86 protein-coding genes and 1 riboswitch (1 of these 87 cut by a window edge) are annotated in these 96,825 nt (G+C 44.5%); of the genes, 28 read left to right on the top strand and 58 right to left on the bottom strand.

All coding sequences use genetic code 11. From position 1 onward, the window contains the following. Positions 1–26: 26 nt before the first annotated feature. Positions 27–1,103: a beta-eliminating lyase-related protein gene (locus L0991_22075; GenBank protein XGB65440.1), complete on the bottom strand. Its 1,077-nt coding sequence runs from the start codon at positions 1,101–1,103 to the stop codon at positions 27–29. Positions 1,104–1,407: 304 nt separating this feature from the next. Between L0991_22075 and L0991_22070 the strand changes: the two genes are divergently transcribed. From L0991_22070 to L0991_22060, 3 genes are all read left to right on the top strand, one after another. Then, positions 1,408–2,022, top strand: a complete 615-nt coding sequence (locus tag L0991_22070; GenBank protein ID XGB64700.1) for an NAD(P)H-dependent oxidoreductase — start codon at positions 1,408–1,410, stop codon at positions 2,020–2,022. Positions 2,023–2,025: 3 nt separating this feature from the next. Next, positions 2,026–3,951, top strand: coding sequence for a monovalent cation:proton antiporter-2 (CPA2) family protein (locus L0991_22065; protein XGB64699.1), 1,926 nt, complete (start codon positions 2,026–2,028; stop codon positions 3,949–3,951). Positions 3,952–4,466: 515 nt separating this feature from the next. Further along, complete coding sequence (locus L0991_22060; GenBank protein XGB64698.1) at positions 4,467–5,690, top strand: DUF819 family protein; 1,224 nt, start codon at positions 4,467–4,469, stop codon at positions 5,688–5,690. A 101-nt stretch (positions 5,691–5,791) separates the two neighbouring features. Here L0991_22060 and L0991_22055 read toward each other — a convergent pair whose 3' ends face one another. The 3 genes from L0991_22055 to L0991_22045 form a co-directional block, all read right to left on the bottom strand. Further along, the gene (locus L0991_22055) at positions 5,792–6,232 is read right to left on the bottom strand and encodes an Rrf2 family transcriptional regulator (GenBank protein ID XGB64697.1); all 441 of its coding nucleotides are present in this window, start codon (positions 6,230–6,232) and stop codon (positions 5,792–5,794) included. Between the two features lie 30 nt (positions 6,233–6,262). Continuing rightward, positions 6,263–7,429 carry a methyl-accepting chemotaxis protein gene (locus L0991_22050; GenBank protein ID XGB64696.1) on the bottom strand — a complete coding sequence of 389 codons (1,167 nt, stop codon included), beginning with the start codon at positions 7,427–7,429 and terminating at the stop codon, positions 6,263–6,265. Between the two features lie 277 nt (positions 7,430–7,706). Next, entirely contained in the window at positions 7,707–7,952 is a 246-nt protein-coding gene (locus L0991_22045; GenBank protein ID XGB64695.1) for a hypothetical protein, read from the bottom strand. 279 nt (positions 7,953–8,231) lie between these two features. On the opposite strand from L0991_22045, the gene L0991_22040 reads away from it, so the two are divergent. Then, the gene (locus L0991_22040; protein XGB64694.1) at positions 8,232–8,387 is read left to right on the top strand and encodes a hypothetical protein; all 156 of its coding nucleotides are present in this window, start codon (positions 8,232–8,234) and stop codon (positions 8,385–8,387) included. Between the two features lie 55 nt (positions 8,388–8,442). Here L0991_22040 and L0991_22035 read toward each other — a convergent pair whose 3' ends face one another. From L0991_22035 to L0991_22025, 3 genes are all read right to left on the bottom strand, one after another. Continuing rightward, positions 8,443–9,261, bottom strand: a complete 819-nt coding sequence (locus L0991_22035; protein XGB64693.1) for a hypothetical protein — start codon at positions 9,259–9,261, stop codon at positions 8,443–8,445. A gap of 200 nt (positions 9,262–9,461) precedes the next feature. Then, positions 9,462–10,493 carry an L-threonine 3-dehydrogenase gene (gene tdh, locus L0991_22030; protein ID XGB64692.1) on the bottom strand — a complete coding sequence of 344 codons (1,032 nt, stop codon included), beginning with the start codon at positions 10,491–10,493 and terminating at the stop codon, positions 9,462–9,464. A 107-nt stretch (positions 10,494–10,600) separates the two neighbouring features. Continuing rightward, positions 10,601–11,794 carry a glycine C-acetyltransferase gene (locus tag L0991_22025; GenBank protein ID XGB64691.1) on the bottom strand — a complete coding sequence of 398 codons (1,194 nt, stop codon included), beginning with the start codon at positions 11,792–11,794 and terminating at the stop codon, positions 10,601–10,603. Between the two features lie 379 nt (positions 11,795–12,173). Between L0991_22025 and L0991_22020 the strand changes: the two genes are divergently transcribed. Beyond that, complete coding sequence (locus L0991_22020) at positions 12,174–12,905, top strand: EAL domain-containing protein (protein XGB64690.1); 732 nt, start codon at positions 12,174–12,176, stop codon at positions 12,903–12,905. Positions 12,906–12,930: 25 nt separating this feature from the next. Here the strand turns inward: L0991_22020 and L0991_22015 are convergent, their stop codons facing one another. The 7 genes from L0991_22015 to L0991_21985 all read right to left on the bottom strand — a co-directional run bounded on the left by L0991_22015 (position 12,931) and on the right by L0991_21985 (position 20,906). Continuing rightward, positions 12,931–13,743: a helix-turn-helix domain-containing protein gene (locus L0991_22015; GenBank protein XGB64689.1), complete on the bottom strand. Its 813-nt coding sequence runs from the start codon at positions 13,741–13,743 to the stop codon at positions 12,931–12,933. A gap of 53 nt (positions 13,744–13,796) precedes the next feature. Then, a complete protein-coding gene (locus L0991_22010; protein ID XGB64688.1) occupies positions 13,797–15,041 on the bottom strand; it encodes an MFS transporter in 1,245 nt (414 codons plus the stop codon). 213 nt (positions 15,042–15,254) lie between these two features. Continuing rightward, on the bottom strand, positions 15,255–15,959 hold the full coding sequence (locus L0991_22005) for an ABC transporter ATP-binding protein (GenBank protein XGB64687.1): 705 nt from the start codon (positions 15,957–15,959) through the stop codon (positions 15,255–15,257). Between the two features lie 19 nt (positions 15,960–15,978). After that, positions 15,979–17,262, bottom strand: a complete 1,284-nt coding sequence (locus L0991_22000; GenBank protein XGB64686.1) for an ABC transporter permease — start codon at positions 17,260–17,262, stop codon at positions 15,979–15,981. A 2-nt stretch (positions 17,263–17,264) separates the two neighbouring features. Next, positions 17,265–18,509, bottom strand: coding sequence for an ABC transporter permease (locus L0991_21995; GenBank protein XGB64685.1), 1,245 nt, complete (start codon positions 18,507–18,509; stop codon positions 17,265–17,267). Continuing rightward, on the bottom strand, positions 18,506–19,777 hold the full coding sequence (locus tag L0991_21990) for a TolC family protein (GenBank protein ID XGB64684.1): 1,272 nt from the start codon (positions 19,775–19,777) through the stop codon (positions 18,506–18,508). The genes L0991_21995 and L0991_21990 overlap by 4 nt, the downstream gene beginning before the upstream one ends. Then, positions 19,770–20,906, bottom strand: coding sequence for an efflux RND transporter periplasmic adaptor subunit (locus L0991_21985; protein ID XGB64683.1), 1,137 nt, complete (start codon positions 20,904–20,906; stop codon positions 19,770–19,772). Before L0991_21985 ends, L0991_21990 begins: the two co-directional genes overlap by 8 nt. 358 nt (positions 20,907–21,264) lie before the next feature. Between L0991_21985 and L0991_21980 the strand changes: the two genes are divergently transcribed. Both L0991_21980 and L0991_21975 read left to right on the top strand, forming a co-directional pair. Next, complete coding sequence (locus L0991_21980; protein XGB64682.1) at positions 21,265–22,197, top strand: LysR family transcriptional regulator; 933 nt, start codon at positions 21,265–21,267, stop codon at positions 22,195–22,197. Then, the gene (locus L0991_21975; protein ID XGB64681.1) at positions 22,197–22,580 is read left to right on the top strand and encodes a VOC family protein; all 384 of its coding nucleotides are present in this window, start codon (positions 22,197–22,199) and stop codon (positions 22,578–22,580) included. The genes L0991_21980 and L0991_21975 overlap by 1 nt, the downstream gene beginning before the upstream one ends. Before the next feature lie 77 nt (positions 22,581–22,657). Here L0991_21975 and L0991_21970 read toward each other — a convergent pair whose 3' ends face one another. From L0991_21970 to L0991_21955, 4 genes are all read right to left on the bottom strand, one after another. Further along, positions 22,658–24,193, bottom strand: a complete 1,536-nt coding sequence (locus L0991_21970) for a PepSY domain-containing protein (GenBank protein XGB64680.1) — start codon at positions 24,191–24,193, stop codon at positions 22,658–22,660. Positions 24,194–24,304: 111 nt separating this feature from the next. Next, complete coding sequence (locus L0991_21965; protein XGB64679.1) at positions 24,305–24,655, bottom strand: hypothetical protein; 351 nt, start codon at positions 24,653–24,655, stop codon at positions 24,305–24,307. A gap of 303 nt (positions 24,656–24,958) precedes the next feature. After that, positions 24,959–25,354 carry a cytochrome b562 gene (locus L0991_21960; protein XGB64678.1) on the bottom strand — a complete coding sequence of 132 codons (396 nt, stop codon included), beginning with the start codon at positions 25,352–25,354 and terminating at the stop codon, positions 24,959–24,961. 145 nt (positions 25,355–25,499) lie between these two features. After that, entirely contained in the window at positions 25,500–26,246 is a 747-nt protein-coding gene (locus L0991_21955) for a phosphatase (GenBank protein ID XGB64677.1), read from the bottom strand. A 312-nt stretch (positions 26,247–26,558) separates the two neighbouring features. Here L0991_21955 and L0991_21950 point away from each other — a divergent pair, with 312 nt between their 5' ends. Then, positions 26,559–29,573 (top strand): HD domain-containing protein, encoded by a 3,015-nt coding sequence (locus tag L0991_21950; GenBank protein XGB64676.1) that lies wholly within the window; start codon positions 26,559–26,561, stop codon positions 29,571–29,573. Between the two features lie 4 nt (positions 29,574–29,577). Here the strand turns inward: L0991_21950 and L0991_21945 are convergent, their stop codons facing one another. Next, entirely contained in the window at positions 29,578–30,588 is a 1,011-nt protein-coding gene (locus L0991_21945) for a DMT family transporter (protein ID XGB64675.1), read from the bottom strand. Between the two features lie 91 nt (positions 30,589–30,679). On the opposite strand from L0991_21945, the gene L0991_21940 reads away from it, so the two are divergent. Together L0991_21940 and L0991_21935 are read left to right on the top strand one after the other, a co-directional pair. Further along, positions 30,680–31,627 (top strand): LysR substrate-binding domain-containing protein, encoded by a 948-nt coding sequence (locus L0991_21940; protein ID XGB64674.1) that lies wholly within the window; start codon positions 30,680–30,682, stop codon positions 31,625–31,627. A gap of 24 nt (positions 31,628–31,651) precedes the next feature. Further along, on the top strand, positions 31,652–31,972 hold the full coding sequence (locus L0991_21935) for a heavy metal-binding domain-containing protein (GenBank protein ID XGB64673.1): 321 nt from the start codon (positions 31,652–31,654) through the stop codon (positions 31,970–31,972). Positions 31,973–32,150: 178 nt separating this feature from the next. Here the strand turns inward: L0991_21935 and L0991_21930 are convergent, their stop codons facing one another. Further along, on the bottom strand, positions 32,151–33,407 hold the full coding sequence (locus L0991_21930; protein ID XGB64672.1) for a peptidoglycan DD-metalloendopeptidase family protein: 1,257 nt from the start codon (positions 33,405–33,407) through the stop codon (positions 32,151–32,153). 143 nt (positions 33,408–33,550) lie between these two features. Further along, positions 33,551–34,390, bottom strand: coding sequence for a hypothetical protein (locus L0991_21925; protein XGB64671.1), 840 nt, complete (start codon positions 34,388–34,390; stop codon positions 33,551–33,553). 324 nt (positions 34,391–34,714) lie between these two features. Between L0991_21925 and L0991_21920 the strand changes: the two genes are divergently transcribed. Then, positions 34,715–35,182: a cytochrome b/b6 domain-containing protein gene (locus tag L0991_21920; GenBank protein XGB65439.1), complete on the top strand. Its 468-nt coding sequence runs from the start codon at positions 34,715–34,717 to the stop codon at positions 35,180–35,182. An 83-nt stretch (positions 35,183–35,265) separates the two neighbouring features. On the opposite strand, the gene L0991_21915 is transcribed toward L0991_21920, so the two are convergent. Together L0991_21915 and L0991_21910 are read right to left on the bottom strand one after the other, a co-directional pair. Then, entirely contained in the window at positions 35,266–35,700 is a 435-nt protein-coding gene (locus L0991_21915) for a hypothetical protein (protein ID XGB64670.1), read from the bottom strand. Positions 35,701–35,747: 47 nt separating this feature from the next. Then, entirely contained in the window at positions 35,748–36,014 is a 267-nt protein-coding gene (locus tag L0991_21910; GenBank protein XGB65438.1) for a hypothetical protein, read from the bottom strand. A 320-nt stretch (positions 36,015–36,334) separates the two neighbouring features. Here L0991_21910 and L0991_21905 point away from each other — a divergent pair, with 320 nt between their 5' ends. Next, on the top strand, positions 36,335–37,852 hold the full coding sequence (locus L0991_21905; protein XGB65437.1) for an arylsulfatase: 1,518 nt from the start codon (positions 36,335–36,337) through the stop codon (positions 37,850–37,852). A 31-nt stretch (positions 37,853–37,883) separates the two neighbouring features. Here the strand turns inward: L0991_21905 and L0991_21900 are convergent, their stop codons facing one another. The 6 genes from L0991_21900 to L0991_21875 all read right to left on the bottom strand — a co-directional run bounded on the left by L0991_21900 (position 37,884) and on the right by L0991_21875 (position 46,552). After that, a complete protein-coding gene (locus L0991_21900) occupies positions 37,884–38,798 on the bottom strand; it encodes a LysR family transcriptional regulator (protein XGB64669.1) in 915 nt (304 codons plus the stop codon). A gap of 248 nt (positions 38,799–39,046) precedes the next feature. Continuing rightward, positions 39,047–40,831 carry an ABC transporter ATP-binding protein/permease gene (locus L0991_21895; protein ID XGB64668.1) on the bottom strand — a complete coding sequence of 595 codons (1,785 nt, stop codon included), beginning with the start codon at positions 40,829–40,831 and terminating at the stop codon, positions 39,047–39,049. Continuing rightward, entirely contained in the window at positions 40,825–42,588 is a 1,764-nt protein-coding gene (locus L0991_21890; GenBank protein ID XGB64667.1) for an ABC transporter ATP-binding protein/permease, read from the bottom strand. The genes L0991_21895 and L0991_21890 overlap by 7 nt, the downstream gene beginning before the upstream one ends. A gap of 231 nt (positions 42,589–42,819) precedes the next feature. Further along, positions 42,820–43,335, bottom strand: coding sequence for a hypothetical protein (locus tag L0991_21885; protein ID XGB64666.1), 516 nt, complete (start codon positions 43,333–43,335; stop codon positions 42,820–42,822). 13 nt (positions 43,336–43,348) lie between these two features. Continuing rightward, positions 43,349–45,460: an LruC domain-containing protein gene (locus L0991_21880; GenBank protein ID XGB64665.1), complete on the bottom strand. Its 2,112-nt coding sequence runs from the start codon at positions 45,458–45,460 to the stop codon at positions 43,349–43,351. 573 nt (positions 45,461–46,033) lie between these two features. Further along, a complete protein-coding gene (locus L0991_21875; GenBank protein XGB64664.1) occupies positions 46,034–46,552 on the bottom strand; it encodes an NUDIX domain-containing protein in 519 nt (172 codons plus the stop codon). Between the two features lie 367 nt (positions 46,553–46,919). Between L0991_21875 and L0991_21870 the strand changes: the two genes are divergently transcribed. Both L0991_21870 and L0991_21865 read left to right on the top strand, forming a co-directional pair. After that, positions 46,920–47,183, top strand: coding sequence for a DUF333 domain-containing protein (locus tag L0991_21870; GenBank protein XGB64663.1), 264 nt, complete (start codon positions 46,920–46,922; stop codon positions 47,181–47,183). 195 nt (positions 47,184–47,378) lie between these two features. Further along, complete coding sequence (locus L0991_21865) at positions 47,379–48,056, top strand: hypothetical protein (GenBank protein XGB64662.1); 678 nt, start codon at positions 47,379–47,381, stop codon at positions 48,054–48,056. A gap of 4 nt (positions 48,057–48,060) precedes the next feature. Here L0991_21865 and L0991_21860 read toward each other — a convergent pair whose 3' ends face one another. After that, the gene (locus L0991_21860) at positions 48,061–48,939 is read right to left on the bottom strand and encodes a YdcF family protein (protein XGB64661.1); all 879 of its coding nucleotides are present in this window, start codon (positions 48,937–48,939) and stop codon (positions 48,061–48,063) included. Between the two features lie 307 nt (positions 48,940–49,246). Here L0991_21860 and L0991_21855 point away from each other — a divergent pair, with 307 nt between their 5' ends. The 3 genes from L0991_21855 (at position 49,247) to L0991_21845 (ending at position 53,535) form a co-directional block, all read left to right on the top strand. Further along, positions 49,247–50,617, top strand: coding sequence for an L-serine ammonia-lyase (locus L0991_21855; GenBank protein XGB64660.1), 1,371 nt, complete (start codon positions 49,247–49,249; stop codon positions 50,615–50,617). A gap of 456 nt (positions 50,618–51,073) precedes the next feature. Beyond that, positions 51,074–52,552: a peptide MFS transporter gene (locus L0991_21850; protein XGB64659.1), complete on the top strand. Its 1,479-nt coding sequence runs from the start codon at positions 51,074–51,076 to the stop codon at positions 52,550–52,552. A 200-nt stretch (positions 52,553–52,752) separates the two neighbouring features. Next, positions 52,753–53,535 carry a siderophore-interacting protein gene (locus tag L0991_21845; protein XGB64658.1) on the top strand — a complete coding sequence of 261 codons (783 nt, stop codon included), beginning with the start codon at positions 52,753–52,755 and terminating at the stop codon, positions 53,533–53,535. A 112-nt stretch (positions 53,536–53,647) separates the two neighbouring features. Here L0991_21845 and gntR read toward each other — a convergent pair whose 3' ends face one another. The 12 genes from gntR to L0991_21785 form a co-directional block, all read right to left on the bottom strand. Beyond that, on the bottom strand, positions 53,648–54,649 hold the full coding sequence (gene gntR / locus L0991_21840) for a gluconate operon transcriptional repressor GntR (protein ID XGB64657.1): 1,002 nt from the start codon (positions 54,647–54,649) through the stop codon (positions 53,648–53,650). Between the two features lie 140 nt (positions 54,650–54,789). Beyond that, positions 54,790–56,298: an NADP-dependent phosphogluconate dehydrogenase gene (gene gndA / locus L0991_21835; protein XGB64656.1), complete on the bottom strand. Its 1,509-nt coding sequence runs from the start codon at positions 56,296–56,298 to the stop codon at positions 54,790–54,792. Positions 56,299–56,301: 3 nt separating this feature from the next. Next, the gene (locus tag L0991_21830) at positions 56,302–56,799 is read right to left on the bottom strand and encodes a gluconokinase (GenBank protein ID XGB64655.1); all 498 of its coding nucleotides are present in this window, start codon (positions 56,797–56,799) and stop codon (positions 56,302–56,304) included. Positions 56,800–56,917: 118 nt separating this feature from the next. Then, positions 56,918–58,240 carry a TRAP transporter large permease subunit gene (locus L0991_21825; GenBank protein XGB64654.1) on the bottom strand — a complete coding sequence of 441 codons (1,323 nt, stop codon included), beginning with the start codon at positions 58,238–58,240 and terminating at the stop codon, positions 56,918–56,920. Then, a complete protein-coding gene (locus tag L0991_21820; GenBank protein XGB64653.1) occupies positions 58,233–58,790 on the bottom strand; it encodes a TRAP transporter small permease subunit in 558 nt (185 codons plus the stop codon). Before L0991_21820 ends, L0991_21825 begins: the two co-directional genes overlap by 8 nt. A 65-nt stretch (positions 58,791–58,855) precedes the next feature. Next, a complete protein-coding gene (locus L0991_21815; protein XGB64652.1) occupies positions 58,856–59,872 on the bottom strand; it encodes a TRAP transporter substrate-binding protein in 1,017 nt (338 codons plus the stop codon). A 200-nt stretch (positions 59,873–60,072) separates the two neighbouring features. After that, positions 60,073–60,975, bottom strand: coding sequence for a multidrug transporter (locus L0991_21810; protein ID XGB64651.1), 903 nt, complete (start codon positions 60,973–60,975; stop codon positions 60,073–60,075). A 157-nt stretch (positions 60,976–61,132) separates the two neighbouring features. Continuing rightward, on the bottom strand, positions 61,133–61,837 hold the full coding sequence (gene phnR, locus L0991_21805; protein ID XGB64650.1) for a phosphonate utilization transcriptional regulator PhnR: 705 nt from the start codon (positions 61,835–61,837) through the stop codon (positions 61,133–61,135). Between the two features lie 68 nt (positions 61,838–61,905). Further along, positions 61,906–63,630 (bottom strand): putative 2-aminoethylphosphonate ABC transporter permease subunit, encoded by a 1,725-nt coding sequence (locus tag L0991_21800; GenBank protein XGB64649.1) that lies wholly within the window; start codon positions 63,628–63,630, stop codon positions 61,906–61,908. 6 nt (positions 63,631–63,636) lie between these two features. Then, a complete protein-coding gene (locus L0991_21795) occupies positions 63,637–64,746 on the bottom strand; it encodes a putative 2-aminoethylphosphonate ABC transporter ATP-binding protein (protein XGB64648.1) in 1,110 nt (369 codons plus the stop codon). A 248-nt stretch (positions 64,747–64,994) separates the two neighbouring features. Further along, positions 64,995–66,416 (bottom strand): FAD-dependent oxidoreductase, encoded by a 1,422-nt coding sequence (locus tag L0991_21790; protein ID XGB64647.1) that lies wholly within the window; start codon positions 66,414–66,416, stop codon positions 64,995–64,997. Positions 66,417–66,536: 120 nt separating this feature from the next. After that, on the bottom strand, positions 66,537–67,547 hold the full coding sequence (locus L0991_21785; protein ID XGB64646.1) for a putative 2-aminoethylphosphonate ABC transporter substrate-binding protein: 1,011 nt from the start codon (positions 67,545–67,547) through the stop codon (positions 66,537–66,539). A gap of 324 nt (positions 67,548–67,871) precedes the next feature. On the opposite strand from L0991_21785, the gene phnW reads away from it, so the two are divergent. The 4 genes from phnW to L0991_21765 all read left to right on the top strand — a co-directional run bounded on the left by phnW (position 67,872) and on the right by L0991_21765 (position 72,701). Then, positions 67,872–68,975: a 2-aminoethylphosphonate--pyruvate transaminase gene (phnW, locus tag L0991_21780; protein ID XGB64645.1), complete on the top strand. Its 1,104-nt coding sequence runs from the start codon at positions 67,872–67,874 to the stop codon at positions 68,973–68,975. After that, positions 68,975–70,414 carry an aspartate aminotransferase family protein gene (locus tag L0991_21775; GenBank protein ID XGB64644.1) on the top strand — a complete coding sequence of 480 codons (1,440 nt, stop codon included), beginning with the start codon at positions 68,975–68,977 and terminating at the stop codon, positions 70,412–70,414. The genes phnW and L0991_21775 overlap by 1 nt, the downstream gene beginning before the upstream one ends. A 68-nt stretch (positions 70,415–70,482) precedes the next feature. Then, positions 70,483–71,301: a phosphonoacetaldehyde hydrolase gene (locus tag L0991_21770; GenBank protein XGB64643.1), complete on the top strand. Its 819-nt coding sequence runs from the start codon at positions 70,483–70,485 to the stop codon at positions 71,299–71,301. 332 nt (positions 71,302–71,633) lie between these two features. Beyond that, the gene (locus tag L0991_21765) at positions 71,634–72,701 is read left to right on the top strand and encodes an OmpA family protein (GenBank protein ID XGB64642.1); all 1,068 of its coding nucleotides are present in this window, start codon (positions 71,634–71,636) and stop codon (positions 72,699–72,701) included. A gap of 133 nt (positions 72,702–72,834) precedes the next feature. Here the strand turns inward: L0991_21765 and L0991_21760 are convergent, their stop codons facing one another. After that, on the bottom strand, positions 72,835–73,233 hold the full coding sequence (locus L0991_21760; GenBank protein XGB64641.1) for an OsmC family protein: 399 nt from the start codon (positions 73,231–73,233) through the stop codon (positions 72,835–72,837). Between the two features lie 202 nt (positions 73,234–73,435). On the opposite strand from L0991_21760, the gene msrB reads away from it, so the two are divergent. Then, the gene (msrB, locus tag L0991_21755) at positions 73,436–74,578 is read left to right on the top strand and encodes a peptide-methionine (R)-S-oxide reductase MsrB (GenBank protein ID XGB64640.1); all 1,143 of its coding nucleotides are present in this window, start codon (positions 73,436–73,438) and stop codon (positions 74,576–74,578) included. 83 nt (positions 74,579–74,661) lie between these two features. Here the strand turns inward: msrB and L0991_21750 are convergent, their stop codons facing one another. Then, a complete protein-coding gene (locus L0991_21750; protein XGB64639.1) occupies positions 74,662–76,029 on the bottom strand; it encodes a TrkH family potassium uptake protein in 1,368 nt (455 codons plus the stop codon). A 25-nt stretch (positions 76,030–76,054) separates the two neighbouring features. Continuing rightward, positions 76,055–76,711, bottom strand: a complete 657-nt coding sequence (locus L0991_21745) for a TrkA family potassium uptake protein (protein XGB64638.1) — start codon at positions 76,709–76,711, stop codon at positions 76,055–76,057. 186 nt (positions 76,712–76,897) lie between these two features. Here L0991_21745 and L0991_21740 point away from each other — a divergent pair, with 186 nt between their 5' ends. The 3 genes from L0991_21740 to L0991_21730 all read left to right on the top strand — a co-directional run bounded on the left by L0991_21740 (position 76,898) and on the right by L0991_21730 (position 81,044). After that, complete coding sequence (locus tag L0991_21740; GenBank protein ID XGB64637.1) at positions 76,898–78,013, top strand: mechanosensitive ion channel family protein; 1,116 nt, start codon at positions 76,898–76,900, stop codon at positions 78,011–78,013. 106 nt (positions 78,014–78,119) lie between these two features. Further along, positions 78,120–79,604 (top strand): mannose-1-phosphate guanylyltransferase/mannose-6-phosphate isomerase, encoded by a 1,485-nt coding sequence (locus L0991_21735; protein XGB64636.1) that lies wholly within the window; start codon positions 78,120–78,122, stop codon positions 79,602–79,604. A 15-nt stretch (positions 79,605–79,619) separates the two neighbouring features. Next, positions 79,620–81,044 carry a phosphomannomutase CpsG gene (locus L0991_21730; protein ID XGB64635.1) on the top strand — a complete coding sequence of 475 codons (1,425 nt, stop codon included), beginning with the start codon at positions 79,620–79,622 and terminating at the stop codon, positions 81,042–81,044. A gap of 91 nt (positions 81,045–81,135) precedes the next feature. On the opposite strand, the gene L0991_21725 is transcribed toward L0991_21730, so the two are convergent. From L0991_21725 to L0991_21705, 5 genes are all read right to left on the bottom strand, one after another. Continuing rightward, the gene (locus L0991_21725; GenBank protein XGB64634.1) at positions 81,136–81,543 is read right to left on the bottom strand and encodes a hypothetical protein; all 408 of its coding nucleotides are present in this window, start codon (positions 81,541–81,543) and stop codon (positions 81,136–81,138) included. A 180-nt stretch (positions 81,544–81,723) separates the two neighbouring features. After that, positions 81,724–82,776, bottom strand: a complete 1,053-nt coding sequence (gene aroG, locus L0991_21720) for a 3-deoxy-7-phosphoheptulonate synthase AroG (GenBank protein ID XGB64633.1) — start codon at positions 82,774–82,776, stop codon at positions 81,724–81,726. Between the two features lie 311 nt (positions 82,777–83,087). Further along, positions 83,088–83,303: a DUF3820 family protein gene (locus tag L0991_21715; GenBank protein ID XGB64632.1), complete on the bottom strand. Its 216-nt coding sequence runs from the start codon at positions 83,301–83,303 to the stop codon at positions 83,088–83,090. Between the two features lie 12 nt (positions 83,304–83,315). Next, entirely contained in the window at positions 83,316–83,987 is a 672-nt protein-coding gene (locus tag L0991_21710; GenBank protein ID XGB64631.1) for a DUF3313 domain-containing protein, read from the bottom strand. Positions 83,988–84,083: 96 nt separating this feature from the next. After that, positions 84,084–84,437: a transcriptional regulator gene (locus L0991_21705; GenBank protein XGB64630.1), complete on the bottom strand. Its 354-nt coding sequence runs from the start codon at positions 84,435–84,437 to the stop codon at positions 84,084–84,086. A 322-nt stretch (positions 84,438–84,759) separates the two neighbouring features. Next, positions 84,760–84,849, top strand: a riboswitch (cyclic di-GMP riboswitch). A 73-nt stretch (positions 84,850–84,922) separates the two neighbouring features. Here L0991_21705 and gbpA point away from each other — a divergent pair. Then, on the top strand, positions 84,923–86,389 hold the full coding sequence (gbpA, locus tag L0991_21700; protein ID XGB64629.1) for an N-acetylglucosamine-binding protein GbpA: 1,467 nt from the start codon (positions 84,923–84,925) through the stop codon (positions 86,387–86,389). A 110-nt stretch (positions 86,390–86,499) separates the two neighbouring features. Here the strand turns inward: gbpA and cyoE are convergent, their stop codons facing one another. The 4 genes from cyoE to L0991_21680 form a co-directional block, all read right to left on the bottom strand. Further along, complete coding sequence (cyoE, locus tag L0991_21695; protein ID XGB64628.1) at positions 86,500–87,438, bottom strand: heme o synthase; 939 nt, start codon at positions 87,436–87,438, stop codon at positions 86,500–86,502. Next, complete coding sequence (locus L0991_21690) at positions 87,428–88,483, bottom strand: COX15/CtaA family protein (protein XGB64627.1); 1,056 nt, start codon at positions 88,481–88,483, stop codon at positions 87,428–87,430. Before L0991_21690 ends, cyoE begins: the two co-directional genes overlap by 11 nt. A gap of 74 nt (positions 88,484–88,557) precedes the next feature. Beyond that, the gene (locus tag L0991_21685) at positions 88,558–89,166 is read right to left on the bottom strand and encodes a hypothetical protein (protein XGB64626.1); all 609 of its coding nucleotides are present in this window, start codon (positions 89,164–89,166) and stop codon (positions 88,558–88,560) included. 59 nt (positions 89,167–89,225) lie between these two features. Further along, positions 89,226–90,098: an SURF1 family protein gene (locus L0991_21680; GenBank protein ID XGB64625.1), complete on the bottom strand. Its 873-nt coding sequence runs from the start codon at positions 90,096–90,098 to the stop codon at positions 89,226–89,228. On the opposite strand from L0991_21680, the gene L0991_21675 reads away from it, so the two are divergent. Next, positions 90,037–90,267 carry a DUF2909 domain-containing protein gene (locus L0991_21675; GenBank protein XGB64624.1) on the top strand — a complete coding sequence of 77 codons (231 nt, stop codon included), beginning with the start codon at positions 90,037–90,039 and terminating at the stop codon, positions 90,265–90,267. The two genes, L0991_21680 and L0991_21675, sit on opposite strands and share 62 nt — an antisense overlap. Before the next feature lie 22 nt (positions 90,268–90,289). Here the strand turns inward: L0991_21675 and L0991_21670 are convergent, their stop codons facing one another. Genes L0991_21670 through coxB form a run of 4 tightly spaced genes read right to left on the bottom strand, consistent with a single transcriptional unit; the run spans position 90,290 to position 94,693 of the window. After that, positions 90,290–91,174, bottom strand: coding sequence for a cytochrome c oxidase subunit 3 (locus tag L0991_21670; protein XGB64623.1), 885 nt, complete (start codon positions 91,172–91,174; stop codon positions 90,290–90,292). A 38-nt stretch (positions 91,175–91,212) separates the two neighbouring features. Then, entirely contained in the window at positions 91,213–91,821 is a 609-nt protein-coding gene (locus L0991_21665; protein XGB64622.1) for a cytochrome c oxidase assembly protein, read from the bottom strand. An 11-nt stretch (positions 91,822–91,832) separates the two neighbouring features. Next, a complete protein-coding gene (gene ctaD / locus L0991_21660; protein XGB64621.1) occupies positions 91,833–93,494 on the bottom strand; it encodes a cytochrome c oxidase subunit I in 1,662 nt (553 codons plus the stop codon). After that, the gene (coxB, locus tag L0991_21655) at positions 93,491–94,693 is read right to left on the bottom strand and encodes a cytochrome c oxidase subunit II (protein ID XGB64620.1); all 1,203 of its coding nucleotides are present in this window, start codon (positions 94,691–94,693) and stop codon (positions 93,491–93,493) included. The genes ctaD and coxB overlap by 4 nt, the downstream gene beginning before the upstream one ends. A 451-nt stretch (positions 94,694–95,144) precedes the next feature. Here coxB and L0991_21650 point away from each other — a divergent pair, with 451 nt between their 5' ends. Further along, positions 95,145–96,825: the 5' portion of a phospho-sugar mutase gene (locus tag L0991_21650; protein ID XGB64619.1), read on the top strand. Its footprint extends 26 nt past the window's final position; only the first 1,681 of its 1,707 coding nucleotides appear in the window; the start codon lies at positions 95,145–95,147; its stop codon lies off the right edge, out of view.

The raw sequence follows: 96,825 nt of genomic DNA, 5'->3' as shown, positions 1-96,825 counted from the left end.
ACCACATTCAAGTCAGCTCTCTGCACTCAAATCAGCGCTTCGCTAATCAGATCCAAGATATCGATCAGCTCATGATCTGGTAGATTTAATAAGTTATCCCCCACATACCACTCAATCTTGCATTGATTCGGTAACTCACAGATCGCTGGGTTTCCTATCCATACCTTATGCTTACTTGCGATATTGTCTCTTAAAGCAACCCCGTCTTCGTAGCTCACAGGTAAATAAAGATGAAGCATGTTCGCTTGCGGTTGTTGCGGGTTCACTTTGAATTGAGGGTAATCCAATAAGATTTGGTAGATGTGTTTCGTTCGTTCATACAAAGCAGGCATCTGCACTAGTCGTTGATCGAACTGCATAGCTGCCGATACAACATAAGGCGTACGATGATAGACATTACCGCCTTGTCGTTTCATCCATGCTGATGCCTTGGCAACAAACGCCTTATCACCCAACAACAGTGAGCCACCAAGTCCGTTTAGCCCCTTATATAGTGAGACATAAGCGCTATCAAACCCCTTTGCGATTTCACTGTAAGGTTTTTGATAATATGCACCACACTCCCACAAGCGCGCGCCATCCATATGCAGATGAATGGATTGTTCGTTGCAATACTGCTTAATCGCTTCGAGTTCTTCCCATTCTGGTAGCTGACCACCAATTTCTCGCATCGGTAACTCGTAAAGCGCTGCTGCAATTTCATCTGGCCACGCTTTCAAATCGTCGACATTCCAAGTGCGAAACACATTGCCCACTGGCAACACATTAAAGCGGTTCTGGAGCTGATACCCTTGGCGCTCATGACGCAAAATATGACTCGATTCGTGCATCGCAACCAATGGGTTTCTTTTCTCCTGGCAGGCGATCTCTAACGCTGTTGGTTGATTCATGGTACCAGTGATCACAAACACAGCCGCTTCATAGCCAAGCAACTCTGCAACTTTGGCTTCAAAGCCTTCGATAAACTCGCCATCTCCGTAGGTATCGTGATGTATGTTGTGCTCTTCACACCATTCAGCCATCTGAGCAAATGTTTGTGCCGGAGTGGGTTCTAAGTGACCTGAAAGAAACAAATTACACTGTTGACGCAAGTCCATGCTCATACTTTTTCCTTTATTCATTGTTGTTCTATGTAGAGAGATTGAATTATTTACGTTCGCTACCAACGTTGACATAAAATACGCTTATTCGCTTTTATTATTCACGAATAATTAGTTTTACTTAGTCGTAGGGTGAAGGTAAGAAAAACACCTAAATCAGAGCGTGTTTTATATAATTAAGCACTCGATAAACCTATGTATCTAAATAGATAAGTATGGGCTCGTTCGTTGTTCTTCAATCATTCTTCTATTATTGTATATCTATAATTCCAATAAGCATTATTCGTTAACGGACAAAGAGGGCTTTATGTCGAAAAATCGAGTCTTGGTGCTATTCGCCCACCCTTCTCAGCATCGCTCTGAAGCAAACAAACCCTTATTCGAACAAGCCAAGCGTATTGATGGCGTGACATGTGTTGATCTTTACGCTGAATATCCAACGTTCAAAATTAACATCGATCGTGAACAGAAACGCCTGTTGGACCATGACATCATCATTTTCCAATTCCCGCTTTATTGGTATTCAACTCCGGCAATTCTAAAAGAGTGGCAAGACCTTGTTCTTGAGTATGGTTTTGCCTACGGTACGGATGGCAACGAGTTAGAAGGTAAGAAATTCCTTTGCAGCATTACTGCGGGGGGTAAAGAGGATGCCTACCAAACTGACGGCTACAACCATTTTACCATTCGTGAGCTACTCCACCCTCTTGAACAAACCGCTGCTTTGTGTGGTATGGAATATTTAGCACCTTATGCGCTATTTGGCTCGCGAACCGCCTTGGAAGAGAACCGCATCACCGGGCATGTTGAGCGCTATAAATTTTTGTTGGAGTCGCTAGTCGCGGGCAATATTGACTACAAAAAAGCAAAGAAAGCCGCGAAGTTAAACCATTACCTCGACGAAATCATCAACAAGGACTAAAGAATGACTGGATATTTTTTACAAGCCTTTATCTACTTAGTCGCCGCCGTGATCGCGGTGCCGATAGCTAAGCGTCTTGGCTTAGGCTCAGTACTGGGATATTTAATCGCAGGTGTGGTTATCGGACCAATCATCGGCCTTGTGGGTGAAGAAACCACCACCATTCAACACTTTGCCGAATTCGGCGTGGTAATGATGCTGTTCTTGGTTGGTCTTGAGCTCGAACCTAAGATGCTATGGGCAATGAGAAACCGCTTGATGGGGCTTGGTGGCTTACAAGTAGGAGGCACAGCAGCGATTGTAATGGGCATTGCTCTAGCCTTTGGCCAACCTTGGACTATCGCTCTCACTATCGGCTTAATCTTTGCGTTGTCATCGACAGCGATTGTACTGCAAACATTCAACGAGAAAGGCTTATCTAAGACTGAAGGCGGTAAGAATGCCTTCTCGGTTCTTTTATTCCAAGATATTGCCGTTATCCCGATGCTGGCATTCATTCCTCTGTTGGCGTTACCAGAATTAATCGAAGCTGCACAAAGCGCGGTCACTTCAGCTTCTGACCACCATGAAGAGTTAAGTCTTGTTGCCGGTCTACCTGGTTGGGCTTATGGACTTGTGATTACAGCATCTATCGCGATTGTGGTTGTTGGCGGGCACTTCTTAAGCCGCCCACTTTTCCGCTTTGTCGCAAGCTCTGGTTTACGTGAAATCTTCACAGCAACCGCACTGATGCTGGTCATTGGTATTGCTGCGCTGATGAGCCTTGTCGGCTTATCGCCTGCACTAGGTACTTTCCTTGCGGGTGTGGTACTGGCGAACAGTGAATTCAGACACGAACTGGAATCGAACATCGACCCGTTCAAAGGACTGCTGCTTGGCCTGTTTTTTATTACGGTAGGTGCGGGAATCAACTTCGATGTTCTATTCAATGATTTCATCCTAATCATCGGGCTAACTCTGGGTGTCATGTTACTAAAAGCAGCAGTGCTTTTTACCTTGGCATTGATTTTCAAAATCAAGAACAGCGATCGTTGGCTATTTACGCTGAGCTTGGCGCAAGCCGGTGAGTTTGGATTCGTACTATTAAGCTTCTCGGCGCAAAACCACGTATTACCGGCTGACATTGTTCAAACGCTCTCACTAGTGGTTGCTCTTTCGATGTTCTTAACGCCAGGCCTGTTTATTCTCTTTGATAAAGTGATTCTGCCTCGTTACGAACAAAAATCGAATGACCGTGAAGAAGATACCATCGAAGAGAAAGGTACAGTAATCATTGCGGGTATCGGTCGATTCGGTCAGATCGTTAACCGCTTATTGGTATCTAATGATGTCAAAACGGTGGTTCTGGACCATCAGGCTAACCAAGTCGATGTACTGCGCTCTATTAATATTAAGTCTTACTTTGGTGATGCGACTCGTCACGACCTATTACACACTGCGGGAATCGAAGAAGCAGCAATGCTTGTTGTGGCCATCGACAATCAAGACTCAAGCGTAGAGCTGGTCAAGTACGTTAAGCACACCTACCCTAAAGTAAAAATCTTAGCTCGTGCGTTCGACCGTGGTCATAGTTACCGCTTGAGAGAAGCTGGTGCTGATTTTGTGGAATCAGAAACCTACCACTCAGCACTAGAAATGGGCGCACAAGCACTACGCTCGTTGGGTCACCATCCATTCTTCGTAGAACAGCAGAAATCGACCTATCAACGTGTTGAAAGCCGTAAATCTGAAAAGCTATTCAAAGCTTGGTCGGAAGCAGAAGACAATCCAAGGTACGACAACAACTATCGACAGATATTTATTCACCTTGAAGAAGCAATGAAAGAAGACATGAAGAAAGACCGCTCCGATAAGCACTCTCGCTCAGAGCGTGGTTGGACACCGCCTCCAAAAGGTTATGCAGACGGTTTTGAGGAAGAGGAATCATAGACTTAGATTCTTAAACCCAGTTAAAAGCGGCTATTTGGCCGCTTTTTCTTTATCTATTGCTCCTAAATACCGCAAACAAGCGCCATTTATTGACATCTAGGCGGATAATAATCGCGATTAATGTGATCAGGTTATAATTTTTAATCTCGTCCCTCTCATCAAAAATGAATTCGATTTTTACATTTTTGAAACATACCCACCCTGCATAAACCACACTGAAAACACGGCTATATATGCACTTCCTTTAACTATACTGAACTCAGCTAAAATCCTAATAACCAGTTTCAGGGCGTTGAACACCATTGCATATATCAAAACCAACCTTACTAACCAACAGTCAAACATTCGTACAATCAATACCTGAAGCGTCTAATTCACAAATCAAAGCCACTCTAATTAACATAAATGTTTCAAAGAGTGTCTGCCGTTACAATTTGTAACGAATTGAAGTTGTCGGTATAGTCCTGCCATCAAAAAAGTGAGACCTATGCGCTCACCTTAAAGGAGATATAATAATGATCACTAATGATGCCGTAATTATGGGCATGTTAGCTGTTATTCTTGGCGGTGTATTTATCACGGAAAGTAGCCAAAACAGCGCACTGAAAAAATTCTATTCATTCATCCCGGGCCTATTGCTCTGCTACTTTGTTCCTTCATTGTTGAACAGCTTTGGTATCATCGATGCGTCAAACTCAAAACTATACTTCGTAGCAAGCCGCTACCTACTACCAGCGGCACTGGTTCTACTGATCATTTCAGCGGACCTTCGTAAGATCTTTGGTCTTGGCTCAAAAGCCGTCATCATGTTCCTGACTGGTACTGCAGGTATTATCATTGGTGGTCCTCTGGCGATTCTGATCATCGACCAAGTAAACCCTGACCTTGTCTCTGGTGACGTATGGCGCGGCCTAACGACAGTAGCAGGTTCTTGGATTGGTGGCGGTGCAAACCAAGCTGCAATGAAAGAAGTGTTCGAGGTAAATGATAAACTGTTCTCAGCAATGATTACGGTCGACGTTATCTGTGCAAACATCTGGATGGCAGTGCTACTGATTATGGCTGGTCGTCAGAAGAAAATTGACGCATGGCTAAAAGCAGACACTTCTTCAATCGAAGAGCTGAAAGAAACGGTATCGAAATACCAAGAAGAAAACGCTCGCCCGACAACAACAACCGATCTCATGAAGATCGCTGGGATTGCCTTTGGTCTAACAGGCCTTGCTCACTTCTTCAGTGACATAATCGCACCATGGATCTCAACGAATGCTCCAGAACTAGCAAAATACAGCCTAACATCTGGCTTCTTCTGGCTAATCGTTATGGTTACAACGTTCGCGTTGATCGCTTCGTGCTTCAAATCGACACGTAGCCTAGAGCACAGTGGTGCATCGAAAATTGGTTCAGCGTTCATCTATATCCTGGTTGCTACCATCGGTATGCAAATGGACGTTACAGCAATCTTTGACAACCCAGGTTACTTCTTCATTGGTATCACATGGCTAACTATCCATGCCCTGCTCATGATTGCGATGGCGAAAATCATTCGTGCACCGCTGTTCTTCATGGCAGTAGGTAGCCAAGCTAACGTTGGTGGCGCGGCATCGGCTCCTGTGGTTGCAGCAGCATTCCACCCAGCATTGGCTCCAGTAGGTATCTTGATGGCAGTACTAGGTTACGCATTAGGTACATACGGCGCTTACATCTGTGGTCTAATCATGCAGGCTGCTGCGGGTTAATAAAGCCCCCTACCAACCTTTAAAATACAAAACCCCGATACTGAGTGATCAGTATCGGGGTTTCTTTTTATATCCAGAGAAGCAACACATTGTTAGCGTATTTATTCATCTCCACTCATTTGAATGAGGATTTGGGATGCGACTTCTTTATTTTCAACAAGGTCAGCCAAGGTATATTGGTCCATCGTTGAAAAGAAGCTCTCCATGGCCTCGGCCAATGCTGCTTTCAACTTACACTTTGGTAATAAAACACACGGTGAGCTTAAGCAGTCCACGCCATCGGTATGTGGCTCTAACTCTCTCATCACACGACCAATTCTTACCTGCTCAGGTGAAACCGCAAGGCGAATACCACCGCCTTTACCTCTTAAAGCCTCGATATAGCCGAGCTTCTTGAGTTGGCCAATCACCTTAACCATATGATTCTGCGAGACCTTGTAGACTTGAGAAACTTTAGGGACACTGCTCAGTTCATCTTTGGGTAAACACGCAAGATAGATTAATGTTCTTAACCCATAATCGGTAAAACTGGTAATTCTCATGCTAAGGCTCCTTTATGCCCACCAATTTTATTACTGAGTTTTAAATTTACCTAACTGTTTCACAATGTTTTCTGTGGCTTCCGTTAGCGATCGCCCCTGTCGCTCCAGTTCACTACAATCTTGAGCATTGGAACTCGACAAGGTTTGAAGTGCTTCAATCTCGTGACTTACTTCACTCACGAGTTGGTTAACCTGGCGAATATCCACATTATCTTCATCTGAATCTTGCCCAATCAAGTTCAAAATCTGACTAATATTAGCACATGCGGTGTCCAATTCTTGCTGACTCGTTGTTGTATAGTCCGAAAGCGTAAAAATAGCCGACGCTTGATCTTCCATCTGCTTTCCCGCATCAACAACAGCTTCTGATATGCCGTTGATGATTTGGTTAATCTCATCAAGACTGTCCTGTGTGGACTTAGCCAAATTTCTTACTTCATCAGCCACAACCGCGAAGCCTCGACCGTGCTCTCCTGCTCTTGCAGCTTCAATAGCAGCATTCAATGCCAGTAAATTCGTTTGATCAGCCAGTGTATTGATCACCGAAACAACGCTACCGATAGACTGTGTCTGTTGTGAAAGCTCTTTAAATTTACTCTGCAGTTGGTTATTGCTCTCAATATATTTATTTAGATCATTCACCATGGCTCCCATCGTTTGGTTAGAAGCTTCAAGCCCAACTTGGGTATGTTCGACTTGAGTGCGAGTCTCTTCTGCTTTCTCTTGAAGTGCTAGAGAAGTTCGATCCAACGTTTCTACACGATCGTTCAAGACATTAACTCGGCTGTCCTGCTCTTGAATCCGCCCTGATATATTTTGCGACTTAATCTTTAAGAGATCTGCAATACTGTCTGATTTAGCGGCCTGCTCTTGAATATCGATTAACGCATGTCTCACGTTGGTTCGGAATGTATTAATCACACTCAAAACTCTGTCCATTTCACTGTTGTATTTACTATTCACATCACAATCAACGGAAAGATCTTTTCGCTCGAAGTTCTTCATATATTGAGTGACATGATTGAGTGAATCCACTCCCCAGAACTTTTCATCGAGATCGTGGATAATCAAGAAAACAACGATAACATATTGAATTATCTGGGATACCAAAGCATCAGTAAGAAAAGTAGCGTTAATAAAAAGTAATAATGTCCCTAGCCAGTGAATGAACCTCATCCGGATAAAAAGTGAACGCATAGCAACCCTTAATTTTCATTGATAGATAGTCTAAGTTAGATAAAACGAAGATGAGCACATATAAGCGAGGCTATCCACACAGTTAGCTTCGATCATAACCTATATTTTAGATGCATATTATTAAACATGCATTTTTAATGCAAGTTATCAATTACCGCTATTTCAATATCATAGATACAAAAAAGCCAGTCATTGACGACTGGCTGAGTAGATTGCTTTTCTTACAAATGAGATGTTCGATTAGGTTCCTCAACAGTAAGATGGTTAGTACCTGGTGCTACAGGTTACTCATGATGTAGTGAAAACACGGAATCAAGATCATCTGTAGCCCTAGAAAAGCCAACAGGTATTGAAGAGTTTCATTTTTGGATTTCTCAATCTTCTTGTTCACATACGATTGAGAGACGGGATCGATTTCATTAATTGAATCTTTAAATGCTTTGGCAAGCAACACCGCTCTTTTCTCTGGAACGCCTGCACTGATTAGTGTGTTAGATAGTTTTCTGACGTCTACTCGTACCATTTTATACACCAATAATTAAATTAAGTGCTTGAAATCTATCATAGAGAACATGCTCCATCTCACTTCAAAAAGAATCGTTTGTTTTAAGTTTATTCTTGGTTTCAGCCTGTTTTATTTTCATTATCTTTTAGTATCGATATTTGCAGTTAGCTCCGGTTTATTGATGCACAGATTGATCAATGTTCAGACTAGCTAAACACTTGTTAGAAAATCATTGATTTATACGAACACGTCTATCCAGTTATATTGGTTGTCGAAGTGATTAACAAGGTGATGACGATGAACGAACTCGATAGATACTGCGAACAAATCAACCTAGAACTAACCGAGCAAGATGTTACTCGCCTTGGTTGGAACAAGCCTATGTTTAGTAAGCGGGTTGCTACGCTCTCAGCTGCGTCTTTATTTGCTTTGTGGCTAACTTATTGGTTTTAATAAAAAAGGCCAAACGACGACTGTCTAGCCTCTCTTCGAACCAGCTAAAACAAGATTAATCGAACAAAGATGCCAGTTTGTTCTCAACGACTGGGCTGATATTAAAGCTCAACATGAAGTCCGGGCGTGTCTTTTCGTCTTTCTCGATATAGTAATTGGCTTCAATACCAAACTTCCAAGGACGACCGTTCAACACCGTTGTTTTACTTACGCTAAAATTCAACGGAATTTCAGCCTGATCTTTATTCCAATCATACGAGAGTGTCGGCGCTGAACCTACCGTCCACCCTCCCTTTAGTAACTCTACCCAAAACAACTGCGTAGACGTCTTGTTAATACGAGTATCAGACTTATCCGCGCCATTGCCAGACACACCATAAAGGTGGCTCGGGAACACACCAACAACGCGCTCAGCGCTCACTTTGCCGTACATAAACTCTGGGCCAATGGCAAACTGATCCGCCGTAAACTCACTACTGCCGGTTGGTAACGAAGCAAATACACCAAAAGCAGCAATGGTTCCGCCTTCCATTTTAGGCGCATAGGCTAGGTCAAAGGAAATATCACTAACTCCCGACTGATCCATATGTTGGGAACTTATCGGCATATCCACATTGAAATCATTCTGAACATAAGAGATAGCCGGACGGAAAATGATTTTGTCACCGTTCTCCATAGGGAAAGGTAGCGTAGGCTGCAGAACCGTAGCAAAACTGTCCCCTCCTCCGTCATATCCGCCAGAGTATTGAAGTTTTAAGTTAAGGCTCGCGTAAGCCGTGTTCGGGTTTGCAAGTTCCTTTGCTGCCTGCTCTGCTGTTTGATTGCTTTCTTCATTAGCAATCGCGACAGTAGACGTTAATAATAATCCACTCATTATTACAGCAAGTGATTTACAAGCCATTAAGCCCTCTCTAAATATAAACACTGTGTATTTACGCGTATTTTAAAGATTGCCGCTATTCAAAATAGCCATTAGGCGACATGGGGATTTGTTCGTTCTCCAAAAACAAAAATGCCCCAAATTTCTTTGGGGCATTTTCATTGTAGAACTAACTAAGGGTCTCCCCTATTGGCTTATTCCCAATCAAGAATAACCTTACCAGACATACCAGAGCGCATCATGTCGAAGCCAGCTTGGAAGTCGTCTACTTTGTAGTGGTGAGTAATGATTGGTGTTAGATCTAGGCCAGACTGGATTAATGAAGCCATTTTGTACCAAGTTTCGAACATCTCACGACCGTAGATACCTTTGATAACCAAGCCTTTAAAGATAACTTGGTTCCAGTCTACTGCCATGTCTGATGGTGGAATACCTAGTAGAGAGATCTTACCGCCGTGATTCATGTTAGTTAGCATGCTGTTGAATGCTGATGGTACACCAGACATTTCTAGGCCTACATCGAAGCCTTCTGTCATGCCTAGATCAGCCATTACATCTTCAAGCTTCTCTTCCATCACGTTTACAGCGCGCGTTACACCCATCTTCTTAGCAAGATCTAGGCGGTATTCGTTTACGTCAGTAATTACAACGTGACGAGCACCAACGTGCTTAGCAACTGCAGCAGCCATGATACCAATTGGGCCAGCACCAGTGATCAGAACGTCTTCACCTACTAGGTCGAAAGAAAGCGCTGTGTGCACTGCGTTACCGAACGGGTCAAAGATTGATGCTAGATCATCCGAAATCTCTGCAGGGATCTTAAACGCGTTGAACGCAGGAATCACAAGGTATTCAGAGAATGCACCAGTGCGGTTAACACCAACACCAGTAGTGTTACGACAAAGGTGAGTACGGCCGCCACGACAGTTACGACAGTGACCACATGTGATGTGACCTTCGCCAGAGACACGATCGCCGATTTCAAAACCACGAACTTCTTGGCCGATACCAACAACTTCACCTACGTATTCGTGACCTACAACCATAGGTACTGGAATTGTGTTTTGTGACCACTCATCCCAGTTGTAGATGTGTACGTCTGTACCACAGATTGCGGTTTTCTTAATACGGATAAGAAGATCATTATGACCCATTTCAGGTTTTTCAACCTCGGTCATCCAAATGCCTTCTTCAGGCTTAAGTTTAGAAAGTGCTTTAATTTTCATAATGTTACCTAGTTCATCTCGCCTAACTGTAAGGCGAGAATCAAAAATCTTATTGTTCTTATCTAATCATCACAGCATTAGCGTTACGCTAACAACCTGCAATAAAATTAGATGATACCCATGTCTTTACCAACTTGGATGAACGCATCGATTGCGCGGTCTAGTTGCTCACGAGAGTGTGCTGCAGACATTTGCGTACGGATACGAGCTTGACCTTTTGGTACTACAGGGAAAGAGAAGCCTACAACGTAGATGCCTCTCTCTAGAGCACGCTCTGCGAATTCAGCCGCTACTTTTGCATCACCAAGCATGATTGGGATGATTGCGTGGTCAGCACCACCCATAGTGAAACCAGCTTCTTCCATGCGAGTACGGAAGTGAGCAGAGTTTTCCCATAGTGTTGTACGTAGGTCACCAGATTCTGCTAGAAGATCTAGAACACGGATAGAAGCCGATACGATTGCCGGTGCAACAGAGTTAGAGAATAGGTATGGACGAGAACGCTGACGTAGCCAGTCGATCACTTCTTTCTTACCAGACGTGTAACCGCCTGAAGCGCCGCCCATTGCTTTACCTAGCGTACCTGTGATGATGTCGATGCGATCAACAACGTTGTGGAACTCGTGAGTACCAGCGCCGTTTTCACCCATGAAGCCCACAGCGTGAGAGTCATCAACCATAACTAGTGCATCGTACTTGTCTGCTAGGTCACAGATAGCAGGAAGGTTCGCTACTACGCCGTCCATTGAGAATACGCCGTCAGTTACGATTAGCGTGTGGCGAGCGCCAGCTTCTTTAGCAGCGATAAGTTGCTGTTCTAGCTCTTCCATGTTGTTGTTCGCGTAACGGAAGCGCATCGCTTTACATAGACGAACACCATCGATGATAGATGCGTGGTTTAGTGCGTCAGAGATGATTGCGTCTTCTTTACCCAGAATCGTTTCGAATAGGCCAGCGTTCGCATCGAAACAAGATGTGTAAAGGATTGTGTCTTCTTTACCTAGGAACGTAGACAGCTTTTGCTCTAGTTCTTTGTGAGAATCTTGAGTACCACAGATGAAACGAACTGAAGCCATACCAAAACCGTGCTGATCCATACCACCTTTTGCAGCTTCGATAAGCTCTGGGTGGTTGGCAAGACCTAAGTAGTTGTTTGCACAGAAGTTTAGTACTTCTTCACCAGTCGAGATAGAAACCGCTGCTTTTTGAGCAGAAGTGATAATGCGCTCAGACTTGTAAAGACCTTCTTCTTTAACTTCTTCGATTTGATTTTGAATCTGTTGGTAAAATGCAGAAGACATTGTCTCATTCCTTCCTAGTTATTATTCAGCAGCATCGCGCGCCGCATTATGTAGGGATATAAACGATCCTAAAACGATCATTTACACTGTAAAACTAATCTCTATATTCTAGTTGAACATCCCCTTTTCGATTATCCCTCCAGTTGGAAAAACATTAATGAACCTGAGGCACGAATAATAGTTCATCCCAGTGACACAGGGCACATTAACGCCTCTCTCTTGTTCTTTTTAACGCCATATCCACTGAAAATTCGACCTAATTTCACTTTCATATTAAATCTCAATTTTTAATCTCAAAACGATATAGTGGTGAATTACTGTTTCTCTCAGAATGTGCGGCCGTTACACAGATGACCAAGATAAGATGAGAAACAAGCCCATGACACTATCCGATCACATCATTCAAGAAGCCTTCGAAAACGACTGGCACACCTGCTTTTATCAACCAAAAGTAGAATCGAGTGCAGAGAAAGTGACAGGCGTGGAAGCTCTGTTTCGTCTGAATATTCCCGAAGAAGGTGTCTTTTCACCTGGTGTGTTCATTGATCGTGCTTTCGCATTAGGTTACGAAGAAGAGATCTTCTTTAGTGTCCTTGAGCAATCTTTAACTGAAGTGAAGTCGCTATCAGCACATTTGAACTTGGCTGTTAATATCAGCAAGAAAGTATTAGCGAACCCAGATAATGTAGAAAAGGTGCGTGAACTACTTTGGAATACTTCATTCAAGGGAAAACAGTTAACGTTCGAACTCAGTGAAGCAGATCAATGGGATGAAGAGCTCTGCGAACAGGTTAGACGCTATAAAGCGCTTGGTATCAAAATCTCTATCGATGATTTCGGTGTGGGTTACTCAGACATGAATAAGGTGATGAACCTTGATGTCGATGAAGTGAAATTTGATAAATCGATCGTAAATAGCGAAGACAGCTCTCGCTCTGCGCTAATCCAGCAAACTTTGGCTTACTGCAAAGCGTCTGGAATTGAAACTGTAGCGGAAGGCGTTGAAGATGTTGATACACATCAACGTGTCCACCAGCTTGGCTTCGATCGCTGCCAGGGTTTCCTGTACTCGAAGCCACTTCCATTGACGGATCTTAGACTGGTAATGTAATGACTCTGTTCCGCTAAGGAAAGGGTTAGCTTAAAACAAATTCAACGCTTTTTTTCTTCTGTTTTAAGTCATGGTAACGGATGTATTTAAAATAGATATCGTGCTTGTTTTGGATATTCTGAGAAAAGGGATTTTTCACCACTTTTTTAATATCAGCCTTGAAAAATGGCATGCCAAGCTTGCTCATGTAAGGCTCTAAATACAGGTCATAAAGAAACTGACACATAGCTGGATCAAGAGTAGGGAAACAGAATTCAGTATCAGCTAGGCTGTCTGCCATGTAATCAAAAATCTTACGACGAATGACAATACTCACGGCACCAACGCTGCACAGCATCTTACTAACACCGTCGTAAACCACATGCCCAATGATGACACCCTCATAAAGAAAACACAGCACCTGCATATCTTCTCTCTTCACACCCAAATGACTCGCAACTTCGATAAAATCTTTGCCGTAAGTTTTTTGATGCATTCCTTGAATCGATCTGAGCCTTTTTGCAGGCAGTGAGCTAAGGCTATGTGATTCAACACTAGTCACCTCGTAGTCATAACCAATATCGATGCTAAACGGACGCTCGGCGTTCTTCGTTGCCGCTTTCACTTGCACCATTTCTTCAACAGAGAAGTCATAATCAACCTGGAAGAAGCTCGCAATCCCCAAACGACGAACAAAACTGGGCAGTGTCTTCGCCCTTTCCCATTGGCTCACCATCACCTGATTAACACCAGAAAATGCTCGGTGAGAATGGGAAAGTAACTCAGCAAACTCCTCCTGAGATAACGCTTTTTCTTCACGAAGATACTTTAACTTTTGTGCAAAATTCGATTTATCCATAACTCACGTTGCCTTAGTTATTATCTGTCGCTTAATACCCAAGACTCATCTCGCTAGCTCTGGGTCATCGACTCTCTTTCGACACTGTCTTCAGTATGCTCTGCCAACCAGTACAAACAAATCATCACCAAACATAGGATGAAGCAGAGCACAAATAACCAGTATGCGCTCAACATCTCTATCACCACACCACCAAGCAGTGGCGCAATAGCAAAGCCAAGAGAGTAAAGTGCAGCCGCACCGAAGTAAGAACCTCTTAGATGTGGCGGAGCCATTCTATCGATTTGTACATTAAGGGTTGGAAAAGCAATCACTTCTCCTAAACTTAATATAAAACAAGCAATTCCCCAACCTAGTGGCCAATCATTTGGTGTAAAAAGAAAGCCAATTTGCGCAATCGCCATCAAAATCATGCCGATTCGAGTTCTCACAAACAGCGGCACATGCTCAAGCCATTTAAGCATTGGAAATTGGAAGACAATAATCGTCAGCGTATTCACCAACACTAACCCAGCAATGAGTTGCGCGGCATCAGTGATTGAAGAACGCACGATGACCTGAGGAATTGACGACTCAACCTGCGCGTAGACAAACATCATGATGAAATTGGCGACCATCAGTTTTACAAAAATATTGTCTTTACGAATCACATTAAGCGTCGCGGCAAAATTAGGCAGTTGAGAGGGATCTGGTTTGGTAAAAGTACCTTTACGTTCAATTCCTAACAGCAGCCAGAAACCATAAACGACATAAGTACCACCAGCAACAAAGAACAGGTTTTGTGGCTGAGAAAGCGCCAAAGTGATACCAATCAGTGGGCCAAGTGCGCCACCCAAATTAAGTAAGAAGTAACGAATGTTCAGGGCTAATTCACGATCTTTCAAATCACTGAGATTATCACCTATGACGGCTTTGGCTGGCGCCTCAATCATTGGGCGCATTAGACCTGTCATCATGATCAGCACATAGAACTGCCATACTTCACTCGCTAATGCGATACCGGTGTAGGATATCGAGGCAATCCAACTACCTAGCACCATTACCCATTTACGCCCTAGCTTATCCGAAAGGTAGCCCGAGTAGAGACCAGTTCCAGCACCAACAACCGCGGATACCGCTAGCATGGTACCGACTTCAATCGCAGAAGCACCGTAATCTTCATAGAGAAAGACGATCAGAAAAGGCCATGCCATAAAGTAGCTTGTTCGGGCGAGTAACGTTCCAGTAAGAACTGTCCATACTGAAAAGTTAAACCGTTTTATACGCTGCTTTTGAAACAAGCTTTCTGATCTATCCATAGATAACGCCTCTATAACCGACTGATTTAAATATTATTATTCAGCCAGTATATAGAGTAAGTAAAATAGATACAGAGTATTCAATAAAGCTGTATTAATTATGGCACCTCCGTACCTATTTCACATTAGCAGATGCACACAACCAAAATACCATCAACGAAGAGCTGTCTAGAATTAAAGTAACAGAGCAGCCTCTAGTCAAAGATCAACGCACTAGGCTGAGTAATGTTGCCCTTTGCGGTCAGACAATACCTTGCCGTCTTTGATCGTTACAATTCGCTTAGTTCGTTCCGCAAGCGAATTATCATGTGTCACGATAATCAATGTTCGGCCCTCCGCGTGAAGACGATTAAACAAAGCCTCTATCTCTGCACCGGATTTTGAATCCAATGCCCCTGTAGGTTCATCCGCTAAGATGATTTGTGGATCGTTGACCAAGGCTCTCGCAATCGCCACTCTCTGCTTTTGACCACCAGAAAGCTGGTTTGGTTTGTGGTCGAGGCGATCCCCTAGCCCGACTTGCTCTAGCAATTTAGCGGCGCGTTGACGGCGCTCTTTGGCTTTGATTCCAGAGTAAACCAACGGCAGTGCCACGTTATCCAATGCTGTCGCGTATTCCAACAAGTTAAAGCTTTGGAAGACAAAGCCTATCTTTTGGTTGCGAATACCAGCTAGTTCGTTCGGGCTTAAACTTGCGACGTTTTGACCACCCAATTGGTATTGGCCATCGGTCGGTTTGTCTAGACAGCCCAGCATGTTCATCAGGGTCGATTTACCTGAGCCAGACGGACCAAGAATGGAAAGAAATTCACCTTGGTTGATGGTCAAATCGACGCCGTCTAGCGCACGAACTTCCGCCTCTCCGCTTGAGTAGTATTTACAAATGTTAGTCAAATCAACTAGTGGCGTGTTCGACATTTTATCTCCAGAATTTTTGTTATTCACTTTGCAGCGCCTCCAATGGACTCACTTTGGCAGCGCGGTTTGCAGGCAGCCATGCAGAGGCGACACCAATAAACACCAAGGTGGAAATCACAATCGCAACAACGATCCAAGACAGCTCAGGGACAGGTTTCCCAAGATGTTCATAGAAGGTGTTCCCTTCTAAGTTTATGGCGCTGATGGCAGATACAAGCGTGTAAGTCACACCTAGCCCCAGCACACCGCCGAGCATCATGGTCATCATCGATTGCACTAGGTAGTGAAGACGAATGGCAGTGGGCGTGGCACCAACTGCCATGCGCACACCGATGTCTCGGGTGGAACGTTTTACGGTCGCGTACATGACATTCGCAATCCCTACGCCCGCCACGGCCAGCGTGACAAAGCCGATGATGCCAAGAAAGCTTTGTAAGCCAATCAAGAACTGCTGCATGCTTTTCTGTCTGAGGAACATGTCTTCCACTTGGACGACCTGCTCATCACTCACACTGGCGCCGTGTTTACGAGCGATCACCTGACGAATGGTCTTTGCCAGTTTTTCACGATCAGCATGAGCTTGCGGCTCAACGTTGATGCCTCCGATCTCGCCGTTAGTATGAAAGCGTTGCCACGTGGCTAACGGCACGAAGCTGGCGTAGTTGATTTGGTCGCCCTGTTCGATTTCAGCACTGTTCTTCTTCAACACACCAATTACGGTGAACTCTTCACTGCCAATCTTGACCTTTTCACCGACAGGGTTGGTTTGCAGTGTCACAGGGGTAAACCAGCTGAAATCTTCAATAGGGTTAAACAAGTCCGCAGCAAGTGAATAGCCCAACACAACGACTTTACGCATCTCTTTTTGGTCTAGTGGATTGAGCCAACGTCCGCCATCCATCGGGATCAAGTTGGTCATAGATGCGAAGTCTGTCGTGACGGCTAATGGTTTTTGCCATATTCCTCGATCACCGACTGTAATGCGCTCATCCCAAACTGCGGTTGGCGCAACGCTTTTCACCTCTGGCAGAGCTTTAATTACGTCAGTATCATCCGCTTTTAAGGTTAAAAACTTACCTTGATGGAACACGCCATAATCGACGGTCGCCATGCCCCCGGTTAAGTAAATCAGGTTCCCGTTACCATCTTGCGCTGTTCTCAATACGCCTTGGCGAATGCCCTCGCCCACCGCCAGCATGGCTGCGATACATAGGGTTGCCCATGCAACGGCAAGAATGGTCAATCCCAAACGCAGCTTTTCTGCTGCCATTTCCTGAAAGATTTGTCTCATTGGTAGCAACATATTTACGCCCTCGCACTTAATGCGATTACGGGGGTGAGACGCGATGCTCGCCTTGCCGGAAAGTAAGACGCCAACAGCGCTAGAACGAGAGTCACCAACAATGACAAAATAATGGAATCTTGCGTAATCACAGGGAAACCTAACCAATCCGGTAAATGCATAGACCCGAGCAATGCCACCACCAAGTAAGCCACCATTAAGCCAAGTGCTGTACCAACAGCCACCAATAACAATCCTTCAAGGATGAACTGGCTGAGTATGGATTTTTGCGTTGCGCCAATCGCCAAGCGTACACCGATTTCTCGCGTTCGCTCTGTCACAGAGAGGAACATAATATTTGCGACACCGAGCGCCCCAACGGCCATAGTCATTGCGCCACTTGCCCCAAGGAAGATTTGAATGCCGCGGAAAATACCCGTGATCACCGCTGCGCCCTCACTGAAGTCTGGCAGGTCAATCGCTTCTTTGTCGGTTGGGTCGAAGTGCAATTGCTTGGCATAGAAGTTAACAATAGCTTGTCGGAATGCGTTGCCATCCATACCGTCGACAGGCTTGAGTAGCAGCATCCAAGGTTTCGCATCCCACAAATCAAGATACGTGGTATGAGGGATGAAGACTTTGCGGCTATCACCAAATGAAATGCCCGCATCTTCGTCTTTCATAATGCCGATTACCAAAAATGGAATGCCATTAACTTTGGCAGTTTGCCCGACGTGAATTCCCCCCATCCTGGCGACTTGATCCCCCAGAATCGCGACACGGGTGTGGTTAGCAATATCAGTGGGGGAAAGGTTACGCGAACCTTGCTCCAACTTACGTTGAATCAACGAGAAGTAATGGGAATCAATGCCACTGACGAAGCTTGTCAGTTTCTGCCCTTTTTCATTGGTGACGTTCGCATCCCACTTGGCATAAACACTGGATGCTTGTTTCACAAAACCCGATTGTTCAATCATATCGACCTTGTCCTGCGGGATCTGGATCTCGCGTCTCATAGGTAAGCCATGCCAAGGTTTGCTGGTACTCGACGGAAAGGCGACTTGCACATTGTTGACCATAAATGACAACTGCAGAGTTTGATGGCGATAAAAACCTTCACCCAATGCAATCAACACCACAACTGAAATTACCCCCCAAGCAATAGCCACGATGGCCAGCATGCTCTTCACGCGATGCGCCATCAGTGTTTGCCATGTTTGCTGCAATATGGTCTGCTGTAATAAAGTTTGCTGAAATAGACGGGTCATGAGTTAAATGCTCGGGAGATCAGTACCATGGTGTCATCATCTAACTTACCGGCGGTTTGCAACAAGCCGATACGCTGACGCCAGTAGTTGTACAGATTGTTTTGCAGGCTATTTTTCGCCTCAAACAAGCTGTTGTGCGCACTAATCACTTCCGAAACTTCTAACATACCGGCATCGTAAAGTTTCTCTTTGCTGCGCAACACTTTCTCGCGAGAAGTAACCAATTCGTCCGCCATCAAAACTTGGTTCCAGTTAATGTCGACTTGAGTAAATTGCTGAATCACACGCTTTTGGATGTCGATTTCGACTTTACGTAAGTCTTGTTTTGCGCTGAAGGTATTGAGTGACGCTTCTTCCACTCTGGCACGCGTTGCGCCATTCAAGTCAATCGGTACACTGAGTGTAATGCCAGCGCTGAATTCACCGTCTTTACGTCGGTCATCATCGTTATACCCAACATTACCTTTCACCGTTGGGTAGTAGCCGCCTTGGGCTGAATCTTTGGCAAACTCGCTGGCTTTCACGTTCTGTGCTGCCACCAGCAACTCTGGGCTACTATCTTTAGCAAGCTTTAGCCATTGTTCTTGCGATTCCACCATCATTGGCGGTTGAACAAGAGAGTCAGTTCGAATTTGGTCAACACCTTGGGGAGCTTGGTTAATCAAAGCCGCCAGTTCTGCTCGTTTGACTTCTAAATCTGAGCGCGCATTCAAAATACCGGCCTTATCGGCAACTTGTGTCGCACGGATCTCTTCTACATCCACCGATTTCACTTTACCTGCTCGGTAACGCTTCTCGATGATCTTCAACAGTTTATTGCCTTCTTCCAGTTTGGACTGCGCCAACTGCAAATCACCTTGTGCACTCGCGACATCCAAATACGATGAAAGCAATCTTTTAGCTAATTCATTGTGTGACTGAGTCAGCTCTAGCTGAGCTTTGATGTAGTTGGCATTGGCTTGATCCAAATCTGACCATAAACTGCTGTCCCAAATAGTTTGAGAAAGCGATGCGCCATAACTGTTGGTGTTGTCTGTGGATTCATTCCAATTCGCCGATGCCGTGGCACTTAAACCGGGTAAGAGTGAACTGCGACTTGAATCGACACCTACTTCGCCAAGTTGAACACCAATTTTGGCTTTCTCATAGTTCGGGTCATTTTGCTTTGCCTGTTGCCATGCTTGTTCAATAGAGATGGCATAGCTTGGTAAGCTGAGTGTGGCGGCCAGAATCGCGCACCCGATTTTAGATAGGTTTCGCTTAGCCATGCGCGGCTCCCATCATCATGCTGTTATCGATGATTTCTTCGTCTAGCTTAACGCCGTCCAATACTTCTACATTGATGCCATCCGACAAACCAAGCTTCACTTTTTGTTTGTGGAAACCTTGCTCTGAGCTATCTGGAATCAATACGTTTGGTGTATCGCCATCAAATTTCAGTGCTCGCTCTGGCAAGGTTAAGACGTTCTCAGATTTCTTCAGTGTGATTTGTGCAGTGGATGAAAAGCCCGAACGCAGTAAGATCTCTTTCGGGATCTTCAGTTCACCCACTTCCACTTCAAACCCGTTATCAAAGCTTTTTGCCGTCGCATTACCTTCTGGCGAGTTAAGGTTTTCTGATTGGATTGCAACTTTGGTTAACACACCTGAAATTTCCATATCAGGATAAGGTGCAACGGTAAGTAACACAGGCATACCCGGAGTAAGCTGAGCAGCATCGTGCTCGCTGACGCTGCCTTTGAAGATCAGGCTGTTCATGTCAGCCAGAGACATCATTTCTGTCGCCGCTTGGCTGGATTCGGTCGAGATGATTGGCTCACCCACTTCCACTTTGCGGTTTAATACCGTGCCATCAATTGGTGCATAAATGGTTGAAGTTAAACGGGCATTACCAATGGAAGCTTCACCACTGCGGATCAGTTCTAGGTTCTGGCGCTTTTGCAGTACGTTCGCTTGAGCCGATTTCACTGCTGACCGCGCGCTGACGTATTCGTCGTAGTTTTTAGGGATGATGTCTTGTTTCACCAAGCTTTCAAGGTTAGTCAGCTTTTGTTTAGCAGATTCTAAGTCGGCTTCGCTGCGCATGAGATCTGTCGATGCGTCGGTTAGTGCTTGCGGCGTCGGGTTCGGGCGAACCTTAATCAATGCTTGGCCTTGCTTGACCTTCTCACCGACCTGCACGTACATCTCACCCACAATGCCATCGATTTGCGACTTAATAGACACTGAGTGCGCAGGAACAATATTGCCGACCGCTACCGCTTGTTTTTCAATGGTTCCCTTTTCCACCACCAGCGTTGGAAACGTCTCTGGTTGAGTGGAAGATTGCAGATAAAAATATGCACCGCCGCCAAGCAATGCAACGCTTACAGCAGAGACAAGCCAAATTTTTGCCATTATTGATACCGATTATTTTTAAGTAGTCTTGTGACCGTCATACGAACATAAAGTTCTTGAATAATATCGGCTTTAATGTCGCGAGTTTGTAATATTTGGTATGGCTATGTCAGATAGCTATTGACAGTAAGTTAGATGGATAACCCACCAATTCGTATAAGTCTAAAAAATTGTCGGGCGTTGGGTTATTTGCTCAAATACATCGAGCTAAAGAAGAGGCAAATCGCTAAGTAAACAATCGGTAGTTAAACATCATCACGACTCATTTTACTTTTGCCAATTAATGAAACTGATTCACAAATTAAGTTAGATCACTCACAATTACTATTACGCTCACCGCTGACTCTTATGGATACTTATGGTCAACCCCAAACTCATCGCCCTACTTCCTGATCTTGCCTCATTTATCCTAGTGGTAAACGAAGGCAGTTTTACTGCGGCAGCCAAGCAACTAGGGGTAACACCTTCTGCACTCAGCAAACTCATTACGCGTTTAGAGAAGGCACTGTCAGTAAAGCTTTTTGAGCGAACTACTCGTACGCTTATTATCACTCAGGCTGGTCAATTGGTTTACGATCAGAGCGTTGTCATGATTAACGCAGCGCAGCAAGCGGTTGAGTTATCGACATCGGATCATACCGAGCCTTCTGGCTCACTCACAGTGGCTGCGCCAGAAGCGTTTTTAAACTCTGTACTTCAGCCTTTTGTGGTGCCATTTCTTAATCAGTATCCAGAGATCCAACTTAAACTGCGCGCTGCTGATGGTGATATCGACATACTACGCCAAGGCATCGATATTGCGTTTCGCCTTACCGATAAGCCCGATGAGAGCTTGGTGTTAAAAGAACTAGGTAAAACCAACTTAGTGCTGTGTGCGAGCCCTGATTATTTGGGTCACAAAGGGACACCTTCCCACCCTACGGATCTTAGTCAGCATGATTGTTTGTACCTAGCTGAAACAGACAAAGACCACATTTGGGACTTTCTCAAAGACGATGAGTTTCACACCGTCTCCGTCAGTGGTCGATACGCAGTGAACCACTCTCAAATGCGACTTAAAGGTGTGAAAGAAGGTTTGGGGATTGGCATCTTCCATGACTTCGTGATTCAAGATGCGTTAGCAGAAGGCAGTGTTGTTCAAGTATTGAATGACTGGACCATCAAGAGTAACTATCACGGCGCCATCGCGATGCAGTTCGCACAAACCAAATACATGCCCGCCCGCCTTCGCGTGTTCATTGACTACGCGATGGAACACTTGGGTGACAAGTTAGCAGGGGAAATAAACTGATGCTAAAAGGAATCCACCACGCGGCAATCATCTGTTCCAATTACGAGCTATCGAAACGCTTTTACACTGAGATTTTGCAGCTGGAAGTAATTGCAGAGAATTACCGAGAAGCGCGCCAGTCTTACAAACTTGATCTGGCATTACCCAATGGTGCTCAAATAGAGTTATTTAGCTTCCCTGATGCACCTGAAAGGCCTAGCTTTCCAGAAGCTCAAGGGTTAAGACATTTAGCCTTTTGCGTTGATGACGTTCAAGTAGTAAAAAGTTATTTAGAAGAACATGGAATCGACGTCGAACCGATTCGAGTTGATGAGTTTACAGGGAAGTCATTCACGTTTTTCGCAGACCCAGACGGTCTGCCGCTTGAGCTTTATCAAATCTAAACTTTCCTGATCAATCAACTTCCCGCCAGAATACAAAACGGACCTTCTCAGGCTGAAAAGGTCCGTTTTCAGTTCAATTAGCTCAACGCCGTTTTGAACTTCTCAACACGTGAGAACAGTAGCCAATCCAATATCATAGCTGTGACAATCGTTGCTCCCGCGAGAGGAAATAGCACTGAAATCACAACAACACTCACCAAGCCAGCTTTCCATAGGCCAGTATCACCAAACTTAGGTGGCGCGCCAAGCTTACGTTGACCTGATGGTCTACGCATCCACCACATCACACCGCCAGTTACTGATACCACGATGAACGCCAAGCAGAACAAGGCGTTTAAAAGCTTGTTGATAATACTAATATCACCTTGGTGTAGAGAAATACCGACCGCTAATGTCTTAGCGATGAAGTTGTAATCTTGCCAGGTCACTTCACCAAGGATACGACCTGAATATTGGTCTAGGTGCGTGGTACGATCTTGAGTTGGATCGATGATATCGCCGCCCATGGTGTTCGCTGTCACCGTGTACACACCGGTTTCCGAACGTGGGAAGTTCACCTTGTATTGAGTAAAACCAAGAGCACGTGCTTTCTCAATGACATCATCAATGGCAAAGCTACTCGCAGACATGACATGCATAGAGTGGTCATCGCCCATCTTAGAGTGATCATGAGGTTCTGACGCCTCTTCCACATGATGTACATGTTCGGCAGGCTTATCTTGAGACAACGGCAATGGTGTCTGTTCCAAGTTCCATGGAAGCTCCTCTTCTGAGCCATGGTTAAGCGATGCGTGTGTCTTATCAGACAGCGGAATATCATCCCACATTTGAGCAGGGAAAGTGCTCCATGCTTGCACTAACTTACCGCCCCAGAAACCTGTCCACGCCAAACCAGACAGGATAAAGAGCAACAGAATAAGAGATAACGTGCCACCGATGTTCGCATGCAGATCACGCATCAGTACGCGCGGGCCTGATGATACTCTCACCTTAAGAAAGCCTGCACGGCTCGCATTGTCTCTTGGCAACCATAGGTAAATGCCACTGACGAGCAACAGAATCGACAAGCTGATCGCCACTTCAATCAGGTAGTCTCCCCAATCGCCAATCAATAACGTGCCATGGATGTCATTCGCTAATTGATACAGGCTGTCACTGCGAGGTACTTCACTAACAACTTCACCGGTGTATTGATTCACAGTTGCGAAAACAGATGTGCCATCTTCAAGAGAAACTGAAAATCTGTTCGCCAAATCAGGCGCTTTGCTTGGTACAAACTGTGTCACTGAGCCTTGTGGATATTGCTTTTGGACTGCCGCTAACTGCTGCGAAACCTTGGTTGGTTCACCGGATGCCGCAATTTCAATCGCCTCTTGATGAAAAGCCAGCTCGATCTCATCGTCAAACAACATCACTAAGCCCGTAATACTTAGCATCAGCATAAATGGGATAACGAACAGCCCAGCATAGAAATGCCAGCGCCAGGTGAGAAAGTAGAGGGTTTTATTGCGCTCTTTGCTTTGAATATCGGTTTTCGAATCGCTTGTTGCACTGCTTGTAGACTGCGAAGCCGCTTGTGCCTTCACAGGAGTTTGAGATTCATTTCTCAACATTATTATTTCCTTTGACATGCGCAAACGAACCTTCTGAAAAATCAGAAAGTCACTAAGGCATGTTTAACTTTACTTAATACTATATTTTTTAATTATTTTAATGAGTGAGGTTTAAGCAGTAACAAAGGGAGGGCCACGGGGGGCTTGTCTCGAATAGCGTTCGCTTAGAGCCAAAAAAGCGTAGCTGTCTGAGACAATAAAACTCAGTCGAGTTGTGAGTAGTGTAGTTGGAAGTTCATCTTGGTGAAATGTGGAAAAATGGCTAAACGGACACGGCTTACCTTTATGAGTATTCGGCTCGCCCTCTTCGATTTGAACCAGTTCAAACCCATTGACCGTACACAACGACGCCCACACTCCCGCACTATTACCATGAGCATTGATAACAGGCATTAATGTCACTAAAGCCCAGCTTAATGCAGTGGCAAGTAACATAGAGAGGTTGAACGAGGTTCGGCGCATTATTCCAAATCTTTATAAATTTCCCTTATTATGAGGCACTTGTTATATAGGTAAACGTAAAGATTAACATCAGGTTAAAAAGTTGAAGCCAACGCACACTCTTTTTAGTTAAAAACTGGTTACGCGAATAGAACATAACCCATATTATTCATGTACGTGCACGGCTCCCGGCTAAAAAGCCACCAATAAAAAACGCCGCCTATATTTTCCAATAAAGGTAAATATAGGCGGCGTTTTAGAAATCGAATCTTGAGGTTTGGGCTTTGTTAACTGTCTAACAAGCAAACGCTCTTGATTAACTCATTAACCGAAGATCTTGCTCCAGATACTTGGGTTACGCTTGTCGTGGTACTCTTCACGAAGGCCATCAATCGTGCGCAGCTCTTGTTTTGCTGCTTCGAAATCACCTTGGTCTAGCTTCTGTTCAATGCTATCGATCGATAGACTGATCTTCTTGAAGCCTTCCATGAAGTTTTCTTCTTTCTCTACTGGGTACACACCCGTTTTTAGCTCTGCCACTAGCGTATCTAAACGAACGATAGGTTTTTGCATCTCTTCAATGCTTTGAGCTTCTGCCGCTTGTTTGAATGCAAGCTTCATTTCTTGCATGTTTTTCTTAAGGTCAACGTTAGCAAATGCATTGCCAGACATTACTGCTGCAGCGATTAGGCCAGATAAAAGGATTGAGCGAGTTTTCATTGTTTCTCCAAGTGAAACTGTGACTTTGAAGATAGCGCCGTCATTATTTCAGCGCTTCGACTTTATTATTTTCCGGCTAGTGTATACAAAAATCCGTCAGGCACAAAAATTGATTGTGTCGAAATGCAAACCCGCCGACATTCTCTTAAACAAGCGCCGAATATTCAGGGATTTCGTTGCGTCCACGTAACGCCAGAAACGATAAGAATTGCTGCGGTGAATGGGTAATCACCTTAGTCGAGTCAATGCCAACCTCATCAAGCAACGCAGACACAAGATCCAAGCCACCAACATCATTACAAAAATGAGCATCACTACCCGAAGTGATAAATGCCCCTTTTGCTTTTGCTATTCTCGCGATCTCGTAGCAACGGTCGACACTGCCCACACGGCTATTACCTTTCAGGGTCGTGTTATTAATCTCGATAGCTACATTATGCTCTACCGCACATTGAATGACCGCTTCAAAGTCGAAATCAAAATTAGGATTACCCAAATGACCGAGTGCATCGACTCGACCACCTTTAATGACATTTAAGAGAGCCTCAGTATGAGCTACAGAATCTGACGGGCGGAATACAGGCTCATGAAAGCTCGCAATTACCCAATCTAAGTTCTTATCAACACTTGGGTGTATATCGATTTCCCCCTGAGTGTTCATAATGTTTGATTCAACGCCGCGAATAATCGCAACGCCTTCGATAAAGCGAGGAAGTACACGCTGATTGCTAAAGAACCAGTAGTGTGGCGCTCCCGGCATTGACTCTGAATGGTCAGTGGTACAGAACATAGCAAGGCCGTTTTGTTTTGCCGATTTAGCATTTTCAATCAATGTACTGTAGGCATGGCCACTGGCGTATGTATGGGTGTGAGTGTCTACCTTTAATTCCATAAATCAATGCCCTCTCTTGATATCTAAACTTTTCAGAAAATACACCTAAAGCCTCAGCTTGGAATCGAGTGCCTTATGGTATCAATAGAGCCAGTTTATCAGCACAAAGTGACAATTAGCACCTTAACCTAGCGCTTTCTTGTAACTAATTGCCCAGTTACTACAGGGCAAACTGTCACCTCTACCTTCACCCAATATTCTATCGGTTGGCTTCATAATCATGGCTACGTGCAAGCCTGATAATTGAGCCAATTTTTTGCAACCTACCCAAGTTCGTCAATACTTAAACCAGTTCACACGCTGGAGTGTTAGATGAGACGAAGACGTTATCCGCTGAGTATCCACATCACTAGCCTTTTCCTAATTTTGACAACGTTTGTCGGTGCAGTTTTGATATCAATAAGCTATCGGCATTCTCAAGAGTTGCTACTGGGAACCGTTCGCGAGGTCAGTAATGAGCACCGTGACAAGCTAGAGTCTGTTTTCAAACAAGCGATAGCCCCGGTCATTACGACATTGAATGTGATGGCGGTGAGCCCGTTTGTTAATCAGCAAAGTGCTTCCATCGAAAAGGAGTCTTGGCTAGCGTCGGTTGATATCATCTTCAAACAGAATACTAATTTGGTCGCGCTCTTCTATGGCTCGGAAGATGGCGATTTCAGGATCTTTCGCCCCTTAAGCACCAATAAGCAAAGAGCCGAAAATAACGCCCCAGCCAAAGCGACCATGATGGTTAGCAGCACCAATTTGGATGGCGAGAACTTTATAACTTACCTCGATGGCGCACATCAGGTCATCAGCACAGTTCAAAGCGAGAGTAAATTCAACCCAACAACTCGTACTTGGTATCGCAATGCAAAGCCAGATGGATCAATACACCTATCCGAGCCCTATCTTTTTTATTTCCTGAAAACTAATGGCATAACGCTTTCTAGACGTTCAGCTGATGGCAAGCATGTGGTAGGCGCTGACTTCACGCTAAGTTCACTCTCTTCTCAGATCAGTGAGCTGGCTTATTCTCCACAAACTAGACTCGCTCTATTTGACCAACACTTTAACCTTCTTGGTCAGCATCAACTTAATTTAACCACCTCGAACCTCACACTCGAAGCTAAAAATGCCAACACAGGTAATGGGCAAAGCACAGGTAAACTCTCTGGTAGTGAGCAAGAGCAAAGCTTCTTCAACATTCCTAAACGAGACCAAATGGAAGCGTTAAAAGCATCTGTTTTGGGCCCACTAATCTCAGATGAACAGAAGTTTAATCTCGATCTAAAAAACGTAGAGTACAACCTGAACACATGGGCATTGACCTTAACTCCGGTTGAGCTCACCCAAAATGTGACTCTCTATTTGGCAGAAGCAACACCCCATAATGAGCTACTTTCCGACCTTATTTCGATGCGTGACAAACAGGTCGCCGTCGCGATTGGGATGTTGTTTATCTGCTTTGGTATCGTGTGGCTAGTGGCTAATCGCCTGTCCCAGCCTCTCAATACCTTGATGCAGCTTACAGATAACATCGCACGATTCGATTTCCGCCGTACTCATTATCCAAAGAGCATGATCAAAGAGGTCGCGAACCTCGCCCACTCCATTGAATTGATGGAACACACACTTCATGACCTGATCAACTTGCTGCGAGACACAGCAGGAAATCAGGAGTTTTCAATACTTGCCAAGAACATTGCCCATCAAAGCTATCTGATCACCAAAGCCGAAACCATTGTGCTGTTTACTCAATCAGAAGAGAACGATGTGTTTGATACCGCGGCCAACCTAGCGATCATTCCCTTCAAAGCAGACATCAATGACTTCATCAAACACACACCTTGGTTACTGTGCAAACTCAAGTCAGGAGAGACCATCCACCTAAATCGAGAAGACAATGTACTCAACTATTATCAAGACTCCATCTTCAATTCAGACCTATACCTCTTCCCGTTGTTGAACCGTGAAAAGCTGTTGGTTGGTATTGTGGCGATTGGCTATGAAAGGCCTATCACCAAAGCTCAGGCCGATAAACACGCCTTTTTAAGAGAGTTATTAAGCTTTGCAGAAATAGCCAAAGACAACATTGACCAAATGCAGCAACAGAAAGATATGCTTAATGCTTTTATTGAGCTGATAGCCTCTGCGATAGATACCAAGTCCCCCTACACTGGCGGTCACTGTCAGCGAGTACCCGAGCTAACCAAATGGTTAACCCAAGCGACTATAGATGACGACCGTTACTATCCTCAGTTCTCTCTGGACAGCAAACAGTGGGAAGAGTTGATGTTAGCCGCGTGGTTACATGACTGCGGGAAAGTCACCACACCTGAGTATGTAGTAGACAAAGCAACCAAGCTCGAGACCATTTACGACCGAATCCACGAAGTTCGCATGCGATTTGAGCTACTTAAACAGCAAGCTGAAACCGACTATTGGAAAGCGATGGCGAATGGTGAACTTCAGGAAGAGCAGTTACAGATCCTCGAGCAAACCCTATCAACTCTCGATGAAGAATTTGCCTTCGTTGCCCAGTGCAACCTTGGCGGCGAATCAATGACACAAGAACAGCTAGAACGATTGGACCAAATAGCCAAGCGTCAATGGAAACGAACGTTAGACGACCAACTTGGAATATCTTGGGCTGAAAAAGAGAGAAACAACTCGTGGCAGAAATCGTCGCAATCTGCCGATGCTGAACCAGATAATAATGAGCAGACATTACCAGTGATGGAACCACTGCTTGCAGATAAACCAGAACACAAGATTCCATGGGATAACGGCTTTAACCCAGCAGAATTGTGGCAAGAAGAGTTCGTTCTTAAGCCGGGAGAAGTCAAGTACAACCAAGGCGAACTGCATAATTTGAAGGTCAATCGTGGCACTCTCAACGAAGAGGAACGCTTCATGATTAATGACCACATCATTCAGACCTTCACCATGTTAAACAAACTCCCTTACCCACCTTACCTACAGAATATTCCTGAAATCGCCAGTGCCCATCATGAACGCATCGATGGTAAGGGCTACCCTCGAGGATTGAACGAAGATCAGTTACCTCTTCCGTCGAGAGCCATGGCAATTGCTGACGTATTTGAAGCCCTGACTTCGAGCGATCGTCCGTATAAAAAAGGCAAGCTGCTCAGTGAATCGCTCAATATCATGACCAACATGGCCACCAGCGGCCATATCGACCCTAAACTCTATTTACTGTTTCTAGAAAACAAAATCTACGACAAATACGCCGAGCAATTCCTTGAACCAAACCAACGATGCGAGGTTGATGAAACGAAACATATCGATAAAGTAAAAGAGTACATCCGCTCACTCTTTTAAACGGTTAGCGCTTAACTATTGGCTGTAAACCCAACATCGAGCTTTCTTTGGAGCTGCTCGTCGGCTTGGCTGCTTGCCCAGCTTTACTGTGCTTTTTCGCTAACAATGTGTTTGTGATGCTCGCAGCGACAATCAGATTAATACCGACCAACTGCTGAGTAGAAAATACATCATCAAAAAACACACCTTGCCACAGTGCACTAAATAACATGTTGGTGAAAATTAACGGAGCCAGTTGAGAACCACTTTCTGCAAGCTTGTAAGCCTTTGAACGGAAGATCTGCGTATTAACAGTACATAACGCCAATCCAAATGCACCTATTCCAATCCAGCCGATTTGGTCAATCGTCTTTAAAGTATTAAGAATACTTGAATCTGCTTGCACTCCAGAAGTGCCTTTTATTGAGGTGAATACCAACATTGGGATAACCAATATTGCCGCAACCAAGAATGTCCAAGCATTGAGCTCTGCAGGCGTGAGACTGGTTTTAGAAGCGCGATACAAACTCACTTGTGACGCTGAGTTGAATACTCCAGCCAACAAACCGAGCAGTAATTCAGGCCTCAAGAACTCAGAGCCAAATTTAAACTGCGACCAATCCCCGGCCATCATCACAACACCGACAAAGGTTATCACTAAACAAAATATGGTTGTTGTATGAATTTTGGTTCCAAACATTAACTTTTCTAACAAAGGAATGAATAGCGGTCCAGTACTGAATAGCACCACACCTTCCACCAGCGCTAAAGTTTGTAACGACGTAAGAAAACACCACTGACATGCCACCATGAATATCGCGCGCATGACCAATGGCTTCCACATATTTCCTGTCGGCCTGCTGATTTTAGAAAAGATAAGAAAAAAGAATAAGAGCAGGCTAGGTAAGAAAAAACGCACGAAGCTTAATAATGAAATAGGCATCGCTTCCGATAGATACTTCGCCATTAAACCGCTTAAAGACAAACTGAATGTAGACAACAACATGAAAGTCGTCGCTTTGGTAATATCAGACATAATTATCACCTCCTATGCTGTCTATTTTAGAAGCGTGACGTCATTAAAAATAGCGAGTAATATTAACCATAACTGTAAGGAAAACTTACCAATGAAAAAGCTCGTTCCGCTTAAATCCGTTTATGCTTTCATTGCTGTTGCAGAAACTGGCAGCATGACCGATGCCGCTCGTGTGTTGTATGTCAGCCACTCTGCAGTAAGCCAAGCCATTAAGTCTTTAGAACAACAGGTCAATAGGCCGCTGTTTCAGCGAGTAGGTCGCCGCGTTGTCCTTAATGCCGCTGGTAAACGTTATTACCGCAAGGTCGCTCCTGCGTTGGAACAGGTGATAGAGGCGACTGAAGAGCTAGCAAGGACGCCCAATGACCATCGCATTACCCTCAATATGGTGAATTCGCTTGCAATGCATTGGTGGATCCCCCGCGTCCCCGACTTTCAAGCTTTCGCTCCGTCACTTGATATTCGTATTTCAACACTAACGGGCCCTTTCGATATTGAACAAGAAGGGGTTGATATTGCTCTTGTGCATGGCAAACCGAATGAGTGGGAGCAGTACTACAGCGAAAAACTTGGCGATGATGATCTGGTGCTGGTATGTAGCCCTACGCTACTTGCAAACAATAAAGAGTTAAGTGTCATAGAGCTTGTCGAACAGAACCCTACAATTGGTGTTTTTAACCCTAGGCGCAAACACGACTGGCAAGTATGGTGTGACCATTATCAAATCCCAATGCCCAGTTTCCACAGCAATCTAACGTTTGATGTATCGATTCAAGCAGTACAAGCCGCCATTCGTTCACTTGGCGTATTAGTCACCCATCGCTTGTTTGTAAAAGATGATATCAGCCACGGCATGCTGGTTGAGCTTGGCGAGCCAGTCGCTAACCCACACCAAGATTTCTATTTTGTTTGCCCAAAAAACAAGTTAAAACAAGAAAGTGTGCTAAAACTGAGAACATGGTTAAGACATGAATTTGCCAATTCAGACATGACACTTAACGATCGAACACAAGAAGAACATACCGATAACATCCAATAGAACCGTTACTTACAAGAGGCCATTATGATCATTACCACCACACAATCTGTCGAAGGTAAACGCATTGTCGACTACAAAGGGGTTATTGCCGGAGAGGCTATCTTAGGGGTGAACGTATTCAAGGATATGTTTTCTGGTATTCGTGATTTTGTTGGTGGGCGTTCTGGCACCTACGAAAAGGAACTCGAGAAAGCACGCAACTATGCATTCAAAGAGTTAGAGCAGAAAGCCATTGAAGCCGGAGCAAACGCCGTCGTGGGTGTCGACATCGATTACGAAGTGCTTGGCACAGGTAACGGCATGCTAATGGTTTCTGCCAGTGGCACAGCGGTAGTTGTTGCTTAACTAGTTACAGGTTGATTCTGAGCCCGGCTAACCACCAAACCTCGCCCCCCGGCAATTCTATCTAACAGAAAACTGAGTCATTCGCTCAGTTGTGTGATTCCCTATAAAAAACGCCCCTTAGCTAAACCGTTAGCTAAGGGGCGTTTTTGTATGTATTGCTAAGTTAATTTGAATACCTCTAGCTCGCACGTTCTGCTGGCTTAGAGAGCATGGCATCAAAAGAGACGATTCGAGCTAAAAACTCTTTTCTGTCTTTAGGCATAATCGAGCTCGCCATCGGTAGGTTAGCCTTCATCGCATCAACAGCTCGACCACGAACCAACACCTCAAAATGCAAGTGAGGGCCAGTAATACGGCCAGTCGCCCCCGATAGCGCAATTTTCTGGCCTCGCTTAATTTGTTGCCCTTTCTTAACTAAGAAGCGGCTTAAGTGAAGATAACGCGTCGTATATACACTGTTGTGTTCGATCACCAAGTACTTGCCGGCATACGGGTGGTCACGAAGCGCTACAACACGGCCATCACCCGTTGAGTAAACCGGTGAGCCCACTGGTGTCGCAAAGTCGGTACCATTGTGCGGCGAGATTCGCCCTGTTACTGGGTGTCTTCGTGTCGGATTAAACGATGAGGTAATTCGTCGGAATTTTCTGTCGACAGGGTATCTATCAAAGGCTTGCTCTAGACTATTGCCCTCTCTGTCATAGAAGAGACCATCTGGCGCGAGAAACGCTGCCACTTCGCGGTTTCGTAACTGAATCGAGATACCTTGAACTTCTGTTTTGCCTGTTAGGTGATCATCTGTGTATTGCTCTTTAACCAATACATTGAAGCGGTCACCCGCTCTCAGCTCACGAGCGAAGTTAACTTTATCTTTCAACGTGCGAGTAATATTCGCTATCTGAGCGGTAGTTAACCCTGCTCTGTATGCAGACGTTGAAAAACTCCCTTGGACACTACCTGCATAGAGTTTTTCTTTCCATTCACCTGGGATCTCGTGGAATTTATAAGTGAAACTACCATCATCGTTTCGAGTAAAGGTCGCTTGCTCAACCAGACTCTCGTGATAAATCAGCTCCACAAGCTGTTTAGAGTCAGCATCCAAAACCAGTTCTAAATGATCACCTGGCTTAATTGTATCGAGTTTCAAAGACTCAAGATCCGCTTCCATGATCTTATGTACGGTTTCATAAGGCAGATTCCAAGACGAAAAGATGTTGCTGAGGGTATCCCCTACCTTCACAAAGTAGTGAATTTTGACTATTGAGCTAGTCTGATTTTGTGCCTGCGCCTGTGCTTCACCGTCCGTGTGTAGTTCTTGATAAGGCGTTATTTTTATTGAAATTTCTTTTTCTGGTTCGGAATGAAAGGAAAGGAAAGTAGCGAGTGAAAATGCACTGATTGCAATAATAATCAGGCTAATACGGAGGTACTTCATAAAATACTTAACGGTTAAAACAAGGAACTTAGAAAGTGTTATAACATAACAAATCATGCAAAAGCACTAATGAAATGTAAGAAACCGTTCCGTATAAAGCATAAAAGTATGGTGGGACGCGACCCCACCATACAATCAAATCCTTATTCTTCGCGAAGCGCCTCAAAACGTTCTAAACCTCGAAGCATTTCGAAGTCCGGTTCTTCAGCCAACAACTCTCGCATTGAGCCACTGGCTTCAACAGAGCGTTCTAAATCATCAATCGCTTGCCCTTCCGCTCCCAACCTAGCGTAAGCACACGCTCGTTGATATAAAGCATGAGCGTTCTGGTCATCCACCTCTAACACACGATTACATAAGCTCATCGCCCAATGGTATTCCTGAATCTCCATCGCTGCGTCTGCTTTATATGTCAATGCTTCCAAGTCCCCAGGACGAACCTTCAAAATCTCATCATAAATTTCAATTTTCTGTTCCGCGGTTTGAGCATTCTGCGCCCTCAACCATAGATTGTGGATCTCATTGATGATTTCGATTTCTCGGTTGTTCTCTGAAATGATTCTTGTCTTACGCTTCAAGTCTCTCTCAAGCACATTGAACTTTTTCTCATACTCTTGAGCGATAGTATTGAGTCGTTGATCTGCCATCTCTTTGGTGGTGTGTTTTAGCTCTTTGAGCGACTGCCAACCCACTAAGGCGATTAAAGACGCCACGCCTGCAATAATGTAGAAGAAATAGGTAACGGTGACATTGGCATAATTGAGTGACTTATCCGCCACAGCCAGCTCGCGATCCGTCATCTGAATGGTGAGACGCCTTTCAAGATCTTGCTGATCCATTCGCAACTGCTTCAACTCATCTAAAACGTAGCGTTCCATCAATGGTCTATCCAAATACTCTTTCTCAGAGTACTTAACTTCTTCGCTTGCAAAACTCATTGTGCTGAACACTGAGATAACTGCAATCAATAAGATTCGAAGCATTATACATTCCTTATATATTTGTCTTTAACCTAACTGTATCTCGTAATAGGCATACAAGCTAGGAAGTGGGCAAGTTTGCCTTATCCATATTGGAATTAACACTCTAAAACATCATTGATAATTATAAAACACCTGAAGCAACATCATTAATTTCTAAATTATAAAAATACCAAGTAATACTGTTCTATATAATTAATTCGCGATGCGAATATAGAGTCATTTGATTTATTGCATCGAAGTGAAACTTATATTAATAACGATCAGAGCGAGGTTAATTTGAATAATCCAAGATACGATTTAGTAAGCCGTGTACTGCACTGGGTAATGGCTTCAGTAATCCTTTATGCCACAATCGCAGGTTATGTGATGCACTATGTTACCAGTCATCCAGAGCTGTTTTCATTCTTATCAGTGCTTAACATGTCATTGGCAACCGTTGCGACACCATTGCTCGTGATTCGTTATATCTGGAGTCACTTTCGCTCTTCTCCAACCATGCCAACATCAATACCAGAGGGACAAAAGTGTGTGGCTAAGCTTGCTCACTCTTTAATGTACCTCGCTATGTTTATGGTGTTCAGTACAGGCTATTTAATGCTGGAACAACCTTACTCACTATTCTGGTTAACCACTGTCGAAAACCTAATTACCAACCCAGCAATCAACAGCTTCTTCTTTTATTTACATCGTGCCAGTTGTATTGCCCTAGCTTGTTTGATTGTTTTACATATTAGTGCAGCACTTAAACACCACTTTGTCTCTAAGAACTATGTATTAAAAATGATGATTTAAATAATACTGTGAGACTTTGGACTTAAATCGCGGCTAACAAAAAAGCCATAGCACTTCTGCTATGGCTTTCTTTTTCGGCGTGATTATTTGGATTGGTTATCCAGCATCACTTGCCAGTATTCACATTTAGCAAGAAACTCTTTTAGGTAGAGTTCTGGGTTAGCTAGCTTCTCGCCACCCTTAACATCAGCACCTGTCACTCGCCAAAAACTGCGAGTCACTACGTTTCTGTGATAAATAAAATCGTTAAGTTCGTTTTTTTTCAGCGGTAGTTGTTCACCGAACGCCTGCTCATACAAGCTGAGTGTTGCTTCTTGGTGACTCGCTTTCTCTCTCAAAAAAGTATCTAGGTCTAAACCTAGCTCTTTCTGAGCATCTTTTGACAAGGTTTTCGCTAATTTAGAGATCACATTAAACAGCGCCAACTCTACTTTTTGGGACGCTAGTAATGATGCACCTAAAAGTGCATGTTCATTGGAGATCTGTTGCTCTGTTACTGAAACGGTAGCTGTTGTCACTGTGTTAACCTCAAATTGTCATAACGGATATTATTGAGCGTTTCTGATTACGCACTTTTGCTAAGCTGAGCTCGTTCAGCGTCAACGATCACAAAGCCAGTTGCATCTTCACTTTTCTCTACTTGCACTAGACCTTTGAAGCCAATCTGCGACAGTTTCTCCGCAAGATGCTCAGGTGCGGTTTCAAAAACCACCGACATGAAAGGTAAATGCTCTGCGGAAACAAAGCCATGCTCGTTAAACAGGTCCATTGCGTGAGATAAATGGTCTGAGTCGGTTAATTCAATGATTTCTACAACTTCTTCCAACAACATTTTCGATTCCATATTCGCCAGAAAGTGACTGACACAAGCACGTAAATTTGCTCGCATACATCCCGATGCCTTAAGACACCCCTTAAGTAGTAGGGAGATGATAACATATTAATGATCGTAAAATATGTATATTTTCAGCGACTCATTTACCGAAAATCGTAACTAGCTCCCCTACACGCCTTACGTTACTCAGGCAGTTAACTAGAATTTATACCCTGTAGTCCTCAAGGTTAATCCGGTTTTGATACTTTCTTCTGCAACGTAATCTAGAACCATAAGAGGACTGTACCTTGACTACTTTTACCAAATCCGTGCTTGCAATGGGCGCCTTGAGCTTGGCTCAGAGTGTAGCGGCGGCAGAACAGCCAAACATTCTTGCAATCTGGGCTGATGATTTAGGCTACTACAACACCAGCGCATACAACCGCGGCATGATGGGATATGAAACACCAAACATCGATCGCATTGCCCACGATGGCGCTATTTTCACAGACATGTACGCTCAACAGTCTTGTACTGCCGGCCGTGCTGCTTTCATCACGGGTCAACACCCTTTCCGTACGGGCCTTCTAACCATTGGTATGCCGGGCTCTGACCACGGTATTCCAGATTGGGCTCCCACTATCGGCGACGCGCTTAAGCAAGAAGGCTACGCGACGGCACAATTTGGTAAAAACCACTTAGGCGATCAAGACAAACACCTTCCAACAAACCATGGTTTTGATGAGTTCTTCGGTAACCTATACCACTTAAATGCTGAAGAAGAGCCTGAAACGTACTTCTACCCTAAAGACCCAGAATTTAGAAAACAGTACGGTCCTCGTGGTGTTATAAAAGCGACAGCTGATGGCAAGATTGAAGACACAGGTCCACTGACTCGTGCTCGTATGGAAACCATCGATGAAGACTTTACTGAAGCGACGATTACTTTCATGGAGAAAGCCGTTAAAGCCGATAAGCCGTTCTTCGTTTGGTACAACTCAACTCGTATGCACGTGTGGACTCGCCTCAACGAGCATTACGATGGCATTACAGGCCAAGGTATCTATGCCGATGGTATGCGCCAACTAGATGACAATGTCGGTGCATTACTTGATACGCTCGAACGTTTAGACGTAGCGGACAACACAATCGTAATTCTGTCTACCGATAACGGCGCTGAGAAGTTTACTTGGCCAGACGGCGGTACCTCTCCATTCCACGGTGAGAAAGGCACAACTTACGAAGGTGGTATGCGTGTACCGCAAATCGTGAAGTGGCCAGGTGTTATCAAGCCGGGTTCTGCAATCAATGCTCTTATGTCTCAAGAAGACTGGCTACCGACACTGGCAGCTGCTGCGGGTAACGACAACATCATCGAAGAATTAAAAGAAGGCGTAACACTGAACGACAAAGAGTGGCGTGTTCATTTAGATGGCTCAAACTTTAAGCCTTACTTTGAAGGGAAAGAAGACAAAGGGCCTCGTGAGACCATTCTTTACTTCTCGGCAAATGGTGAGTTGAACGCACTACGTTGGAATGATTGGAAAGCCAGCTTTGCGATGATGGAAGGTGACATGCAATCGGCTGTGCGTCAGGCTCCAGCTTGGGCATCAATCACCAACCTACGTATGGACCCGTTTGAAACTGCGGCGAAAGAGTCAGGTATGTACACCCGCTGGATGATCGACAATATGTGGCTGTTCGTTCCGATGTCTCAAGAAGTGGCGAAGTTTATGGGCTCTCTAGATGACTACCCAATGCAAGCTGGGCAAGGCTTTAGTGCTGCTAACATCAACTACAATACGCTTAAACTTCAAAAACTTGTGCAGAAGATGCAGCAGCAAGGCACGAATTAATCCAACTTCAAACGCCTTGCTAAAACAGAGTCTAATTAAAGCCCCACTGGGGCTTTTTTTGTGAGGCATCGATAATCTTTTTTCTAAACCATGAGTGTGCCATATCCGAATTACGACTCTTATGCCACACCAAGTACCCCACTCCGAAGTTTGATTCAAAGGGTAATGGCGACAATTGGAACTCTTCCAACAAGCCAAACTTGTCCAAAATAGATTCCTGCGTAATACAGATCAAATCTGTCCCCTTAACTATGTCTAGCATTTCAAAAGGACCAGGTGCTTTACGAGCGACCTTTCTTTTCTGTGCGTATCGACAGCTTTTAGTCAATGGTGAGTCTTCAGTATCCCACATGCTATGAAGTACATGTTTCTCTTCCAAATACTGTTTAAGCGTGATCTTGTCTCCCAACCTTGGATGATTTTTATCATACGCCACCACCATGCGCTGGCTTGCAAGTGGTACACATTCTAGAGCTGGATCGTCGATAGGAAGATGAGCGATACACAAATCGTATCGATGCTGACGTAAATCGAGAGCAATATCACCGGTATAGAGAGGATCGATATTAATACCGACATCGGGCGTTTCAGTATAAAGCCTATCTGATACGAGCTTCATCACAGAGTAAATCGCACCACTGATACAAGCGACATTAAAAGAGCGATCAATTTTGCTCGGGTCGAATTTACGCTTATTAGGAAACGTTGATTCGAACGCATCATAGGCCTGTTTTATTTGCGGGTAGATGTCGTAGCAAAATCGACTCGGTCTGTAACCGTCTTTTGTCTTTACAAACAACGGATCGTCATAGGTCTCTTTTAGTCGGCTTAATGCCTTACTAACAGCAGGTTGAGAGACGCCAAAGCGCTTGGCGGTGTTGGAGATAGAAAGCTCTTCCATCATCACAACAAAATAGGGGATCAAGCTAAAATCGGTATTTTTCATGCTCTACTCGAACTAAAGAGTGATGTTATTCCTCACATCTCGATAGTCCTTTACTGAGAATGAAAGCGTATCCTAATATTATCGTTTGTTACCTATACAGAATCTATATCACTCACATCAATCTTTGGTGTGAGGCGAGTTATATCGGCTATAAACAAAAGTTATGCCCGACTAAAAACAATAAACCCCAGTGCGATGACTGGGGCTTATTGGACCGCTGACAATAGATAAATTGATTGTAGTCGCGCTTAGGCTTCTGCAGCCTTTGGCTCATTGGTTTCCACTATCGACTCTTTCAATAAGCCGGCGTAAATGCCATTGTGAGCCACTAGCTGCTGGTGATTGCCCTTTTCAACGATCTCACCTTTCTCTAGCACTAGTATGCTGTCTGAGTGACGTACCGTACTCAAGCGGTGAGCAATCGCTATCACGGTTTTCTCTTTGAACAGACGCTGCATCGCTTTTTGAATGAGATCCTCGGTAATGGAATCTACCGAGCTGGTTGCCTCATCTAGCATCATCAGTTGTCCACCTTGGGCGACAGCTCTAGCGAACGAAATCAGCTGCGTCTGCCCTACTGATAGGTTTGCCCCGTTCTTATCTAATTGGAAGTCATAGCCTTGAGGCAGCTGTTCAATAAACTTATCGGCATAAACATAACGCGCGGCCTGCTCAATCTCAGTACTTGATAGATGTTCTTTACCTAGTGCGATATTGAAAGCAATCGTCTCTTCGAATAAATGCACATCTTGCATCATCATCGAGAACAGGTGTGCCGAGTCTTCACTAGAGATTTGAGAAAGCTCAATACCGTTCAGCAATATGCTGCCTTCGTAATCTTGGTAAGTTTTAGAAATCAAACGGAGAATCGTTGACTTGCCGGAGCCTGTAGAGCCCACCAGTGCAATTTGGTGTCCTTTTTCCAAGACAAAAGAGACGTTCTTAAGCACATAGGGAGAATCATCTTTATAACGAAAACTAACGTTCTTAAATTCAAGGCTTTCAAACTGCTCTAACTGCTTAGCAACCTTCTCTGACGACAGTAAATTACGTCCTTCTTCTTCGGTCGGCTCAACAAACAACTCTTCGATATGATCGAAGGCCGCAAATGAGCTCTGAATGGAAGCAATTTGCGAAGTAAAGTCGCGGATCGGCACGAACACTTTTTCTAAGGTATTAATGAAGGCAATTAACACACCTAAAGTCAGGGCACCCTCAATCACTTGTTCAGAGCCATACCAAATCATTACCGCGATGGTGATGGATGTGATGCCAGAAATAAACGAGAACAAAATCGCATCGTATTTATTGATCTTTTTCTGTGCTCTAAGAAACTCGTCGGTATAGCCCTGGTAACGTTGTTCTACTTGCTCTTCTGCTCGGTACATCTGAACGGTTTTCATGCCAAACAACACTTCTTGCAAGAAACCAATCCCTTGAGCCAATGACGAGCGAGTTATCTTATACAGAGCACGAAGACGATTTCGAACGTGCACAGTCAGATACATAACCGGAGGCATGATGATCAATACGATCAGCGTAAGCTTCCAATCAATTAAGAACATCATGACCAACAGCGCAATGGTGTTAATGCTGTCTTTTACCAAACCGACTACCGACTGAACAAAAGTCTCGCCGATGGTTTCTAAATCACTGGTTAGGCGCGAGAGCGTGACGCCAATTGGAGTGTTATCAAAATAGCTGCGTGGCAACTTCAAAACACGAGCAAACAACACTGAACGCATGTCAGTGATGGTGTATTGACCCGTTTTACGCAGGTTATACGCGTAAGTGGTGTCCACGACATAACTGGCGATTAGCACGGCTACCAGGTAGAAAACGTATTCTAATAGCCCATCCATATCCCCATGGCTCAACTGAACGTCGATCACTTGGATGATCAACCAAGGGAACAATAAGCTCGTGATGACAGAAAGCGGAAGCATCGCAATGCCCAAAATCGCGGAGCCTTTGTATTTCTTAGCAAACTTAAAGAAATGCTTTAGGTACTTGAGGTCAACACCCTTTAACATGCTGCTGCCTCCGTTTCATTTTGCTGTAATAACCATGTCTCGTAGTAGTAATCGCAAGTTTTCAGTAAGGTTTTATGGTCGCCCTTAGCAATCACTTTCCCTTCATTCAACACGATGACTTCATCCATATATTCAAGTGCATTAACACGATGTGAGACGACAAGGACTGACTGATTTTCCAACCGCTTAAATAGGCCTTCTAAAATTTTTCTCTCTGTCTCGTAATCAACCGCAGACAAAACGTTATCCATAATGATGAGATCGGTTGGCTGTAATAGAGCACGAGCAATACTGAGGCGCTGTTTCTGCCCTCCTGACAGCATAATGCCCTTCTCACCCACCAAGGTTTGGTCACCCTGCTCAAAGCGTGTCACATCGCTGGCTAATTGGCTTAGCTCTAGCACTTCATCAACCTGGCTTTTTGCTAGCTCGGTATCGGTGCTACCAAAACGAATATTCGCTTCAACAGTCGCTGAGAACAGGTATGGATCTTGGGTGACGGTTTTGACGTAACGACGCAAATCGCTGCGCGAGAAGCTAGTAATATCTTTCTCACCCAGCAGTACTGACCCTTGGGGAGTATCTAAGTGGTGATTCAAACAGTTTACCAACGTCGTTTTGCCCGCACCGATTCCACCCAACACACCGACTTTCTTACCTGCGGGAATATCAAAGCTGATGTCATCGAGAATCAGACGCTCCTCACCCGGGTAACTAAAACTAAGGTTATGCACGGAGAACGTTTTACCTTTAAGAGATTCAACATCGAGCTCCGAAAGCTTCTGCTCATCAAGCTCTGGAATTTTGGCATTCAGAATAGTTTGTGCGCTTTGAATACCGACCATACCGCGCTGATAAATCGTCGCAATTCGTCCTAATTGCATCAACGGCATGGCAAGCAAAACTGAGTAAGTTAGGAACGCTGTGATTTCACCTAGGGTCAGTTCCTGTCTCATCAACATAAAGCCACCTAAACCTAAAATAATGATTTTCATCAGGTCATTGGCGTAATCGAGAACAGGCATAAAGAAGACTTGGATACGCGTTATTTTAAGGCGGCATTCAAGCAACAACTGATTCAGTTTCTCAGTTTCCGCTCTTACCCAAGGTGACATCTGCTGACTTTTAATCAGGTCAATTCCAGACAAATAGCTCATCAGTTGTGCAGACAAGTTTTGCAGTCGCTTCATATGCTCTAGATGGAGCGTTTTCATACGCTTAAAGCCCACTCGGAAAATCACGAAAGCGATTGAAATCGGAATGATCGAATACAGGGTTAGTTCTGGCGATATACGCCACATGTATAGCGGCGTTAACGATAGAGCGAGCAACGCATTAAAGAATTGCAGAAAACCAACACCAAACATCAAACGAATACCACTTAGGTCATTGTTGATGATTGAGATTAAACGACCAGAAGCAAAGCGCTCGTGAAAGCTATTTGGCAAGCGGTTGAGCTTTTGTAGAAGCGTGGTTTTGAGTGAAGCTTCTGTGATTCGCCCAGGATTGAGCGCATAAATGCGAGACAGAATCCTAACGACGACCATTGCAACCGACATACCAACCACAATCCATACATAAGTCTGTAGCTGTTGATGACCACTTGAGGAGGCATCATCGATTAAATCTATTGCCAGTTGGATATAACGAGGGATTTCTACTTGTAACCAGTTAACGAGAAAAATGAACACAACCGCAAGTAAATAAGAGGTGCGATTCATGCGCAAGTAATGGGCAATAAACTGTCTTTTATTCATAGCATTCTTTATTGAGGGCAAGCGTATAGCTATTTGGTGATTTTGCTTGGAAAGCACTTCACGATATGGAAAAGATACATCAAAAACACTTAGTTGACAATATCAACCACATTCAATAATTCGTCATCGCTATTCATTTTTCGTATTGTATAAAAAACTTTGCCGCCAAATATGGCGGCAAAGGTATTAGAAGTAATAATTCAAAGCTAAGGCTCCAGTCCAGTATTGACCTTACAGAAGCACATCAACTTTATCATTTTCAATATTAAACGAGCTCTTCACTTCACTGCCCAATGCTGATGGGTACCAAACTTCTACCCAAACTTTATCAACATGGTTTGGCAATAGTAGCGTTGTTGAAAAGTCGGTATCTTCATTGATAGGCATTCTTAGCACCTGAGATGTGTAGTCAACTACGTCGCCTTCAAACTCAGTGTATAAACTCATGAAGCCTCTGGAGCTTTGCGAACTCGCCACATCGACAGTCACAGCCACCTCCCTCTCAGTTGAGAAATCAAACCCTTCCGGTACTGTTAGCTCTACCGATCTCAACACTTGTGCCGCAGGCGCGACGCTAGACGTCACTGTGTTATTGCCAGCAGATGATGTGTTGCCTGATGAAGAATCATCCGCTGGTGGGACAGAGCTTGGAGCCGATGCAGTAGAGCCACCACCTCCGCCGCCTCCGCCACACGCTGCAAGGAAGACAAGAGTCACACTACTTAGCATTAGTTTTGATAATTTCATAAATCCTCCTTGATTAATCTTCAGTAGACCAAGTTTTGTCTGAGTTAGGGTTTAGATACCAAGTCGGTTTAGAAGAACCGCCAGAGGTCGCCCATTCAGCAAAATCTGGGAACGCTTCACTGATATCAATGTACTCTGATGGGTGATTCCAAGGAGATGAAATTAAAATACCCCAAGGCATGTTTTGCGTAGTTCTGTAGTATTTTCCACTACTTGGATCTGAATCATCTTGTGCCACACCGTAAAAGTCGCTGACTAACGTACCACGTGAAGTTGGTGGAAGATCCGCAGTGTGAATCTCAAGATCTTTACCCGGAGAGCCGGTAAAGCTAGAGCCATGGTAATATCCTTCACCCGGACCGAAGATGAACGGGTCGAAACCACTCAATGGTAGCAGTGAGCTCACCGTTGGTTGATCGTCGTCGTTAAACGGTAGTGAGATGCTGAATGTCATTTGGTCTGACTCAAGAGACGGGTTACATGATGGGTTGGTACGGTGGAACATACACTCATCGTTGATCGGGATGTCATTTCTCAAGTTCAGTGAAGCAACAACAACAAGGTCTCCTCCTGGTGATGCAACCGATTTATCTTCGCCAGTAAACGGTGAAATATTCACACGAGTTGCGCCGTTTTTCTGCACTCTGGCAGTCTGCAAGTCAACATCCGACTCATCAAAGCCACTTAGTTTCCAACCTAAGCCATTACCGTAAGAGGCACCGTAGGCCATGATGCTACCGCTAATATCCATACGCAAAACAGCATCATCTTTACTTAGAATGGTGGTTCGGTAATAAACAACAACATCATTTAAATCGAAGTCACCCACTTCAGGCCAGTTATCTTCGAACGCTGCAGTGTAGTAGTTAGAATGTTGGATAGTGGTTCCCGGATCAGTGACGTTAAACACGTAATCCTCGACTTCCCCATCACCTACATAACCATCACTCGGAATATTAGGGCTGCTCGCTAGACGGAAACGTGTTTGCACAGTCCCCACGCTTGCATCATCAGCTACTCGAATTGGAACCACTTGTCCCCCTTCGACGACCGAATGGTTTTTCAATATTTGCTCATCATCATCGAAAGTGCCGCTCAAGTCCCAGTCAGCCCAAGCTTGTAAGTAACCATTACCCACAACATTGACGTTGATGAGACTATCCAACCCGATTTCTAGGTTAGTCAGCAGCGTGATACCGTCATCATCATTTCCGTCAACATCCAAGTCATCGCCATTTGATAAGGCGCCCGGTTGTCCGTCAGAATCAGCATCAATGCTAGCCCCTAGATAGAGAGTTGAAGAGACAGCATGCTCTGCACCATTGCTTGCCTGTAACGTTCCGTAGGTATCTGGCGCATCACCAAAATCAGACTCGTCCGAGCTCTCGATTGGCGTAGTAAAACCGCTCAGGTCCCAGTTACCATCAAACGCTGAGAAAATTGGGTTAGGAAAACTACTACTGCTAGAAGTGACGGTTTCAAACTGTAAGGTAACAATAGAAGTGTTTTTATAGATGAATTTAACCGCACCTGATGTGTCAGTTTCTGAATAGTTAGTACCTGGGCCTGTGAATAGAACGGAAGTTCCATCAGCACTCTCTTCGGCGGTCAAGCTGGCACTTGCACTACCCAATTGATAACTGAAAAAGCCTTCGCTTTTAAATACTCGAACTTGCTCTGATTGAACGGGCTCGCCATCAATGTCGTAACCGATCATTTCAAACTCAGGAATGGTGTAAGGAACCGAGAACGTACCAGACAGACCGTCTGTTCCGTCAAAGAACTCAAAGGTATAAATCAAACCTGCAGATCCGGCAGAGTTAGTTTGATAGAGGAAACCAATATCGCCAGAGGGCTGAGTTGAGCCTACCTTATAGTTGGGAGCATGGAACATAAATGTTGCGTCACCAAAAACGCTACTGGATACCTTAGCATCAATGGTTTTCCCATCATGAGTACCGACATTGAGAAAGTGCATGGAGGCGCCATCGTAGGTTGGTCCAGCCCAACCACTACTTCCGTTCGTTGACTCTATATGGTTTGAAAAATCCAAATCCACTATGGTTGCGTGGACTGGGACGCTAACTATTGCGCCAATGAGGTAGATAATTTGCTTGTATTTCATAGTAAACCTCGACTTCTTCTTCGCTTAAGCGATTTCCTTGAAAAGTACGTAAACTCTGAACGGCAAAGCTAAATAAATGTCTCCCTAAAATCTGATGCTACGAGACAAAGGATGTCTACTTTTATTATTTTGGGTGCCGACAAAACGAGCTGCATAAAAGAATTAAGCAAGAGAAGAGCCAAGTTTTTGAACACTTAGAAAATAAACCTAACACATTGAAAGTAGGTCTCTATTTTTCTATAAGCTTATTAAAATCAAGAATAATTAAACACTTTCTTCAAAATAGGAATCAATTTGATGAGGGAGTGAGTCAACTTGACAGCTTGTCATTGAAGGGAGTGCGAGAAGTAAACTCCAAGCGAATAAAGGTGTAGTTCAAACAGCAGGAAGCTGCGTGAAGCTGGAGAAATAATGGCTGTTGGCTGTAAACCAAGTTGGATGACAGTGAGCACTAACAATGAACTGTTTAAATCCAGGGTGAGTTAAACAGTTCAAAGGTCATTATCGGTTACACTTTAGTTACAGCTGAACACTTAATTCCGTGCAATTACTGCAAACTAAGGTTTGGTGAGGTTAAAGCATTTCTTTCGCGATCAAATGTAACAAAAACGTCTCGCGCTCAATGCTCATACCCTTTTTAGGGCTTTCAGCCATCGTCTTTTCATTATGAGCAATTGCTTCATGGATGTTCATCCACACAGGCTTCATTCCGTTTTTAACTTCGTAATCTTCGTAAGCCGTCTCACCAAGTTCACGATCGATCTTGCACGAATAACAGTAGGAAATCATATGCATGATATCTGCATCATCTTTATACCAAGGACGAAACTCTTCAAAAATACCAAACGGCTTAATGCCATGAATGTTCTTTGCACCCGTCTCTTCTTCAAGCTCTCGGACCATGCCCGCAATCACGTCTTCGCCTTCATCTAGGCCGCCACCAGGAATGGTGTAATCGTGATAACGCTCGGTATACAGCATCAGAATATCTTCACCATCTAAGACAATCGCTCTGGCGGCATTACGCTTGTAAACTGTTTTGTTATCTAGGTGGTCGATATCTGGGTGAATGGTGGTTTTTAGATGTCTCATGGCTCTGACTGCTCAACTGAATTTGGCGGCATCATATCATAATCATTCATAGATTCGAGGTTCATAGCCGTTCACATCAACACACCTTCTAACTTTGTACCCCACAGCCGATAAGCAAGAAAACATCACATAGCCTCTGAAAAGCCTCCACTCAACAATTAATGCCCTTCTATAACCCGGCTAGCTTAGCTTGATCTAGCCCTCAAAAAGCAGCTAAACATGGCGAAATATCAACCTATTTCAATATCTTGACCAAATTAGAACAACCTTTTCTGAAATCTAAAATATACTCATTTGATAGAGCTTCTAATTGGGTTCTGTAGAACTTAACGTATTCAACTATAGAGTTATCGCGTAGGAGATAAACATGAAGAAAATTGGTTTGATGGCTGTATTTGCCGTTGTATTAGGTGGTTGTGCAAACGACTATGCAGAGTATAGCGAAGGCCAACGTGTTTCAGTTGCTAATCCAGCGGCCGTTTATTGTGTTCAACAGGATGGCGAATTAGACACGGTCACTGAAAACAATCAACGCACCACTTATTGTGTTTTTGATGACGGTGAACGTATTGAGCAGTGGGAGTACTACCGAAATAATCATGAGCAAGAATCAGAAGCTAAAAGTGAATAGCGCTCCACTCTGATACCCACCAATCCCTCCCCTTTTTAATTCAACCAATTACGTAAACTGGCTGCCAACTGGCAGCGGTTTACCGTATATACACACCAATTGTACACTGTTTTATTGCTAACATTTCTCTGACATTGTCAAATTCCAAGCAGATAGAATGCCGGCCTGTTACAAATATTTACAGGTTGAATTGAAATGAAAAACCATTCTAAAACGAAAGAGCAAACTCACATGTCTTTTGAACTCCCTGAGTTCACCCTTTCTCAATCGACCTCTCAAGTGATCTATAAGCGCTGCCAAACCGCTTTAGTCGTTCTCGCTATTGGTATTATTGCTAACTTAGCGCTCAGAATTGATTTTGTATTGTTGAACGGAAATGTTGGTGAGATCTCAGTGACAGAGATGTTGCAACAGCTGCTACTTATCGTAACTTCAGGTTCTTTTGCTTACCTTGCGAGAAAGAGAAGTGAAGTGAAACACGCTGCGGTTCTCATTAGCGCCTTCTTCGCTGTGATGTTCATTCGTGAAATGGATTTTTGGTTCGATAAGATCGCACACGGTGCATGGGTTGTTCCTGCTGCGTTAGTTGCTGGTAGCGCTATTTTTTATGCTGTAAAAAATGGTAAGCGTACTATCGATCAACTTGCCCTTATTTTGGCTTCTCCGCACATGAACCTGCTAGTGACAGGCGTAATGCTACTGTTAGTATTCTCCCGCCTATTCGGCATGGGGAGCTTTTGGCACAATGTGATGGGTGATGATTACGTTCGTGCGGTTAAAAACATTGCAGAAGAAGGCACAGAACTACTCGCCTACTGCTTAATTGCGTTTGCTAGTCTAAAAACAGTTCTTGGCATCATCAGAAAAAAATAACGATTTATCGCCACCAGCGATGAGTATGATCCGATTCAGGGTCTAACAATCGATTCAGAAAAGTTAGGTTGGTATCTAGTAATGCTAGGTACTCCCTGACTTTTTTTATATCCGTACCTACTGGAGTGCCTCGAATACAGCCTTCCAGTACCGGAAGCAGACTTTCCACGATACTAAACTGAGATAAAGTTCCTACTGAGCCTTTTGCTTTAGCCAAGGCTTCCAAGGAAAGCCTTTCTGGCTCCGCCCTGACAATCTCCAAATCTCGTTCAAACGCTCCTGCACATACTCCTTCGAGATACACTCGGTACGTTGTAAGCATATCCATCAATAAAAACAGCTGCCCTTGAGCTGTTTGGTGCGGATATGGCACTGCAACATGAGCATCCAACTTTCGGTCTATCCGCAGCTCAACACCAAGCGCTAAGCATTTCTCGACGAGAACTTTTAGTAACCCTTGCTCGTCCATCAGTTCTTGAATTTCGAAGATGCGTTGCAAGTGATAGTCGTTCGACACAAACATTACCTTTACACTTTGCCCGCGCGCAAACAGCCCACTTTTTATCATCTCAGCAGCTAAGTTTTGGATATTTTCTACAGTATTCGTTGAAAGCTGCTCCAGTAAAATTGCCCCCAAAGTAAACGGGACTTCACGAAGGCTTTCAAGCTCACGAAAATATCGGTGCATTGCATCGGCTTCCGAAACACTCTGCCCTTTGGTTACCCCACCACAAAAAGCGACCGCTGTGGACGAGTGAGACTCTATGCTCAAGGACTCCGCTAGGTACTTCGCCAAAGCATCAACTCGACTGATTCCTTCCTCAGTCAATTCATTCTCATTAAGCCGTTTACCCAGCACAATAAGGAGGTTATTAATGCTCATTTTATGTTCAAGTCTCGTTTTGGGGATTAGATGGAGTGAATTATGTATACAATACTTGTTAACAAAAGTATTTTGAAATTCTTATAAGTTACTCGCAATAATGCTCACTATTGCAGAGCGACATAACAAGTAACTCGAGAATCAAAGTGCAGCTTCAAAGCAAAATAGCACGCTCTTGGGTTTCTCACGACTACGTTGGTTAACGTTAGTTTTAAACAGAGAACGCTTTCACACAAATAAGTGAAACGAACAAAATACAAATTTTACACAGAGTTCGTCCATCGAACCGTCTTCACAGGAAGTTACTATGCTGTCTATTTTTGATATCTATAAAATCGGGGTTGGGCCTTCCAGCTCCCACACAAATGGACCAATGATCGCAGGGTTTAATTTTACCCAAAAGATTGAATCTGTACTTGACCAAGTTACCCGTATTCAAATCGACTTGTACGGCTCACTATCATTAACAGGTATCGGCCACCACACTGACCGCGCAACCCTGTTAGGTCTGCTTGGCAACCGCCCAGATACCATCAAAATAACCAGTGCTAACCTAGCAATGCGTAAAGCGATTGAAGACAAGTCTCTTATGGTGAGCGGTCATCATGAGATTCACTTCGATGTTGAAAGTGACTTACTGTTCCACAAAACCAACCTGCCGCTTCATGAAAACGGTATGACGATCTCTGCGTTTGATACGAACGGTAAACTTCTGGATATGGAAACCTACTACTCCATTGGTGGCGGTTTCATCGCAACGGCAGACGAGCTGCAAAACGGCAAACAAGAGTCTGAAACCCAAGTTGAGTTTCCTTTCTCATCGGCTGACCAACTCCTTGAACTGGCTGACAAAAACGGAATGAGCCTTGGCGGCTTAATCCTGCGCAACGAAGTATCCTTTCAAGATATGGAAGCAATTGACCAAAAAGCCGACCAGATCTGGAAGGTGATGTCACTGTGCATGCAGCGTGGCTTTGATACTGAAGGCATCCTAGATGGTGGCCTTGAAGTAACACGTCGAGCACCCGCTCTTTTGAAAAAACTAGAAGCGAATGCCTCCATTGAAAACGATCCTATGGAGATCATGGATTGGATTAACCTATTTGCCTTTGCCGTAAGTGAAGAAAATGCTGCTGGTGGCCAAGTAGTGACATCGCCAACGAATGGTGCGGCTGGCGTTATCCCTGCTGTTTTAATGTACTACCATCGCTTTATCAAAGAGCTTGATACCAAGCAGCTCAAAGACTTCTTAGCGGTATCTGGCGCTATCGGTATTCTATATAAAACCAATGCGTCGATTTCGGGTGCCGAGGTGGGTTGCCAAGGCGAAGTCGGTGTATCTTCGTCAATGGCCGCTGCTGGCTTAACGGCCCTTCGTGGTGGTAGTAACGAGCAAATATGTATTGCTGCTGAGATCGCGATGGAGCACTCACTAGGCATGACCTGTGACCCAATTGGCGGCCTGGTTCAAGTACCATGTATTGAGCGTAACGCGATGGGCGCAATGAAGGCGATCAACGCATCACGTATGGCACTAAAACGTACGAGTAAATGTCTTATCTCGTTAGACAAAGTTATCGAGACCATGTACCAAACAGGTAAAGACATGAACAAGAAGTACCGTGAAACGTCTTTGGGTGGCTTGGCGGTCATCCATATGGCACCGCCGTGTGAATAAATGAGATACCTTAGAATGAAATGCATCAACAGTTGTAACGCGCTCAAGCGAATTGTTGAAAAATAGCCTTCATTCAGACTGCATTATTGTAAACTTAGCTTTCAATATCAAAACAAAGCCAGCCGTCAAGCTGGCTTTTTTATTGGCTAGAACCCAGCGGCCAATTGCAAGTGATACGCACTTAAAAACATTTACCGAATGGCTCCCTCTTACTTTCCCTTTAATTGTTCATTACTTAGCCACAAATGAGCATGGCTAAATTTCACACAGGCATGCATCTACTAGCAAAATCTAATATTGCAAATTTCATTCATGAGAAATATGAATGCACTCATAAGAAAAGATATATCGAGCAAAGTCCCGTTTGGGATAGATGTTTCAGTTTATGTATTACTATAGGTGGTATTATAATTGGGTGATTACACTACATATTAATACCAATGTGAGAATAAAATAATGTGGAATAGATTAAACAAATCAATGATGTTCTGCCAAATGATGTTTGGACTTTCGTTCTATGGCGTCATGGTGATCTTGACTCGTTTCTTCCTTGAGGACCTTAACTACAACGAAGCTGACACCATGATGGTAGTTGGTGCTTTCTCTGCAATTGGGCCACTGTTTGCTATCGCAGGTGGTTTCATCGCCGACAAATTCTTAGGTGCTTACCGCTCTTTGACCATCGCCTTCCTTGGGTTCGCGAGTGGTTACATTTTGCTGGTACTAGGCGCAGCAGCAACCAATGTTCCTATGGCGTTGTGTGGTATTGCACTAGCAAGTTATGCACGTGGTTTGATGTCCCCTTCTTACCCAAGTCTCTACAAACGCACGTTCAAAACACAAGAAGATTTTGAAAACTGCTACCCTATCAACTACTCAGTAAACAACATTGGTGCACTGTTAGGTCAGTACTTATTCCCTATGCTTGTGCTTGTTGTAGGCTTCCACGGTGGCTTCCTTCTGTCTGCTGTTCTAGCAGGCGCAGCACTACTGATGATGTTGTTTGTCCGTAAAGGCCTTGTTGAAGCAAGTGCTGAGATCGACCAGCAACCAGTAAGCACTAAAAACTGGGCTGCTTTCCTTGGCCTATCAGCAGCAATGATCGGCTTAGTATTTTTCATGTTCTCTAACATGGATATCGGCCAAAACATCGTTTATGCGATCGGTGCTGCAGCCATTATCTACTTTGTCTCTTTGATGGTTAAATCGAAGAAATCAGACATGCTAAAAATGGGCACGATCTTAATCATCACATTCCTGACTACATGTTTCTTCGTGTACTACGGCCAAATGATGACATCGATGACAATGGTAGCGATCAACACCATGCGTGGTGACCTATTCGGCTTCATCCCTGTTGCTCCAGAAGCATCAATGGCAATGAACCCACTATGGTGTATGGTTGCGGGTCCTATCATCGCCGGTATCTTCTCTGGCCTAGAAAAGAAAAACATCAACTTCTCTACCGCAACGAAAGTAGGTTTCTCTTTCATCCTGACGGCTATCGCTTTTGGTATCCTGACTATGGCAGTGACTACCGTTGGTGAAGATGTTCTGATTCGCCCTGAAGTATTCCTAGCAATCCACTTCTTCCTAGCATTCGGTGAAGTAATTGTGGGTTCTATGGTAGTGGCATTCATCCTGTCTGTGGCTCCTAAGCACATCGAGAACTTCTCTGTAAGCTTATTCTCTGTAGCAATCGCACTATCAGGTATCGTTGGCGCGGTATTCTCAACGTCAATCGCACTAGAGAAAGGCCAAGAGATCACGCAAGAGATCGTTCAAACGGTTTACGGCGACTACTTCCAAATGCTGACTGTTCTTGCAGTAGTAATGGTAGGTATCGCGATGGCTGCATCTTTCATTATTCGTAAGATGCTTGAAGCAGCAAAAGCCGCTGATGAAACCATTCAACTAGAAGAAGCAAACAGCTAATCACGCTGTTATTCAGCAAGCTATTCATCAAGCCCTTTAGTTTACTAAAGGGCTTTTTTGTTGATAAAAGTTAGCGATATGAGCAAAACACTCTTAACTAAATTGTCCTTGTGTAAATTACAGTAAATGATAATTATTAGTATTGAGTGTTTTCTGGTTCGAGATTATTATGTGGGCATCAAAATCTAAGAGAGCCTTATATGAGCAAGCCTAGCCCTATCACATTGACCGTTACTCAAACCTCAACCATTACTCCAAACATGCAGCGTATTACGTTTAGCGGTGAGGGATTAAGTAAGTACCCAGCTGAATGTGTAGGTGGCTACATCAAGCTTCTATTCTCGCCACTTGGCACCACCGACTTAAGTCAATTAGATGAAGGTGAGCGTCCAACCATGCGCACCTACACCATTCGTCACTACAATCCTGTAGAGAAGTTCATCGAGGTCGATTTCGTTCGCCATATCACTAAAGATCTACAATGTGGCTTTGCTGCGAGATGGGCAATGAGCGCACAAGTTGGCGATACTATTTCAGTAGCAGGTCCGGGTTTAATCCAGGGGTTAAATCTTGAGTCGGATTGGTTCTTCTTAGTGGCAGATATGACTTCACTCCCTGCGCTTTCAGCAAAAGTAAAAACACTTCCAGAAAACGCGACAGGTCACGCTGTTATTCAGATCAACTCAGCAGCAGACAAGCAAGAACTAGAAGCCCCAGAAGGCATCAAGATCACTTGGTTGATTGAAGATCAAACGTCAGAAACGTTGTCACAAACAGTCCGCAGCTTAACGTGGTTAGATGGTCAGGTTTCAGTATGGACAGCCTGTGAATTTGAAAGCATGCGTGAACTCAGACAGTACTTCAGAAACGAAAAAGAAGTCGCGAAAGAGAACATCTACATCAGCAGCTACTGGAAACGTGGCGTCAGTGAAGATGGGCATAAGGTTATCAAACAGCAAGATGCTCAAGCACTAGCGGACTAAGCCAATCACCAAATAGCCAGTCTCAAGACCAAATACGAAAACGCCCTTAACGATCAACCCATCGTTAAGGGCGTTTTTAATTTCTAATGAAGACTGAAATAGAGCGTTAAGATTAGATGCTTTCGCCTAATTCAATCTCGTAACCTAGATCAAGCTTAGCAACCCACTCTTTATTGCCTTTTAAACGCGCTACAACTTGTTCTGCGGCGACTTTACCAATTTGCTCCCTCGGTGTAACCACAGTGGCTAAACGAGGTGTCATTGCTACTGTAATGTCGTGTCCGTGGAAACCTGCAATCGCCATCTGCTCAGGCACTTGAATACCACGTCGCATACATTCATAGAAAGCACCAATCGCCAAATCATCGTTGGTACAGAAAATGCCATTTACCTGCGAGTGCTTCTCTATCAACTCTCCTATGAGCTTTGCACCTAAAGTAAACGAAGATGCATCCTCAGTTTGCAATGTGACTGGGGCTTTACCAGCCTCCTGCATTGCATGTTCATAACCCGCCATTTTCAAACGAGTACGTTCATCCATACGAGCCGCCAAATAAGCAATATTGGTACGCCCTCTTTCTAACATTGTCTTTGTCATCGCCCTAGCGGCTTCAAAGTTATCAAAGCCAACCGCTTGCTCAATCCGAGGCGATACCGAATCCATAATTTCAATAACAGGAATCGAAGCGGTCTGAAGCATTTTACGTGCTCTCTCGGTGTGCACATTCTCGGAAAGGATAATGGCATCCACATTGTATGAGAGTAACGAAGCAATGCTCTGCTCTTCCAACTCTGCGCTATAACCATAGTGGGCAATCATTGTTTGATAGCCGGCTGGAGCGGTGATTTGCTCAATGCCACGGATAACTTCCGCAAAAACTTGGTTAGTTAATGAAGGGACCAACACACCGATAGCATTACTCTTTGCATTGGAAAGAATATCAGGGGCACGGTTTGGGATGTAGCCCAGCTCCTCAACAGCGGCATTGATCTTATCTCGCAACGCTTCTGAGACTTGAGATGAGTCTCGTAGACAACGACTAACCGTCATCTTGGTGACGCCAACTAGGTTGGCAACATCTTGTAATGTAGGACGTTTTTTCTTGTTCGACATAATTAGTAATTATTATTTTTTGAGTTATGTTACTGGTAACAGTGTATCCAACTGACGTAGAATTTGAAGCCTAATCGATTAAAAGATTGATATAGCATCACAAATACAAACGCCCTCATAGCGAGGGCGTTACATATGATTTAAGCGTTGACCTTTACTTCCGTTCTTGGAGACTGACTCCAAGTCACATGAAACTTTTCCACTTCATCTCTATCGACTCTAGAGTATGTGTGAGAACCAAAATAGTCCCGTTGTGCTTGCAGTAAGTTCGCAGGCAACACTTCACAGCGCAGAGAATCAAAGTAGCTCAATGCAGAGCTAATCCCTGGCATCGGTACTCCATATAAAGCAGAGTTAGCAACCGCAATACGCCAAGCAAGCTCACGCTCTTCCACTTGTTTGATGAAAGCCGCATCAAACAACAGGTTCGCTAGTTCTCCATTTTGTTGATACGCCGCAGTGATACTCTGTAAGAAAGCCGCACGGATAATACAACCTGCTCGCCAGATCTTAGCGATCTGAGTGAAATCCAGGTTCCAACCTTCTTTGTCAGATGCTGTCTTCAACAAGTCAAAGCCTTGTGCATAAACAGACAGTTTGGCGCAGTAGAGTGCGTCATGTAACTCTGAGATGACCTCAGCTTTATCCAGCTGGCTTGCATCAGCAATGTTACCTTTTAGCAGCTTGCTGCCTTGGATACGCTGTGATTTTTGACCACTCATCGCGCGTGCATAAACCGCCTGTGCAATTGTTGGGGTTGGACAACCTTCTTGAAGGCTGTTGACTGCTGTCCAAAGCCCTGTGCCTTTCTGGCCTGCTTTATCAAGTACAACCTCGACAAATGGCTTACCAGTCACTACATCTTCTTGTTGAAGGATGTCAGCACTGATCTCCATCAGGTAGCTGTTCAGTACGCCATTGTTCCACTGTTCGAAAACTTGACCAATCTCTTGCGCCGGCATTTTCAGAACATCACGCATGAAATGGTACACCTCACAAATAAGCTGCATGTCAGCGTATTCAATACCGTTGTGTACCATCTTAACGTAGTGGCCTGTACCTGAAGGACCGACATACGCAGCACATGCTTCGCCTACTTCAAATTGAGCAACGGGCAAACCGTTCGCATCTACTTTGGCAGCAATCGCTTCCCACATTGGTTTTACATATTGCCAAGCCGACTGATCACCGCTTGCCATCAACGCAGGACCGACACGAGCCCCTTCTTCACCACCAGAAACAGCAGTACTGAAAAAGCGAAGCTTACCTTTGTAGTTCAACTCGCGAGTCTCGGTATCAGTCCACAGGCTATTACCCGTGTCGATCACAATATCGTCGCTTTCCAGCCCCGCATCCAACAGGTTATTTACGACGATATCGACCGGCTTTCCTGCAGGAACCGACAATGCAATAACTCGTGGTTTAGCTAACCCTTGCAATACATGCTCGAGGCTAGCGCCTTTGGTGAACTCTCCTTTTCCTTCAAAGGATTCGTTGATCAGCTTGGCTTCTGAATTCGCGCGTTCAATGTTGTCAGGATTAAGGTCGAAGCCTGCAACATTAAATCCATTATCAAGCAGGTTAAGCGCTAGGCTCTTGCCCATGACACCCAAACCAATCATCGCAATATCATTTTTTATCTGAGTCATGGTTTAGCCTATTTGTTTAATTTGGTTCAATGCACTTTCGACAACCTGTTCAACATCTTGTGAGATGTCGACAAACAATGCTTCATCAAGCTCTGGCTCAACCAAGGTTGCGAATTGGCTTTTCAACATTTCTTGACCGTTAAAGTAATGGTTTTCACGTGCTTTGTGACGATTCCAAATGGTATCGAAACTACCTTGCAGATATACGATGACCAATTCTTCATTATTGCTGCGCAAAATATCGCGGTACTGAGGTTTCAATGCCGAACAAGCGATGACAGCACTTGGTTGCTCAATAAATTGTTTGTTTAGAGTTTCTAGCCATCCTTGACGATCTTCATCTGTCAGTGGGATACCTTGACGCATTTTTTCTACGTTACTTTGTGGATGGAAGTCATCTCCATCGAAAAACTGAAGCGTTAATGCTTCTGCAATACGGCTACCAATCAGGCTTTTTCCGCATCCAGATACGCCCATCACGAGTATTTTTTTGCTTTTCATAAGGCAAGCCTTCCCTAAGCCCCAACCAAAATTGGGGCTGACAATCGAATCTATTATTTAAACTGGTGTTGCTGAGGCTCGGTTCCTTAACCCTATATTTGGTCAGGAACCTTTCATGTTATTGCCACCAAAGCGCAAGCTGAGGGAAGATAATAACCATGGCCAACACGAATATTTGAAGTCCAATGAACGGCAGTAGTGAAGAGAAAATCTCGCCCAAGCTAATGTCTTTTGGCGCTACCGATTTTAAGTAGAATGCCGCTGGACCAAACGGTGGTGACAAGAAAGACACCTGCATGTTTAGACAGAACACAACACCAAACCACACAGGGTCAAAACCAAGGCCTGTAATGATTGGAACGAAGATTGGCATGGTAAGAAGTGCTACACCTACCCAGTCAAGGAACATACCAAGCACTAGCAAGATTGCCATCATGATTAACAGCGTAACCATTGCGTTACCGCCACTTAGCGCAAGGATGGTTTCTTCAACAAAATCAATACCGCCCATCAAGTTGTAAATACCAACCAGTGCACTCGCACCGATACCAATCCACATGATCATGCCGCAGGTACGCATGGTCGCGATGGCACTCTCTTTCAGCATGTTGAAGTTCAGCTCACCACGAATTAACGCGCTGATCATGATACCAACCACACCCAGTGCTGACGCTTCCGTTACTGAAGCGATACCGGTGTAAATACTACCTAGAACCGTTGCAACAGAAAGCAGTGGGAAGAACAGCGCTTTGAAGTAACTAGGCTGATTCGCGATGTCTTCTACTGTCTCTTCATCACTAGGGATAGGAGCAAGAGAAGGGTTTAACTTACAACGAATTAGTACATAACCGATGTAACAACCTGCAAGGATAAACGCTGGTAAAAACGATGCTTTAAACAAGTCGCCAATTGAAACACTGGCTGTCATACCGTAGATGATCAAAACGATACTTGGTGGCAGCATGGTGCCAAGCGCGCCACCCGCACAGGTTGTGCCGATCGCAAGTTTGCGGTCGTAACCTAAGCGAAGCATTTGAGGTAGAGCAAGAATGCCTAGCAGTACAGTTTCGCCACCGATAACACCAGACATCGAAGCGAGCAAAACGGCTACCAATAAGGTTTGTACTGCAACGCCACCACGAACCTTACGACCAACAGATTTCATTGCATCGAACAAGTCACGTGCGATACCAGACCGGTCCAAGAGAGCCGCCATCAACACAAACATTGGTACTGCGAGGAAAACATAGCCAGAAGCAAAGCTGTAAGTACGGCTCGCAATCAAAGGTAATGCATCAGGGCCAAACCAACATAGCGTGAAGAAAATGGCAACAAAGCCTGTTACGAAAGCCAGCTGCATACCCGTAAGTAGCAAACCGATCATCATAACTAGCATGAGTAAACTGCCCCATGCGATACCAATCGAAGATAAATCAAACATCGTCATTCTTCCTTAGACCCATCAACTCTTGGATTAGGTGCAATACAAACTGGACAACAAGAACACACAAAACGACAAAAATTAGACCTTTCAGCAAAGCTGGGTAAGGAGCGTTTAATACCGAACCTGATGTTTCAAGGCGAAATTCACCCCAAGGTGCAAACCACGCTTCTTGCGCAGTAAAGTAAGCTGCGTAAGCAAGCATGCCAGCAAAGGCTAAACCAACAATGTGGTGAACAAGATTAAGGTACTTACGTGTTTGTTTGGAAACAGAGTCGTAGATAAGAACAACACGTACATGTTTATCGGCCGCGAAAGCGTAAATGCCACCGATAATGAATAGGGAACCACCAATAAATGAAGCCGTTTCATGTACCCATGTGGTTGGGGCATCAAATGCATAACGCATCACAACTTCGTAAAACGAAATCAATACAGTGAAGATGAACAACCAGCTAACTAAGTTACTAAATTTTATGATAAGACGATCAAGCATATTTCTAGGCTGTTCATCGTTTTCAGCTGGTGCGTGAGGGATTTTGTCTGTCATGGGCCAAATTTCCTGGGAGAAAACGGGAGAGCAATGCTCTCCCCCATCAATAAGCTAAGTTTGAATTACAGTAAGCCGTTGTCTTCTAGGAACACAGTTACTGAATCATAAACTTTCTGTGCGTTCTCAGAACGCTCTGCGAATACTTTCCATTGACCTTTTGCAATCTCACGGAACTTCTTACGTTCTTCTTGAGACCAGTCATGAATAGTGATTTCTGGGTTCGCTTGTGCTTCTTTAACCGCCGCTTGGTCAGCCATTTTCAGCTGAGTCGTCATGTCGTAAGAGAAGTCACGAACTGATGTTTGTAGGATGGTTTGAAGATCCGCTGGCATCTTGTCCCATTTTTTCTGAGAAACAGAGATATCGATAAGCGGCAGTGAGTGGAAACCAGGTTGGACTGGGTGAGTCGCGATATCGTTCATGCCCGCTTTTTGGTTTGTCGAAAATACCGTGTAGTCAGCAGCATCAATTACGCCCTTGCTTAGGCCAGTAAATACTTCAGAGCCAGGCAGGTTTACAGGGGTTGCACCTGCAGCGGCAAATACTTGTTGCACTAGACCTTCTGGCGCACGCAGTTTAAGACCTTTCAGATCATCAACACCGTCGATTGGCTTTTTAGAGATGAAAGACTCAACACCTGTTGTTGATGCACCTACGAATTGAACACCGTAAGGCTTGTAAAGCTCAGTCATTAGCTCGTTACCACCGCCGTAGTTCATATACTGAAGCAGCTGAGTTGTATCTGACCATGCACCAACCATGTTACCGATTAGACCAAAAGCAGGATCTTTACCTGAGAAGTAACCCGTTGCTGTGATATGGCCATCTAGGATACCCATCTTAATAGCGCCTAGTGTTTCGGTGTGCTTAACCACAGCACCAACTGGTAGAAGGTCGATGTCGATGCGTCCGTTAGACATCGTTTCTACGCGCTCAGCCCACTTCTGCTGAACCTTGAAGTTCAAATCGCCAGAAGGGTCTGAAGATTGAATCTTAAGTTTAAAGTCTGCAGCCATTGCTGAAGTAGCAAATAGGCCAGTGAGGGAAGCAGCAATCAGCGTTTTAGTCAGAGCTTTCATTTGGGTATCCTTATGAGTTTCACAGAGTCCGGCTTGTTGTTATATGTTACCGGTAACGTTGAGGTGGATGTTACCGGTAACTTTACAGCCTTGTCTATGAGGAGGATCACATCTTTAACATTAGTAAAACGTTTGCTATCAATAAGGAAAATGTGACCAAAAAGTCACACTTTAGGGTGATATGAGATATAAAAATGACTTTAAATCAGCGAAGTAACTAGACCGATGAGAATCAAAACAACGCCTATACCGCGAGTCATGTGCCACTTTTCCTTTAAAAAGTAGATCCCCATCACCACACCGAAGATGATGCTCACTTGTCTGAGAGCAACGACCAAGCTGACGTTCTCTGTCATGGTCATTGCAAACAACACCAATCCGTAAGTCGACGCCATCATAATGCCGGCCAGAGTGGCCTTCTTGCGTAGTGCCCAAGCATTCGTAAACTCGACACTTTGGTTAGTTACCAGTAACCAAATGCTCAGCGGAATCACGATTGCCCAAAACTGAATACCTAAATAGAAAATCGCCGTGTGTTTGTTGGTAATAACCGTTGTACTTAAAGGCTCCAATAACAGCAGCGCTTCTTTATCAATAATGGAATAGCCTGTGGTGCCGATAGCAGCGATAAGCGCCCAAAGCACGCCAAGGTTCAGATAGGCTTTGAGCCTTAGTTCAGAGAACTGTTTCAATGGAACAAACAAGCAGCCTAATGTGATCAGTGCAAATCCAACCCATTGATTAACGGTAAGATCATAACCAATCAATACGGTACCCAAGCCAACCATTAAGACAGGCAATGCTCGAGCCATTGGATAAATCACACCAATATCCGCTTGTTTATAAGCAGCACCTAAACCAATTAGATAAATGATTTGGCATATCCCACTAAGCAAAACCAATTGCCAAAATGGAAGTGAGATATTTGAAAATCCAACATTATCGACATACCAGATAAGATAAGGGCTCAATATCGCTGCAGCTGCAACTCCAGAGGCTAGGAAAAACGATGAACCAGATCCTTGGTTAGATTTACCGAGAACATTCCAACCCGCATGTAGTAAAGCGGAGATAATGACGATAACAATGGCAGAGAATTCCATTTCTTTCCTAATTAAATTGGTAAATAACTAAATAAAAGCAACAGCTTAATTGAAGTGATAAAAAAGGTCTCTGAATGAGAGACCTTAAATCATTGAAACCGGACGCCCCTACAGAATTAGGAGAGACCCGCTAGTTAACAACACTATATCGGTTTGATTAGCGCTCGAGCTGGGCTATCGATTCAATACTGATTGCGTCATGGCGCCAATACTCAATATCACAATCAATCAAATCGCCGTTTTGGTTGTAGTTAATGCGCTCTACTACCATTGCCGGAGAACCTGAAGTCGCGCGCAGAGCTTGTGCTGTTTCGCCCAATAGCGACGTTGTGCTCACGCGATAACGGATCTTCTGATACACCACACCAAAATGCTCACGGTAAATGTCCGTCAGTGATTTCGATAAATCATGTTCAAGCAAATTCGGAAAAAGCTCTGGTCGGATATAGTTTGTCACATACACAACTGGCCTATCTTCAAGATAACGAACTCTATCTACGCGATAAACGTCTGAGAAAGGAGGTAGTTCAAGAAGCTTAGTCGCCTCCTTGGTGGCTAACACCCCTTTGGCTGCGATCAGCTCAGTTTTCGGCTGTCGATTCTGCGACAACGCCATGTTGGTGAAGTTTAGCGTTTGAGTTGGGTCGTAGCGAAGTGGCGCTGGTGAGATAAACCAACCACGTCGGTCTTCTCGATAAATGCGCCCTTCCGCTTCAAGTGAGGATAATGCTTCACGTAGCGTCACTCTCGTCGTATCAAACGACTCAGCGAGTTTACGTTCTGCAGGCAGTTTTTGTCGTGGTGTTAACATCCCAGACTCAATCTGCTCTACGATGACATCTTTGATTTTTACGTACTGCACTTAATTTCCTTTCATTCTTATTCTTGTCGTCAGCCACTCCTTGGCCAACTGCAATATAAAATGGTTCGCTAGCGCTTTCGCCAAGCTTGAGTGCGCTTCTCAAATAACTTATTGATCAACATATGAATCAACTTCGCACTCGCTGCGGATATCATGATCATCACCGCCATGGCCGCTGCTGCACCGGTTTGCCCTGCATCGTCCATATTCAGTACTGAAACTGACGCAGGTATCGTATCGGTAGAATATAAGAATACTACCGCAGATGTAGTGGTAAGTGCATTAATAAACAGGTATATCGCAATATCTAAAATGGCAGGCAGACAAACGGGTACCGTCACTTTAAAGAACAACTTGTATTGCGGAAGATTTACCGAGGCCGCCGTTGCTTCAATTTCCGCAGGCAGCTGCTTTAACGCAGTTAACGCCGTCATGTGACCCACCGTGTAGTAGTGAACCACAGTGTTTATCACCAAGAACGCCATTGTGCCATACAAGAAGTTAAGTGGATTACTCAAGTCATTGAAGTAAAAGATGTAACCCAAACCCAGTACCATCCCCGGAACCGCCATAGGTACCACACTGAGCATCTGCATTGCCTGACGAACAGGACCAAACGCTCTACCCTTCTCAATACAGTACGCGCCTAAGAAAATCAGTATGGTACCGATTATCGCTGTCCATGCACCTAACGTTAATGAGTTGAAGAATGGAGTCCAACCATAGGTGCTCATTTCTGCAAAGTTATAGTTATTCAGCGTAAGGGCTTTGTTCCAAGGCCAAAAAGTGACCATGGAGCCGTATACCGCCATACCGAGAACAATGACCACAGCCGCGGATATCACTGCGCAGTACAGAAAACATGCACCGTCACGCAGGGCGTTCGGCTCTGGCTGGTAGGCTACTGAGCGAGTATCAAACAAACTCTTCTGCTTCTTTTGCACCCAACGATCAACGGTAAAGGCTAACAATGCTGGCAATAGCAGTAAAATACTGGTCACCGCACCCATCGAGAAGTTTTGCTGACCAACTACCTGCTTAAAAATATCCGTCGATAGAACGTTGTAGCTACCACCAATGACCTTTGGCACACCAAAATCACAAACCACTAGCGTAAACACCACGATAAGTGTACTGATCAGCCCATACTTGGCTGCAGGTAACGTGACCATGAAGAAGGTTTTGAAAGATGAAGTATTCAGTGCGCGAGCCGCTTCATACAAGCGTGCATCCGAGGTTCTTAATGAGGTAGTAAGAATCATTAAAGCGTGTGGAAACGTCCAGAATATCAAACCTAGTGAGATGCCAATTAAGCCATATACCGAGTTGCCGCCTAAGACTTCTTTAGCTATGCCTTGGTTACCGAACAGAAAAATCAAACTGATTGCTGGAAGCAGCGACGGTGCAAGGATAGGCGCAGAGCCCAACACCTGAAATAACCCTTTAAAAGGCATACATGAGCGAGTCAAGGCATAAGCATAACCAAACGCCAAAACACCAACGACAACCGTTACCAGTATGCCAAGCGTAAATGTGTTACCCACGGATTGCCAAAGGCTTTGCGAAGCGAAATACGTAGCGAAGTTCTGTAGACCTACAAATTCGCCATCCGCATTCTGAACGCTTTTTTTCAGCATCGCCCACAAAGGCATCAGGATAAACAGCGTCATGACTACAGACAAAAATGCCAACAGCCCAAATAGAATCACATTGTCCGTGCTTAACCGAGCCAGAAAAGGCTGTACTCGTCGTTGAATTAGCAGCTTAGATTGCATCATTTGAGTCGATTCCATGATTGTTTACGCCGCCTCGTCTTTCATCACTTGAACACTTTTCGATGGATAAGCTCGTAAGCCTTCTTGATCAAACGCTACGTAACGAATATCACTGCGACGCAGTTTCAATCGATTGAACTCTTTAACTGGCACATCAACGATGATCTCTTTCGCAGTAGAGTCATGCTGCAATTGACATTCGACGCGATAAAACGCGCCCAAAAACTCGCTCGAAAGGATTCTGACCGGTAGTGACTCATTAAAACGGTCAACGAACTGGATTTGCTCAGGACGCACAGCAATATCAAATACGTCCCCCTGCTTTGGAGTCAAATTGTCTAATCCAGGAAGTGGCAACATAGACTCAGCAATACGCATCTTGCCCTGCACAGCTACAGAGGCTTGAATGAAGTTCATGCTACCGACAAACTCAGCTACAAAACGACTCGCTGGCTTTTGGTAGATCTCTTGAGGCGCACCCACCTGTTCAATAACCCCATGGTTCATTACCACGATACGGTCTGCCATAGTCAAAGCTTCGTCTTGATCGTGTGTCACCATGATCGTGGTGATGCCCAGCTTGCGCTGTAATTGGCAAATCTCATCACGCAGGTGTGTTCTTACTTTCGCATCGAGTGCAGACAGCGGCTCATCAAGCAGAAGTAACCCTGGAGACAGTGCTAGTGCGCGAGCCAGCGCCACACGCTGCTGCTGACCACCAGACAATTGATTCGGATACTTTTGACCAGATGTTGGCAAGCCGATGGTCTCTAGCCAAGACTCCACCGTTTCTAGTGCCTCTTTGGTTGACATGCCTTGGTTTTTCAAGCCGATCGCAATGTTTTCTTCCACCGTCAAGTTAGGGAAAAGAGCGTAAGATTGGAACACGATGCCAAAGTCACGCTTTTCTGGTGGTAAAAAGGTCGTGTCGCTACCATTTTGCTCAATTGAGCCTGATGTTGGTAAATCTAGACCCGCAATCGCACGTAATAAGGTAGTTTTTCCACAGCCAGATGGGCCAAGGAAACAGACGAACTCGCCTTTTTCAATAGATAAGGAGATGTCTTTAAGCGCTGTAAATTGACCGAATTGCTTTACAACGTTTTCAATATTCAAATAAGTTTGGTTGCTCATACTACAGCACTCTTTAAATGGTATATACCAAATTTAAGCTTTGAATATTTCAGTTGAGTGACAAATTTATAGAAGCTAAATGACAGTTATATTGCAGATATAATAAGCATTTAAGATGTGTGCCCACACAGTGTTACCAGCCCTCTGTAGCGATATAAAACTGACATGAGGGCTGAGTTTAGTCTTAGTAGCGATATAAAACTGACATGAGGGCTGAGTTTAGTCTTAGTTTAGATATTAAGATCGACCTATGACTCCACCTTATCGGCCTTGCCTGCTGCACCAGCCAGCTTTGCCAATTGCTTATCTAACCACCATGGCGCCTTTCCTGAGTCTTCTGCGTTTTCTTTTCTACGTACAGCATTGCGCACCGTCATCGCCCCTATCCAACGAAATGGCTCTGGCGGGAAATGCCCAAGCGGTCCTTTGGTTAATCCACAGCTGGTCCAAGCGTTGTCAGTGCCGAGTACCATAGATGACAGAATCTTTCCGCCCATACGAGTTTGTGCAACACCATTGCCAGAATAACCGAGCCCATAATAGATGTTGTTTTGGCCTTTTAGATTACCGAAAAATGGTAATCCTGTGACCGAACGATCTGATCCCCCCGACCAGTTGTAATCAAATTCATTCTGTTCCAGCTTAGGGAAGAGTTTTTGGAAGGATTGATTCAGAATCGGCAGATAGTTTGTCTTTTGGTTAAACATGCTTTCAACTTGATTGGCAAACGAGAATTTATTGCCACCTTTGCCCAGCATCAATCGTCCATCCTGAGTATCTCGGTAATAGTGGACAAAGATACGTGAATCCACCACTGCCGCTCCTTTCTCTGGGCCAAATTTCTGGAGCTTTTCAGGGATAGGCTTAGTGACGACCATGTCTGACGAAACAACCACGATACTGCGTTTAAACTCTTTAAAGTGATCGAGCATCCATGCGTTGAGCGCCAAAATCACTTTATCGGCAAATACAGACCCGCCCTTAGTTTGGATTCGAGCTGGGGATCCATAATCAAGTGAAGTCATCTCAGTGTTCTCGTGAATCTCAACGCCTAATTCAATGGCAACTCGACGTAAACCTCTCGCCAATAATGCAGGCTGTACGCTGCCTGCAGCTTCTGAGTAATAACCTTCAATATGACGCTCTGACCCCGCTTTATCAGACAAGGACTCGTCACACTTCTTCCAACTATTGATGCCCTGCTTAACCAACTCATTCACAACCGGCTGCATACCACCTTTTTGTGCTTCATTGGTTGCCGTGTAATACGTCCCGCTGCGGTACAAATGTGCGTCTATGTTGTGCTCGTTACAGAAAGCTTCGATCTCGTAAATGACCTTTTCCGACTCTTGAACTAACCATTTTGCTTGCTCTTTTCCGTACAGCTTTTTCAACGTTGGATACTTAGTCGACCACGTCAGCATACAACCACCGTTCGCACCAGAAGCCCCACTGCCACATAAGCCTTTTTCAATCACCACAACATGTTTTTGAGGTTGCTGTTGTTTAATTAAAATTGCCGTCCATAACCCTGTGTAACCACCGCCGACAATCGCAATGTCGCAGTTGATGTCTTTTTGAAGTGGGTTGGCTGATTCTAACCCTGCGTTGATACTGCCAAATTCTTTTTCTAGTGCTTGCTTGAACCAATATGAGTAGTGCTTTGTCATTTGTTGTACCTTACCTAAGACTTAAAGGCGTAAAACTAAAAAAGGAAGACCGAAGCCTTCCTTTACTGATTACTAACTTCTAACGAACTAAATAGTTAATTGAATGAATAGTTCGATAGATTAAGATTTTGGCTCTGATTTGGCGTCGAACTTCTCAGACCATGTTTTCAACACGTCTGCACGCTCGCTGCCCATGCGTGCAAAGTCCATTTTTGCCATGTTCTTTTCAACGTTAGGGAAGTTATCAATTGTTGCCGTCACATCTTGGTGACCAACAACCGGGTACATTTCGATGTAGAGCTCATTTGCTGCTTTAGAGATAGACCAGTCAACAACGCGCTGCGCCGCATCAGATGGCTTAACAAGACCAACCGCTTCAGATTCCCAACCAATACCCTCAGGTGTAATTACAGATAGCGGTGCACCTTGAGTTTTCAGCTTAGCGCCGCGGCTAGCCATCGAGATACCGATAGCGACTTCACCCATACCCGCTTGAACACATGGCTTAGAACCTGAGTGCGTGTAGTGAGCGATGTTTTGGTCTAGCTTCTGCATGTAGTTCCAACCTTGATCTTCACCCATGTTTTGTAGCCAAGCCGAAACCTGCATGTACCCCGTACCAGAAGACGCTGGGTTTGGCATCGCGATGTGACCTTTGTAAATCGGCTTGGTTAGATCTTCCCAAGATTTAGGCGCTGGTAGGTTAAGTTGTTTTGCTACCGCTTCGTTGAAACAAACCGCATTGAAAAATGCATCATTGCCATACCAAGCTTGAGTAGATTGCGGATCATTAAGGTTAGCACGTAGCGCTTCTACACCTTGAGGAGTGTAAGGCTTAAGAATGCCCTCTTCTTTCAGCAGAGCCATTGAAGAACCCGCTAAGCCCCAAACCACTTCTGCTCGAGGGTTGTTTTTCTCAGCCAACAGTTTTGCCGTCATGATCCCAGTTGAATCACGAACCCACTTAATGCTGATGTCTGGGTTTTCACTTTCAAAAGCATTTTTGTATTTCGCTAAGATGTCGGTTTCAAAAGCGGTGTAAACCGTCACTTCCTGTGCCGCATAAGCGTTACCAGCTAATAGAGTGACTAATGCTGCAAGTGATCCTTTCATAAAACGGTTTTTCATCATTTTCTCCAGTCAGGCCCGATGCCAAAGTTAGAAATTAGAAGTCCCATCAAGAGACAGCTATATCCATAAATTCATTTATGTTGTCGGTACACATCTTTATTTGGTATGTACCAGATTTTGATTATTAAGCTAACTGGCTTTTATGACGGTTAAATGAACAAAAAATGGCAGTTTAAAGATCGATGAATTTCTCAGGGCAAGAGATTAATTTTAATATGAAGCTTTTGTGAAAATGGTATTTGGACTATTTACGACCGTTTAAATTGGTTGTTAAAGTAACCGCACAGATTGGTATAGTCCAAATCAAATCACGAGAAATTGAACATGAGAAACGATTACTTATTACTGACACCAGGCCCACTATCGACTTCTGAAACCGTTCGCCAAGCGATGCTTAAAGATTGGTGTACTTGGGATGATGAATACAACAAAGACATTGTTGAAGTGATTCGTAGCAAGCTTGTGAATTTAGCGACTAAACAAGCGGGATACACGAGCGTATTAATGCAAGGTAGCGGTACCGCTTCAGTTGAAGCAACAATTGGTAGCGTTATCTCTAAAAATGGAAAGCTTCTTGTGGTGGATAACGGTGCGTACGGCGCTCGTATTGCTCAAATCGCAGAATATTTAAACATTCCATGCCATGTCGTTTCTCCTGGTGAAACATCACAGCCTGACTTGAACGAAATGGAAACGGCATTGGCCATGGATTCAGATATCACTCATGTTGCGATTGTGCATTGTGAGACCACTACTGGCATGCTGAATCCAATTGAAGACATTGCTAAATTGGCAAAACTGCACAACAAGACTGTCATTCTTGATGCAATGTCGAGCTTTGGTGGCATCCCTATGGATATTGCTGACTTAGGTATCGACTACATGATCAGCTCAGCTAACAAGTGCATCCAAGGTGTGCCAGGCTTCGGCTTTGTCATTGCTAAGCAATCAGAACTAGAAAAGTGCCAAGGCCAAGCTCGTTCACTAAGTCTTGATCTGTTTGACCAATGGCACTGCATGGAAATCAATCACGGTAAATGGCGCTTCACCTCCCCGACTCACACGGTGCGTGCTTTCTACCAAGCACTGCTTGAGCTTGAGCAAGAAGGTGGCATCGAAGCTCGTCATAATCGTTACCACACTAACCAAACTACGTTAGTTGCTGGCATGCGCTCTCTAGGGTTTGAACCACTGCTTACTGATGAACTTCACTCTCCTATCATCACCTCTTTCTATTCTCCAACTCATAGCGATTACCAATTTAAAGAGTTCTATGAGCGCTTGAAAGAGCAAGGATTTGTAATTTATCCGGGCAAGGTTTCAAACGCAGACTGCTTCCGCATTGGTAACATTGGTGAAGTTTATCCGTCTGATATTGAAGCCCTCATTGGCGCTGTTAAGAATGCTATGTACTGGGAAATTAAGTAATGACAATAATTAACCAAGAGCCAGCACTAAAGGCAACGCACTTTCGAAGTGAAGGCGACGTGAACACCACACCCGCACGTGAAAAGTGGAATGAGTCGTTAAACGATGAGGCGACTCAAGCGATGTTAAAACGCGACTCAGACGTGTTTCTCCATCAAGCGATGTCAACACCTTGCCTAGACACACTTGAAGCCGCTGAAGGCATTTACATTCAAGATGTGACGGGCAAAAAGTACATGGACTTTCATGGCAATAATGTCCATCAACTAGGTTATGGCCACCCACACATCATCAATAAAGTGACTCAACAAATGGCGTCATTGCCGTTTTCACCACGTCGCTTTACCAATGAAACAGCCGTGCAATGCGCTGAAAAGCTAACACAGATTTGCGGTGGTGAGTTGAACCGCGTGTTGTTTGCACCGGGTGGCACCTCTGTGATTGGTATGGCACTCAAACTGGCTCGACATGTCACCAACAACTTCAAAGTTGTTTCATTGTGGGATTCATTCCATGGCGCGTCATTGGATGCGATTTCTGTCGGTGGTGAAGCCTGTTTCCGCGAAGGTATGGGCCCGTTAATGGCTGGCGTAGAACGTATCCCACCAGCAGTTTCTTATCGTGGTGCTTTTCCGCTTAATGACACTTTATCGCTTCGCGGGCAAAACTCAGGCGGTGAAAGTGAGACATCATGTGATGTTCACTACGCCGATTACCTTGAGTATGTGATTGAAAAAGAAGGTGGTATTGGTGCCTTCATCGCCGAAGCAGTGCGTAACACCGATGTTCAAGTACCAAGCAAGGCTTATTGGAAGCGCATCCGTGAGATCTGTGATAAGCACAATGTCATGCTAATCATTGATGATATTCCAAACGGTATGGGACGAAGCGGCGAGTGGTTTACTCACCAAGCGTTTGATATCGAACCTGACATCCTATGTATTGGTAAAGGTTTTGGCGGTGGTTTAGTTCCAATTGCCGCCATGGTCACCAAAGACAAATACAACACGGCAGCACAAGTATCGCTTGGGCATTACACCCACGAGAAAAGCCCAATTGGCTGCGCAGCTGCTCTGGCAACCATGGAAGTGATTGAGCAAGAGAATTTACTTGAAAAAGTACAAGCGGACAGTGCATTCATGCGTGAGCAACTGCTTCAAATGAAAGAGAAATACCCAGTCATTGGCGACGTTCGCGGCATTGGCCTGCTTTGGGGCGTTGAGTTGGTCACCGACCATATCACCAAAACCCGAGCATTCGATGAAGCAGAAGCAGTACTTTATCAGTGTCTGAACGATGGTCTGAGCTTTAAGGTGTCTCAAGGTAATGTGATTCAGTTGAGCCCACCATTGATCATCAGCCGCAGCGAGCTGGAAGAAGCTCTGTCTGTATTTGAAAACGCGATAGCAAAAGTCTGTAAAGACTTTGAATACCTTTAAACCAATAACCTAAAACATCATTCGTCCCTCCCATGCTTCTAAATGGGAGTGGCAAAAAGGACACCACTATGAACACAACATCACCTATCCAAGCGGTTATCTTTGACTGGGCTGGCACTATCGTTGATTTTGGATCGTTTGCTCCAACCAGCATCTTCGTTGAAGCATTCAAACAAGGTTTCGACTTTGACATCGATTTAGCAGAAGCTCGTGAACCTATGGGCATCGGCAAATGGGATCACATCCAAGCAGTGGGTCGAATCCCTGCTGTTGATGCACGTTGGAACACACAATTCGGGCGTTCTATGACCAGTGAAGATGTTGATGCAATCTACGCGGCATTCATGCCTCTTCAAAAAGCCAAAGTTGCCGACCACGCAGCACCAATTTTAAACGCGATTGAAGTAGTGAATAACCTAAAAGAGAAAAACGTAAAAATCGGCTCTTGTTCCGGTTACCCACGTGAAGTGATGGATGTTCTAATTCCTGCAGCAGCAGATTACGGCTATCGTCCAGACAACGTGGTTGCAACCGATGATTTACCTCAAGGTGGTCGCCCTGCTCCATTCATGGCGCTTAAAAACGTGATAGACCTAGGCGTAACAAACGTTGCAGCCTGCGTAAAAGTGGATGACGCCGCACCAGGTATTGATGAGGGTCACAACGCAGGCATGTGGACGGTAGGCCTTGTTTTATCAGGCAACGAAGCAGGATTAACCTACCAAGAATACTTAGACGCAGGTGAAGCAACGCTTACGGCAGCGCGAGAAAAAGCGAGCGTTAAGCTAAACAAATCAAAACCACACTACCTAATCGATACCATCGCCGATTTGCCTGAAGTAATCGCTGATATCGAAAAGCGCTTATTGGCTGGCGAGCGTCCTTAAAGACACTCACCTTTCTACTCACACAAGCTTCATTTCAAAACGAAAGCCTCGCATTACCTTTACATAAGGTGATGCGAGGTTTCTTTATTTCCAATATTTGAGACAGCAATTAATTGACAAAAACGCCTGTAAATAGCACTTTGAATATATAAATCTTAACAACTTCATTGACTCCCACAAACAATCAGACTAACAATGTATTAACAGTTCCAAGATAGGTTCGAACTGGATCAACGCCTTGATTTGCTTACATTTGCAGTGTGCCTATCAGTAAGAAATCGTTTTAAAGGGCTGATTCAGATAACAATAAGAGTTAATCCAAGGATAAGATTATGAACAAACTCTCAAAGATTATGTGCGCCGTCATTGCAGCTTCAGGCTTTGCTGCTGCCCCGTCAATCGCTGCAACCACTTATGTTGGTGCGAAAGTCGGTATGGGGTGGCTCGATAGTGCTTGTGTAGACAGCGTGAACTGTGAAGATGATTCCGTAGCCGGTGGTCTTTACGGTGGCTACAACTTTACCGATAACATTGCACTGGAATTAAACGCAGACTACCTAGGTGACTACGACACTAGTTTTAATTACAACGGGACAACTCAGCGCTACAGTGATTCCATTATTGCGATATCGTTGAGCCCAATGTACCGATTAGCGATCAAACAAGAGTTTGATGTCTTCTTCAAAGCAGGCCCAGCTTACATCATACATGACGATGAAGATGATGTGGTACTGGCGCTGGGTATTGGTGCTGAGAAACAGTTTGCCGACGACTGGGCAGTGAGATTGGAATACCAATACTTCGATGATTTTGACGATAAGATCATCCAAAATCTAAACTCCAACCTTGTCACAGTGGGTCTTAGCTACAATTTCGGCACAGGCAATACAACCGCATCAGCGGCTGCAGCTTCTGCGGCGGCTGTGACTCAAGCACCTTCTGAACCAATCGCCGAGCCAGAAACAATGGTTGTTGAAGAGGAAGCTGAGGTAGTAGTTACCAAAGCGCAAACCGAGAGCTTCTCTCAAGGTACATTTGCGACTAACAGCACCGAGCTTTCAGACGAAGGTAAAGCCGCTGTACAGCCAATTGTGGAAGTCTTACAAACATACCCTCAGTCTACCGTTAACATTGTTGGTCACACAGATTCAACAGGTGCTGCTGAGTACAACATGATGATCTCTAAGAAACGTGCGGCAGCAGTAGCAGCATACATCGAAGAGCAAGGCATTGAGTCAAGCCGCATTACCGCTTCTGGTGAAGGGGAAGAAAACCCAATCGCATCAAACGATACAGCTGAAGGTCGTGCACAAAACCGTCGTGTTGAAGCAACAATTCCAAGCTTCGAGTACCAAGAAGACGTTCAAGTTGAAGAGGTTATCGTAGAGACAGTGGAATAATCGCATTCCGCCGCAATCACGATGTTTTCCTTAATAATAAGGGCGGAGCACTAATAAGTGCTCCGCCCTTTTTTATATCTGTTTGACATTGAAGCTAGCGGTCTAATTCTAATGCGCAGTCATTTACTCAGAATTAAATAATTTCCCAGCTGTGCGTCATTTCTACGCCTGCACCTAGCATTAGGCACACTGAACAGTATTTTTCTAATGAATCAGCGCATACTTTTGCAACCAACTCAGGATCAAGGTTGTCACCTGATACTTCAAAGTGGATGTTAATCGCGGTAAAGATTTTTGGCGCGGTTTCACGACGTGCAGTTTCAAGTTTTGCGTTACAGCCTGTAATGTTTTGACCAGCAGATTTCAATCCATCTACCACATCAACAGAGCTACAACCACCAGCGGCCATAAGGACCATTTCCATCGGGCTTGGCGCCGTTGCACCACCGCTGCCATCCATAACAATAGAGTGGCCTGATTGAGATTGACCCAAGAATTTAAAACCTTCGACCCATTTAACTTCTGCTTGCATGCTGTTCCTTAGATGACCGATAACCGCCATCACTGTCTGTTATTTATTGTTAGTACCGACACCCTACTACTGGCAGCATTCATGAGCAAGATTTTCTCTAACACATATTTTTTTCATGAATGGTGCAATTTTTTCCATCTAAAACCTGTCTCTATTCGTACATTCAAAATCGAATGAAAAAGAACGTCAAGATGAGGTATCTATGAATAAATTATCTAAAATATTGGTATCACTCGTGGTTGCACTACCACTGATTTCGTTGTTTGTCAGCCAAACTGGCACTGCCAATACAATGGATAAAACGGCTAATTCAGGGAAAAGTGAAATCGCGACACTCGCGGGCGGTTGTTTTTGGTGTACAGAGTCTGATCTAGAGAAACTAAAAGGCGTAACAGACGTTGTCTCTGGCTATTCTGGTGGCGAGCTAGAAAACCCAACCTACAAACAAGTTTCTTCAGGTAAGTCCGGTCACATCGAAGTGATCAACGTGACCTATAACCCTGATGTTGTTAGCTATGAACAGGTTCTTGACCAATTCTTCCGACATATCGATCCAACCGATGACAAAGGGTCATTCGTAGACCGTGGTCCGCAATATCGACCTGCCATTTTCTATCATAACCAAGAGCAAAAAGACGTTGCTCAAAGCTTTATGATGGAGATCGACAAAGCTCAAATCTTTGGTGCACCACTAGAAACAGAACTGATCAAATTTGAGAAGTTCTGGCCAGCAGAAGATTACCATCAAGATTATTACAAAAAGAGTAAGGTTCGTTATAACTACTACCGCTACGCTTCAGGTCGTGATCAGTATTTAGATAAAATCTTCGGTGATGATAGAAAGGATAACCCTAAAACACTTCGCCAGATTATCGACAGTAAGAATGCAACAGCCAATGCTAAAACATACGTAAAACCGTCTGATGCAGAGATCAAAGCGAAGCTTACAGCACTTCAATACGATGTAACGCAAGAAGACGCGACTGAGCGCCCATTTGACAACAAATATTGGGATAACAAAGAAGAAGGTATTTATGTTGATATCGTTACCGGTGAACCTTTGTTCTCGTCAAAAGACAAATACAAATCTGGTACGGGCTGGCCGAGCTTTACCCAACCAATCAACGAAGCTTACGTAGTGACAACCACAGACTACAAACTGTTGTACCCACGCACAGAAGTTCGTAGCCGATTTGGTGATTCTCACTTAGGCCATGTCTTCAAAGATGGTCCTAAACCAACAGGTTTACGTTACTGCATGAATTCAGCGGCGATGCGCTTTATCCCAGCAGATAAACTGGCTGAAGAAGGGTATGAAGAATACGTTGAGATGTTTGAGGGCTAAACATTCAGCAATTAACGCTACACCTATAACAACAAAGCCAGCATAACGCTGGCTTGATTTTTTCTAATTCATTTACAGACGCGCTAGCCTGTTAGAACCGTGTCTTCTGGATATTTGAGCAGTGAAGGCTCTGGTCGAGCTAACATATACGCCAACGTCAAAGGACCGATACGACCAATAACCATCACAACAATCATGATGTATTTGCCAGGTTCAGTTAGATTTGCGGTTAACCCAGCCGTCAATCCTACCGTTGCAAAGGCAGAAATCACCTCAAACATGACTCGATCAAACGCGGCTTTTTCGGTTAGCATTAACAAAAACATCGCTGTCGTTAATAACGCCCCACTGACCACAATAATGGCTAATGACTTTGTTACCGCCTGCCATGTAACCGTACGTTTAAACATCACGACGTGCTTTTTCTGACGTAGGAATGTCCAAGTCGCGACAAAAGCAACAGCAAAGGTTGATACCTTAATACCACCACCTGTTGAGGTAGAGCCTGCACCGATCAGCATCAATACAATCATCACCAACAAAGCAGGCTGCGTGTACTGAGATAAATCCACGCTATTAAAACCAGCGGTACGAGCACTTGCTGATTGGAAAAACGCCGCTAACCATTGGCCCTGAGTTGATAGCCCTTCCATAGTCGCAGAGTTGTTTCTTTCCAGTAGCCAAAATAATACTGTACCCACCAACAATAGAGTCGGGGTTGCAGTTAGCATGATCTTGGTATGTAAATGCAGATGATGAAAGCCTTTGCGCCAGTTACTCGATAAGTCACCGACCACCGTAAAGCCTAAACCACCAAAAATGAACAAAGCCGCTAAGGTAAAGATCACCAATGGGTCGTCAACAAAGCTCATCATACTATCTGAGAACAGAGCGAATCCCGCGTTATTGAATGCTGATATCGCATGAAAGAGTGCGTAGAAGCTGCCTGTTGCCCAGCCCATTTCAGGAACCCATCGGAAACAGAGCAATACAAAGCCAATAAACTCAGCCACTAGCGCAAAGATGATGATCTTCTTTACTAGCTTACGCAGGTTAATCTTGCGATCTTGCCCCAATGCTTCTTTTGCCAATGCCTGCTGCTTCAAGCTTAACCGAACACCAAACATGTACAGAAGAACCGCAGATAAGGTCATCTGCCCTAACCCGCCCACTTGCATCAAAAACATCAGCAAGATTTTTCCGGCCAAAGTAAAGTGTTCGCCCGTATCAACGACTCCTAGCCCTGTTACGCTGATTGCAGAAGTCGCAGTAAACAGTGCATCTGTGAAACTGAGCCCTGTGACAGAAAAAACCGGCATCGTGAGTAAGATGGCCGAGGGAATAAGAACCGCCAAAAAACTGGTCAGGATTATCTTAGGTTCAGAGCCTTTACGCGGCTTTTCATCTCTTGTGAGTGTGTAGAAAGTACCTTTTCGCTGAAACGAATTCATACTGTTACCCTATTACAAGTTCCCATTACCAATTACGTAGCTTTCTAGATAGGGTCTCTTTAGGCCCAGCGATGATCACCACATCTCCGATTTCTAAACTAATATCCAGCTCCGGTGCTTTAGTAAGATTAGGACCGCGCTTGAATCCAAGAACTTCGACACCTACCTCTTTGCAAAGCTTCAAATCACGAAGTTGCTTACCCAAGAGTTTTGAGCCAATAACAATTTCAGTCATCGCTAAATCACTGCCAAGGTCAATAAATTCAAGAACGCGCCTGTCCAGCATCTTACGCGCGACCCGAATTCCCATGTCTCGCTCCGGCATAATGATATGGTCAGCGCCAATTTTAGAAAGGATCTTGCCGTGGAACTTGTCGTTCGCCTTAACCCAAACCGTTTTAGCCCCCGACTCTTTTACGACGAGAGTAGTCAAAATGCTCGAGTTCACATCCGAACCAATCGAAACCATTACCATATCGTACTCGTCGAGCCTGAGCTCTTTAACCGTCTCTTCACTCGTACAGTTAGCAACAATCGCTTGTGAAACAATGGCCGCGGCTTCTTTCACTCGCTCTTCATCAATATCGACGGCTAATACCTGCGCCCCAGAACTTTGCAGCTCTTTACACACAGATAAACCAAAACGCCCTAAACCGATAACTGCATATTGTTTGTCGCTCATTTGAAATCCTGTTTAGAAATTTTAATAACACGGGATAGTCAAACCTACATTAGTTTCTATCTCAAAAAAAGTTAGTTCTGCAATAATAAGGTTATACTATTGTCATAATCGCTTGATTTATAAAGGTAGAGAACAACTCGAGTTTCTGCTAATTTCCAATTCATAATTTCTGCGGCAGCACACACAATGAATGAATTCTTAACCCAAGTACAAACCTACATTAACCAGAGCCATAGTGATTGGGCCAACAGTGTCCTATTCATCACTATTGCAAGTTTTCTCGCTTGGGTAGCTTGGCGAATTATCCACAATCGCTTAGAAATTCTGGTACAGAAAACCCCTTTTCACTGGGATGACCTGCTACTAGCAGCACTGAAAACTCCAGTCAGTACGTTACTTTGGTGTTGGCCGGCAACTGTCTCTATTGGCTTGATCCTTCAAGACCAGTTTGGCAACGAAATCAACTGGTTAAAAACACTAAAACACATTTTAATCATATGTACTTTCGTTTGGTTCACCTTGCGAATGATCACCAATACTGAAACGTACGTCTTAGAACAGAAAAACAGAGATGAAACGACAGTACAGGCGATTGCAAAAGTAGCGCGCCTATTCTTTATGGTCATGGGTGGCCTGACGATCATGCAAGCATTCGGTCTCAGCCTATCAGGCTTGCTGACCTTTGGTGGTGTGGGTGGTTTGATTGTCGGTTTGGCAGCAAAAGATCTACTCTCGAACTTCTTTGGTGGCATGATGATCTACTTCGACCGACCTTTTAAAGTCGGTGATTGGATTCGCTCTCCTGACCGTCAAATCGAAGGTACCGTCGAACGTATTGGCTGGCGCATGACCATCATTCGTACGTTCGATAAACGCCCGCTGTACGTGCCAAACTCGGTATTCAGTAATATTGTGGTGGAGAACCCATCACGAATGTTAAACCGCCGAATTAATGAAACCTTTGGGCTTCGTTACGAAGACGCGAGCAAGTTAGCTGTTATCGTGAATGACGTGAAAGCCATGCTTGAAACGCACCCAGACATCGATGCTAAGCAGACGCTCATCGTGAATTTCGATAAGTTTGGCCCATCAACACTGAACTTCTTTATCTACACCTTCACTAAAACCGTCAACTGGGTGCGATACCATGAGGTAAAACAAGACGTGCTACTGCAGGTGCTAGCAATCATTCACAAGCACAACGCAGATATCGCTTTCCCAACTCAAACACTAAAAATCGATCCGCAAGGTTTGAGTGAAGTTCAGGATATGACACTTCCTAGTGCAGAAGGACCTCGATAGCACAACGGCTCTACTGTTTATCGACAAGTAAGTCGCTTATCGATAATTAAAAAGTGTGAAGCGTGGTAACATGGCGCCAGAATTTTAATGCACCCTGTACCACGCTATGATTTTACCTGTCATTCTAGCTGGCGGCTCTGGTAGCCGCCTCTGGCCCCTGTCTCGCGAGCTTTATCCAAAGCAGTTCCTCAATATTGCTGGCGAACAATCGATGCTTCAGCAAACCCTTTTACGCCTGCAAGGTCTTGAAGCGAACTTAAGTAACGCAGAATGCGCTGCTCCGTTCATTATCTGTAATGAAGAGCACCGCTTCATTGCTGCAGAACAAGCTCGATCGGCTAACATTGCACACAGTGGTATTTTGCTGGAACCTGTCGGAAGAAATACAGCTCCCGCCATCGCACTCGCTGCATTACAGTCTTTAAATCACACAAGCGGTAACCAACAAAATGAGTCAGATCCAATATTATTGGTACTGGCCGCTGATCATCACATCGCTAAAACAGCTGAATTTCAGCAAACGGTGGCAAGAGGCGTTGAATATGCAAAACAAGGTAGGCTGGTTACTTTTGGGATTACTCCAAGCGCCCCAGAAACTGGCTATGGTTATATAAAACAAGGAGAACCACTCTCCCATCATGCTTTTGCCATTGAGTGTTTCGTTGAAAAACCCGACCTAGCCACCGCAGAACAATACGTTAATTCGGGGCAATACCTCTGGAACAGCGGCATGTTTATGTTTAAAGCATCACGCTACTTAGAAGAGCTAGCAAAACATCACCCACAGATCCTTGAGGCCTGTAGACGCTCGCTCGAAAAACAAAATACCGACCTCGACTTTATCCGTATTGACGCTGAAGAATTCAAAAGCAGCCCGAGCGACTCTATCGACTATGCCGTGATGGAAAAAACGTCGGATGCTGCGGTGATCCCTATGGATGTTGGTTGGAATGATATTGGTTCATGGTCTGCAATCTGGGATGTCAGTGATAAAGATGAACACAACAATGTGATTGAAGGCGATGTGTTAATTGTCGATTCTCAGCACAACTATATCCACGCTGAAAACAAACTGGTTGCGACTGTAGGTGTCGAGAATCTCATTATTGTCGAAACAAAAGACGCCATACTCGTCGCGAACAAAGACAAAGTTCAAGACGTGAAATCGATTGTCAGCCAACTGAATCAAGCAGATCGCACAGAACATGTGCATCATCGAGAAGTGTTTAGACCTTGGGGTAAATACGATGTAATCGACTTAGGCAAACGCGACAAGGTTAAACGTATCACCGTAAAACCCGGTCACAAGCTATCCCTGCAGATGCATCACCATCGAGCAGAACACTGGGTTGTTGTTGCAGGTGTTGCGAAGGTGACCAATGATGAGAAAACCTATCTCGTTGAAGAAGACCAATCCACTTATATTCCGCTAGGACACATACACAGCCTAGAAAATCCAGGGGACAATCCACTCGAAATGATCGAAGTACAAACCGGTAGCCATTTGAGTGAAGGCGACATTATTCGATATCAAGATAGTTACGGGCGAAGCGGACAGTCTAGCTCACCTCAAATCAACAAATCGAACTAAAGCAGCGACGATACAATGAAACAGAATTTAGACCTCAGCTGCTTTAAAAATAACGATATCCGCGGCATCATCGGTGAGCAAATCGACGAGCACCTTGCCTACCTGCTTGGTAGAGCATTTGGCGAATATGTCCTTGCCAATACGTCTAAAACTTCATTCGATGAGCGAGCGCAAGTAGTCATTGGTCGTGATAATCGCGAAACCTCACTACCACTACAGAAAGCGATAACCAAGGGATTGATTGAATCAGGGATCAACGTGGTAGATCTCGGTATGACAGGTACAGAAGAAGTCTACTTTGCGACTCGCCACCTACAAGCCATTGGCGGAGTCCAGATTACGGCAAGCCACAATCCAATCAATTACAACGGCATGAAGTTGGTCGGTCTAGACGCTAATCCAATCAGTAAAAACAATGGGTTAGATGTAATTAAACAGCGTATAGAAGTTCTAGATCATGAGAGAATCAGCGAACAACCGATCAGCCATGAACAAGCCGATAATTTCATTAGAACCACCAGTATTCTCGCTCCTTATGTTGATCACCTACTCTCTTACATAAAGCCGTCAAAGCTATCACCGATGAAGATTGTTGTTAACGCGGGAAACGGCGTTGCTGGGCATGTCATTGATGCCTTAGAGACCAAATTCAATGAACTGAATGCTCCAATCACCTTCATCAAAGTTCATCACACTCCGGATGGGATGTTCCCAAATGGCATCCCTAATCCTTTACTTAAAGAAAACCAAGCTGCTACCCGCGACGCCGTTTTAGAGCACTCCGCAGACCTTGGTATCGCCTGGGATGGTGATTTTGATCGTTGTTTCTTCTTTGATGAAAAAGGTAATTACATTGAGGGTTACTACATCGTCGGTCTGCTAACCGAAGCCTTCTTACTGAAGGTTTCCAATGCAACTGTACTACACGACATGCGCATGACATGGAATACAATAGAGATTGCAGAAAAGCTCGGGGGAAACGCTGTTGGCGTAAAAGCTGGGCACGCTTTGATCAAAGAGAAAATGCGAGAGCTCAACGCTGTGTACGGTGGAGAGATGAGTGCACATCACTACTTCCGTGACTTTGGGTACTGCGACTCAGGGATGATTCCTTGGCTACTCGTCATTGAACTAATCAGTAGGACTCAACAATCTCTTCATCAACTTATCAGCTCTAGCATAGAAAGATTCCCCTCTTCTGGAGAGATAAATCGCAAGGTAGCAGACCCAGAACATGTTATGGCTCGTGTACTTTCGTGCTACCAAAAGCGTGCTGTAGGCATAGATCATGCCGACGGTATCAGCATGGATATGGGCACTTGGCGCTTTAACTTAAGGAAGTCAAATACAGAGCCACTAATCCGGCTTAACGTAGAAACCAAGCGAGATAAAGCCTTGCTAACCGAAAAGGTGACAGAGCTACTTAGCCTCATAAAATAGGTATTCCCTATTCTGTATTTATACATAAAAGCCGTAAATTGCTGCGGCTTTACCATTATGCTTTTGAGGTTCCCCTCACCAACAAACACAATTATTTCAATTGGCGAGATGTATAGGTTTCGCTCTTCACGCCAGAGCCTTTGCGTTTTTTCATTGTTACTTTTACTGAGCGCTTTGCATCAGCAACATCATATCGAATCGCTTGGCCTAAGAACTTATCGTTACGCTTGAGTTCTCTAGCTTCTAACTTGATCGTTTTGTTACCGCGGTTCACGTCACAACGGTAATCCCAATCGTTCTGCCCATCTTTCAAGCTAAGCAAGATACGCTGGTTACTTTTTCCTGATGTCGCTTTAATACCACGAGGTTGCTTGTCGATTGCTAGTGCGAGACCAGCTTTACACAACTGCTCTGCATTAAAGCCTGTTGCAGCTTGTGCATTTGATATAGAAAACGTGTTTACTGCAATTAATACAACACTCGCCAATACTGCCTTCATTGATACGACTCTTCAGTTTATGGAACACCACACCATTTAACCATTCACTATACGATAAGTAAATGATTTTATGGAATAGCGAACCTTAAATTGAAACGTGTATTAAAAAGCCCTTACTCACGAAAGCGAGTAAGGGCTTCAATTGTCTAAGTCGTTCTAGAGACTAATTAAGTCACTAATTTACTTGTTACGGCGAGCTTCAACTGCATCTGCCAGTTGACGAAGTACTGTTTCAGTATCTTCCCAACCAATACAAGCATCAGTAATTGACTGGCCGTATGTTGGAGCTTTGCCGTCAACCAAATCCTGGCGCCCTTCAACTAGATGAGATTCGATCATCACACCAAAGATAGCTTTGTCACCACCAGAGATCTGTGCGCTCACGTCATCCGATACGTTCAGTTGGCGCTTAAATTGCTTAGAGCTGTTTGCGTGGCTAAAGTCGATCATTACTTTCTGTGGTAGGCCTGAGGCTTCAAGCTCTTGCTTGATCTTACCAACGTGCTCTGCGCTGTAGTTTGGCTCTTTACCACCACGTAGGATGATATGACAGTCTGGGTTGCCAGCCGTTTCAACGATAGCTGAATGGCCGTACTTAGTTACAGACAAGAAGTGGTGAGAAGCACTTGCAGAGCGGATTGCGTCTGTAGCGATCTTGATGTTGCCATCAGTACCATTCTTGAAACCAACAGGGCATGAAAGACCAGAAGCTAGCTCACGGTGAACTTGAGATTCCGTAGTACGTGCGCCAATTGCACCCCAGCTGATTAAGTCTGCTACGTATTGAGGCGTGATCATGTCTAGGAATTCACTTGCCGTCGGCATACCCATATCTGTCAGATCAAGCAGTAACTTACGTCCAAGACGCAGACCATCGTTTAGCTTGAACGTGTCATCCATGTACGGGTCATTGATCAGGCCTTTCCAGCCAACGGTAGTACGTGGTTTTTCAAAGTAAACACGCATTACGATTTCAAGCTTATCGCCTAGTTCGTCACGTAGTACTTTCAAACGCTTACCGTATTCAAGAGCCGCTTCTGGTTCATGAATAGAACATGGACCAACAATAACCAACAGGCGGTCATCGTTGTCTTCTAGAATGTTGTGAATTGCTTTACGGCTTTCAAAGGTTGTAGAAGAAGCAACTTCTGTCGCTGGAAACTTTTCTAAAACAGCAACAGGGGGTAATAACTCTTTTACTTTGTTAATTCTTACATCATCAGTCTGGAACATTGCTTACTTCTTCCTATATCTATCCTTGAGCTGAATGTACGTTATCTCAAGTAACTTTCCATCAGCACATATCTTCTTGTTCCCTGTAACTTAACTAGTAAAAACGCCAGTTTCAATCACTAATTTAAAAAGAACGCAATTTTTTTTGTGTTTTATATTTAAAACACCCTGTATAACTTTATTTACACGCTATCGATTGCGCAATTTCAATAGGATAACGTTGAATGTTTTTTCACCCATCACTTGTCAACAAAACTGTTCTATCAACAGAAACAAAAAGCCCACGCTGTTAACGTGAGCTTTATAATTAATTACATTCTTTTCAATGGCTTGACGACACTGTCGAGCCCTTCTATTTTTAGCGCTAGGCACAGTTTGAGCAAGTCACCTAGCTCACCGTTTGGGAACCCTTTCTTGTCGAACCACAACAAATATTCTTCTGGTAAGTCAATTAGTGTGCGGCCGGCGTACTTTCCAAATGGCATCTGCATTCGAGCCAACTTAATCAGGTTCTCTTTCTCTAGCATTGTTCCGTCTTTCTATGCGTCATCGATGTTCTGTAGAGTATCACCTAAACGTTCAACCCAATAGTTGATTGCATCTTTGGCATCATCAAGTGAATCGATCATAGTTGAAAAGTCTTTATTTCCGGCTTCACGATCGATCGCTGCGAACAGTGGTGTGCCATCTTGAGCGTCACTCACCAGCAGCTCGACACTCGCACTACCAACATTGGTGTGCTCTCCTGTCGCAACTTTGGAGATGGTCGACATGGCAAGCCCAAACGGTAAGACACTACTGGTAACGGCTAAGATGGGGTTTGGGGTTTCAACGTTACTCAACGCGATACTCAGGCGTAATGTTTTACCCGACGGCTCGTCGACGATTACTTTATGAGGTGATATTTTCTCCTCTAATCGACTCACCATGTGGTCGGTAAGTTCCTGAATTTCTTCTTGATCTAACGAACCTTCTTCGGCAAGCACAAAGATTTGGTCAATAACGACAGAATCATAATCATCCAACTTGCTCTTCAAGCGATCGGCGTCACGCAGCCCTAACCTTGCCCAAACGAGATCAACTCCCCCATCAGGGCCAGGCTGAAAATCTTCATAAGTGGTGAATTTGGTAGCAGTCTTGATTGGGCCGCCTGCACAACCAAACAAAAAGATGCTGGTTGCGACAAGCAAAAATAGTTTTAGAGAATTCATAGCGGACTTAGATTGGAAGAAAAACACCCAAGTATGCTATACCATATGTGAAAAGTTTGTAGAAAAAGGAGCTATAACTCAGAGCTAACTCTAAAATTAGTTGTGTTGAACAGTGTGAGCATACTCTACGATCACTTGATTTCCTTCGATGTAGGCATTTTGGATCTCTCCATCCACACTCATTCTACTTTTCAAATAGACGACTTTAGGACCAGAGTCATTTCCTTCTTTAAGTGACGGGAATACGTTTCTCGGCTCCAAATGAAGTAGACGACAGAAATGGCTCACAAATGACATAGTCAGCGGCGACTCCCCTCGCAGCACATTTGAGAAATCAAGCTGACTCATTCCAAGCTTCTTTGAAAACTCCATCTGCGTGATTCGCATTCGTGATTTTTGTGACATCCACGTTTGGTACAACGCTTCTCTATCTTGTTCAGTGAATTCCATACTGACTCCTTTATATAATTCATACCAATTAATTGTCCGGTTTTTCATACATAGCGTGTCAGGGTTCGGTTAGTGGAAGCCAAAGGTTTGGTTTTGATATGCGCTCAATTGTTATCCAGTACAAAACTAAAAAGACAAAACCATTCACAAAAACAATTAGAGCAAATGCTTTCTTAATTTATTTCAATCACTTATAGGTAAATAAAGAATACATTTAGCAAGTTAATTTGTGACAAGAATTAAAAGTTCGAGATTAGCATTCCACATTTCAATCTATTCATTCGCATTTATAAAACGCGTTGACTACATTTCGCTTGCTTAAACGCACTTCTGGCAAACTATTTGAAAGAATAGGACGCAAAGCCACCGGTCTGTCGACAATTATTCTGTCTATGATAGCGGAGCTGCCACTTAATAGGATTTAAGTGCAAATGCGTGCCGGAGTGTTCTCTTTTTTTGTCGGCCAAATACAGTAAGGACAAATAATGAAACAACTCCCAAAAAAATCACTCATCGCTCTGTCGCTACTAAGCGTTAGCGGTGCAAGCTTCGGTCACGGTTATGTCTCGGCATACAATAATGGCGTCGCTGAAAGCCGTGTAGCGCTGTGTAAGTTCCCTGCGAGTGATACACAAGAGAAGAACACCAACTGTGGTGGTATCCAATACGAACCGCAAAGTGTCGAAGGTCCTGAAGGCTTCCCAGAGGTTGGCCCTGCAGATGGAGAAATCGCTAGTGCGCAATCATCTTTAGCGGCTGCGCTAGACGAGCAAACGGCAGACCGTTGGGTTAAACGCCCTATCCAATCTGGCTCTAAATACTTTGAGTGGACATTCACAGCAAACCACGTGACTCACGATTGGAAATACTACATTACAAAACCAGACTGGAATCCAAACCAGCCTTTGGCTCGCAGTTCTTTTGATCTAACGCCATTCTGTGTAGTCGAAGGCAATATGGAACAGCCACCAATGCAAGTAAGCCACTTGTGTAATGTCCCTGAGCGTGAAGGCTACCAAGTGATTCTTGCTGTTTGGGATGTGGGTGATACTGCAATGGCTTTCTACAACGTTATTGATGTGAAATTTGATGGCGATGGTCCGATCATTCCTGATTGGGATCAAGGTGGTCAAATCAACCCAACTCGCGACCTAAACATCGGTGATGCCGTTTACACTCGTGTCTTTGACCAATCTGGTGAGAACGCTTCATACAGCACTGAGCTAGTCATTGAGAACAACGAACAAGGTAAAGCGAATAACTGGTCTTATGCATTGGCATCAAAGATCAACCAAGAGCAGACGCAAATCAAAGCGGGTCAATTGAGCGACCAAGGTGATTTCGCTCCTGTATACGGCTCAAATCCAGTTTACTTAAAAGCAGGTTCAGGCTTTAAGAGCGTAGAGATCGGCTACAAGATTGATACTCCAGAGCCAGAGCATGAAGTTGAAGTAACAGGTTTAGAATCAGAGTACATTATCGATGAGAGTCAACCGACTCAACTTGATCTTACTCTAGCGGCAACAGGCGATGTTCAAGCAGAACTCACGGTATACAACCACCATCGTGAAGCACTTGCGTCTCAGAAATCTGAACTTAAAGACGGACAAGTTGAAGATGTTCAATTGACTCTGTCTAAATCTGAAGCTGGCCACCACATGCTTGTGGTTGTAACTAAGGATGACCAAGGCAACTTAGTTGATCAGAACACGCTTGATTTCCACCTTATGGACGAGCAAACACCGCCACCAGCAGGCGATTACGATTTCGTATTCCCTGAAAGTATTGAATCTTACACTGAAGGTACAAAAGTACTGAGCAGCGACGGTAGCGTTTATCAATGTAAAGAGTTCCCATACTCTGGTTACTGTATTCAGTGGGCACCAACGGCAACTCAATACGAACCTGGCGTAGGTTCACACTGGCAAGATGCTTGGTACAAAGTCGACTAATTGATCGCTCTGTATTTACTTTCATGTGAATAAAACTAAGCAATCAGCCAAACAAAACGGATGCCAAGCGCATCCGTTTTTTTATTCAGTATTCATCTACAAATCTGGTATTAAAGAAGGTAATGGTCTGCCAACAAAGCCACAAACAAGATCATGAGGTGATAAATAGAGAACTTAAATGTCTTCATCGCCATGTTAGGCTCATCGCGATACTTCAATACCCAGGCATGATACACAAACCCACCGTTGAGCACCAAAGACGCGCTCAGGTATATCCAACTGCTCATTCCAACTAATACTGGCAGCACACACACGATGCTTAGCAATAGCGTATACAGCAGAATTGAAGTCTTGGTGTACGCTATCCCATGCGTCACAGGCAACATCGGAATATCTACCTTGGCATATTCGTCACGACGATGAATCGCAAGCGCCCAAAAGTGAGGAGGCGTCCAGATGAAGATAATCATCACGAGCAACCATGCATTGGAATGTAACTCGTTAGTCACTGCCGTCCAACCCAATAAAGGTGGCATTGCCCCTGCGATCCCTGCAATGACAATGTTCTGTGGCGTCGCTCGTTTTAAATACATGGTGTAGATAACCGCATAACCCAATAGGCTCGCAAAGGTTAGCCAAGCCGTAAGCGGGTTAACTAACAAGGCTAACGTCACAAAGCCCAGTAAGCCGATACCTGCTGCAAAGGCGAATACTCGTACGCTACTGAGCTCACCCGATGGTAAAGGACGACGATTAGTTCGAGACATTTGCCCATCGATCTTCTTGTCGATCAAATGATTAAATGCAGCGGCTGAACCCGCCATCAACCCTATCCCTATCATGCCAAATAATGCTTGCTGTAATGGCAATCCATTAGGCACAGCTAAACACATGCCTACTAATGCCGTTAACAGCATCAAAGCAACCACTTTTGGCTTAGTCAGTGTTAAATAGACCTTCCAAGCCGCTTTGTTTTTAGCAGCAACTTCATTACTTGAAGCGGTATCTTGCACCACTATTTGATGCTGTGTTGAAGTTCTACTGACCATGATTACCTCCTTGTAATACACTGTTCTTTACCAAGCTCTCACTTGGTTTTCGTTGCCACACTACAAAGTTTGTCACAACCAAACTGACAAGCAGCATCGCCGCAACTAAGTTATGCAGCACTGCCACTGAAATCGGTAGATGGAACCACACGTTACTGATCCCTAGACTGACTTGCACGGCTAATACCAACGCCACAATGACACCCAGTTTTTGGTGCGCTGTTTGACCAAACTTCCACAACTGATACACGACCATTAGCACCGTTATCGTTGCCACAATAGCGCCAAACCTATGCATGACATGTATGGTGAGCCTTGCTGGATACTCGAGTACACCAAACTCATAGTTATCATGGCCATGCTGCGCAAAGTCGAACGCATTCTTAAAGTCTAAGTAGCTTGTCCAATTCCCTTCACAGATAGGCAGTTGAGTACATACCAGCGCGGCATAATTTGAAGACGTCCAACCGCCAAGTAAGATCTGCCCAATTACAACTACCAAGCCAAAAAGTGCAGCAAACTTGATAGTCGCCGAGTGTGTCGTTTCACCGAAGCGAGTCTGGAAATTAGAGAGGCGACAATAGAGTAAGCAGAGCAAAGACAGTAAAGTAAACCCTCCCATCAAATGCGCCATCACCACAACTGGCATCAGCTTGAGCGTTACAGTCCACATACCCAATAATGCCTGAAAGATCACCGTTGCCGAAATAAGTAACGGTAGCCCAGCAGAGGTGATGTTCTTCTTAATACACCAAGCGACGACGACAAAGATGAGAAGCCCTAACGAACCAGCAAAGTAGCGATGTATCATCTCTATCCAAGCTTTATCGGCCTCAAGAGCACGTTCAGGGAATTGGAGATTGGCTTGGTTTACCGCTTGTGCATCAGACGGTACTGTGAGCTTTCCATAACAACCAGGCCAGTCAGGGCAACCAAGCCCAGCATCCGATAATCGGGTATAAGCACCGAGCACAATCACTGTCAGCGTCAGTAAGATAATCACTCGCATCACGAGCATGAGTAAATCAGGGGCTTTGTTCTGCATCGTTTATCTCCCTATACTTATTCCCTTTCGCTGGCAGAGTTCAGTCACCACAGTCAAACTGATTCGCTTATCAGCTACCCAACACGTGACAGCTTAAGAAGCTTTCTTAAATCATGAATCATGCCTTTGGACTGCCCGACTAACTGCGACGGTTCTGAGACACTTTTGTATTCCATAACGAGTTGACCAAGGGGATCAATGATAACAATCGAAGCTGGCGCGAACTTGGTGCTTAACTGCTCCCTACCAGACAGAAATGACAAATCAGGTTTGTTAAATGCTCCTGGTAATGCATCCCCTTCAGAGACAAAAACCACAGCTGTCACTCGTTCCTTATTCTTCCCCAGCGCCAAATAGCTTTGATTCAAGTAGTGAAGTTGTTGTTCGCATAAGCTATCGCAGTCCGTTGGCGCAATATAACCCACCAACCACCCTTCTCCTTCCTCCGGAGCCGTCAGCCCAAAATCTTGTAGAGTCACTCTTGGCTCAACTAACTCCCCCGTATTTGTCACACCAGATGTGTACCAATTTTGCTCTAATACAGTTTTAGCGATAATGGCAGGTAAGGCGAAGACCAAAATCAATCCGATGAGTACAAGTCGACCACGTGAGCGGCGCTGTTTAAACGCCACAAGATTTGCATCGGTACTTTTCTTTTTAGTTTGTGTTTGAGACTTATCCATTTTGATTCCCTGTATTCGTCGCTGCCGATCGCTAACCTTGTTTATGTCGTTGCAAGCATTTACTTCTTATTCATGTGTCTATGTTTCTTCAAATATCTAAACCCAATCAAAAGCATCAGCGAAAGCAATACTGCAGCCATCACAAACCATTGAAATGAGTAACCAAAGTGCTTCTCAGACTTCATCGCAGTCGGGCGCCATAGCATTTCATAAGGCCATGAATCTAAGCTCTGAGGTTGAAAAATGAACGGCAACACCTCTTGTCCTATGTATTGTGATAATGCTTCTATGTTGATGTTTTGAATCCTTTTCGGCGTCGTGTTTTCTAGACCAAGTTCCTGACTTAACGGATTAACCGAACGTGTATACAAGCGACCAGACATCTCGATTGGTAGCGTTATCTTTCCTATTTGTGGAAGCTCTCTTCTGTCATTACTTGCTGCAACGAATCCAAGATCGATCAAAAGCTGTTTTCTTCCATCTTGAGTTTGAACCTCGCCCAGCATGTAAATCACATACCCCACCGTTCCTTGATTGATTTGATTGTCTAGCAAGAGAATTAAACCACTCGATTTCACTAACTCAACGTCAGCTTTCAAGCCATTTAAGGTCGAAGGGAGCACAGGCTGCTGAGTTCCAACGCTTGCCTCTCTCCATTCATTGAGCACTGCATCTAGTGGTTTAGAAGGTTGCGTTGCTCTCTGCGATAGCTGCTGCTCATAACGTAGTTTCTCGTTACCTCTGTCTAACTGCCATAAACCCAACTTGATTAAAGTGCCGACTGAAACCAAAGTTAAAGCAACCGCAAACCAAAAACCTTTACTGCGGAACTTTCGCTCATCATGATTCAAACGGTTTGGAGTTATCACTATGGCGTCACCTACCTTTATCCTGTTATTCAAAGTTGTGTTGGTTGCCCTGCTGTTTTTCATCGCATTCAACTTAATGAAAGGGCTTATACAAATCGCTTCGAGCAAACACAATGGCAAAAAGCTGAGTCACTTCTTGGGGCGCCGAGTCATGTGGTCAGCTGTTGCTGTGTTACTGCTATTGCTAGCTTTAGGATCTGGAGTTATAACGCCCAACCCTCGTCCTTATTAAAGCCTTTAGCTTTGTCGCTTCGCTAAAGGACGTAAACAAACACGAATAATCCTAACCAAACCACATCAACAAAGTGCCAATACCAACTGCCGGCTTGGAATGCAAAATGGTCTTTGGGTGTAAAATGATCTTTGGCAACCCTAGCCAACAGGACGATTAAAAAGATAGTCCCTAAGCAGACATGTAAACCATGGAAACCCGTCAGTAAAAAGAAGGTGTTGCCATAGATTCCCGATTGAAGGGTCAGCCCCATATCTTGGTAAGCATGGATATACTCTTCAACTTGGAAAAATAGGAAGAACCCAGCCAGAACGATAGTGATCTCTAACCAAACGATTAATGCCATGCGCTTGTTTTGTTCGAGGCTTAGATGCGCCATATGTAGCGTGATGGAAGAGAGTAATAGGATAATGGTGTTCTTAAGAGGGATACCTTGCCACGGCATAGCTTGTGTTGTTACACCATCCGGTGTCGTAGTCAGCGGCCACATTGATTGGAACATTGGCCACAACACTTCGTGAGTCATTTCATTATTGCCCGCCCCGCCAATCCATGGGACAGAAATCATACGAGCGTAGAACAGCGCACCAAAGAAAGCACCGAAGAACATGATTTCAGAAAAGATAAACCAACTCATGCCTTGTCTGAAAGAGCGGGATATTTGCTCAGAATAGAGACCGCTCAAGGATTCCGTTATCACATTGCTAAACCAACCCGCAAGCATGTACAGCAACACCGCAAATCCAACAAACAGCACAGTCTTACCGAACACACCACCAGCGCCATCAGTGCCCATGTTTTGGACGGTTAATCCAGCTCCAACGGCAACAAGAAACAGCGCAACGGCACCGACTAATGGCCAATGGCTTTGATGTGGAACGAAATAAACTTCCTTTTTAGAACTCATCGCTCAACTCCTTATGTTGATTCTGGTTCTGTAATTCCCTAGTTACTCGCGATTACATTAGGCTCGGCACTGCTTGATTCCCCGACTACCTCACTTGTAATGTTAAATAGCGTATAAGAGAGCGTCAGTGTATGAATCGATTCTGGGATATCTGGCTCTATATAAAATATCAATCCCATTTCTGCGCTTTTATGCCCATCTAATGGTTGCTGGTTAAAGCAGAAACATTCCATCTTATTAAAGTAAGTCGCCCCCATCCCCGGGGATACTGAAGGCACAGCTTGTCCCACTAAAGAGTTTCCTGATAGATTTTTGGCGATATAGTTCGTTTGAATCACCTCACCAGGGTGAACTTCTAACACACGCTCTTCAGGAACAAACTGCCAGGGCATATCAGGTTTGATGTGCGACATAAACTCCACACGAACAGTGCGAGAGTAATCTGGCTGCATCCCACGTGGCTGAACCGCAGACACGGTATTGGTTTTGCCATTAATACCTAAAGCCTCACACATCACATCGTAAAGCGGCACCAAAGCGAAACCGAAACCAAACATCGCAACCACACTCAAGACCAAGTACCCCGTCAGCTTCTTGGTTGACCGCTTTGGTTGGTTTTTATCTAGATCGCTTTGCTTATCACTCATAGCTCATCCCTCTAATCGATTTTAGGTGGATGAGTAAAAGTATGATGAGGTGCAGGGCTTGGTACCGTCCACTCTAGCCCTTCAGCACGTTCCCATGGCTTGCTTGATGCTGGCTCACCACCTCTTACACACTTAATAACCAACCATAAGAAGATCAATTGAGACAAACCAAAGGCGAAGCCACCTATCGACACCACTTGGTTAACGTCGGCGAACTGGATAGCGTAGTCTGGAATACGACGTGGCATCCCCGCTAAACCTAGGAAATGCATAGGGAAGAAAAGAACATTCACTGAGATTACTGACGTCCAGAAGTGCCATAGACTGAGCTTGTGGTCGTACATATGACCAGTCCACTTAGGCAACCAATAATAAGCGGCGGCCATTATCGAGAACACGGCACCAGTCACCAGAACGTAGTGGAAGTGAGCCACTACAAAATAGGTGTCGTGGTATTGGAAATCTGCAGGAACAATGGCGAGCATCAATCCAGACAAGCCACCTATCGTGAACAGAACGATAAAGGCAATGGTGAACAGCATTGGGGTTTCGAAAGTCAATGCGCCTCGCCACATGGTTGCGACCCAGTTAAAGACTTTCACGCCTGTCGGCACAGCAATCAACATGGTGCAATACATGAAGAACAGCTCTGCAAAGACGGGCATCCCCGTGGTGAACATATGGTGTGCCCAAACTAAGAAGGACAAGATTGCGATACTACAGGTCGCGTACACCATTGAGTGATAACCGAACAAACGCTTGCCACTAAATGCAGGGATAATTGCTGAAACAATACCAAAGGATGGCAAAATCATGATGTAAACTTCAGGGTGCCCAAAGAACCAAAATATGTGCTGGAACATGACGGGGTCACCGCCACCGGCCGCATCGAAGAAGCTCGTCCCAAAGTATTTGTCGGTCAACACCATGGTCACGGCCCCTGCGAGAACTGGCATTACTGCTATCAGCAAGAAAGCTGTGATTAACCAAGTCCAAACAAACATTGGCAATTTAAACCAAGTCATACCCGGAGCTCTCATGTTCACGATAGTCACGATAACGTTGATCGCGCCCATGATTGAGCTAATACCCATGATGTGAACAGAGAATACAAACAACGCCGTGCTATCTGGGCCATACGTCGTTGAGAGCGGTGCGTAGAATGTCCAACCAAAGCTCGGACCGCCCCCTTCAGTAAACAAAGATCCAATCAAGATTAGGAAGGCGAAAGGTAGAATCCAGAAACTGAGGTTGTTCATTCGAGGTAACGCCATATCTGGCGCACCGATCATCATAGGGATCATCCAGTTGGCCAACCCGGTAAATGCAGGCATTACCGCGCCAAATACCATGATCAAGCCATGGACTGTTGTCATCTGGTTGAAGAAATCAGGCTCAACAAGCTGCAGACCCGGTTGGAATAGCTCCGCACGGATCACCATCGCCATCGCACCGCCAGTTAGGAACATGGCGAAACTGAACCACAGATATAGCGTACCTATGTCTTTATGATTGGTTGAATACAGCCAACGCGCCCACCCTTTAGGAGCGGCATGGGAATCGTGATCGTCCGAAGGTAAGTCATGGCTGTCTAAGGTACCATCTAAAGTATGACTTAGAGCCTGGTCTTCTGCAGGCGCCGATTTCACCGGCTTTTCGATTGGTGAACTCATAGCTGCTCCTTAGCATCACTTTGTGCTTCATCCGCAGAGCCTTCCGCTCCACCCGACTGTTTAACCTTATAGGCATTAACATCTGAAGCTTGAACCACATCGCCAGTGTCATTCCCCCAAGCATTTCGTTGGTAGGTCACGACTGCTGCAATCTCTTTCTCAGTCAGCTGATTGTCGAAGGCTTGCATTGCCGTGCCTCCTCGACCGTAAGCAATAGTGTCGATATGAACATCTACATCTCCAAGAGCAACTGGGCTACCTTTGATAGCAGGAAACGCTCCGGGTATACCTTCACCGTTTGCTTGATGACATACGGCACATCGAGTTTTGTATACCTCTTCACCAATGGTGTTCAATTCATCCAACGAAAGTGACGCGTCTAATGCATCTTGAGCCGCTTGTTTCGCCGCTATAGCTAACTCTTTCTGTTCCGCTAGCCATGCATCAAATTCGTTCTCTTCCATAGCATGAACAACTATCGGCATGAAGCCATGAGCACGACCACACAGCTCTGCACATTGTCCTCGGTAAACACCTGGTTCATCGATTTTGGTCCACGCTTCGTTTATAAATCCCGGAATGGTGTCTTTCTTAACAGCAAAAGCCGGCACCCACCACGAATGGATAACATCATCTGAAGTCATTAAAAAACGTACTTTCCGGTCTATGGGCAGCACAAGTGGTTTATCAACCTCCAACAAATAGTGCGCACCTTTTACTTCAATACCTTCAATTTCTTTGTCGCTGGTCGCTAGCAAACTGAAGAACTCAACATCTTCACCGAAATAGCTGTAGTGCCATTTCCATTGTGAACCAGTAATCTTAACGGTGAGTTCGGATTGAGAAGTGTCTTCCATCGCTATCAAGGTTTTAGTAGCGGGAATCGCCATAGCGATGAGAATAATGATAGGGATAATGGTCCAGAGGATTTCGACTTTGGTACTTTCATGAAAATGAGCAGCCACAGCGCCCTTCGACTTTCGGTGCCTTAGAATCGAATAAAACATCACCCCGAAAACCACAAAGGCGATTGCACAACAGATGTAGAAGATCAGCATGTGGAGCTCGTAAACTTGTCCACTTATCTCTGTCACACCTTGGGTCATGTTGTATTCACTGTTCGCATTCGCCGAGACCGATGCCAGTAGCACAACAAAACTATTCAACAGCCACCCTAGCCTAACCAGTAATCTTTTCAAAAGATCTCTCCTTATCCTTCCTAATTGGATACATACGACCAAAATGTCGGAGCGAACCCAACAACACTCATTGCTGTACCGGCTTCGCATGAAAAGGCTGAATCTCAATCTACTACTCGCGTCGGCACAGCCTTTACGGGGCTGAACACTCCTGTCTTACTTGTCGGCTTATACGTCTCACAAAGTCCGGAGGTTTCAACGAAAGATTCAAAAACGGCGAAATTGTTCAATTTTGTTATATTTATGTAAAAGGCTAGTTAGTGATATCCAATTGTTCAAGGTAAGTTTACTTACAAAATAGTCAATTATTTAGAATGGCTTAGCCGACATGTCTTTGCCGTTGGAGTTTATTTAAATCGAGTTTTACGATTGCTTTCATGGAAATGATAATCAATATCACTTAAATTAATCCCAACAGTAAGTCATACCGACATTAAAAGGTTCAGTAATTATGCAAGATGCTATGAATTGGTTAGCGAGAGACCCAGATCCAAGAACTCGTGAAGAGCTACAACACCTCATCGACGAGGGAGTGCATGACGAATTAGAAGACCGCTTTACGCAGCGTTTAGAATTTGGAACAGCGGGTCTTCGAGGCAAAGTAGGATGTGGCCCAAACAGAATGAACCGCTTAGTCATTCAAGAAACCGCAACTGGACTCGGTCACTATCTAATTGAACATGTGGCAAACGCAACCATGAGAGGTGTCGTTGTAGGCTATGATGGCCGATTAGATTCAAAGCAATTCGCTATTGATACCGCTTCAGTACTGACGGCTTTAGGCATCAAGGTTTATCTAACATCGAATGTGGCTGCGACCCCTATCGTTGCGTTTGGTATTGAGCATTTCAACGCAGCAGCTGCCGTGGTGGTAACTGCTAGCCACAACCCACCTGAATATAATGGCTTCAAGGTATACTGGGAAAATGGCGCACAAATTATACCGCCTCATGATGCTGGTATTGCCGCTGAAATTGACTCCGCAGCAACTAAACCTATCCCTTTGATGAGCCTCAGTGATGCGGAAACACAAGGCAAGTTAGTGTGGCTTACTGAGGGTTACTATCAAACCTACCGTGCGGCGATCAACCAAAGCCCATTTGTAAAGAACGACATTGAATCGGCTAAAACCACTATCGCTTACACAGCAATGCATGGCGTCGGCGCGCAGATGGCGGAAGATCTTCTCCACGATGCAGGTTTCCACAAGGTGTTTAGCGTTGCAGAGCAAAGAGAGCCCGATGGCCACTTCCCAACGGTGAACTTCCCTAACCCAGAAGAGAAAGGGGCAATGGATCTTGTGGTTAATCTAGCGAAAAGCGTCGGTGCAGATATCGCTTGTGCTAACGACCCTGATGCGGACCGATTTGCGGTTGCAGTAAGAACAAATGACGACTCATACAAAATGCTAACGGGTGACCAGGTAGGCGTATTATTCGCACATTACTTACTGTCAAAGCCGCACACTAAGAACCAATTGGTCGGTAACAGTATCGTATCGTCTACCCTGCTTGAGAAAGTCGCTAACTCTCACGGTGCTACCTACTTCCAAACGCTGACCGGATTTAAATGGTTGGCGAACATTGGCATGCAGTTGGAAGATGAACAGAATGAATTCCTATTCGCCTATGAAGAGGCGCTAGGTTATACGATTGGTACTCAAGTCCGCGATAAAGATGGTTTGTCAGCCATTGTCGTTTTTGCACAACTCGTCGAAGAGTTAAAATCTCAAGGTCGAACAGTGTGGGATCTTCTTGCTCAAATTTCCTTTGAGCACGGTGTTCATACCAATGCACAACGCAGCATCGCGCTGGACCCAGATTCCCCTTCAATTGGCTCTAAACTTCGCGCAGCACAACCAAAAACAATCAATGGCATCGCGATATCTGTGATTGAAGATCTCCAGTCTTCACTACGCTTTATTACAGGTGGTGCAACAGAGGCGATAAACCTCCCTGCTAGTGACGTACTCATCTATCATCTCGAAGATGGTTCTCGCATTATCGTCCGCCCTTCGGGCACAGAGCCAAAGGTTAAGGTTTATTACGAGACCGTGACAAAGTTTGAGGGGACAGAAACCTATGACGATGCTCGTCAGCGAGGTGAAGAGTATATGGATAAACTCATCGAAC

It is taken from the genome of Vibrio chagasii, from assembly GCA_041879415.1.
Classification (GTDB): domain Bacteria; phylum Pseudomonadota; class Gammaproteobacteria; order Enterobacterales; family Vibrionaceae; genus Vibrio.
Note: the sequence above shows the minus strand (reverse complement) of the source record. Positions and strands in the feature narration are given on the sequence as shown.

Bases quoted from the DNA above. Each gene is read 5' to 3' on its own strand.
- L0991_21920 (XGB65439.1), top strand. From the start codon at position 34,715: ATGGCTTCAGTAATCCTTTATGCCACAATCGCAGGTTATGTGATGCAC.
- L0991_21880 (XGB64665.1), bottom strand. From the start codon at position 45,460: ATGAAATACAAGCAAATTATCTACCTCATTGGCGCAATAGTTAGCGTC.
- L0991_21860 (XGB64661.1), bottom strand. From the start codon at position 48,939: ATGAGCATTAATAACCTCCTTATTGTGCTGGGTAAACGGCTTAATGAG.
- L0991_22020 (XGB64690.1), top strand. From the start codon at position 12,174: ATGACACTATCCGATCACATCATTCAAGAAGCCTTCGAAAACGACTGG.
- L0991_21775 (XGB64644.1), top strand. From the start codon at position 68,975: ATGACAATAATTAACCAAGAGCCAGCACTAAAGGCAACGCACTTTCGA.
- L0991_21850 (XGB64659.1), top strand. From the start codon at position 51,074: ATGTGGAATAGATTAAACAAATCAATGATGTTCTGCCAAATGATGTTT.
- L0991_21990 (XGB64684.1), bottom strand. From the start codon at position 19,777: ATGGCTAAGCGAAACCTATCTAAAATCGGGTGCGCGATTCTGGCCGCC.
- tdh (XGB64692.1), bottom strand. From the start codon at position 10,493: ATGAAAATTAAAGCACTTTCTAAACTTAAGCCTGAAGAAGGCATTTGG.
- gntR (XGB64657.1), bottom strand. From the start codon at position 54,649: ATGTCGAACAAGAAAAAACGTCCTACATTACAAGATGTTGCCAACCTA.
- L0991_21940 (XGB64674.1), top strand. From the start codon at position 30,680: ATGAAAAAGCTCGTTCCGCTTAAATCCGTTTATGCTTTCATTGCTGTT.
- L0991_21930 (XGB64672.1), bottom strand. From the start codon at position 33,407: ATGAAGTACCTCCGTATTAGCCTGATTATTATTGCAATCAGTGCATTT.
- L0991_21710 (XGB64631.1), bottom strand. From the start codon at position 83,987: ATGAATTCTCTAAAACTATTTTTGCTTGTCGCAACCAGCATCTTTTTG.
- L0991_21670 (XGB64623.1), bottom strand. From the start codon at position 91,174: ATGAGTTCTAAAAAGGAAGTTTATTTCGTTCCACATCAAAGCCATTGG.
- L0991_22045 (XGB64695.1), bottom strand. From the start codon at position 7,952: ATGGTACGAGTAGACGTCAGAAAACTATCTAACACACTAATCAGTGCA.
- gndA (XGB64656.1), bottom strand. From the start codon at position 56,298: ATGACTCAGATAAAAAATGATATTGCGATGATTGGTTTGGGTGTCATG.
- L0991_21795 (XGB64648.1), bottom strand. From the start codon at position 64,746: ATGAGCAACCAAACTTATTTGAATATTGAAAACGTTGTAAAGCAATTC.
- L0991_21855 (XGB64660.1), top strand. From the start codon at position 49,247: ATGCTGTCTATTTTTGATATCTATAAAATCGGGGTTGGGCCTTCCAGC.
- L0991_21800 (XGB64649.1), bottom strand. From the start codon at position 63,630: ATGGAATCGACTCAAATGATGCAATCTAAGCTGCTAATTCAACGACGA.
- L0991_22000 (XGB64686.1), bottom strand. From the start codon at position 17,262: ATGTTGCTACCAATGAGACAAATCTTTCAGGAAATGGCAGCAGAAAAG.
- L0991_21785 (XGB64646.1), bottom strand. From the start codon at position 67,547: ATGATGAAAAACCGTTTTATGAAAGGATCACTTGCAGCATTAGTCACT.
- ctaD (XGB64621.1), bottom strand. From the start codon at position 93,494: ATGAGTTCACCAATCGAAAAGCCGGTGAAATCGGCGCCTGCAGAAGAC.
- L0991_21820 (XGB64653.1), bottom strand. From the start codon at position 58,790: ATGACAGACAAAATCCCTCACGCACCAGCTGAAAACGATGAACAGCCT.
- L0991_22055 (XGB64697.1), bottom strand. From the start codon at position 6,232: ATGAGAATTACCAGTTTTACCGATTATGGGTTAAGAACATTAATCTAT.
- L0991_21725 (XGB64634.1), bottom strand. From the start codon at position 81,543: ATGAAGGCAGTATTGGCGAGTGTTGTATTAATTGCAGTAAACACGTTT.
- L0991_21895 (XGB64668.1), bottom strand. From the start codon at position 40,831: ATGTTAAAGGGTGTTGACCTCAAGTACCTAAAGCATTTCTTTAAGTTT.
- L0991_21925 (XGB64671.1), bottom strand. From the start codon at position 34,390: ATGCTTCGAATCTTATTGATTGCAGTTATCTCAGTGTTCAGCACAATG.
- L0991_21905 (XGB65437.1), top strand. From the start codon at position 36,335: ATGGGCGCCTTGAGCTTGGCTCAGAGTGTAGCGGCGGCAGAACAGCCA.
- L0991_21815 (XGB64652.1), bottom strand. From the start codon at position 59,872: ATGAAAGCTCTGACTAAAACGCTGATTGCTGCTTCCCTCACTGGCCTA.
- L0991_21935 (XGB64673.1), top strand. From the start codon at position 31,652: ATGATCATTACCACCACACAATCTGTCGAAGGTAAACGCATTGTCGAC.
- L0991_21955 (XGB64677.1), bottom strand. From the start codon at position 26,246: ATGGAATTAAAGGTAGACACTCACACCCATACATACGCCAGTGGCCAT.
- L0991_21665 (XGB64622.1), bottom strand. From the start codon at position 91,821: ATGAGTGATAAGCAAAGCGATCTAGATAAAAACCAACCAAAGCGGTCA.
- L0991_22035 (XGB64693.1), bottom strand. From the start codon at position 9,261: ATGAGTGGATTATTATTAACGTCTACTGTCGCGATTGCTAATGAAGAA.
- L0991_21980 (XGB64682.1), top strand. From the start codon at position 21,265: ATGGTCAACCCCAAACTCATCGCCCTACTTCCTGATCTTGCCTCATTT.
- cyoE (XGB64628.1), bottom strand. From the start codon at position 87,438: ATGGTCAGTAGAACTTCAACACAGCATCAAATAGTGGTGCAAGATACC.
- L0991_21690 (XGB64627.1), bottom strand. From the start codon at position 88,483: ATGCAGAACAAAGCCCCTGATTTACTCATGCTCGTGATGCGAGTGATT.
- gbpA (XGB64629.1), top strand. From the start codon at position 84,923: ATGAAACAACTCCCAAAAAAATCACTCATCGCTCTGTCGCTACTAAGC.
- L0991_22075 (XGB65440.1), bottom strand. From the start codon at position 1,103: ATGAGCATGGACTTGCGTCAACAGTGTAATTTGTTTCTTTCAGGTCAC.
- L0991_22025 (XGB64691.1), bottom strand. From the start codon at position 11,794: ATGTCTTCTGCATTTTACCAACAGATTCAAAATCAAATCGAAGAAGTT.
- L0991_21985 (XGB64683.1), bottom strand. From the start codon at position 20,906: ATGGCAAAAATTTGGCTTGTCTCTGCTGTAAGCGTTGCATTGCTTGGC.
- L0991_21995 (XGB64685.1), bottom strand. From the start codon at position 18,509: ATGACCCGTCTATTTCAGCAAACTTTATTACAGCAGACCATATTGCAG.
- L0991_21675 (XGB64624.1), top strand. From the start codon at position 90,037: ATGGCGTCACCTACCTTTATCCTGTTATTCAAAGTTGTGTTGGTTGCC.
- L0991_21890 (XGB64667.1), bottom strand. From the start codon at position 42,588: ATGAATAAAAGACAGTTTATTGCCCATTACTTGCGCATGAATCGCACC.
- L0991_21975 (XGB64681.1), top strand. From the start codon at position 22,197: ATGCTAAAAGGAATCCACCACGCGGCAATCATCTGTTCCAATTACGAG.
- L0991_21875 (XGB64664.1), bottom strand. From the start codon at position 46,552: ATGAGACATCTAAAAACCACCATTCACCCAGATATCGACCACCTAGAT.
- aroG (XGB64633.1), bottom strand. From the start codon at position 82,776: ATGTTCCAGACTGATGATGTAAGAATTAACAAAGTAAAAGAGTTATTA.
- L0991_21740 (XGB64637.1), top strand. From the start codon at position 76,898: ATGAATGAATTCTTAACCCAAGTACAAACCTACATTAACCAGAGCCAT.
- L0991_21680 (XGB64625.1), bottom strand. From the start codon at position 90,098: ATGAAAAACAGCAGGGCAACCAACACAACTTTGAATAACAGGATAAAG.
- L0991_21830 (XGB64655.1), bottom strand. From the start codon at position 56,799: ATGAAAAGCAAAAAAATACTCGTGATGGGCGTATCTGGATGCGGAAAA.
- L0991_21900 (XGB64669.1), bottom strand. From the start codon at position 38,798: ATGAAAAATACCGATTTTAGCTTGATCCCCTATTTTGTTGTGATGATG.
- L0991_21790 (XGB64647.1), bottom strand. From the start codon at position 66,416: ATGACAAAGCACTACTCATATTGGTTCAAGCAAGCACTAGAAAAAGAA.
- L0991_21735 (XGB64636.1), top strand. From the start codon at position 78,120: ATGATTTTACCTGTCATTCTAGCTGGCGGCTCTGGTAGCCGCCTCTGG.
- L0991_21760 (XGB64641.1), bottom strand. From the start codon at position 73,233: ATGCAAGCAGAAGTTAAATGGGTCGAAGGTTTTAAATTCTTGGGTCAA.
- L0991_21810 (XGB64651.1), bottom strand. From the start codon at position 60,975: ATGGAATTCTCTGCCATTGTTATCGTCATTATCTCCGCTTTACTACAT.
- L0991_21730 (XGB64635.1), top strand. From the start codon at position 79,620: ATGAAACAGAATTTAGACCTCAGCTGCTTTAAAAATAACGATATCCGC.
- L0991_21770 (XGB64643.1), top strand. From the start codon at position 70,483: ATGAACACAACATCACCTATCCAAGCGGTTATCTTTGACTGGGCTGGC.
- L0991_21910 (XGB65438.1), bottom strand. From the start codon at position 36,014: ATGTTGTTGGAAGAAGTTGTAGAAATCATTGAATTAACCGACTCAGAC.
- L0991_21950 (XGB64676.1), top strand. From the start codon at position 26,559: ATGAGACGAAGACGTTATCCGCTGAGTATCCACATCACTAGCCTTTTC.
- L0991_22015 (XGB64689.1), bottom strand. From the start codon at position 13,743: ATGGATAAATCGAATTTTGCACAAAAGTTAAAGTATCTTCGTGAAGAA.
- L0991_21870 (XGB64663.1), top strand. From the start codon at position 46,920: ATGAAGAAAATTGGTTTGATGGCTGTATTTGCCGTTGTATTAGGTGGT.
- msrB (XGB64640.1), top strand. From the start codon at position 73,436: ATGAATAAATTATCTAAAATATTGGTATCACTCGTGGTTGCACTACCA.
- L0991_22010 (XGB64688.1), bottom strand. From the start codon at position 15,041: ATGGATAGATCAGAAAGCTTGTTTCAAAAGCAGCGTATAAAACGGTTT.
- L0991_22065 (XGB64699.1), top strand. From the start codon at position 2,026: ATGACTGGATATTTTTTACAAGCCTTTATCTACTTAGTCGCCGCCGTG.
- L0991_22050 (XGB64696.1), bottom strand. From the start codon at position 7,429: ATGCGTTCACTTTTTATCCGGATGAGGTTCATTCACTGGCTAGGGACA.
- L0991_21960 (XGB64678.1), bottom strand. From the start codon at position 25,354: ATGAAAACTCGCTCAATCCTTTTATCTGGCCTAATCGCTGCAGCAGTA.
- L0991_21750 (XGB64639.1), bottom strand. From the start codon at position 76,029: ATGAATTCGTTTCAGCGAAAAGGTACTTTCTACACACTCACAAGAGAT.
- L0991_22040 (XGB64694.1), top strand. From the start codon at position 8,232: ATGAACGAACTCGATAGATACTGCGAACAAATCAACCTAGAACTAACC.
- L0991_22005 (XGB64687.1), bottom strand. From the start codon at position 15,959: ATGTCGAACACGCCACTAGTTGATTTGACTAACATTTGTAAATACTAC.
- L0991_21945 (XGB64675.1), bottom strand. From the start codon at position 30,588: ATGTCTGATATTACCAAAGCGACGACTTTCATGTTGTTGTCTACATTC.
- L0991_21970 (XGB64680.1), bottom strand. From the start codon at position 24,193: ATGTTGAGAAATGAATCTCAAACTCCTGTGAAGGCACAAGCGGCTTCG.
- L0991_21965 (XGB64679.1), bottom strand. From the start codon at position 24,655: ATGCGCCGAACCTCGTTCAACCTCTCTATGTTACTTGCCACTGCATTA.
- L0991_21705 (XGB64630.1), bottom strand. From the start codon at position 84,437: ATGGAATTCACTGAACAAGATAGAGAAGCGTTGTACCAAACGTGGATG.
- L0991_21765 (XGB64642.1), top strand. From the start codon at position 71,634: ATGAACAAACTCTCAAAGATTATGTGCGCCGTCATTGCAGCTTCAGGC.
- L0991_22060 (XGB64698.1), top strand. From the start codon at position 4,467: ATGATCACTAATGATGCCGTAATTATGGGCATGTTAGCTGTTATTCTT.
- L0991_21885 (XGB64666.1), bottom strand. From the start codon at position 43,335: ATGAAATTATCAAAACTAATGCTAAGTAGTGTGACTCTTGTCTTCCTT.
- L0991_22070 (XGB64700.1), top strand. From the start codon at position 1,408: ATGTCGAAAAATCGAGTCTTGGTGCTATTCGCCCACCCTTCTCAGCAT.
- L0991_21685 (XGB64626.1), bottom strand. From the start codon at position 89,166: ATGGATAAGTCTCAAACACAAACTAAAAAGAAAAGTACCGATGCAAAT.
- L0991_21825 (XGB64654.1), bottom strand. From the start codon at position 58,240: ATGTTTGATTTATCTTCGATTGGTATCGCATGGGGCAGTTTACTCATG.
- L0991_21715 (XGB64632.1), bottom strand. From the start codon at position 83,303: ATGCTAGAGAAAGAGAACCTGATTAAGTTGGCTCGAATGCAGATGCCA.
- L0991_21845 (XGB64658.1), top strand. From the start codon at position 52,753: ATGAGCAAGCCTAGCCCTATCACATTGACCGTTACTCAAACCTCAACC.
- L0991_21745 (XGB64638.1), bottom strand. From the start codon at position 76,711: ATGAGCGACAAACAATATGCAGTTATCGGTTTAGGGCGTTTTGGTTTA.
- phnW (XGB64645.1), top strand. From the start codon at position 67,872: ATGAGAAACGATTACTTATTACTGACACCAGGCCCACTATCGACTTCT.
- L0991_21865 (XGB64662.1), top strand. From the start codon at position 47,379: ATGAAAAACCATTCTAAAACGAAAGAGCAAACTCACATGTCTTTTGAA.